The 113,100-nt window shown below is 66.7% G+C and carries 104 protein-coding genes (1 of these 104 only partly in view); 55 read left to right on the forward strand and 49 right to left on the reverse strand.

Annotated features, from left to right (window positions below; genetic code table 11):
* From ELY12_RS06905 to wecB, 6 genes are all read left to right on the forward strand, one after another.
* A partial coding sequence (locus ELY12_RS06905) for a murein hydrolase activator EnvC family protein (RefSeq protein WP_164549434.1) occupies positions 1-469 on the forward strand: 469 nt, incomplete at its 5' end.
* Between the two features lie 78 nt (positions 470-547).
* Positions 548-1,882, forward strand: coding sequence for a S41 family peptidase (locus ELY12_RS06910; RefSeq protein WP_126175975.1), 1,335 nt, complete (start codon positions 548-550; stop codon positions 1,880-1,882).
* Entirely contained in the window at positions 1,882-2,352 is a 471-nt protein-coding gene (locus tag ELY12_RS06915) for a disulfide bond formation protein B (protein ID WP_126175976.1), read from the forward strand. Before ELY12_RS06910 ends, ELY12_RS06915 begins: the two co-directional genes overlap by 1 nt.
* On the forward strand, positions 2,349-2,870 hold the full coding sequence (locus tag ELY12_RS06920; RefSeq protein ID WP_126175977.1) for a demethoxyubiquinone hydroxylase family protein: 522 nt from the start codon (positions 2,349-2,351) through the stop codon (positions 2,868-2,870). Before ELY12_RS06915 ends, ELY12_RS06920 begins: the two co-directional genes overlap by 4 nt.
* An 89-nt stretch (positions 2,871-2,959) precedes the next feature.
* Positions 2,960-3,529, forward strand: coding sequence for a hypothetical protein (locus ELY12_RS06925; RefSeq protein WP_126175978.1), 570 nt, complete (start codon positions 2,960-2,962; stop codon positions 3,527-3,529).
* 53 nt (positions 3,530-3,582) lie between these two features.
* A complete protein-coding gene (wecB, locus tag ELY12_RS06930) occupies positions 3,583-4,701 on the forward strand; it encodes a non-hydrolyzing UDP-N-acetylglucosamine 2-epimerase (RefSeq protein ID WP_126175979.1) in 1,119 nt (372 codons plus the stop codon).
* Here the strand turns inward: wecB and ELY12_RS06935 are convergent.
* Genes ELY12_RS06935 through ELY12_RS06960 form a run of 6 tightly spaced genes read right to left on the reverse strand, consistent with a single transcriptional unit; the run spans position 4,698 to position 11,094 of the window.
* Positions 4,698-5,696, reverse strand: a complete 999-nt coding sequence (locus tag ELY12_RS06935) for an NAD-dependent epimerase/dehydratase family protein (protein ID WP_126175980.1) — start codon at positions 5,694-5,696, stop codon at positions 4,698-4,700. The genes wecB and ELY12_RS06935 overlap by 4 nt on opposite strands.
* Before the next feature lies 1 nt (position 5,697).
* Positions 5,698-6,270, reverse strand: a complete 573-nt coding sequence (locus ELY12_RS06940) for a serine O-acetyltransferase (RefSeq protein WP_164549435.1) — start codon at positions 6,268-6,270, stop codon at positions 5,698-5,700.
* Entirely contained in the window at positions 6,270-7,310 is a 1,041-nt protein-coding gene (locus ELY12_RS06945) for a WaaS/CpsH family glycosyltransferase (protein WP_126175982.1), read from the reverse strand. Before ELY12_RS06945 ends, ELY12_RS06940 begins: the two co-directional genes overlap by 1 nt.
* Before the next feature lie 20 nt (positions 7,311-7,330).
* Complete coding sequence (locus tag ELY12_RS06950) at positions 7,331-8,455, reverse strand: NAD-dependent epimerase/dehydratase family protein (RefSeq protein WP_126175983.1); 1,125 nt, start codon at positions 8,453-8,455, stop codon at positions 7,331-7,333.
* Between the two features lie 18 nt (positions 8,456-8,473).
* A complete protein-coding gene (locus ELY12_RS06955) occupies positions 8,474-9,745 on the reverse strand; it encodes a hypothetical protein (RefSeq protein ID WP_126175984.1) in 1,272 nt (423 codons plus the stop codon).
* Positions 9,742-11,094: a polysaccharide biosynthesis protein gene (locus ELY12_RS06960; protein ID WP_126175985.1), complete on the reverse strand. Its 1,353-nt coding sequence runs from the start codon at positions 11,092-11,094 to the stop codon at positions 9,742-9,744. The genes ELY12_RS06955 and ELY12_RS06960 overlap by 4 nt, the downstream gene beginning before the upstream one ends.
* 95 nt (positions 11,095-11,189) lie before the next feature.
* Between ELY12_RS06960 and pseF the strand changes: the two genes are divergently transcribed.
* The 14 genes from pseF to ELY12_RS07030 all read left to right on the forward strand — a co-directional run bounded on the left by pseF (position 11,190) and on the right by ELY12_RS07030 (position 24,974).
* Positions 11,190-11,909, forward strand: coding sequence for a pseudaminic acid cytidylyltransferase (gene pseF, locus ELY12_RS06965; RefSeq protein WP_126175986.1), 720 nt, complete (start codon positions 11,190-11,192; stop codon positions 11,907-11,909).
* The gene (pseG, locus tag ELY12_RS06970; RefSeq protein ID WP_126175987.1) at positions 11,906-13,396 is read left to right on the forward strand and encodes a UDP-2,4-diacetamido-2,4,6-trideoxy-beta-L-altropyranose hydrolase; all 1,491 of its coding nucleotides are present in this window, start codon (positions 11,906-11,908) and stop codon (positions 13,394-13,396) included. The genes pseF and pseG overlap by 4 nt, the downstream gene beginning before the upstream one ends.
* A 26-nt stretch (positions 13,397-13,422) precedes the next feature.
* Entirely contained in the window at positions 13,423-14,466 is a 1,044-nt protein-coding gene (pseI, locus tag ELY12_RS06975) for a pseudaminic acid synthase (RefSeq protein WP_126175988.1), read from the forward strand.
* A 25-nt stretch (positions 14,467-14,491) separates the two neighbouring features.
* Positions 14,492-15,445 (forward strand): Gfo/Idh/MocA family protein, encoded by a 954-nt coding sequence (locus ELY12_RS06980; RefSeq protein ID WP_277600242.1) that lies wholly within the window; start codon positions 14,492-14,494, stop codon positions 15,443-15,445.
* A gap of 18 nt (positions 15,446-15,463) precedes the next feature.
* Complete coding sequence (locus ELY12_RS06985; protein ID WP_126175990.1) at positions 15,464-16,741, forward strand: DegT/DnrJ/EryC1/StrS family aminotransferase; 1,278 nt, start codon at positions 15,464-15,466, stop codon at positions 16,739-16,741.
* Positions 16,738-17,265 carry a GNAT family N-acetyltransferase gene (locus ELY12_RS06990; protein WP_126175991.1) on the forward strand — a complete coding sequence of 176 codons (528 nt, stop codon included), beginning with the start codon at positions 16,738-16,740 and terminating at the stop codon, positions 17,263-17,265. The genes ELY12_RS06985 and ELY12_RS06990 overlap by 4 nt, the downstream gene beginning before the upstream one ends.
* Positions 17,262-18,125, forward strand: coding sequence for a hypothetical protein (locus ELY12_RS06995; RefSeq protein ID WP_126175992.1), 864 nt, complete (start codon positions 17,262-17,264; stop codon positions 18,123-18,125). Before ELY12_RS06990 ends, ELY12_RS06995 begins: the two co-directional genes overlap by 4 nt.
* Before the next feature lie 63 nt (positions 18,126-18,188).
* Entirely contained in the window at positions 18,189-19,316 is a 1,128-nt protein-coding gene (locus ELY12_RS07000; RefSeq protein ID WP_126175993.1) for an N-acetyl sugar amidotransferase, read from the forward strand.
* On the forward strand, positions 19,313-19,921 hold the full coding sequence (hisH, locus tag ELY12_RS07005) for an imidazole glycerol phosphate synthase subunit HisH (protein WP_164549436.1): 609 nt from the start codon (positions 19,313-19,315) through the stop codon (positions 19,919-19,921). Before ELY12_RS07000 ends, hisH begins: the two co-directional genes overlap by 4 nt.
* Positions 19,918-20,676 (forward strand): HisA/HisF-related TIM barrel protein, encoded by a 759-nt coding sequence (locus tag ELY12_RS07010; protein WP_126175995.1) that lies wholly within the window; start codon positions 19,918-19,920, stop codon positions 20,674-20,676. The genes hisH and ELY12_RS07010 overlap by 4 nt, the downstream gene beginning before the upstream one ends.
* A gap of 1 nt (position 20,677) precedes the next feature.
* Positions 20,678-21,922 carry an N-acetyl sugar amidotransferase gene (locus ELY12_RS07015; protein ID WP_126175996.1) on the forward strand — a complete coding sequence of 415 codons (1,245 nt, stop codon included), beginning with the start codon at positions 20,678-20,680 and terminating at the stop codon, positions 21,920-21,922.
* Positions 21,923-21,985: 63 nt separating this feature from the next.
* Entirely contained in the window at positions 21,986-22,861 is an 876-nt protein-coding gene (locus tag ELY12_RS07020) for a hypothetical protein (RefSeq protein WP_126175997.1), read from the forward strand.
* 179 nt (positions 22,862-23,040) lie between these two features.
* On the forward strand, positions 23,041-24,426 hold the full coding sequence (locus tag ELY12_RS07025; protein ID WP_164549438.1) for a capsular polysaccharide export protein, LipB/KpsS family: 1,386 nt from the start codon (positions 23,041-23,043) through the stop codon (positions 24,424-24,426).
* Between the two features lie 23 nt (positions 24,427-24,449).
* Complete coding sequence (locus ELY12_RS07030) at positions 24,450-24,974, forward strand: DapH/DapD/GlmU-related protein (protein WP_206435790.1); 525 nt, start codon at positions 24,450-24,452, stop codon at positions 24,972-24,974.
* A 3-nt stretch (positions 24,975-24,977) separates the two neighbouring features.
* Here ELY12_RS07030 and pseC read toward each other — a convergent pair whose 3' ends face one another.
* From pseC to ELY12_RS07080, 10 genes are all read right to left on the reverse strand, one after another.
* Positions 24,978-26,165, reverse strand: a complete 1,188-nt coding sequence (pseC, locus tag ELY12_RS07035; protein WP_126175999.1) for a UDP-4-amino-4,6-dideoxy-N-acetyl-beta-L-altrosamine transaminase — start codon at positions 26,163-26,165, stop codon at positions 24,978-24,980.
* Complete coding sequence (gene pseB, locus ELY12_RS07040; RefSeq protein WP_126176000.1) at positions 26,155-27,177, reverse strand: UDP-N-acetylglucosamine 4,6-dehydratase (inverting); 1,023 nt, start codon at positions 27,175-27,177, stop codon at positions 26,155-26,157. The genes pseC and pseB overlap by 11 nt, the downstream gene beginning before the upstream one ends.
* Before the next feature lie 46 nt (positions 27,178-27,223).
* The gene (locus tag ELY12_RS07045) at positions 27,224-28,438 is read right to left on the reverse strand and encodes a hypothetical protein (protein WP_126176001.1); all 1,215 of its coding nucleotides are present in this window, start codon (positions 28,436-28,438) and stop codon (positions 27,224-27,226) included.
* Positions 28,439-28,451: 13 nt separating this feature from the next.
* Positions 28,452-30,644, reverse strand: coding sequence for a GumC family protein (locus ELY12_RS07050; RefSeq protein ID WP_126176002.1), 2,193 nt, complete (start codon positions 30,642-30,644; stop codon positions 28,452-28,454).
* 20 nt (positions 30,645-30,664) lie between these two features.
* Entirely contained in the window at positions 30,665-31,381 is a 717-nt protein-coding gene (locus ELY12_RS07055) for a polysaccharide biosynthesis/export family protein (protein ID WP_126176003.1), read from the reverse strand.
* 55 nt (positions 31,382-31,436) lie between these two features.
* Complete coding sequence (locus ELY12_RS07060; protein ID WP_126176004.1) at positions 31,437-32,837, reverse strand: O-antigen ligase family protein; 1,401 nt, start codon at positions 32,835-32,837, stop codon at positions 31,437-31,439.
* Entirely contained in the window at positions 32,837-33,892 is a 1,056-nt protein-coding gene (gene rfbB / locus ELY12_RS07065) for a dTDP-glucose 4,6-dehydratase (protein ID WP_126176005.1), read from the reverse strand. The genes ELY12_RS07060 and rfbB overlap by 1 nt, the downstream gene beginning before the upstream one ends.
* Before the next feature lie 4 nt (positions 33,893-33,896).
* Complete coding sequence (gene rfbC / locus ELY12_RS07070; RefSeq protein WP_126176006.1) at positions 33,897-34,463, reverse strand: dTDP-4-dehydrorhamnose 3,5-epimerase; 567 nt, start codon at positions 34,461-34,463, stop codon at positions 33,897-33,899.
* The gene (rfbA, locus tag ELY12_RS07075; RefSeq protein WP_126176007.1) at positions 34,460-35,341 is read right to left on the reverse strand and encodes a glucose-1-phosphate thymidylyltransferase RfbA; all 882 of its coding nucleotides are present in this window, start codon (positions 35,339-35,341) and stop codon (positions 34,460-34,462) included. The genes rfbC and rfbA overlap by 4 nt, the downstream gene beginning before the upstream one ends.
* A gap of 71 nt (positions 35,342-35,412) precedes the next feature.
* Positions 35,413-36,183: a sugar nucleotide-binding protein gene (locus ELY12_RS07080; protein WP_164549439.1), complete on the reverse strand. Its 771-nt coding sequence runs from the start codon at positions 36,181-36,183 to the stop codon at positions 35,413-35,415.
* Positions 36,184-36,349: 166 nt separating this feature from the next.
* Between ELY12_RS07080 and ELY12_RS07085 the strand changes: the two genes are divergently transcribed.
* Together ELY12_RS07085 and ELY12_RS07090 are read left to right on the forward strand one after the other, a co-directional pair.
* Positions 36,350-36,955: a sugar transferase gene (locus ELY12_RS07085; RefSeq protein WP_126176009.1), complete on the forward strand. Its 606-nt coding sequence runs from the start codon at positions 36,350-36,352 to the stop codon at positions 36,953-36,955.
* Positions 36,952-38,892, forward strand: a complete 1,941-nt coding sequence (locus ELY12_RS07090) for a polysaccharide biosynthesis protein (protein ID WP_126176010.1) — start codon at positions 36,952-36,954, stop codon at positions 38,890-38,892. The genes ELY12_RS07085 and ELY12_RS07090 overlap by 4 nt, the downstream gene beginning before the upstream one ends.
* Here the strand turns inward: ELY12_RS07090 and fabI are convergent.
* Genes fabI through ELY12_RS07105 form a run of 3 tightly spaced genes read right to left on the reverse strand, consistent with a single transcriptional unit; the run spans position 38,889 to position 41,790 of the window.
* A complete protein-coding gene (gene fabI, locus ELY12_RS07095; RefSeq protein ID WP_126176011.1) occupies positions 38,889-39,713 on the reverse strand; it encodes an enoyl-ACP reductase FabI in 825 nt (274 codons plus the stop codon). The genes ELY12_RS07090 and fabI overlap by 4 nt on opposite strands.
* Positions 39,710-40,750, reverse strand: coding sequence for a YihY/virulence factor BrkB family protein (locus ELY12_RS07100; protein WP_126176012.1), 1,041 nt, complete (start codon positions 40,748-40,750; stop codon positions 39,710-39,712). Before ELY12_RS07100 ends, fabI begins: the two co-directional genes overlap by 4 nt.
* A gap of 44 nt (positions 40,751-40,794) precedes the next feature.
* Positions 40,795-41,790 (reverse strand): DnaJ C-terminal domain-containing protein, encoded by a 996-nt coding sequence (locus ELY12_RS07105; protein ID WP_126176013.1) that lies wholly within the window; start codon positions 41,788-41,790, stop codon positions 40,795-40,797.
* Between the two features lie 206 nt (positions 41,791-41,996).
* Here ELY12_RS07105 and pdxH point away from each other — a divergent pair, with 206 nt between their 5' ends.
* Genes pdxH through ELY12_RS07120 form a run of 3 tightly spaced genes read left to right on the forward strand, consistent with a single transcriptional unit; the run spans position 41,997 to position 44,348 of the window.
* Complete coding sequence (pdxH, locus tag ELY12_RS07110) at positions 41,997-42,602, forward strand: pyridoxamine 5'-phosphate oxidase (protein ID WP_126176014.1); 606 nt, start codon at positions 41,997-41,999, stop codon at positions 42,600-42,602.
* A 2-nt stretch (positions 42,603-42,604) separates the two neighbouring features.
* Positions 42,605-43,552 (forward strand): cation diffusion facilitator family transporter, encoded by a 948-nt coding sequence (locus tag ELY12_RS07115; RefSeq protein WP_420907052.1) that lies wholly within the window; start codon positions 42,605-42,607, stop codon positions 43,550-43,552.
* 1 nt (position 43,553) lies between these two features.
* On the forward strand, positions 43,554-44,348 hold the full coding sequence (locus ELY12_RS07120) for a PhzF family phenazine biosynthesis protein (RefSeq protein WP_126176016.1): 795 nt from the start codon (positions 43,554-43,556) through the stop codon (positions 44,346-44,348).
* Here ELY12_RS07120 and ELY12_RS07125 read toward each other — a convergent pair.
* Positions 44,333-45,475, reverse strand: coding sequence for a serine hydrolase domain-containing protein (locus ELY12_RS07125; RefSeq protein ID WP_126176017.1), 1,143 nt, complete (start codon positions 45,473-45,475; stop codon positions 44,333-44,335). The two genes, ELY12_RS07120 and ELY12_RS07125, sit on opposite strands and share 16 nt — an antisense overlap.
* Positions 45,476-45,488: 13 nt before the next feature.
* Here ELY12_RS07125 and ELY12_RS07130 point away from each other — a divergent pair, with 13 nt between their 5' ends.
* Positions 45,489-45,836: a hypothetical protein gene (locus tag ELY12_RS07130; protein ID WP_420907050.1), complete on the forward strand. Its 348-nt coding sequence runs from the start codon at positions 45,489-45,491 to the stop codon at positions 45,834-45,836.
* Here the strand turns inward: ELY12_RS07130 and mnmA are convergent, their stop codons facing one another.
* Positions 45,837-46,961, reverse strand: a complete 1,125-nt coding sequence (mnmA, locus tag ELY12_RS07135; protein WP_126176119.1) for a tRNA 2-thiouridine(34) synthase MnmA — start codon at positions 46,959-46,961, stop codon at positions 45,837-45,839.
* A 147-nt stretch (positions 46,962-47,108) separates the two neighbouring features.
* On the opposite strand from mnmA, the gene ELY12_RS07140 reads away from it, so the two are divergent.
* From ELY12_RS07140 to ELY12_RS07150, 3 genes are all read left to right on the forward strand, one after another.
* Positions 47,109-47,399, forward strand: a complete 291-nt coding sequence (locus ELY12_RS07140) for a hypothetical protein (protein WP_126176019.1) — start codon at positions 47,109-47,111, stop codon at positions 47,397-47,399.
* On the forward strand, positions 47,399-47,698 hold the full coding sequence (gene sciP / locus ELY12_RS07145; protein ID WP_126176020.1) for a CtrA inhibitor SciP: 300 nt from the start codon (positions 47,399-47,401) through the stop codon (positions 47,696-47,698). Before ELY12_RS07140 ends, sciP begins: the two co-directional genes overlap by 1 nt.
* Before the next feature lie 181 nt (positions 47,699-47,879).
* A complete protein-coding gene (locus ELY12_RS07150; RefSeq protein ID WP_126176021.1) occupies positions 47,880-48,146 on the forward strand; it encodes a GlsB/YeaQ/YmgE family stress response membrane protein in 267 nt (88 codons plus the stop codon).
* A 69-nt stretch (positions 48,147-48,215) separates the two neighbouring features.
* Here ELY12_RS07150 and msrB read toward each other — a convergent pair whose 3' ends face one another.
* The 4 genes from msrB to ELY12_RS07170 form a co-directional block, all read right to left on the reverse strand.
* Positions 48,216-48,707: a peptide-methionine (R)-S-oxide reductase MsrB gene (msrB, locus tag ELY12_RS07155; protein ID WP_126176022.1), complete on the reverse strand. Its 492-nt coding sequence runs from the start codon at positions 48,705-48,707 to the stop codon at positions 48,216-48,218.
* Positions 48,708-48,769: 62 nt separating this feature from the next.
* Complete coding sequence (locus tag ELY12_RS07160) at positions 48,770-50,098, reverse strand: cytochrome P450 (protein ID WP_126176023.1); 1,329 nt, start codon at positions 50,096-50,098, stop codon at positions 48,770-48,772.
* A 115-nt stretch (positions 50,099-50,213) separates the two neighbouring features.
* On the reverse strand, positions 50,214-51,425 hold the full coding sequence (locus ELY12_RS07165) for an ABC transporter permease (RefSeq protein WP_126176024.1): 1,212 nt from the start codon (positions 51,423-51,425) through the stop codon (positions 50,214-50,216).
* The gene (locus ELY12_RS07170; protein ID WP_126176025.1) at positions 51,422-52,405 is read right to left on the reverse strand and encodes an ABC transporter ATP-binding protein; all 984 of its coding nucleotides are present in this window, start codon (positions 52,403-52,405) and stop codon (positions 51,422-51,424) included. Before ELY12_RS07170 ends, ELY12_RS07165 begins: the two co-directional genes overlap by 4 nt.
* A gap of 45 nt (positions 52,406-52,450) precedes the next feature.
* Between ELY12_RS07170 and queG the strand changes: the two genes are divergently transcribed.
* Complete coding sequence (queG, locus tag ELY12_RS07175; protein WP_241229764.1) at positions 52,451-53,500, forward strand: tRNA epoxyqueuosine(34) reductase QueG; 1,050 nt, start codon at positions 52,451-52,453, stop codon at positions 53,498-53,500.
* On the opposite strand, the gene ELY12_RS07180 is transcribed toward queG, so the two are convergent.
* The 7 genes from ELY12_RS07180 to ELY12_RS07210 form a co-directional block, all read right to left on the reverse strand.
* Entirely contained in the window at positions 53,497-54,651 is a 1,155-nt protein-coding gene (locus tag ELY12_RS07180; protein ID WP_126176026.1) for a CaiB/BaiF CoA transferase family protein, read from the reverse strand. The two genes, queG and ELY12_RS07180, sit on opposite strands and share 4 nt — an antisense overlap.
* Positions 54,648-55,874, reverse strand: a complete 1,227-nt coding sequence (locus ELY12_RS07185) for an NAD(P)/FAD-dependent oxidoreductase (protein ID WP_126176027.1) — start codon at positions 55,872-55,874, stop codon at positions 54,648-54,650. Before ELY12_RS07185 ends, ELY12_RS07180 begins: the two co-directional genes overlap by 4 nt.
* 84 nt (positions 55,875-55,958) lie before the next feature.
* The gene (locus tag ELY12_RS07190; protein ID WP_126176028.1) at positions 55,959-60,683 is read right to left on the reverse strand and encodes an NAD-glutamate dehydrogenase; all 4,725 of its coding nucleotides are present in this window, start codon (positions 60,681-60,683) and stop codon (positions 55,959-55,961) included.
* Positions 60,684-60,833: 150 nt separating this feature from the next.
* Positions 60,834-61,817, reverse strand: a complete 984-nt coding sequence (locus ELY12_RS07195; RefSeq protein ID WP_126176029.1) for an LLM class flavin-dependent oxidoreductase — start codon at positions 61,815-61,817, stop codon at positions 60,834-60,836.
* The gene (locus tag ELY12_RS07200) at positions 61,814-62,629 is read right to left on the reverse strand and encodes a tetratricopeptide repeat protein (protein WP_126176030.1); all 816 of its coding nucleotides are present in this window, start codon (positions 62,627-62,629) and stop codon (positions 61,814-61,816) included. Before ELY12_RS07200 ends, ELY12_RS07195 begins: the two co-directional genes overlap by 4 nt.
* A 26-nt stretch (positions 62,630-62,655) precedes the next feature.
* The gene (locus ELY12_RS07205; RefSeq protein WP_206435792.1) at positions 62,656-63,378 is read right to left on the reverse strand and encodes an alpha/beta hydrolase; all 723 of its coding nucleotides are present in this window, start codon (positions 63,376-63,378) and stop codon (positions 62,656-62,658) included.
* A gap of 8 nt (positions 63,379-63,386) precedes the next feature.
* Positions 63,387-63,641 carry a DUF6356 family protein gene (locus ELY12_RS07210; RefSeq protein ID WP_126176031.1) on the reverse strand — a complete coding sequence of 85 codons (255 nt, stop codon included), beginning with the start codon at positions 63,639-63,641 and terminating at the stop codon, positions 63,387-63,389.
* A gap of 130 nt (positions 63,642-63,771) precedes the next feature.
* Between ELY12_RS07210 and ELY12_RS07215 the strand changes: the two genes are divergently transcribed.
* The 3 genes from ELY12_RS07215 (at position 63,772) to ELY12_RS07225 (ending at position 68,094) form a co-directional block, all read left to right on the forward strand.
* Complete coding sequence (locus ELY12_RS07215) at positions 63,772-65,418, forward strand: alkaline phosphatase D family protein (RefSeq protein WP_164549440.1); 1,647 nt, start codon at positions 63,772-63,774, stop codon at positions 65,416-65,418.
* Positions 65,419-65,647: 229 nt separating this feature from the next.
* Entirely contained in the window at positions 65,648-67,648 is a 2,001-nt protein-coding gene (gene thrS / locus ELY12_RS07220; protein WP_126176032.1) for a threonine--tRNA ligase, read from the forward strand.
* The gene (locus tag ELY12_RS07225; protein WP_126176033.1) at positions 67,645-68,094 is read left to right on the forward strand and encodes an acetyltransferase; all 450 of its coding nucleotides are present in this window, start codon (positions 67,645-67,647) and stop codon (positions 68,092-68,094) included. Before thrS ends, ELY12_RS07225 begins: the two co-directional genes overlap by 4 nt.
* Here the strand turns inward: ELY12_RS07225 and ELY12_RS14565 are convergent.
* Genes ELY12_RS14565 through ELY12_RS07235 form a run of 3 tightly spaced genes read right to left on the reverse strand, consistent with a single transcriptional unit; the run spans position 68,091 to position 70,922 of the window.
* A complete protein-coding gene (locus tag ELY12_RS14565) occupies positions 68,091-68,213 on the reverse strand; it encodes a hypothetical protein (RefSeq protein WP_277600241.1) in 123 nt (40 codons plus the stop codon). The two genes, ELY12_RS07225 and ELY12_RS14565, sit on opposite strands and share 4 nt — an antisense overlap.
* Positions 68,214-68,236: 23 nt before the next feature.
* A complete protein-coding gene (locus ELY12_RS07230) occupies positions 68,237-69,214 on the reverse strand; it encodes an agmatine deiminase family protein (RefSeq protein ID WP_126176034.1) in 978 nt (325 codons plus the stop codon).
* 10 nt (positions 69,215-69,224) lie between these two features.
* Positions 69,225-70,922, reverse strand: coding sequence for a M28 family peptidase (locus ELY12_RS07235; protein WP_241229765.1), 1,698 nt, complete (start codon positions 70,920-70,922; stop codon positions 69,225-69,227).
* 111 nt (positions 70,923-71,033) lie between these two features.
* Between ELY12_RS07235 and ELY12_RS07240 the strand changes: the two genes are divergently transcribed.
* The 9 genes from ELY12_RS07240 (at position 71,034) to ELY12_RS07280 (ending at position 83,267) form a co-directional block, all read left to right on the forward strand.
* Positions 71,034-73,724: a bifunctional [glutamine synthetase] adenylyltransferase/[glutamine synthetase]-adenylyl-L-tyrosine phosphorylase gene (locus ELY12_RS07240; protein WP_126176036.1), complete on the forward strand. Its 2,691-nt coding sequence runs from the start codon at positions 71,034-71,036 to the stop codon at positions 73,722-73,724.
* Between the two features lie 3 nt (positions 73,725-73,727).
* Positions 73,728-74,198, forward strand: coding sequence for a peroxiredoxin (locus tag ELY12_RS07245; protein ID WP_126176037.1), 471 nt, complete (start codon positions 73,728-73,730; stop codon positions 74,196-74,198).
* A 5-nt stretch (positions 74,199-74,203) separates the two neighbouring features.
* Entirely contained in the window at positions 74,204-74,995 is a 792-nt protein-coding gene (locus ELY12_RS07250) for a ferritin-like domain-containing protein (protein ID WP_126176123.1), read from the forward strand.
* Between the two features lie 209 nt (positions 74,996-75,204).
* Positions 75,205-75,828: a M23 family metallopeptidase gene (locus ELY12_RS07255; protein ID WP_126176124.1), complete on the forward strand. Its 624-nt coding sequence runs from the start codon at positions 75,205-75,207 to the stop codon at positions 75,826-75,828.
* Between the two features lie 143 nt (positions 75,829-75,971).
* Positions 75,972-77,504, forward strand: coding sequence for an acyl-CoA synthetase (locus ELY12_RS07260; protein ID WP_126176038.1), 1,533 nt, complete (start codon positions 75,972-75,974; stop codon positions 77,502-77,504).
* Between the two features lie 3 nt (positions 77,505-77,507).
* Entirely contained in the window at positions 77,508-78,821 is a 1,314-nt protein-coding gene (locus ELY12_RS07265; protein WP_126176039.1) for a cytochrome P450, read from the forward strand.
* A 122-nt stretch (positions 78,822-78,943) separates the two neighbouring features.
* Positions 78,944-79,570 (forward strand): YqiJ family protein, encoded by a 627-nt coding sequence (locus tag ELY12_RS07270; protein ID WP_126176040.1) that lies wholly within the window; start codon positions 78,944-78,946, stop codon positions 79,568-79,570.
* A gap of 21 nt (positions 79,571-79,591) precedes the next feature.
* Positions 79,592-81,343: a flotillin family protein gene (locus ELY12_RS07275; RefSeq protein WP_126176041.1), complete on the forward strand. Its 1,752-nt coding sequence runs from the start codon at positions 79,592-79,594 to the stop codon at positions 81,341-81,343.
* Positions 81,344-81,485: 142 nt separating this feature from the next.
* Positions 81,486-83,267 carry an SLC13 family permease gene (locus tag ELY12_RS07280; RefSeq protein WP_126176042.1) on the forward strand — a complete coding sequence of 594 codons (1,782 nt, stop codon included), beginning with the start codon at positions 81,486-81,488 and terminating at the stop codon, positions 83,265-83,267.
* Here the strand turns inward: ELY12_RS07280 and ELY12_RS07285 are convergent.
* Together ELY12_RS07285 and galU are read right to left on the reverse strand one after the other, a co-directional pair.
* A complete protein-coding gene (locus tag ELY12_RS07285; protein ID WP_126176125.1) occupies positions 83,264-84,574 on the reverse strand; it encodes an SLC13 family permease in 1,311 nt (436 codons plus the stop codon). The genes ELY12_RS07280 and ELY12_RS07285 overlap by 4 nt on opposite strands.
* A 32-nt stretch (positions 84,575-84,606) precedes the next feature.
* On the reverse strand, positions 84,607-85,485 hold the full coding sequence (galU, locus tag ELY12_RS07290) for a UTP--glucose-1-phosphate uridylyltransferase GalU (RefSeq protein WP_126176043.1): 879 nt from the start codon (positions 85,483-85,485) through the stop codon (positions 84,607-84,609).
* A gap of 70 nt (positions 85,486-85,555) precedes the next feature.
* Here galU and murA point away from each other — a divergent pair, with 70 nt between their 5' ends.
* Together murA and ELY12_RS07300 are read left to right on the forward strand one after the other, a co-directional pair.
* Positions 85,556-86,839 carry a UDP-N-acetylglucosamine 1-carboxyvinyltransferase gene (gene murA / locus ELY12_RS07295; RefSeq protein ID WP_126176044.1) on the forward strand — a complete coding sequence of 428 codons (1,284 nt, stop codon included), beginning with the start codon at positions 85,556-85,558 and terminating at the stop codon, positions 86,837-86,839.
* A gap of 63 nt (positions 86,840-86,902) precedes the next feature.
* The gene (locus ELY12_RS07300) at positions 86,903-87,148 is read left to right on the forward strand and encodes a hypothetical protein (protein WP_126176045.1); all 246 of its coding nucleotides are present in this window, start codon (positions 86,903-86,905) and stop codon (positions 87,146-87,148) included.
* Positions 87,149-87,218: 70 nt separating this feature from the next.
* Here the strand turns inward: ELY12_RS07300 and ELY12_RS07305 are convergent, their stop codons facing one another.
* A complete protein-coding gene (locus ELY12_RS07305; RefSeq protein ID WP_126176046.1) occupies positions 87,219-87,449 on the reverse strand; it encodes a ribbon-helix-helix domain-containing protein in 231 nt (76 codons plus the stop codon).
* A gap of 172 nt (positions 87,450-87,621) precedes the next feature.
* On the opposite strand from ELY12_RS07305, the gene ELY12_RS07310 reads away from it, so the two are divergent.
* The gene (locus ELY12_RS07310; protein ID WP_126176047.1) at positions 87,622-88,212 is read left to right on the forward strand and encodes a murein L,D-transpeptidase catalytic domain family protein; all 591 of its coding nucleotides are present in this window, start codon (positions 87,622-87,624) and stop codon (positions 88,210-88,212) included.
* A 172-nt stretch (positions 88,213-88,384) separates the two neighbouring features.
* On the opposite strand, the gene phbB is transcribed toward ELY12_RS07310, so the two are convergent.
* Positions 88,385-89,107: an acetoacetyl-CoA reductase gene (gene phbB, locus ELY12_RS07315; RefSeq protein ID WP_126176048.1), complete on the reverse strand. Its 723-nt coding sequence runs from the start codon at positions 89,105-89,107 to the stop codon at positions 88,385-88,387.
* Between the two features lie 105 nt (positions 89,108-89,212).
* On the reverse strand, positions 89,213-89,974 hold the full coding sequence (locus ELY12_RS07320; protein WP_241229766.1) for a hypothetical protein: 762 nt from the start codon (positions 89,972-89,974) through the stop codon (positions 89,213-89,215).
* Positions 89,975-90,309: 335 nt separating this feature from the next.
* Between ELY12_RS07320 and ELY12_RS07325 the strand changes: the two genes are divergently transcribed.
* The 5 genes from ELY12_RS07325 to ELY12_RS07345 all read left to right on the forward strand — a co-directional run bounded on the left by ELY12_RS07325 (position 90,310) and on the right by ELY12_RS07345 (position 96,299).
* The gene (locus ELY12_RS07325; RefSeq protein WP_126176049.1) at positions 90,310-90,762 is read left to right on the forward strand and encodes a DUF3576 domain-containing protein; all 453 of its coding nucleotides are present in this window, start codon (positions 90,310-90,312) and stop codon (positions 90,760-90,762) included.
* A gap of 21 nt (positions 90,763-90,783) precedes the next feature.
* Positions 90,784-93,303: a leucine--tRNA ligase gene (leuS, locus tag ELY12_RS07330; protein ID WP_126176050.1), complete on the forward strand. Its 2,520-nt coding sequence runs from the start codon at positions 90,784-90,786 to the stop codon at positions 93,301-93,303.
* Positions 93,303-93,791 carry an LPS assembly lipoprotein LptE gene (gene lptE, locus ELY12_RS07335; protein ID WP_420907051.1) on the forward strand — a complete coding sequence of 163 codons (489 nt, stop codon included), beginning with the start codon at positions 93,303-93,305 and terminating at the stop codon, positions 93,789-93,791. Before leuS ends, lptE begins: the two co-directional genes overlap by 1 nt.
* A complete protein-coding gene (locus tag ELY12_RS07340) occupies positions 93,788-94,825 on the forward strand; it encodes a DNA polymerase III subunit delta (RefSeq protein ID WP_126176052.1) in 1,038 nt (345 codons plus the stop codon). The genes lptE and ELY12_RS07340 overlap by 4 nt, the downstream gene beginning before the upstream one ends.
* 85 nt (positions 94,826-94,910) lie before the next feature.
* The gene (locus ELY12_RS07345; RefSeq protein WP_126176053.1) at positions 94,911-96,299 is read left to right on the forward strand and encodes a sugar transferase; all 1,389 of its coding nucleotides are present in this window, start codon (positions 94,911-94,913) and stop codon (positions 96,297-96,299) included.
* 3 nt (positions 96,300-96,302) lie between these two features.
* Here ELY12_RS07345 and ELY12_RS07350 read toward each other — a convergent pair whose 3' ends face one another.
* The 3 genes from ELY12_RS07350 to ELY12_RS07360 are packed head-to-tail and all read right to left on the reverse strand — an operon-like array spanning position 96,303 to position 98,168.
* On the reverse strand, positions 96,303-96,860 hold the full coding sequence (locus tag ELY12_RS07350) for an LptA/OstA family protein (RefSeq protein WP_126176054.1): 558 nt from the start codon (positions 96,858-96,860) through the stop codon (positions 96,303-96,305).
* Positions 96,860-97,525 carry an LPS export ABC transporter periplasmic protein LptC gene (locus ELY12_RS07355; RefSeq protein ID WP_126176055.1) on the reverse strand — a complete coding sequence of 222 codons (666 nt, stop codon included), beginning with the start codon at positions 97,523-97,525 and terminating at the stop codon, positions 96,860-96,862. The genes ELY12_RS07350 and ELY12_RS07355 overlap by 1 nt, the downstream gene beginning before the upstream one ends.
* 22 nt (positions 97,526-97,547) lie before the next feature.
* Positions 97,548-98,168: a ribonuclease D gene (locus ELY12_RS07360; protein WP_126176056.1), complete on the reverse strand. Its 621-nt coding sequence runs from the start codon at positions 98,166-98,168 to the stop codon at positions 97,548-97,550.
* A gap of 80 nt (positions 98,169-98,248) precedes the next feature.
* Here ELY12_RS07360 and ung point away from each other — a divergent pair, with 80 nt between their 5' ends.
* Together ung and ELY12_RS07370 are read left to right on the forward strand one after the other, a co-directional pair.
* The gene (gene ung / locus ELY12_RS07365) at positions 98,249-98,935 is read left to right on the forward strand and encodes a uracil-DNA glycosylase (protein ID WP_126176057.1); all 687 of its coding nucleotides are present in this window, start codon (positions 98,249-98,251) and stop codon (positions 98,933-98,935) included.
* 238 nt (positions 98,936-99,173) lie between these two features.
* Positions 99,174-100,001, forward strand: a complete 828-nt coding sequence (locus ELY12_RS07370) for an acid phosphatase (RefSeq protein WP_126176058.1) — start codon at positions 99,174-99,176, stop codon at positions 99,999-100,001.
* Positions 100,002-100,005: 4 nt separating this feature from the next.
* Here ELY12_RS07370 and ELY12_RS07375 read toward each other — a convergent pair whose 3' ends face one another.
* The 6 genes from ELY12_RS07375 to ELY12_RS07400 all read right to left on the reverse strand — a co-directional run bounded on the left by ELY12_RS07375 (position 100,006) and on the right by ELY12_RS07400 (position 111,089).
* A complete protein-coding gene (locus tag ELY12_RS07375) occupies positions 100,006-100,785 on the reverse strand; it encodes an SDR family NAD(P)-dependent oxidoreductase (RefSeq protein ID WP_126176059.1) in 780 nt (259 codons plus the stop codon).
* A 90-nt stretch (positions 100,786-100,875) separates the two neighbouring features.
* A complete protein-coding gene (locus ELY12_RS07380) occupies positions 100,876-101,772 on the reverse strand; it encodes an alpha/beta hydrolase family protein (protein ID WP_241229774.1) in 897 nt (298 codons plus the stop codon).
* A gap of 110 nt (positions 101,773-101,882) precedes the next feature.
* A complete protein-coding gene (locus ELY12_RS07385; RefSeq protein WP_126176061.1) occupies positions 101,883-103,319 on the reverse strand; it encodes a glutamate synthase subunit beta in 1,437 nt (478 codons plus the stop codon).
* Between the two features lie 134 nt (positions 103,320-103,453).
* Positions 103,454-108,091: a glutamate synthase large subunit gene (gene gltB / locus ELY12_RS07390; RefSeq protein ID WP_126176062.1), complete on the reverse strand. Its 4,638-nt coding sequence runs from the start codon at positions 108,089-108,091 to the stop codon at positions 103,454-103,456.
* 192 nt (positions 108,092-108,283) lie between these two features.
* Positions 108,284-109,813 (reverse strand): hypothetical protein, encoded by a 1,530-nt coding sequence (locus ELY12_RS07395; RefSeq protein ID WP_126176063.1) that lies wholly within the window; start codon positions 109,811-109,813, stop codon positions 108,284-108,286.
* Between the two features lie 43 nt (positions 109,814-109,856).
* Positions 109,857-111,089 (reverse strand): TIGR04063 family PEP-CTERM/XrtA system glycosyltransferase, encoded by a 1,233-nt coding sequence (locus ELY12_RS07400; RefSeq protein ID WP_126176064.1) that lies wholly within the window; start codon positions 111,087-111,089, stop codon positions 109,857-109,859.
* 42 nt (positions 111,090-111,131) lie between these two features.
* Between ELY12_RS07400 and ELY12_RS14415 the strand changes: the two genes are divergently transcribed.
* The 3 genes in view from ELY12_RS14415 to ELY12_RS07410 are tightly spaced (at most 59 nt apart) and all read left to right on the forward strand, a layout consistent with a single transcriptional unit that may run on beyond the window.
* The gene (locus ELY12_RS14415) at positions 111,132-111,269 is read left to right on the forward strand and encodes a hypothetical protein (RefSeq protein ID WP_206435796.1); all 138 of its coding nucleotides are present in this window, start codon (positions 111,132-111,134) and stop codon (positions 111,267-111,269) included.
* Complete coding sequence (locus ELY12_RS07405; protein ID WP_126176065.1) at positions 111,266-112,645, forward strand: DUF5935 domain-containing protein; 1,380 nt, start codon at positions 111,266-111,268, stop codon at positions 112,643-112,645. The genes ELY12_RS14415 and ELY12_RS07405 overlap by 4 nt, the downstream gene beginning before the upstream one ends.
* Before the next feature lie 59 nt (positions 112,646-112,704).
* Positions 112,705-113,100, forward strand: partial view of a MaoC family dehydratase gene (locus ELY12_RS07410; RefSeq protein WP_126176066.1) — the 5' portion only. 54 nt of this gene lie beyond the right edge of the window; only the first 396 of its 450 coding nucleotides appear in the window; it begins with the start codon at positions 112,705-112,707; the stop codon falls past the right edge of the window.

Below are 113,100 nucleotides of genomic sequence, written 5' to 3' on the forward strand. Positions count from 1 at the left end.
GCGCCGCCAGCTCGCCGCGCTGCCCGGCCCGATCTTGCGCCCGCCGCGCCCGGGCGCGAGCGAGGTGATCGACCCCGGCCCCGCACCGCTCGCATCTCCCACCGCCACGCCCGCGTTCCAGCTTCCGGTCACCGGGCGCACGATCGCTGGTTTCGGTGAGGCGCGCGACGACGGCGGCCGCTCGCGCGGGCTGTCGCTGTCGCCCGCCGACGCCGCGCAGATCGTCGCCCCCGCCGCGGGCCGCGTGGCGTTTGCCGGTCCGTTCCGCGGGTTCGACCGGATCGTCATCATCGAGCACCCGGGCGGGTTCACCAGTCTCGTCACCGGTCTTGCCCGGGTGGACGTCACCGTCGGCGAGGAACTGGTCGCCGGCGCGCCGCTGGGTGTTGCTGGCTCGGGCCGCGCGATCGTCGGGTTCGAGCTGCGGCGCGCGGGACAGCCGGTCAACCCGCTCGAATTCCTGCGCTGAGACAGGTGCCAAGCCTCATCTGGCGTTAACGCCACCCGCACGATAGAACATGCGCGAAACCTACCGGGATATCACGCGATGAAATTTGCCGCTCTCATCCGCTCCGCCGCGCTGGTCAGCGCGGTCGCGCTGCTCCCCGCCACCACCGCCGGGCTCGCCCAGGTCGATGGCCGCGCGGGGCCGGAGTTCGCCAAGCTGTTCGCGGTCTACCAGCGGATCAAGGCGAGCTACGTCGAGCCGGTCGACGACGACAAGCTGATCCGCGGCGCGATCGACGGGATGCTCGCCAGCCTCGATCCGCACTCGGCCTACCTCGACGGCGGCGATCTCCAGCGGTTGGAGACGATGATCGACGGCAACTATTCGGGTCTCGGCCTGTCGGTCGTGATGGACGACGGTGCGGTCAAGGTGGTGAGCCCGTTCAAGGGCAGCCCGGCGGACAAGATGGGCATCAAGGCGGGCGACTACATCACCCACCTCGACGGCACGCTGGTCTACGGCGGGGAGCTCGACGACGCGGTCGCCAAGATGCGCGGGCCCGCCGGCAGCTCGATCCGCCTGACCATCTTCCGACCCGGCCGCGACGAGCCGTTCGACGTCACCGTCACCCGCGGCACGATCGATCTCGAACCGGTCACCAGCAAGCTCGAGGCGGCCAACATCGGTTACATCTCGGTCAACGAGTTCAGCCGCGATGTCGGCTCGGACGTGTTCGCCGAGTGGCAGAAACTGAAGCGCGAGGCGGGCGGCCGGATGAACGGCCTGGTGCTCGATCTGCGGCAGAACCCGGGCGGCTCGCTCGACGAAGCGGTCGCGCTCTCCGACCTGTTCCTCGACAAGGGCCAGATCGTCTCGCAGCGCGGCCGCGCGAAAGGCGAATCGATCGTCTACGACGCCGAGAGCGTGTTCAAGGGCGACATGGCGGGCGGGGTGCCGCTGATCGTGCTGATCGACGCCGGTTCAGCCTCGGCGAGCGAGATCGTCGCCGGCGCGCTGCAGGATCACCGCCGGGCGCTGGTGATGGGCGAGCGTAGCTTCGGCAAGGGCAGCGTACAGACGCTGCTGCCGCTCGGCCAAACCGCCGCGCTCAAGCTGACCACCGCGCGCTACTACACGCCGTCGGGCCACTCGGTGCAGGAAGGCGGGATCGATCCCGACATCGCGGTGCCGCAGCTCTCTGATCCCGATCTGGCCAAGAAGGACAAGTTCCGCCTGCGCGAATCCGACCTGCGCGGGCATTTGGTCAACGAGGCGGCGCTGAAGGACGAGGACCTGGAAAAGGATCGCAAGGACGATCCGCGCTTCACCCTCACCGCCGCCGAAGTGAAGGCCAAGGGAATCGAGGACTTCCAATTGAACTACGCGCTCGAAACGCTGCGCCGCACCTCGCCGAATGCGATGGCGCGCCGCTGATGGCGCTGACTTCGTCGGAGAAACTCGCCCAGCGGCTCGCGCTGGGGGTGCCCGCGCTGTTGCTCGGCGGGGCGTATCTCTCGGAATACGGCTTCGGGCTGGTGCCGTGCGAGATGTGCTGGTGGCAGCGTTATGCCCACTTCGCCGCGCTCGGGATCGCGCTGTTGTCGACGGTGGCGGCGCCCAAGCGGGTATGGATCGGCCTTGCCGGGCTGGCGATCCTGGTCGCGGGGCTGATCGGCGGGTTTCACGCCGGGGTAGAATACGGCTGGTGGGAAGGGCTCACCGCCTGCAGCACGCCCAGTCTTGGCGGCGGCGATCCCTTGGAAGCGATCATGAACGCGCCGCTGGTGCGCTGTGACGAAGTGCAGTGGAGCTTGGCCGGGATTTCGCTCGCCGGGTGGAACTTCCTCATCTCGAGCGTTAGCGGAATAGCGATCCTGCTCCTGCTGCGCCGAAAGACCCGATGACCGAAGCCCCCTCGCACCGCATGATCCGCGTCGACCAGGCAGGCGAATACGGTGCGACCCGCATATACGCCGGCCAGCTCGCGGTGATGGGCGACCGTGCTCCCCACGCCGGCGAGATCGCCGCGATGGCGCGCCAGGAAGCGGCGCACCGGGCGAAGTTCGATGCCCTGATGGCGGCGCGCGGCGTCCGCCCGACCGCGCTGCAGCCGTTCTGGTCGGTCGCCGGCTTCGCGCTCGGGGCTGCGACTGCCCTGATCGGCCCCGAAGCTGCGATGGCCTGCACCGCCGCGGTCGAGGAAGAGATCGACAAGCATTATTCCGCCCAGCTCGACGAGCTCGAGAAAACCAACGACGATCCCGAGCTGACCGCGATGGTCGCCGAATTCCGCGAAGACGAACGCGCCCATCACGCCGCCGCGCTCGCCGCCGGGGCGGAGCGGGCGCCCGCCTACCCCCTCCTGTCGGGCGCGATCCGGCTGGGTTGCCGGGTCGCGATCCGGCTGGCCGAGCGGATTTGAGGAACCTTGCCCGCGCCTGGCGCGCTTCAGCAGTAGTTCAGTGCCCGAGGTTGAACCATTTGTGCGCCGACCAAGATAGGACGAAACCGATGATCCGCCGCCTGCTTCCCGTGCTCGCGCTTGCCGCCGTCGCCGCTCCCGTCGCGGCACAGGACACCGGCGGCGACAAGGTCCGCATGGTCATCGCCTACGGCAACGACGAGGTGGCCCCGCCGCAGGGCGACGAGATCGTCGTCGTCGCGCGCCTGCCCGAGGGCGACCGCTACCGCATTCCGGAGGCGCTCCGCTTCAGCGACGATCCCGCCAATATGGCCTGGGCCCGCCGGGTCGAGCGGCTCGACATGGTCGGCGCGTTCGGCACGATGTCATGCTCGCCCGCCGGGCTGGGCGGCTTCACCGGCTGCACTCAGCAGCTGATCAACGCCGCCGCCGCCGACAAGCGCGAGGGCTCCGCAGCCCGTTTCTCCGAACTGATCGCCGCCGCCCGTGCCGAGCGCCTCTCGACCATCGATGCCGATGCCGCCGCCGAGCAGGGCCGGGTCGAGCAGATCGAGAAGGAATACATGGACCGCCTCGAACGCGAGCGCGAAGGCGTGTTGCCTGGCGAACAGGCGCCTACGACCAGCACCACCACGCCGCTGACCCAGCCGCCCCAGTGATCGGCGCGCGGGCGGATAGCCGCTCTTAATCTTTCGTGGTTAATGCGCCTCGCATGACGGCGCGCAAAATCCTCACCGTGTTCGGGACCCGTCCCGAGGCGATCAAGCTGTTCCCGCTGATCCACGCGCTCGACGCCGACGATCGCTTCGACAGCCGCGTGTGCGTGTCGGGCCAGCATCGCGGGATGCTCGACCAGGTGCTCGAGATCGCCGGCATCCGACCGGACCACGATCTCGACCTGATGCGGCCCGATCAGACGCTTGATGCGCTCACCGCCGCGCTGCTGACCGGCATCGGCAAAGTGCTCGATGAAGAGCGGCCCGATTGGGTGGTGGTCCAGGGCGACACCGCCACCGCGATGGCCGGGGCGCTCGCCGCCTACTACCGCAAGATTCCGGTCGCCCACGTCGAGGCGGGCCTCAGGAGTGGCAACATCCACCATCCGTGGCCCGAAGAGGTCAACCGCAAGATCGTCGGCAGCTTCGCCGCGCTCCATCTCGCCCCAACCGAAACCGCGGCCGAGGCACTCCGGCGCGAAAACGTTGATCCGGCGACGATCTATGTCACCGGCAACACAGTGATCGATGCGCTGCATTGGGTGACGGCGAAGGTTGCGCGCGAACCGGCGCTGGCCTCAGGTCTGGCTCACCTTGAGGCACGCTTCGCGGGCAAGCGGATCATCGGTATGACCAGCCATCGGCGCGAGAACTTCGGTGAGGGCATGGAGGCGATAGCCGAGGCGGTCACCCGCCTGGCCGCGCGGGCCGATGTGGCGGTGATCTTCCCCGTGCACCTCAACCCCAACGTGCGCGCGGTGATGAATGCTCGGCTTCCGGACCTCGACAACATCGCGCTGATCGAGCCGCTCGACTACCCGCATTTCGCCCGTCTGCTCGACATCAGCACGCTGATGCTGACCGACAGCGGCGGGGTGCAGGAAGAGGCGCCCGCGCTCGGCAAGCCGGTGCTGGTGATGCGCGAGACGACCGAACGGCCCGAGGGGGTGGAGGCCGGGACCGCCAAGCTGGTCGGGACCGATGCCGACCGCATCGTCGCCCAAGCTACGCGCTTGCTCGATGACCCGGAAGCCTACGCCGCCATGGCCCGCGCGCACAATCCGTTCGGCGATGGGCGCGCGGTCGAGCGAATCGTGGAGCTGCTCGCGCGCTAGAGCCCGTGGTAATCGCGAAACCAGTCAACGAAGCGCGGGAAACCCACCTCGACCGGCGTGGTCGGCGCGTAGCCGGTGTCGCGGGTGATGGCGTCAATATCGGCGTAGGTCTGCGGCACATCGCCGGGCTGCATGGGTCGGAAATCGATCTCCGCCTTGCGCCCGCAGGCGTCCTCGATCACGCCGATGACCTTCATCAGCGGTTCGGGCCGGTTGTTACCGATGTTGTAGATCGCGTGCGGGGTCACACTTCCACCCGGTTTCGACGCGCCATCGTCCGCAGGCGGGCGATCCAGACAAGCGAGCACGCCCGCGACGATATCGTCGATGTAGGTAAAATCGCGCCGCATGTCGCCGTGGTTGAACACCGGGATGGGCTCGCCCTTGAGGATTCTAGAGGTGAAGATCCACGGCATCATGTCGGGCCGTCCCCACGGTCCGTACACGGTGAAGAACCGCAAGCCGGTGAGCGGGAGACGATAGAGGTGCGCGTAGGTCTCGCTGAACAGCTCGTCGGTCTTTTTGGTCGCCGCATAGAGTGACCATGGGCGATCCACCCGATCCTCGACCGCGAACGGCACCTTGTCGTTCCCGCCGTACACCGAGCTGGAACTCGCGTAGACCATGTGCGCGATCTGCCGCGCGCGCGCGACTTCAAGGACGTTGAGGTGCCCGACCACGTTGGATTCGACGTAGGCGTGCGGATTTTCGAGGCTGTAGCGGACCCCAGGCTGCGCACCGAGGTGCACGATAGCGTCGAAACTCTCGCCAGCGAGAGCGGCGTCCAATGCGCTGCGGTCGGCAAAGTCGACCTGCATGAACGCAAAGGCATCTCCCGCTGCAGCCGCGACACGCGCCAGCCGGTCGCGCTTGAGCGACACCGGATAGTAATGGTTGAGGCTGTCGATCCCGAGCACGCGGTCGCCGCGGGCGGCGAGCTCTTCGCTGACTGCGGCGCCGATGAAGCCGGCCGCACCCGTGACCAGCACGCGCATTCTAGAGTTCGTCGCCGCTGAGGGCACGTGGCTTTGCACTGGCGGGAATGCCGGTCAGCGTGACGGCATCGCCGCATGAGCGCGTAACGACCGCGTTTGCGCCAACCACTACGTCATTGCCCAGGGCGATCGGGCCGATCACCTTCGCGCCCGAAGCGATGAACGCGCGGTCGCCCACCGTGGGGCGCTGTTCGTGTGCGGACTCGATCTCCTTCGCCCCCAGCGTAACCTGGTGGTAGATCACCGCGTAGGCGCCAATGCGGTTCGCGCCTATCACCGTGCCCGCGACATGCGGCATGAAGAAATGCGGCCCGATCTCGCAGGCGGATGAGATTTCCAGCCCGTGGAGGTAGAAGTTGAACCACGTCAGCAGCTTCGCGATCGCGCTGTTCCGGCGCCGGTGCGCGGCATGCGCGAGACGGTAGAGCGCGACCGGCAAGCAGCGCGGGTTGAGGAAATTGCGCCACAAATCGCGTTTGCGCACGCGCCGCCCGGGCTGGCCGTAGTAGAAAAAATAGCGCTCGAGGTCCGACGCGAGAAGTTCGCCGAGCGACCGCTGTTGATACCCTGGCACTACGGCCACGGGCCCGACTTCAAGTGGACCGCCGACTGGTCCTCGTCGCTCAGCAGTTCGTCGATCCATCCCGCCAGGCTGTAGCGGTAGCGGACTTCCGGTGCCAGCGGCGCCGCATCGGTGCGTAAAAAGCTATCCGGAACGCGCGGGCAGGCTCGATCGATCACTTCGATCCGTGCGGGGTCGTAAAAAGCGTAGTCGCGGATCGCAGCATTGGTGGTGACAAGCTTCTTGCCCGCGCCGAGCACCTCCAGCGTGCGCATTGTCAGGCCAGTCTGGCGCAGATGCTCGATATCGAGGATCGCCCGGCTGGTCTCGAACACCCGCTGACTTTCGGCGCGGCTGAGCGGGGCGAAGCGAAATTGTTCGGCTTGCGCACCGCGGAAGTGAGGATTGGTCAGGCGGTATGCACGCAGGACCCACGGTGCCTGCAGGTAGAGATACCAGAAGCGCCGCAAATCGGGCGCGAGCGTTGCGTTCAGGCGCTCGACCACGCGGTGGCGATCGGTGTGCGCAGTGCCAATAAACGATATGTCGTACTCGTTCGCGTGCCCACTCGTCTCGCTCGCGTGATCGTCGAAGAACAGGGGGCGGAAGCGCAAGCCATGGCGCCGGGCCGCCTCCGGTTCGAAGCTGAAGGCGCGATCGAAGAACGGTACCAGTTCCAGCGCACTCGCGCGGTTTGCGAGTGAGTCCCACAGGTAAAACGTGAACCGTGCGCCCGGGTGCTTGCGCCGAAGCTCGGCGATGAGGCCAGGGGAAACCGTCTGGCCATTTACGACCAGCACGTGATCGTAGGAAGAGCGGGCGAAACCCGCGAGCAGTTTGCGGTAGTGCCGTTCGGTGATCCCGCGAATCTGGCTCGGCAGGAAACGTGCGGCGGCGTGATACCAAGGCGAGGAGAGCGGCCGGTCGGCCATCGCATCGACGTGCGCGCCGCGCCGCGTGAGCTCGCGGGCCATCGCTTCGTCGTAGCCGAAGAATCTCGGGGCAATCAGGAGCACCCGCGCGCCGGCGAGCGAGAGATCTTCGGCGGGCATCTTGGATTGCGAGACGCCGATCACTCGGCGGATGCGAGGTTACGCGCGCGCAACTCCGCGAGCGCCTTGTTGGAGCCGTCTTCGAACACCGGCTGGCTTTCTGCCCAAGCGCAGAACCGGGCGAGGCCTGTGGCGAGCGACACTTGCGGAACGATCCCCAGACGCTCCTTCGCGCGCCGCATGTCGGCGAAGCAGTGCCGGATGTCGCCCACGCGGTACTGACCGGTCACGGTAATGGGCACCTGGTGCCCACTCGCGGCGACCAGCGCTTCGGCCAGTTCGGTGACTGTCGTCGGGGTCCCGGCTCCGAGGTTGATCGCCAAACCATCAGGTAAGTCGGCATCAAGTGCGGCCACGAGTCCGGCGACGATGTCGTCGATGTGGATGAAGTCGCGGCTCTCGAACCCATCCTCGTAGAGGGGAATGCCGAGGCCCTGGCGCGCGCGATTGAAGAAGATCGAGATGATGCCGGTGTACGGGTTCTGCAGCGATTGCCCCTCACCGTACACATTCTGGAAGCGCAAGATCACAGGCTTGATACCGAGTGCCGGTGCGCTGGCACGCAGCAGCAGTTCTTGTGCGGCCTTGGTCGCGGCATAGACCGAACCGGGAGCGAACGGCAGGTCTTCGGCGGTCGGGACTGGGGTGAGGGGATAGCCATCAGGAGCTTGCAATTCCCACCCATGAGCGGCGAGCTGCTCGGCTGAACGGCTCGGCGGCTGAAGCATCTGATCTGGTGCGCGCGGATCGACGTAGGCACCTTCTCCGTAGACGCTGCGGCTGGAGGCGAGGATTACCCGACGCGGCCGCTTGGCGCATGCGGCCAAGGCCTCGAGGAGCGCGGCAGTCCCGAACTCATTGACCCCGACATAGTGGCGGACGCGGTACATCGATTGCGCCGTGCCGGTCTCCGCGGCGAGGTGGTACACCGCGTCGCACCCGTCCAGCAGGGCCGGCTGATCTGCGATTTCGCGCACGTCTAGGCGCTTGAGCGACGATCCCTCTGGGACTGACAACGTGGGCAGTTCGCCGTGGATTTGTGGCGAGAGATTGTCGACCAGCACGACGACGTGACCCGCGCCGATCAACCGTCGCGCCAGCGCCTGGCCGATGAAGCCCATCCCTCCGGTGATGACGATACGCACTGTCTTCGGGCCTTCGATCTATGCCTCTACGGGCGTCGCATAAGGATGGCGCTGCCGGTGCTGTACCCTCGCCGCGACATATGAGTCGCCGCGGTTGGTGGAGGCAATACCGACCTGTCGGCGAGCCAGCGCGAGTCCGTAAAGCAAGCCAAACCCCGGCGTTGAAATCAAATACTGGGAGAAGAACACGAAGACCGCGGCGCAGATCAACAGCGTTTCGAAATGGGAGCGGAGTCCAGTGAGAAGCCGATAAAGGAGGAACCCCAGGAGCAACAGACCGAAAATGCCGATCTGATAGATAACGATCAGTATTCCCGAAGGTATTCCGCTGTAGCTCAAATTCATCAGCCACAGGTTCTCCGACATGATCGGTCCTACCCGGGCGAGCCACGTTTCGCTGCTGAGCCCTGCGGGTAAGAATAGATTCTTGAAGATTTCTTGAACGCCGACGTAGATGCCGCCCAGCCGCGCGTTGGTGCTCGCGTCGCTGGTGACCAGATACAGCGGGTCTTGATAGAACTCGGTCAGCAGGCTGGTGATGCGAAGATCGGCAGGAAGAGCTCCGCTGTGAACGATTGCTCCGACCATCAAATAAAACGGGACGATCAGCAGCAGCCCGAGACGCGCCCACTTGGCGAACAGGCATAAGAAAATGAAGCCCCCCAGCGCCAACGAGAGCACCGCGCTCGATGATCGCGCGATTAGGACCGCAGTTACCAGACACGCGATAGCCATCCCATTCCGGCCACCTACTAGCAGCAATGCGGCCGCCAAGATGATCATGTGGAAGCCGAAGTGGGTCGGTTCCGGCGCCAAGCCCAGTGTGCCGCGGCCGGAGTCGACGATGTCACCTGCAGCGTTGCCGAACACCCCGACCAGACCGGTCGCGAAGTCCGGCTGAAAAAGGGTCTGGACCAGGCCTACGAAAATCCATGCGACGGCCGCGAACAGCACGGCGCGATCGGCTTGCTTTGGATACAGGATAACGGTTGCAAAGCCGGCCGCAGCGAAAATGGCGGGCGAAAGATAGATGAGAAGGTATTTCACCTCTTGCGCGTTGGGCCGGGGCAAACATGTCAGAACGAACGCCAACAGCCCGATCACCGCTAGTGTGATCAACGCCAGAGCATCCATCCGCGGAAATCGCTCGACCAACAATGGCCACGTGACCACCACCGTCAGGCCGGCGAAGATACTTGCGTAAGGCTGGTTGTAAGTCTCCAGCGGTATGACCTGCGTGTAGGGGAACAGGCAGAACAACAGCCCCGCAATGCAGATTAGCAGTTTCAACGACTTGTGCTCCTGCGCCCCGCGGGGTGCGTGCCCTGCTGCGCGTCCTCCGTGCGTCTATCCGCGGATAGCGAAAGGCGCAACGCGGCGATCAACAGCAGCGCATATAGCAGGCGCGAAGCGGCCATCGCCCACATAAGCGTCTCCAAACCTGCTCCCGACAGCGCAATCGCCAATGCGACCACCATCGTGGCGGCCAGAAAGCCCAAGGCTGCCTGCAAGAGTGCCTTCTCGCGGTCGAGCGCGATGAGCAGAAACTCGAGCAGAGCGGTGTTCAGCAGGATTCCCGACAGTGCAATCGGGGCCAGCATCCGCGGCTCGATCGCGTATCGAGCGATCGCTTCTGGTATTTCCGGCCGGTCAAATAGGAAAGCCGCGATCGCGATCCCCACGGTCCAAAAGGCGGCACAAAGTCCGATCCAGGTAACTAGGTGCCGCGTCGCGCTGCGCGCGGATCCTTCCCTTTTTACAAGCCGGATCGCGTCCGGCCCGATGCGCTGGGCGAGAGTGTTCACTACCAGCGATGCGGCAGTCAGGAACAAAGCCAGAACGGCGTAACGGCCCGCCACTTCGCCGCCGAATACGGCCGAGACGTAAACGCGGTCGAGATAGAAAGGCACGTTGATCGCGCTGAAGGCGAGAAATACCGCAACCCCACCGGTAGCGGGTGGGTCCAAACTGTCGGCATACTCGGAAACGCCGAGTGGCGCGCGCGCGACCGGCACGAACCACCAGACCGAGAACAGGCACACCACCGCCGTCGCGATCAGCTCGGTCGCCAAGACGAGGCCCAGACCGGAGGAAGTGGCAGCAAGGGCGACGCAGCCGAAGACCACGGCGGTGCGCAACAGAGTTCCGGCGGCGAGTTTGCGCGAATCGCTCATCGCCCGTTGCATCGATGCGACAAGCGCCATCCCCGCAGTGACCAGCGCATAGACGCCCGAGATTGCCAGATCGCTCAGCCAACCGATCCCGGTCGCTTCTCCCACGATAAAAAAGGGCAGACTCAGGAGTACGGTGCGCGTGGTGAGGAGGCGAAAGATCTCGACACACCGCGCGCGCATCAGATGGCCGAGACCTTCCTCGACCAGCCGCGGGAAGCCCTTGATGGTTTGCTCGACCGCGCCGAAGCTGATGATGGTAGCAAGGAATGCGCCGGAGGCGGCGATGGTTGCGTATCGCGCGAAGTCGGAGGTCGGCAGCAGTCCGGCGACCAAGGCCATTCGAGCCATGGTCAGTCCCGACGCCGACAGCATCACGATCAGGAACGCAAGGCTGCCAATGCCCGGGCGCATCAGGCCGTGCGGATTCAACTCCGCGTCGGCGGCAGACGGGACCTCGGACTTCACGCCGAACGCATTAGCCGAATCCAGAGCGAGAGCGAGAGCAATTGCACTCGATGGACCGCGCGCTTAGTGGATCGCGCCGCAGCAAAGGGGTCATTATGAGCGAGGTATCCAGGGGATCGGCATTGGCGGTCATCCCCGCGAGAGGTGGCAGCAAACGAATCTTGCGCAAGAACGTCCGCTTGTTCGCGGGTCGGCCGATGATTGCGTATGCCATTGCCGCGGCGCGAGAGTCCGCCCTGTTTTCACACATCGTGGTGACGACCGACGATCCCGAGATTGCCGAGATTGCCGTCGCCGAGGGAGCCGAAGTGCCGTTTGTGCGGCCTGCTGAACTCGCGGACGACTTCACCCCGACAGTGCCAGTGATCAAGCACGCCGTTGTCGCCTGCCAGGAGCTGGGTTGGCATGCATCGCGCGTTTGCTGCATCTATCCTGGCGTCCCCTTCATCCAATCCGACGACTTGCGCGAAGCACTTGCGTTGCTCGACGCTTCGGGCGGCGACGACTACGTTTTTCCGGTCGCCCATTTCGCGTCGCCCATTCAACGAGCGCTGCGCCGTGGTCCCGGCGGCGAAGTCGGGCCGTTCGACCCTCAGTATGCGGCCACCCGGACACAGGACCTCGAGCCGGCGTATTTTGACGCGGGCCAGTTCTATTGGGGCGCCGCCGAAAACTGGCTGGCCGAGAAGAACATCCACGCCAACGGGCGCGCGATCGTCCTGCCCTCGTGGCGGGCGGTCGATATCGACACGCCTGAAGACTGGGAGCGAGCCGAAGCCTTGTGGCGCGCGAGCCGCCTTCCCGTCGGCGAATGAAGGTTGCTATCAGGGTTGATGCCTCCCCGGTCATCGGCATCGGTCATGCCCGGCGTTGCCTCGCTCTAGCGGCGGGCTTGCGAGAGATCGGGGCGGAGGTGCGCTTCGTTACCCGAAACCTCGGTTTGCCGATCGAGGATGAAGTACGCGCGGCGGGATTTGCCGCGACAGTGTTGCCCCGGCCGACGACGCCGAATAGCCCTGATCCCATCATCGCGCACTCCGCGTGGGCGGAAGTCTCAACCGAGCGCGACATAGCCGAAACCGCGGCGGCTTTGGCAGACTGGCCAGTCGAGTGGATGGTAGTCGACTCGTATGCGTTCGACGCCACCTGGCATCGAGGAATACGCGCAGTTCTAAAGAGCCGGGTGGCTGTCGTCGACGATCTCGCCGACCGCGCGCTCGATGCTGAAATGGTGATCGATCCTAACTTCGGCGCCGGGCAGACCGGCAAGTATGGCGCCGTCCTGCAGAGAAAAGCCCGCATCCTGGCGGGATCCCGGTTTGCGTTACTCGGCCCGGTCTATACGGCGGCAAAGCCGCTGGATCGCGTCGCCGAGGTGACCAGCATCGGCGTTTTTATGGGTGGGTTCGATCAGCTGGGCATCTCCGCTGTCGCCCTTAGCGCGGTGCGAGATGCGGGGTTCGAAGGTGCGGTTGAAGTGGTGGCGAGCACGAACGATCCACGGCTGGCGGAGATTCAAGCCGCGGTTACCGCCGATCCGAATGCGATGCTGTCATGCGATCTGCCCGATCTCGCCGGTTTCTTTGCCCGTCACGGGCTCCAAGTGGGCGCGGGTGGGGGAGCGACCTGGGAACGTTGCTGCCTTGGCGCGCCGAGCGTGCTGGTGATGACTGCCGAAAACCAGCGCGCAGTCATCCCCGCCCTTGCGGCAGCGGGAATTGTTGCCGCTTGCGAGCCCTCGCGGGCCGCCATCGCCGTGGAAGTGCGCGCGCTACTGGCCGATCCCGCCCGGCGGCAATCCATGGCGGACAACGCACGGCGACTGGTCGATGGACAAGGCGCCCGCCGTACGGCGCTTGCCCTGGCCGCTTCGACTCTGTCCGTACGCCCCGCCAGCATGGCTGATGCGGCCATCATGCATCGATGGCGCAACGATCCGGTAACCCGCGCGGTTTCGCGCCAGGGCGAACCAATCGAGTTGGCCGCGCATATGGAGTGGTTGGACCGGGCGCTTGGCGATCCTGACCGGCAGGTGTTTGTCGGCATGATCGGCCCAGTTACAATCGGCGTTATCAGATTCGACCGGGCCGACGAAAGCTCGTGCGAGGTCTCGCTGTATCTGGATCCCGACCTGCACGGCCTCGGCCTGGGCGAGTATTTGCTCGCCGCGGGAGAACGGACCGTAGGGCGTGGATTGTGCATCGTAGCAGAGGTGCTAGAAGACAACCCCGGTTCGGCACGGCTGTTCGAGAAGAGCGGCTATCAGCGCGTGGCTTCAGGCTTCTTTCGTAAGCTGCGGTAAGCCGCCCTCGGAGCAAGAGTGAGATCATGAAAATCGGAGACCGGCAGGTCGGGCACGGCATGCGGCCTTACCTCATCGCTGAGATGTCGGGGAACCATAACCAGTCGCTGGATCGCGCACTCGAGATCGTCGAGGCCGCAGCAGCAAGCGGCGCCGACGCGATCAAGCTGCAGACCTATACCGCCGATACGATGACGCTCGACATTCGCGCGCCGGGGTTCGTGATCGAGGATCCCGACAGCCTGTGGGCCGGTCGGCAACTGTACGAGCTTTACGACGAAGCGCACACCCCGTGGGAATGGCATGCGCCGATCATGCAGCGGGCGCATGAGTTGGGAATAGCCTGCTTCTCCACGCCGTTCGATAACTCTGCGGTCGATTTTCTTGAGCAGCTCGGCGCGCCTGCTTACAAGATCGCCAGCTTCGAGGTGACTGACCTTCCGCTCATCAAGAAGGCTGCAGCTACCGGGAAGCCATTGATCCTCTCGACAGGGATGGCCACCATGGCCGAGATCCAGGAGGCGGTCGATGCAGCGAAATCTGCGGGCAATAACGACATCGTGATTCTCAAGTGCACCAGCACGTATCCTGCAACGCCTGACAACACGAACATCTCCACCATTCCCGACATGCGAGAAACGTTCGGGGTGGAGGTCGGCCTGAGCGATCACACAATGGGTTGCGGAGTGGCCGTGGCCGCGGTCGGCATGGGCGCGATTCTGATCGAAAAACATTTCACCCTGCGGCGAGCGGACGGCGGTGTCGATTCAAGTTTCAGCCTAGAGCCGAGCGAGTTTCGCATGCTGCGCGAAGAAAGCGACCGGGCCTGGCAGGCGATCGGCAAAGTCACGTATGGTGGTACGAACGCGGAAGACAAATCGCGCGCTTTCCGCCGTTCGCTGTACATCGCCAAGGACATGGACGCGGGTGAAGAACTGACACCTGAAACTCTGCGGATCATTCGACCGGGTTTTGGCCTGCCGCCGAAGTTCTACGATGAAATGCTCGGCAAAAAGGTTCTCCGCCACGTAACCGCCGGCACGCCGCTCGCGTGGGACCTGGTGTCCTGAGGCCAACCTGCATCGCGTTCTGATCATAGGCTGCGGCGCGATCGCCGGAGGCTTCGATGCTGATCGATCGGCAAATGATCCTGTGCGCACGCATGCCGCCGCGTATCTAGCAAACGGCGGCTTCCAACTGGCGGGATGCGTCGATCCTGACGAGGGGGCGCGGCGAGCGTTTGCCGCACGGTGGTCGGTTGCGGCCAGTGCGCCGTCAATCGAGGAGTTTGCGCCCGGCGAGTTTGACGTCATCTCTATCTGCTCGCCCACATGGAGCCATGCCGGCGATGTCGAAGCCGCGCTGGAACTTCGGCCGCGGTTGCTGTTTTGTGAAAAACCGGTGACCGAAAGCGTTCGCGCCACCGAGGAGTTGGTAGCGCGTTGCGCAGCCCACGGCGTATTGCTGGGAGTCAACTACACGCGGCGATGGGCGCCCGACGTTGTGGAACTGGCGCACGGTCTTCGCGCGGGCCATTGGGGAGCGGTCCGCTCCGCAGTGGGCACGTATACCAAGGGCGTGCTCCACAACGGCGGTCATATGGTCGACCTGCTGCAGATGCTGCTGGGGCCGCTGGAGCTGGTCGCCACGGGCATGCCCGTCAACGATTTTTGGGACGACGATCCTTCGGTTCCGGCGATCCTCCGGTCGGGAGATGGGGTGTCAGTACAAATGGCACTCGGCGACGCTCGCGATTATGCGTTGTTCGAGGTTGTCCTGACGACTGAACGGGGCGAGATCGTCATGCGCGACGGGGGTTTGTCTTGGACCGTCCGGCGACCGCAACCAAGCCTCGCATTTGCGGGTTACACAACGCTCGGCGCGCCGGAGCACACCAGCGGACGCTACTATGAAGCGATGCCCGCGGCCGTGACCAATATCGCGGCGGCGCTCGACCATGGTGTCGCGCTGGCATCAACGGGCCAATCCGCTCTTGCCGCCCAGCGTTTGTGCGAGCAGATGCGCGACGCCAGCAAGTACCACGCATAATTACAGGATGCCGTTCCTATGACGTCCGCGCTCGCCCTGTTGGGCGGACCCAAATCGATCGATCGCCCGCTCGAACTGTTTCAAGCCATGGGAGAGGACGAAGTCGAGGCCGCTGCCCGCGTGGTCCGCTCGGGCGTGCTCTCGGCCTTCATCGGTGCGCCGGGGGAATTTTTCCTGGGCGGTCCCGAAGTGCGTGCTTTCGAAGCGAAGGCGGCGGACTATTTCGGGGTCAAGCACGCTATCAGCGTCAATTCGTGGACCTCTGGACTAATCTGCGCAATCGGAGCGGTGGGTATCGCACCGGGTGATGAAATCATCACCACCCCGTGGACGATGTCGGCGACTGCCATGGCGATCCTGCATTGGAACGCGATCCCGGTCTTCGCGGACATCGATCCGGTCACCTTCAACATCGATCCTGCCAGCGTCGAGCGGTGCATCGGGCCCAAGACAAAAGCCATCATGGCAGTCGATATCTTCGGCCAATCCGCCGACATGGTGGAACTTCGCCAGATCGCCGAGCGCCATAATCTGGCGCTACTGAGCGATACGGCTCAGGGACCAGGTGCCAAAGTAGGAAACCGCTTCGCGGGTACAGTGGCGGATATCGGCGGCTTCAGCCTCAATTATCACAAGCATATCCACTGCGGTGAAGGCGGCGTCCTGGTCACCGATAATGATCGGCTGGCGGAGCGGATGCAGCTCTTACGCAATCATGCTGAATCCGTGCTCAAGAGCGACGACCCGGCCGAATACGTCAACATGATCGGATACAACTTCCGCATGGGCGAAATCGAGGCGGCGATTGCCGCACTCCAGCTCGACAAACTGAAAGCCCGGGTGGAAAGCCGGCAGCGCGCCGCTCGCCAGTTGGATGAAGGTCTGGCCGGCTTGGAGGGGCTTACCACGCCGCAGACCACCGATGGCGCCACGCACGTTTATTATGTTTATGGGATGAAGCTCGATACCGAGAAGCTGGGAGTCACGCGCGAACAACTGGTGGCGGCCTTGCAGGCTGAGGGCGTCCCCGGCTTGTTCGCGGGTTATCAAAACCTGCACCTTCTCCCGATCTTCCAGCATCGGATCGCCTACGGCCCGGACCATTTCCCCTGGAGTCTCGCGTCGAGAGAGATCGCCTATGGACCCGGCACATGCCCGGTGGCGGAGGAACTCCATACTCGTTCGTTCATGGGGCTTAATCTCTGCATGTGCGAATACCCGCCCGAAGATGTTGCGGCCGTGATCACCGCGTTTCGCAAGGTTTGGAGCGGACTGGGCGAACTCCGCCTGCGATGAAGGAGCCAGTGCATCTCGAGGGAGCGTTGGTCCGGATTGAGCGATTCGAAGAACGTGACCTGAGCGAGCGATATCTGGGCTGGCTCAATGATCCTGAAACGATGCGGTTCTCCAATCAGCGATTCCGCGATCACGATCTCGCGAGCTGCCGGCACTATTTCGACACGTTCGCTGACAGCGAGAATGATTTCCTCTCAGTGCGTCGCCGCGGCGGTGGCGATGCGATCGGCACGATGACCGTGTACCACAACCAGCATCACGGCACCGCAGACGTGGGGATCATGATCGGGGACCGATCTTGCTGGGGACGCGGCTTCGGGCAGGATGCCTGGGACACCGTGCTTTCCTGGCTGCTGGGCCCGCGCGGAACGCGCAAGGTGACTGCCGGGACTGTGGCGTCCAATCGGGGAATGGTCCGCTTGATGGAACGTTCCGGAATGACGCTCGAAGGGGTCCGTCGAGGGCAGGAACTGATCGACGGTACGCCAGAAGACATCGTTCTCTACGGCAAATTTGCTCGATGATGGGGTTGGCCGAACCGGTCGCCGTCGTCGCGCACGATGCAGGGGCGGCGAACATCATGCTGGCTTGGCTCGAGGCGGAGGAAAGCGCCGGTACCAGGGCCGTGATGGCCGGGCCTGCACAAGAGCTCTGGCACGCCAAATTCGGAAATACACCGCTGTGCGAGTCGGTCGATCAGGCCCTCGACGGTTCTGCCGCGCTCTTGAGCGGCACCGGCTGGGCGGCCACAATTGAGCACGATGCCCGCATTGCTGCACGCGAGCGTGGAATTGAATCGATCGCGGTGATCGACCACTGGGTCAATTATCGGGAGCGCTTTGAGCGTGATGGCGTAACCGTGTTGCCGGATCGCGTTTGGGTGACCGATCTCGAAGCATTGGCGATCGCTCAGCGCACGCTGCCCGAGGTCGTGGCAGAGCTCAAACCCAACGCCTATCTGCAGGAACAAGCTGCGGGGGCGGGTCCGGTGCCCGCTGATGGTGACTTGCTATTCTTCGCCGAGCCTGCGCGTGCCGATTGGGGACAGGGGTTGCCAGGTGAGTTCCAGGCGCTGGAATTTCTCTACAGTCACGCTGTCCTTGCGGGAGTGCCGGAGGACACGCCGTTGCGGATCAGGCTGCACCCATCAGACCCCGCGGGCAAGTACGATGAATGGCTCTCGCGCCATCCCTCGGCTACTCTCGATCAATCGCCGGACGTCTCGTCCGCGTTGGCAAGTGCCCGTTTCGCGGCGGGGATGAACTCGGCCGCGCTCGCAATCGCGCTCGCCGCGGGACGCAGCACGATCGTTGCGCTGCCTCCGGCCGCGCCCCCATGTGTCCTCCCGCACGCTGGCCTGCTGCACTTGCGCGATCGGGTCTGATTGCCCGGCGGGGTACCGCTTTTTCCTAGAATTGCCCGGAAGCCTTCGCCAAAGCGCCTCTCAATGAAATACTGCATTCGTTGCCTGCAGCCGGATACGCGGCCCAACACCCAGTTTTCGCCAGCCGGTGTATGCCCCGCGTGCGACTATTTCGAGCGGTTGCAAGAAGTCGATTGGCACGAACGCTACGAGATTCTCGAAGATTTGCTGGCTGGATATAAACGCCGCCCCGGACAGCAATGGGACTGTATAATTGGAGTGTCGGGTGGCAAGGATTCGACCCGTCAAGCTTTGTGGGTGCGCGATAAATTGGGGCTCAACCCGCTCCTGGTTTGCCTGAGTTACCCGCCAGAGCAGGTAACCGAGCGTGGGGTGGAAAATCTCTCGACTTTGATCGAGGCCGGGTTCGACCTGGTGATGAGCGGGCCCGCACCGCAAACCTGGCGCAAGCTGATGCGCGAAGCGTTTGCCCAGTTCACCAACTGGGCCCGATCGACTGAATTGGCCCTGTTCAGCTCGGTACCTCAGCTGGCGATCCGGTATCAAATTCCATTGATACTATGGGGTGAGAATCCGGGCCTGCAGTTGGGCGATCTCAAGACGCTCGGCCGCACCGGATATGATGGCAACAACTTGCGGTACATGAATACGCTCTCGGGGGGCGGGCTCGATTGGATGCTCGACGTGGCCGAGATGAAGTCAATGATCCCCTATCAGTATCCGAGTCCGGAAGACTTCGACGCACATTCGTTGCAGATCGTCTATTTGGGCTGGTTCCTGGGCGATTGGTCGCTGACTAACAACGGTCTTTACGCTGCGGTGAACGGCCTAGAGTTGCGCACCGACACCGTGAAGAACACCGGCGATTTGCGCGGGGTCACGTCGCTCGACGAGGATTGGGTAACGCTCAATCAGATGATCAAGTTTTACAAGTTCGGCTTCGGTCGAGTGACCGATTACGTCAACGAGGAAATCCGCCTCAAGCGGCTGACGCGTGCGGAAGGCATCGACCTGGTTACCCGGTACGATGACAGTTGCTCGCCGGAATACATCGCTCAATTCTGCGACTACATCGGGATTTCGGTCGATCAGTTCTGGGAGCAGGTGCGGACTTCGATCAACAAGGATTTGTTCGATGTACGACCCAACGGCTTGATCGAACGCAAGTATGAAGTGGGAGTCGGATTGTGATCCGCCGGACCATCGGCATCGTCGACTACGGAGTCGGCAACCATGCGTCGGTTCGGCAGACGCTATATTCGATCGGCTACCGGTGCAGGGTCAGCGGCGATCGCGACGTGCTCGCCGATGCCGACCTGCTGGTGTTGCCCGGGGTGGGTGCCTTCGGGGCGGCGATGGAGAAAATTCACGCGCTGAACCTTGCAGGTTTCCTGTGCGATCAAGCCCGCAGCGGACAGCCGATGATCGGGCTCTGTCTCGGCATGCAGCTATTGGCGGACGGATCGCTGGAGCATGGCTACCATGCCGGACTTGGACTTATCCCTGGTGAGGTGATGCCCCTCGAGCAGGCGCGGTGGCATATCGGCTGGAATACCATTGAAGTCATCGGCGGCGACCCCATGCTGCAAGGTGCCGATCGCAAATCGATGTACTTCAATCACAGCTATTATTTTCAGGCGGCGCCCGAGTTCACTGTCTGCATGGCCCGGATCGAGCAGCCGTTTACGGTCGGCGTGCGACGGCGCAACATCGTAGGCCTGCAATTCCATCCTGAAAAGAGCCAGGATGCAGGCCGTGACTTGTTGCAAAACGTCGTTGAAGGGCTCTGCGCATGATCGGCAAGCGCATAGTCGGCGTAGTGACGGTGAAGGACGGCTGGGCCGTCCAGTCATTCGGATACAATCGCTACCTCCCGTTAGGGAGACCCGAGGTGCTGGTCGAAAACCTGGACCGTTGGGGAGCCGACGAGATCCTGCTGCAGTGCATAGATCGCAGCGCCGCCGGCCTCGGACCGGACATGGCGCTGCTTGATCGCATCGGACGGCGGGGGCTCTCGACGCCGATGATCTACGCCGGCGGCGTGCGCCACGACCAGGACGCGGTCGACGTCGTCAATGCAGCTGCCGATCGCGTTGCGGTCGATGCATTGCTGCGCGACGATCTGGACGCGATCGCGCGCGCCGGAGCCCGCCTCGGTAACCAGGCGATGATCGCATCGGTGCCCCTGACGGTCGATGGCTGGTTCGACTATCGGACCAGGCAGGTCGGCGGAGTCCCGTCGGCCATCCTGGACGCACTTGCGTCGGGCATCCTGTCCGAGACTCTGGCGATAGATGCGGTCCATGAAGGAACGCCGGGGTCCTTCAACGATGAGCTGTTCCGAGCCTTACCGGGGACATTCCCGTTGATCGCATTCGGCGGTATCTCAGAGCCGGCACAAATCCGATCCCTCCTTACCAATCCGCGCGTGGTCGCAGTGTGTGTGGGCAACTTCCTTTCTTACCGAGAGAATGCCGTGAATCTTCTGAAGGAAGCGGTGCCGGGCGTTCCGGTTCGCCCTGCCGCCTATCACGCGACCCGGTACGGCTGACATGACCTTATCGTCTGCGCGCGCGTGTGCCCGCTGCCTCTATACCACTCGCCACCCGCTCGGTCTTGTCCTGGACGATGACGGCATCTGCTCAGGGTGCCGGGTTCATGAAGAGAAGGATCGCCTGGACTTCGATGCGCGCTGGCGAAGACTACTGGAAATTGTCGAGCCGTATCGTGCGAAAAGCGGCACCACATACGATTGCATCGTGCCTGTAAGCGGCGCCGGCGACAGCCACTGGATCGTTCATCTCGTCAAGGAACGGCTCGGCCTGAACCCCCTCCTGGTGACGTACAACAAGTACTTCAACACCCCGCTAGGGGTTCGCAATCTTGCCAATCTGCGCATCAAATTCGATTGCGATATTCTGGTCCAGAACGTGAATCCGGTGTCCGTGAGGAATATAACCCGGACGACCCTCCGGATGTTCGGATCGATGTATTGGCCCTGTCTGGCGGGACAGACGGTGTTCCCGGTGCAAACCGCTGTGCGATACCAGGTGCCCTTGATCATCTGGGGCGCGCACCAAGGGCTCGAGCAGGTGGGGATGTTCAGTCACGAGCACGAAGTCGAGATGACCCGCCGGCATCGCAAGGACCATGACCTGATGGGCCATGAGGCGGACGACCTGCTCTCGATCTTCGACACCCTGAACGAGCGTGACATCTGGCAATACCGCTACCCGGACGATGCGGACCTCCGTGCGGTGGGGGTGCGCGGAATCTACCTCGGCAACTATGTTCGCTGGGATCCGAAGGCGCAGCACGAGCAGATGGTGGCAACGCATGGATATGAAGGCGCGCGCTTCGCGCGGACCTTCGACACCTACGACTACGTCGATTGCTTCAACTACATGGGTATCCATGATGCGCTGAAGATGGCCAAGCATGGCTATTCCAAAGTCACCGATCACGCATGCCGGGAAATCCGCTTCGGTCGTCTGACCCGTGACGAAGGGCTGGCGCTGGTCCGGAAGTACGAAGGCGGACAGACGCAATATCTCGATCTCTTTCGGGAATGGCTCGGCATCGAGCAAAGCGGTTTGAACTTCGTGATCAACGAGCACCGCAATCGCAATTTCTGGATGGAGGCGGCCCCTGGAGAATGGACCCGGCTTCCGGTGGCCGAGGCCCCGGCATGCGATATCGCCGCGGTGGAAGAGCGGCTCGATTTCCGCGCTCAGCGCGCGCTCGATTACACCGAGCGGGGCCGTTACATCACCATCGGCAAGGGTTACCCGCTCTGACATGACGGATTTGCGCGCAAATGCGGTCTCGCGCCGAATGGCGTTTATGCCTATAGCGCTCCGATGAATCCCGTCCGTAAACTGTATAGCACGTTGAGATGGCGACTGATTCCGGTGCGCTATGCCGGGAAGATGGTGCGTCAGTTGACCGCACGGTCCGTTCCTGCACGGATGGCGTCGGGCGCCGCGAACGATACCGGCTACGCATCTTGCAGCGATGAGATGCACCGGTGTGGCTTCGCTTCGGGTCCGACAATCCCTGCGCCGGATCTCGCCGCGATGCAGGATATCTACGGCTCGCGCAGCAAGGCGGTCGTGCCCAAGGCGGGCGGGCACCCGTTCACCAATCTCTTTCGGGAAGACGATCTCTCGGCGGACAATCCGGTCTTTCGGTTTGCTTTGTCCCCCGCTGTGCTCGACGCTGCTCACGCCTATTTCGATGGGCGTTTCCAGTTCGATTCGATTCAGGTCCTCTACTCGTGGCCGACCGATGGAGACCTGCTGGAAAGTCAGCTCTGGCATAAGGACTACGGCGATTCGAGCGCGTTCCACTGTGTCGCCTATCTGAACGACGTCGTCACACCGGAAGACGGCCCCTTCGTGTTCGTCGATCGGCAAGACTCGGCGCGGATACGCAGCTCGATCTTCATTCGGCGTATCGACGACAGCACTTTTGCCCAAGAGCTGTCGGGGGGCGAGGTGCGGAGCTTTTTGGCGCCGGCGGGTCATTCGGTCCTGGTCGATCCATCGGTCTGCTATCACTACGGCAGCCGCTGCCGGCGGCCGCGGCTGGCGATCTTCGCGACATTCAGCACCGACAAACCGTACGTGGGAGCACAGCCGCTGATACGCCGCAATGCCCGCCGGGCCGCTTCGGCCGCAAAGCTGGTCAGACCTGATCTCTCGGCAGCCTATCTCGACCGCCTGTTTGGCGCATAGGCGCCATCTCCTGCAGCAATAGAACGTGAAGGGCAGGAGGGCGCGCGCGTTGGGCACTCTGATCCAAACACGTGTCACGCGCGCCGCGCGCCTTTGAGGACCGCTCAATGTCAAGCGAAGCAGCTTCGCTAACCATCCTTTGCCTTTCGAGGGCGTATCTGTCGCGACTGTTCCCGGCCATGGCGGAACGCCATCCGGGCGCGCGATACCTGCACATCGTCCAGACCGATCGTGAGCGTGCGTTCATCGAAAGCCGCGGCGGCGAAGTGGTGTTGTCGATGGAAAGTGCGGTGCGAAGCGCACTGCGCGAAGGCGCGGCCGCGTGGAAGGAGCCGGGCGATTTTCGCGAAGTGACGGGCTTCCCTTGGTCGCCCATCTTAGCCGATCGTTACCTACCGAGTTTCGCGGGCCCGGTTCGCGATCGTATCGCAGGGGCGCTGTATCGAGCGCTCGAAGATGTGTTCGACAGATATCGGATCGACGCGTTCCTTTCGGAGCCAGTCGCTTTGTTCGTCACGCACTGCCTGTTCTACCTCGCACGCAAGCGTGGCGCACGCAGGCTCCTGTGGGCTAATGCCTGGTTTCCCGGATGGTTCTATTTCGCAGATGGGATCGACATCAGCTGTCCCGTCCGTTCCGCTCCTATGTCATCAGGGGACCGGGCCGCACTGTCGACCGACGTGTCAAGTTATCTCGACGGTGTGATCGAGGATCGACGCGGACCTGCCTATCACCACTCGTTCCTCGAGCGGAAGCTCTCGCCGTTGTCCTTCTTCAAGCAACGGCGTGGGACGGAGCCCTTAGTGATCCAACCGGGCCTCCTCAGCCGAATGATTCAGCGTGGCAGGTTAACCCGGGCGTGGCTTACGCGCGCCGCATTCCCCCGGCGAGGTGATTTCATGACGGCAGGAGCGGTGGACGAGCACCGCGCCTATCTGCATGCGCAATTGACGGGAAACGGCGGGTACGACGTGCCGCCTGTACAGTTCGACGAGCGCCGCGTCGTTTACCCGCTGCAGTACGAGCCTGAGGCGTCACTGCTCTACTTCGCTCCCGATTTCCGCCATCAGCCTGCTCTGGTCGAGGCGGCGTTGCGGGCGCTGCCCGACGGGCATACCTTGTGGGTCAAAGAGCACCCCAATCAATGCGGGGCGCTCGGTGCGCCAATCTGGCGACAGTTGAAGAAACAACACAGCGCGTTGCGGTTCATTCGGGGCCGGCAAAGTGGCCGCGATCTCATGCGCAACGCGGGCCTCGTGCTCACCGTCTCGAGCAGTGCGGGGATGGACGCGCTGGCGTTAGGCCGTCGGGCCTTGGTCACCGGACAGGTGTTCTATCGCCATTTTGCAGGCGCCCTGCCGGTGAATTCCTACAGTGAGCTGGCGCAAGCTCTCAATGTTCCGGAAAACTATCGGCCCCTGGACAACCGCGCGAGCCTGACGGAGCAGCTCGTCGACTTTGGCACGCGTTGCTATCCAGGCGATCCTCAGCCGCGGCACGATCTGTTCAGCCCCGAGAACCTTGACCTCCTGGTCGCCGCCGTCGCAAGCGAATGTGCACTATGAAACGGCACTTGCGCCCATTGTGGATGATCGAATCTCATGTGCGCGGTGCGATGGCTATGTCACGCTGGTTACAGCGGCACATTCCGATCGTCGGCCCAGCCGCTGCCCTGCTCGTGGATCGCATGCTGCTGATCGCATACGGGCTCGATGTCACCTCGAAGAGCGTCAACATCGGCTGTCTATCGATCAGCCATCCGGGGGGGATTCTTCTCGGCGGTAACGGCATCGTGTCGCCCGGCCGGGTAGCCGTGATGGCGGGCGTCAAGTTTGTCGGTCGCAGCCCCAACGACCCGCGCTACGTGGCCGCCGCTCGCGAAGGCGTAACTTTCCGGCTCGGCGACAATGTGGTGATCGGCGCCAATAGCGTTGTCGTCGGTCCGGTGGAGATTTGCGACGATGTCGTGATTGGCGCGATGTCGTTGGTCAACAGCTCGATCACCGAACCGGGCGTCTATGTCGGCTGCCCGGCGCGACGGATTGCCGAAGCGTTGACTGACGAATGGGTCGCTCATCTGCCCGCGCCCAAGCGTGCCCAACGCGACCGTTAGTGATCAGAGGGCGACCGCCAACTCTCGTGCGACCCGATCCTGCGATTCCTCTGACAGCCGCGGATAAAGCGGGAGAGAGACGGCGTTGGCATAATAGGCTTCCGCTGCGGGGTAATCGCCTGGCTTGAAACCCAGCCGCTGATAATAGGGCTGCAAGTGGATCGGGATATAATGAACGTTTACTCCGATCCCTGCCTCCCGCAGCCGAGCGAACAGACTCGCTCTCGTGGCGGAAGTCCCGGCGGGATCGATCTCGACCACATATAGGTGATGGGCTGACACGGCATTAGGCCGGGCTGACGGCAGCTTGAGCGGCATATCGGCGAGCAGGCGGTTGTAACGATTCACCAAGCTCTCCCTGCGCGCCTGCATACTGGGCAAGCGGGCAAGCTGCGACCGTCCCAATGCCGCCTGAAGATCGGTCATGCGGTAGTTGTAACCCAGCAGGACCTGCTCGTAGTACCAGTCTCCAGGCACCGGCTCTTCCATCAGATCGCGATCGCGCGTTATCCCGTGGCTGGCCAACAAGCGCATACGCTGCGCCAAACCGGCATCGTCGGTCGCACATAGCCCGCCTTCGGCAGTGGTGACGATTTTGACGGCGTGGAAACTGAACACGGTGATATCGGCCCAGGCGCTTCCGACCATATTGCCGTCGAGCGACGCGCCCACCGCGTGCGATGCGTCCTCGACTATCTTGAAGCCGTACCGGTCTGCAAGTGTCCGGATGGCGGGCATATCGGACGGCATTCCCGCGAAGTCGACCGGGATCACGATCTTCGGCAATTCACCGGACGATTCCGCCGCCGCGAGCTTTTCGGCGAGTGCTGCCACACTCATCGTGCGGCTGATAGGATCGATATCAACGAAATCGGCCTCGGCGCCGCAATACCGGATGCAATTGGCGGAAGCGACGAAGCTGTTCGGCACGGTCCAAGCGCGATCACCCGGACCGAGGCCGAGCGCGAGGCAGGCGATGTGCAGGCCGGCCGTCGCATTCGAGACAGCTATGCAATGCGCAATGTCATGCAACTCGGCGAACGCCCGTTCGAACGCGGGAATTTCCGGCCCCTGGGTGAGGAAGGGACTTTTAAGGGCGCCGACGACCGCAGCGACGTCCTCATCCTCGATCGTTTGACAGGAGTACGGGATATAGGCGTTCGCCGGGCTTGCATTGGCGTCAGTCGCCATAAGACAGGTCCGGAACATGCCGCGCGATGAGATCTCGCAGCGCATCGACCGAGAGAAAATCCGTGTTGTCGCCGCTGTTGTACGCAAAGCCTGGCGGAACCATGGTGACTCCTTGGCGGGCGCAGTACTCAGCGATCAGATCAGCGTTGCCGGAGGGCAGGATGGCATAATAGGGCCCGAGATCGACGGTGTTGGGGCTGTCGGAGCTGGTGATCATCTCTTCATGGATCTTCTCGCCCGGACGTATCCCGACCACGTCATGCGCAGCATCTGGAGCGATTGCCGTCGCGACATCGGTAATTCGGTACGACGGGATCTTGGGAACGAAGATTTCTCCGCCCGTCGCATGGGCAATGGCCCACAACACCATGTCCACTCCGTCGTCGAGCGAGATGTTGAAGCGCGTCATGGCGGGATCGGTGATCGGCAGAACGCCATCGTCGCGCCGCGAAAGGAAGAACGGGATCACCGATCCGCGGCTACCCATCACGTTGCCGTAGCGCACCACGCTGAAGTTGATGTCGCGATCACCGCGGATGTTGTTTGCCGCAATGAATAGCTTGTCCGAACACAGCTTGGTTGCGCCATACAGGTTTACCGGCGCCGCGGCCTTGTCCGTGCTGAGCGCCACGACCTTCCGCACGCCGTTGTCGAGTGCAGCATCGATCAGGTTCTGCGCCCCGATGACATTCGTCTTGATGCATTCGAAAGGATTGTATTCCGCCGCGGGCACCTGCTTCAGCGCGGCCGCGTGGACTACGATGTCGATGCCTTCGAGCGCCCGACGTAAGCGCGCCTCGTCACGGATGTCGCCGATAAAGAACCGGAGCGCCTGATGCCGGTCGGTCGGAAACTGTTGTTGCATCTCAAACTGTTTAAGTTCGTCGCGCGAGTAGATCACCAGCCGGCGGACGTCCGGATATTCGGCCAGCACGCGGCGAACGAATGCCTTGCCGAACGAACCAGTGCCGCCAGTCACGAGAATCGTTTTTTCGTTAAGTCCTTCAGTCACAAGATCTTCTTTTCAAATAAATTTGGAGGCTGGGGAGCCTGAGGGTTCACTGCGCGCCGTTGCCGCGGTTCCGATCGATCTTGATTGAGCGGATCGTGAGGTCGACCGACGGCTGTCCGAAGGGGACGTTGACGACCAGGTCAAGCCGCTGGCCGCGGCACCCCGGCGGTATAGCAAAAGTGCCGGCGATGTCCTGCTTCGAGTTCAGCACAAGGGGACCGCTGTGCCAGATTTCGCCGCCGTCCGCGCAGCTGACCCGCCATATCGCACTGGCATCGGCTTGTGGCGCGGTCGATGATGCCTGCTGGCTGAGGCGATAGCTTCCGGCCGGCAGCAAAAGGAACTTGCTAGCGAGCACGTCATGCGCACCGCCGGACGCATAAATCGAAAACGCATCGACTTTTGTGCCCTTGCCGCTGGCGGCGCTCGCCGAGCCGGTTGACGTGCTGCTTAACTGCCAAGAGGCCAGGCCATAGGCCGGATCGAGAGAGTGGGCGGTAATCGCCGCGCTCTCGAACAAGCTTGCGCTACCGCCCGGGATCAGGGGGAGGAGGCTGCGCGCGGCTGAGTAATACCCGTTTTGAAAAGCACGCGTGATCATGGGGCCGGCAAAGATCGCGCGGTCGTCGGGCGGGATTTTGGTGCCAGCTCGCAGCATAACGTCGGCCGCGTGCCCGGTGGACGAAGCGTCGTTGCTCGCAAACGTCAGAAAATCCATCACCCAGGGCGAATCTTGCGCCGCCAGATCGGCGATGGCGGCACGTATGTCGCTCTTTACCAGAGCCTTCTTTAGATAGGGGAAGAATAGCGATGTCGCTTCGGGTCGCGCCCGCAGCACTGCGTCGAAGCGGTCGATAGATCCAGGGACGTCGCCACGCTGAAGCGAGACCGCGGTCATCGCCAACTGCGAAAAGGTCATCCGCTTGGAAACTTGGGTGGCCAGCTCAGCGTAGCGCGTGCCCGCGCCCGACCGGCCCGTGGGGTCGGAGGCATAAGCCATGACGTTGAGCGCACCAGGATCAAGCGGTTCGTCGCGCAACCGCGCGCGGGCCGTCGCAAAGACTTGGTTCTTAGGTGGCATCCGCGCAGGTTGACCAAGCGACAGCGAGAGCAAATCAACCTGCGCACCTTCGCTTCCGTACATTCGAGCGGCTAGCGCGGGATTGAGTTCGGTCATCACATTGCGCGCGGCATCGATTGCGGCGAGCCCGGCGAGGACCAGCGCGCCCAGCAGCACGATCAGCGCCCGCGGTCGGCTCATTGTCATGTCCGGATCACTCAGCTGCGACGGGCTCGCTGTCCTTCGAACGCCCGTATCCGTACCCGTATCCGTAACCATAGCCGTAGCCGTAGTTTTCCCGGGTTAGCTTGGTAAGCACCGCGCCGACCACATTGGCCTGCGAATCGCGGAGGCGTCCAAGAGCCGAGCGTAGGCCGCGCACCGCGGGGCCGTTGGCCTCGACCACGAACACGCTCGCTTCGACTGCGCGGGCGATCACCGGTGAATCGGCCAGGCCAAGCACCGGCGGAGCATCGATCACAACGTGGTCGAACCGCTGACTGGCCTCCTCCAGCACTTCGGCCAGACGGACACCGCTCAACAACTCGGCCGCGCTCGGCGGAGTGGGACCGGCAGTCAGCACGTTGAAGCGACCGGTATGATCCGTGTGCACATAGCTGGGCCATGCACTGTCACCCGTCAGCGCGTTGCTCAGACCGCGCGCATTGGGCGTCCCGTCGAGCTCGTGGATCGATGGAGAGCGCATATCGCCATCGATCAGGAGCACGTTCTTGCCGGTGCGTGCGAGCACCGAGGCGAGCGCGTAGGCGGTCAGGCTCTTGCCTTCGGCCGGTCGCGAACTGGTGACCATCAGCGTACGCGGCACGCCGTGATCGGTCGCGAAGGCCAGGCTGGTCTGGACGCTGAGATAGGCCTCCGACAGCTCCGACTTGGGATCCGCCAGCTCTTCCGCCGGCACTTCCTTGGACGACATCGGCACAGTGCCAAGCAGCGGCAGATGCAGCAGGCGGCGAACGTCCGCAGGTTCACGCAACCCTTCGTCAATCTGCTCCAGCACCACTACAACCAGTCCCGCGAGGCCGAGACCGAGGAACAGCGCGACCAGAAGGTTGATTGCCAGCACCGGCGAGGAAGGTGAGGTCGGGACGTCAGCACGGTCGACGACCGAGATGTTGTTGGCCGCGATACCGGCGACGCCGATTTCTTTGTAGCTCTGCAACAGGCTGTCGTAGAGCTGGCGGGTAGTATCGGCATCGCGCTGGTAGATGTTGTATTGAATTTCGTCGCGGTTTTCCTGGCCGAGCCTGCCCGACAGACGATCGACCTGCGCCCGCAAAGCATTCTCACGACGGGCGGCTTCGGCATAGCTGGTGCTGCGCGCGCGGTTGACCCGCGATTCTTCGCCCGCAATTGCCTTGTCTAGCGATGCGATCTTGTTCTGGAGCGCTCGAGCTGCCGGGAATCCGGGCTCGAACTTCTCCATCAGCGTGGCGTAGTCAGCGGCGGCCTGTGCGCGCTGGGCGCGAAGGGCCGCCACGGTCGAGTTCTCGACCATCGCGGTGTTGGTCCCGCCGATAGTCTGCGCTTCGGCCGCGATCCGATCGGCGGTTGCGGCCGCCAGGGCGCTGCTGATCGCCGAGAGCTGAGCACCTGCGAGAGTTTGCTCGTTCTGAGTCTTCCCGTCCGCGGACACCGTGGTGTTGAGGGGAACGATGCCCTTCTGCGCCGCAAACTCGGCGGCCTGCCGTTCCGATTGCTCGAGCTTTACGGCCAGGTCGGCCAGGCGCCCTTCGAGGAACTTTCGCGCACCGAGGGTCGACGTGAAGCGGCGATCCGAAGTCGCCTGGATGAAATTTTCCACCCACGCATTGGCGATCCGCGCCGAAAGCTCCGGCGACCCGCTGGTGTATTTAACATTGACCAGTCGGGAGCGCGCGATCGGTGCGATTTCGACGTGGTCGAGCAAGAGGTCGCCCGCGGCACGCACGCGCGACCGGGCATCCTGACCCGCGGCCGGTGGCTCGAGCCCATGCGCCGCGTAAAATTCGGCGCTGCCGGAAAGATTGAGTTGCTGTGCGACCCGCTCCGCCAGCGAGCGGGATTGCAGCAGGGTATATTGTGTCTGGTAGAATTCCTGGTCCTGCATCGACGCGTCGGAATCGATGCTTTCGATCTTGGTCGGATTGCGCTCGTCGCGGCTGATCTCGATCTGCGCGGTGGCGACATACATCGGCCGCGACAGCAGAGTGACGATCACCCCCGCCGCCAGCGCCAGTAGAACGATCGCCAGGATGATCCATTTACGGCGCAGTGCCGCGTTCAGATACTGCACCAGGATCGGCGCGTCACCGATGTCGTGATTGCGGACCACCGCCACCGTATCATGCGGCATGCCGCCCGCGGGCTGCAGGTCTGCGATACCTTGAGAAAAGAGCGTCTTGTTCATGCGCGGGACCGAATTCGCACCTATTTCTGGACGATGGCGACCAGCGGGTAGCTGAGCGTCGAAAACACCGACAGCGCCTGTCCGAAGTAGCGCATGGCGACGTTCTGATCGACGAAGACCATGTCGTTGGGATAGATCGCCGGGTCGGCGTAGACCCCGCGGTTGATTGCCGTGAGATTGTAGAGGGCGGCCATCTTCTGGCCGTTGACAGTGCGCACCACCACCACTGACGAAGGCTTGGCAAACTCCTTCAGGCCTCTGGCGGTGGCGATCGTCTTGCCCAGGGTCATATCGGCTACCACCGGATAATTGCCCGGTTGGTTCACCTCTCCGTTGACCGTGACGACTTGGGTCACCGTCTCGAGCATGTTCACCTTGACCTGCGGATCGCGGATATAGGCGGCCTGTAAGCGGTTGCGCAGCAGACCCTCGATCTCGGTGGTGGTCAGGCCCGACACTGGCATCTCGCCAGCCAAGGGATAGGTGAGCTTGCCGTCGGCGCCGACTTGAACCTTGGCGATCGACAACTCGGGCATGTCGTACACCTGCACCGAAAGCGTATCGTACGGCGCTACCAGATAGGTGCGGCTGTTGTGCGTATCGGCAAGGGTTGGCGCAGGCAGTGCTTCGCCCGAGATGGCCTGCGCGGCCGAGCCCGGCGCGCCGAACTTGGGTCCGGTCGAGCAGGCGCCGAGCAGCGCAAGCGCGAAGATCGCCAGAATACCGCGGAAACGCATCGAACCCTCCAATTAACTTTCGGCCTAGCCGAGCTTCGCCCGGAAGACCATAGGCTTAACGCCTCGCCCGGTCGGCATTGCCGGAGCGCGAAAGCCAGAATGCGATGAGCATTGCGGACGCCGAAAGCGATGGCACGCGCAAGGGATAGTCGACGGCGCTCGCCGCGATCAACACTGCCAGCGCCAGCGAAGCCGACCGCGCAAGTCGTGCGCCCTGGCCGTGCCCTCCGAAATCGCGCCACGCGACCCAGGTGCGTCGCGCGACAAACATCAGGAACGCCAGGACCAGAAGAATGCCCGGGATGCCCAGGGTCAGCGCAAGCTCCAGGAAATCGTTGTGCGCATGGTTGATGTACTTCTCCATCATTTGGCGAGGCGGCTCGCCGACCAGATAGGTCTCAACGAACGATCCGATCCCCGAGCCGAAAGGGAGATAGTGCGGTATGAGCGAGACTGTCGTTCGCCAGACCTCGGGTCGAAAGTCGCCTGTTCCGCTTTCGGTAAGGCGACCGACTGCGCCGGTGTCACCGAGGCGACTGCCGACAAACAACAGCGCGAGCGGGACGACGATGACTGCCGCGGCCAGCGCAGCCGTGCGAATGCCGCCAAAGCGATCCAGACCCGATCGGCGACCGCCTGTCGGCTGCGGCCGGGAGGGCCAGGGCAACATGAATGCCGCTCCGACCAGCGCGGCCGCGAGCATGATAACCCCCGCGCGCGACCCGCTGACGAGTACGACGACCACCGCCAGCAACGTCGCGGCCACCGCCAGCGCCCGCTTGAGGGCCGTAAGGCGTCCTTCACGCAATCCAGTCGCCCAGGCTGCAGCGAGCGGGATCATCGCGGCCAGGAATACTGCGTTGTGGTTCCGGTTCGCAAACACTCCGACCGGCGAGCCGGTATTTGATATACGATAGAACCACAGCATCGAAGCGGACGGCGCCAGCATCTGCAACAGCGACAGGAGAAGCGAGACGCCGGCGAGCGCCAGTACCACCGGTACCATCGCGCGTCGGCCCACACTATCGAGATGCACCATGCCAAGCCCCGCCGCGAGCGGCACGAACAGCGACCAGAAGGCGTTGTGCGCGGCATCGGGTGCGATCGTGAGCGGCCGCCACACGCTACCGAGCGCGGTCACGCTGTCGATCCGCTGGATCAGGTCATGGCCCGGCAGCGCGTGCCACACCACCGGAGGCAGCGGCACGATATGGAGAAGAGCGAGCGCAAAGGTCGCTCCGCTGAAGGCGAAGAACCAGCGGTCGGCGGCGATCTGCTCGCGGGTCAGCCGGATCGCCCACCACGCAGCAAGGAGTACCGCGACCGGCCGGATGATCACCAGGCTGGCCAAGTCCGCACGCGCGCCGCCGCCGCAGAGGAACAGCAGGGAGACGAATCCGGCGAGCACGCGAAAGTCGCGCGTCTGTCGCTTGGTAGTGGCTTGAGGCGAGCGCATCAGCCGTTGCCGAGCCGCTCGCCGGCATAGGCGCCCGAGCGAATCGGCTCCCACCACCAGCGGTTGTCGAGGTACCAGTCGATCGTCTTGGCGAGCCCGCTGTCGAAGGTTTCCTCGGGCCGCCAGTCGAGCTCGCGCGCAATCTTCGAAGCGTCGATCGCGTAGCGCCGATCATGTCCGGGACGATCGGTCACGAACGCGATCAGGTCACGCCGGCTCCCGCCGCCAGCGAGCGGCAGGCGCGCGTCCAGCGCATCGCAGATCGCCTCGACCACCTCGAGGTTTGTGCGTTCCTGATTGCCGCCGACGTTGTAGCTCTCGCCCACCCGCCCGCGCGTAAGGACCGCCTCCAGCGCCGCCGCGTGATCGTCGACGTAGAGCCAGTCGCGCACGTTCTCACCCTTGCCGTAAACAGGCAGCGGCTTGCCTTCGAGCGCGTTGAGCAGGACCAGCGGGATCAGCTTCTCGGGGAAGTGATAGGGCCCGTAGTTGTTCGAGCAGTTCGACAGTACCACCGGCAACCCGTAGGTTTCATGCCACGCGCGCACGAAGTGATCGCTTGCCGCCTTGGATGCCGAATAGGGGCTCGACGGCGCATAGGGCGTCGCCTCGGTGAACTGGCTATCGTCGAACGGCAGATCACCGAATACCTCGTCGGTCGAGATGTGATGGAAGCGAAACGCCTCCTTCGCCGCGCCGTCCAGCCCGCGCCAGTATTCGAGCGCCGCGCTGAGGAGGCGGAAAGTGCCGACGACGTTGGTTTCGACGAAGGCGCCGGGCCCATCGATCGAGCGGTCGACGTGGCTTTCGGCGGCAAGATGCATGATTCCGTCGACCGCGTGCTCGCGCAGCAGCCGCAGGACAAGCTCGCTATCGGCGATATCGCCTTCGACGAGGACGTGATTGGGCGCGTTCTCGATCAGCTTGAGCGAGGCGGGATTGCCGGCATACGTCAGCTTGTCGAGATTGATGACGGTGCGGCCCTGGCGGACCAGCCGTCGGACCACCGCCGACCCGATGAAGCCGGCGCCGCCGGTGACGAGGATGGTCTGCACCGCCTTATCCCTCGTACTCGAACGGACTGTCGAAGTCCGCCAGCAAGGGCGCGACGCGGTCCTTATCCGACAGGGTCGGCGCGGTGGCGAGATCGGGCCAGTCGATACCGATCGCGGGATCGTCCCAGCGGATCGCGCGCTCGTGTTCCTGCGACCAGGGCGCGCTTACCTTGTAAAGCACCTCGGTGTCGGGGACGAGGGTCATGAAACAGTGCGCGAAGCCGATCGGGACCAGCAACTGGTTCCACTGGTCGGCCGACAGCTCGCGGCCGACCCATTTGCCGTAACTGGGCGAGCCGCGCCGCAGATCGACCGCGACATCGTAGATGGCGCCGCGCAGCACGCGCACAAGCTTGTGCTGCGCGACGGGCGGCAGCTGGAAGTGCAGCCCGCGCACCGTCCCCGCGGGCGCGGAGAAGGACTGGTTGTCCTGCATCCAGTCGATGTCGATGCCCGCCGCCGCGAAGGCCGGACGCTTGTAGACTTCGGAGAAGAAGCCGCGATGATCGCCGAACTTGGGCGGCACGATCTCGATCACCGCCGGGATCTCGGTCGGATGGAACGCGGTCATGCGCGTGCCCCGGCGATCTTCTTGAGATAGTCGCCGTAGCCGGTTTTGCCGAGCGCGGCCGCGCGCCGCAGCACGCCTTCGGCATCGAGCCAGCCCTGCTCCAACGCCACCTCTTCGGGGCAGGCGATCTTGATGCCGGTGCGATGCTCGATCGTGCGCACGAAGCTCGATGCCTCGTGCAGACTGTCATGCGTGCCGGTGTCGAGCCACGCATAGCCTCGCCCCAGCCGCGTGATATGCAGATCGCCGCGCTCGAGGTAGGTGCGGTTGACGTCGGTGATCTCGAGCTCGCCGCGGGCGGACGGTTTGATCGAGCGCGCGATGTCGACCACGTCGGAATCGTAGAAATAGAGACCCGTCACCGCCCAGTTGCTGCGCGGCCGGGCAGGCTTCTCCTCGATCGACAGCGCCTTGCCCGTTGCCGGGTCGAACTCGGCGACACCGTACCGTTCGGGGTCTTCGACGTGATAGGCGAACACGTTGGCGCCGCCCGCGGTGGCCTCGGCGGCGGCGGCGGCGCATTTGTCGCCCATTTTCTCGCCATGGTAGATGTTGTCGCCCAGGATCAGCGCGCTCGGGCCGCCGCGCACGAAATCAGCCCCGATGACAAAGGCTTCGGCAAGGCCGTTGGGCTGCGGCTGCTCCGCGTACTCGAGCGAAATGCCGAAGTCGCTGCCATCGCCCAGCAATTCGCGGAACATCGGCAGGTCGCGCGGGGTGCTGATGACCAGGATCTCGCGAATGCCGGCCAGCATGAGCACCGACAGCGGATAGTAGATCATCGGTTTGTCATAGACCGGCAGCAGCTGCTTGGAGATGCTGAGCGTCGCGGGATAGAGCCGGGTACCGCTCCCTCCGGCGAGAATAATGCCCTTCACGTGACCTCGAACCCTTTTGTCAGGCCGATCGCGTTCGGCTCGGCGCGCCTCTTAGGGGCGGGGGGTATGGCTTACAACCCGCCAACTTGCCCAGCTTGACGAAGGAGTCGGGTGACGACTTCGTCCGTTCGCTCGAATGGGAGATACGCCACCGCCGCGTTGTCCTTTTCCGCGAGCAGGTTGGGCTCAAACAGGCTGGCATGAAGCCCCGGCGCGGCTCGGCGGAGGAGCGCGAGCACGAACGACGGCACGGTCACGATGCGCGCCCGCAAGGCGAGTGCTTGCGCCGCATCGCGCATCATGGCCGGGGTGTAAGGCAGCGGATCGGCTGCGGCGAAGGTGCCGCCCCGGCCTGCCGCGATCAGGCCCGCGATCGTCGCCGCGAGCCCGTCGTAACTCAGCATCGAGCGCGGCGTGGGCCAGGGGGCGGCAGGGATCACGCCAGTTCGGCAGGTCAGGCGAACCAACTGCGCGAGCTTGTCCGTGCCGCCCCCGATCAGGATCGGCACGCGCAGGATGGTCAGTCTGTCGCCCAGCCCGCATTCGCGCAGGCGCTCTTCGGCGGCGAGCTTCGAACGGCCGTAGTCGCCAGTCGGTTGCGTCGGCGCGTCGCTGCCCACCGCGTGCGCCGCGCCGAACACCGAGAACGATGAGATCTGCACAAAGCGCGCCGCGCCCTCCTCGGCTGCGCGGCGAGCCCAGGCGAGCGGTACTTCGCAGTTGGCTCGGGTCAGCGTCGCTACGTCGCCATCGGGTGTGCCGGCGCAGTTCACGATCGTGGCGCCACTCAGTGATGCATCGGTCGGCACCTGATCGTAGGCTTCGACGATGATTTCGCCCATTACCCCGGTTGGCCGGCGGACAACCGGCAGTGTCGTCGCGAGGGGAAGGCAATTCATCAGCGCCCGCGCCGCCCGGCTCGCCCCTCCTATCAGGATCACCGGCCCGTCCTGCCTCTCGTGCGCACTTTCTTGTGACATGGCGGGCGTGAAGCTAAGGCCTCGCGCGATGTCAATCCGGGCCGCACCCCTCCAACGCGCGTTCGATCTCGCGATCGCCGTGCCCGCGGCGCTTGTCGCCGTGGTTCCCTGTCTCCTTCTGCTCGCGGCGATTCGCTTGGAATCGCCCGGCTCGCCGCTGTTCGTTCAGCGCCGGGTCGGTCGCGGGCAGCGGCCTTTCGCCATGCTCAAGTTGCGCACGATGCGCGCGGGCACCGCCAATGCCGCCTCGCATGAGGTGGGCACCGCCAGCGTCACCCGGCTGGGCGGGCTGCTGCGCCATCTCAAGCTCGACGAGCTGCCGCAGCTATGGAACGTGATCGCGGGCGACATGAGCCTTGTCGGTCCGCGGCCATGCCTGCCCAACCAGGCCGAATTGGTAGCGGCGCGCGCCCGGCGCGGGCTCTACGCGATCCGCCCGGGAGTGACCGGACCGGCGCAGCTCGCCGGCATCGACATGTCCGATCCGGAGCGTCTCGCCGCTTACGAAGAGGCCTATTACGGGGCCCCGCGCTCGGTCGCGGACTGGCCGCTGCTATGGCGCACGCTGGCGGGCGGAGGTCGCGGCGATGCGGCCGCGACTGTCGCTGCCTCCGAACGGAGAAAGCGCCCATGAACCGCGAAGCGCCGATCTTCGCGGCGATCCTGTCGCTCCCGCGCGAAGCGAAACGGGTGGTCGCGCTCGCCGCCGACATCGTCATGTGCGTGCTGTCGGTCTACATCGCGTTCTACTTGCGGTTGGGCTTCTGGCCCCCGATCACGTCGTATCCGTTGCAGCCGATCGTGGTCTCGATCGCGCTCGCGCTGCCGATCTTCGTCACCTTCGGTCTTTATCGCGCGATCTTCCGTCATGCCGGCGCGGAGGCGCTGATCGCGATCTTCCGTGCGGTGGCGGTCTACACGATCCCGTTCGCCACCCTCTACACCCTGATCGGAGTCGCCAGTATCCCGCGCACCGTCGGCCTGATCCAGCCGATCCTGCTCGCCCTGATGGTGAGCGCAACGCGGGTCGGCGTGCGGTTCCTGTTCGCCGAAACGTACACCGAGCGCTGGCGCAAGGACCGGGTGCCGCGAGTGGCCATCTACGGCGCGGGCAATGCGGGGCTCGAGCTCGCGGCGGCAATCACCGCGTCGCGGGCGATGCGCGCGATCGCTTTCATCGACGACGACCCGGCGCTGTGGGGCTCGACCTTGCGCGGCCTGCCGATTCTGCCGCCGGGCAATATGGCGCAGCTGATCGACCGCCACCGGATCGAGGACATCCTGCTGGCGATCCCCTCGGCCTCGCGCCGGCGGCGGCTCGAGATTCTCGAATCGTTACGCGGACTGCCGATCCACGTCCGCACCCTGCCCAGCTTCATGGACATTGCCCGCGGCACCATCTCGGTCGGCGACTTGCGTGAGCTCGACATCGAGGATTTGCTCGGCCGCGCGACGATCCCGCCCGACGAAGCCTTGCTGCGGCAGAACGTCACCGGCAAAGTGATCATGGTGACCGGCGCGGGCGGCTCGATCGGCAGCGAGCTATGTCGCCAGATCATCCGCTTCCAGCCAGGCGCGCTGCTGCTGGTCGATCACTCCGAATACAACCTCTATGCGATCCATCACGAACTGACCGCGCTGGTGGCCGACTCCGCGAACGAGGACGGGGAGGCGCCCGCATTGGTGCCGCTGCTCGCGTCGGTCGCGGATACTCGGCGGATGGACGAAATTCTTGCCGCCTGGCGCCCAACCACCGTGGTCCATGCCGCGGCCTACAAGCACGTCCCGTTGGTCGAGCAGAACGTGCTCGAGGGGATTCGCAACAACGTGTTCGGCACGCGCACGCTGGTCGACGCCGCCCGCCGCGCCGGGGTGGGGCGATTCATCCTCGTTTCGACCGACAAGGCGGTGCGCCCGACCAACGTGATGGGCGCGACCAAGCGCCTGGCGGAGATGATCCTGCAGGCGGTGCAGGAGGAAGACCGCTCGATCGTGCTGTCGATGGTCCGCTTCGGCAACGTGCTCGGTTCGAGCGGCTCGGTCATCCCGCTGTTCCGCGAGCAGATCGCCGCCGGCGGGCCGATCACCATTACCCACCCGGACGTGACCCGCTTCTTCATGACCGTGCCTGAAGCTGCGCAGCTGGTGCTGCAGGCGGGCAGCATGGCGCGCGGCGGCGAGGTGTTTCTGCTCGACATGGGCGAGCCGGTGCGGATCGTCGATCTGGCGCGCAACATGGTGGAGCTGTCGGGGCTCAAGGTCAGCGACGATGACGACGGTGACATCGAGATTGTCTTCACCGGCCTGCGTCCGGGCGAGAAGCTTTACGAAGAGCTGCTGATCGGTGACGGCGGAGAGCCGTCGGACCACCCGCGGATCGTGCGCGCCAACGAAGCCGCGCTGAGCTGGGCAGAACTCGCGCCCGAGTTGGCCGCGCTCGAAGCTACGATCGCGAGCGGCGATTCGGGAGAGGCGCGCGCGATCCTCGGCCGGCTGGTGACGGGATATCGTCCTGCGGCCGAGATGTTCGACCTGACGTTGGTGCGCGACCGACGCTCGGCCGCGCGCTAGCTCAGCGCGATATCGGGCGCGTCTTCTTGCTTCATGCCGACGAGGTGATAGCCCGCGTCGACGTGGTGCACCTCGCCGGTGACGCCGCTCGCCAGGTCCGACAGCAGGTAGAGCCCCGCGCCGCCGACGTCCTCGATCGTCACGTTGCGGCGCAGCGGCGAGTTGAGCTCGTTCCACTTGAGGATGTAGCGGAAGTCGCCGATCCCGCTCGCGGCAAGGGTCTTGATCGGCCCCGCGCTGAGCGCATTCACGCGGATGCCGTCAGGGCCCAGATCATTGGCGAGATACTTCACGCTGGTTTCCAGCGCCGCCTTGGCCACGCCCATCACGTTGTAGTGCGGGACGACCTTCTCCGCGCCGTAATAGCTCAGCGTCACGATCGAGCCGCCGCCGGTGCCGTCCTCCCCCAGCGGCTTCATCATCCGCGCCGCGCGCTGGGCGACCGCGACCAGGCTGTAGGCGCTGATGTTCATCGTCATGATGAAGTTGTCGAGGCTGGTGTCGACGTACTTGCCGCGCAGCTCGTTCTTGTCGGAAAAGCCGATCGCGTGGACCACGAAGTCGATCGTCTCCCACCGGTCCTTGAGCGTGTCGAACGCCCGGTCGAGCGCGGCCATGTCGGACACGTCGCAATCGAAGCAGAAGTTGCTGCCGAGTTGCTCGGCGAGCGGCACCACCCGCTTGGCGAGCGCATCGCCCTGGTAGGAGAACGCGAGCTCCGCGCCGTGCTCGGCCAACTTCTGCGCGATCCCCCAGGCCAGCGACTTGTCGTTGGCGAGACCCATGATCAGGCCCCGTTTGCCTGCCATCAGCTTGCTCATCCGATACCCTTTTCCTGCATTCGTTCCAGCTCGCGTGCGGCCGCCCTGCGCGCCCGGTCGTCGGCCTGGCCGATGCGGTTTTCCGCCTCTTCGGGCGTTTCGGCCAGCGCCGCGTTGAGCTCGGCACCGATGACCATCCCTAGGCCCACGAGGTAGAAAAAGAAAAGCGCGATCATGATGCCGGCAAGGCTGCCGTAGGTCGCGTCGTAGCTGAAGAAGCTGCGGATCGCCGACGGCAGCGCGACGGTGACGCCAATCCACCACAGAGTCGTCGCCAGCGCGCCGGGCCACTTGGGATAGCGCCGCTTGCGGTACTGTTTGGGGGTCAGGGTGTAGAACAGCAGGTACAGCGAGCCGAACAGGCCAAACGCCGGGATGATACGGCTGAGGCGCAGCTCGCCGATCGCATGGCTGAACCCGGGCAGGTAAGCGTCGATCACCTCTTGCGCGGTGCCGATCACCACTTGGGCAAGCAGGCTGACCATCAGCAGCACCACCGCGCCGCCGATCACCCCGGCGGAGAACAGGCGATACTTCCAGAACGCGTGGGTCGCCTTGGTGCCGTAGGCGCGGCGGAGGATGTCGCGGATGGTCTCGATCAGGCTGGACACGGTCCACAGCCCGACCAGGCCGCCGAGCCACAGGAACCACCCGCTGCGCTCCTCGATCACGCTGCGCGCCACGGGCTCGATCACGTTCCCGACCAGCGGCGGCAGGGCATAGAGCACCGCGTTGATCGTCGCCGCGCGCTCGCCCTCCTCGCCGATGATCGAGAACACCGCCGCGCCGAGGATGAAGAAGGGGAAGATCGCCAGGATCGCCATGTAGGCCAGGTTCCCGGCGTGGATGAAGCCGTCGTTGTAGGCGCCAATCAGCACCCGCTTGGCGATCTCGAACGCCTTGGTGCCGGGCCCCACTTCGCTCAACATCCGGCTGCGGAAGCCGGGCCGGTGATGGAGCGCATCCTTGCGCCGCTCTTCCGGAGAAAGCGTGTGGACCACGCGTTCCTCGGGGGCGGGCAGGATTTCTTCGCTCATCGGTTCCTTTGTCGGCCTGCCGCTCTTGTGAAGGCCAAAAGGGCCTAAACGCCGAGCTTCGAGCGTGGGTTGCGCGTGTCCTGCCAACCTTCGAGCCGCTTGGCCAGTTCCGCGACGTCGTCGGGCAGGTCGATCTCGAGCGTGACCAGTTGGTCGCCGCGCCCGCCGGCCTTCTTGGAAAAGCCCTTGCCGCCCAGCCGCATGGTGGTGCCGCTGCTAGTGCCCGGCTTGATCGTCAGCATGACCGGCCCGTCGACCGTCGGCACCTTGACCTTGGCTCCTACGATCGCCTCGTCGAGCGTGATCGGCAGGTCGAGCCTGACATTGTCGCCCTCGCGCCGGAAAAAGGCGTGGCCGTCGACCGAGATCGTCACGATCCCGTCGCCCGCGCCGCCTGGCCCCACCTGACCCTTGCCCTTGAGACGCATCGTGGTGCCGTCCTCGACGCCGGCGGGCAGCTTGAGGTCGATCGTCTTGCCGTCGGCGAGCGTGATGCGCTGGTCGGCACGCCGCGCGGCATCGACAAACGAAACGCGCAGGCGATAGGCGATGTCGGCGCCCTTCTGCGGCGGAGCCTGCCGCCGCTGCTGGCCGCCGAAGCCGCCGCCCCCAAACGGGCTCGAACGACCGCCACCGCCGCCGAACAAGCCTTCGAACAGGTCGCCGAGATCGACGCCTTCCGCGCCGCCCCCGAATCCCCCTTGGCCCATGCCCTGCAGGTCTTCAGGCCGGAAACCGCCGCTGCGGCCGCCGCCGAACCCGCCTCCGCCGAAACCGCCGTTGAAGCCCCCGCCCGTGCCGGCAAACGGGTTGGCCGGGTTGCCATCGGCGTCGATCTCGCCGCGATCGAACTGGGCGCGCTTGTCCTTGTCGGACAGCAGGTCGTAGGCGCGGGTGACTTCCGAAAAGCGCTCCGCCGCCTTGGGATTGTCCTTGTTGCGGTCGGGATGCAGCTCCTTGGCGAGCTTGCGGTAGGCGCTCTTGATCGCCTTGTCGTCGGCGCCGCGCGCTACTCCGAGTGTTGCATAAGGATCAGCCATCGCCGTGTTAGCTAGGTGAGGCACCGCGCGGGCGCAAGCGAGGCCAAGCTTTCCTACTATTGTGCGGCATTGTAGGGCCGCACGCATGGTGTCCCGTGCGCTCCTCCGACAGCCGATCTTTCTCGTCTCCGAAATGGCCACGGGCGGAGCCCGATTTTCTTCGCCAGAACAGTGTGACAAGTGTGACACGTCCAACGGAGGCAGCGATGGACGCTGATAAGTCGGTCCTGCCGGATAGCGATCCGCTGGGCCTGTTCGCAGCCTGGTTTGCCGAGGCGCGCGAGAGCGAGCCCAACGATGCCAACGCGATGTCGCTGGCAACCGCTACCCCTGACGGCGCGCCATCGGTGCGGATGGTGCTGCTGAAGGAGTTCGGGGAGCGGGGCTTCACGTTCTACACCAACGCGCAGAGCCGCAAGGGCGGCGAAATCCTCGCCAATCCACGCGCCGCGCTGCTGTTCCACTGGAAAAGCCTGCGCCGCCAAATCCGCATCGAAGGTCCGCTGAGCGAGGTCTCGCCCGAACAGGCCGACGATTACTTCCATTCGCGCGCGTTCGTCAGCCAGGTCGGCTCAGCGGCGAGCGACCAGTCGCGTCCGCTCGACGATCGCCGCACCTACATCGAGCGGGTCGAGGCGCTGGAGGATGCCTGCAAGGCGGCCGGCGAGGTGCCGCGTCCGCCGTACTGGACGGGCTTTACGCTCGATCCGCAAGCGATCGAGTTCTGGCTCGACCGGCCCAACCGCCTCCACGACCGCCGCCGCTTTACGCGCGTCGGCGAAAGCTGGGCCAGCACGTTGCTCTACCCGTGAGCATCGACCTCGCCGCGACCGAGGCGCGCGCCAGGCTGACCCGCAGCGCCGCGTTCGCCTCGATCGCGATGGCGCTGTTCCTGCTCGCGCTGAAGGCTTGGGCGACCTGGCGCACCGGTTCGACTGCGATGCTCGGCAGCCTTGCTGACACTGGGCTCGACCTCGTCGCGAGTTGCGCGACACTGTGGGGCGTGTGGTTCGCCGCCCAGCCCGCCGATGCCGAGCACCGCTTCGGCCACGGCAAGGCCGAGGCATTGGCGGCGATCTTCCAGGTCATGCTGATCGTCGTCTCGGCGACCGCGATCCTGTTTCGCGCCGTGAGCCGGCTGGCGTCCGGCGCCGACACGAGCGCCGCGAACGACGGCATCGTCGTCTCGCTGATCGCCATCGCCGCGACGTTCGTGCTGCTGTGGTGGCAGCGGCGGGTGATCCGCGGCACCGGCAGCGTCGCGATCAAGGCGGACAATGTCCACTACCAGTCGGACCTGCTGCTCAACCTCGCTGTGATCGCCGCGCTGGTGCTCGACCAGTATTTGGGCTTCGCGCAGGCCGATCCGCTGTTCGGCATCGCCATCGCCGCGTGGCTGATGTGGGGCGCGTGGCGCGCGGCGAGCGAGGCGATCGACCAGCTGCTCGACCGCGAGTGGCCGGAAGAGAAGCGCCAACGCTTCGTCGAGATCGCCGCCAAGCATCCCGAGCTGAGCAACCTCCACGACCTGCGCACTCGCACCAGCGGCGCGCACGATTTCGTGCAATTCCACGTCGATCTTCCTGGAGGCATGACCGTGGGCGAGGCGCACGAGGTGATCGAGCGGGTCGAGGAGGATTTGTGCCATCACTTCCCCGACATGGAGCTGCTGATCCACATCGACCCCGAGGGGCACGTCGACGAGCCCGACAATCCGCTGGTCGAGGAAGACGAATTCGCCAAGCTGGACAAGGAAGCCTGACGTGAAGCTGCCCTATTGGCATGTCGATGCCTTCGCCGCGCGGCCCTTCGCGGGCAACCAGGCCGCGGTCATGCCGCTCGAAGAATGGCTCCCTGACGAGGTGCTGCAGGCGATCGGCGAGGAGAATAACTTCGCCGAGACCGCCTTCGTGGTGCGCGACGCGACCGGCGAGTGTGACTGGGAGCTGCGCTGGTTCACGCCCACCACCGAGATCCGCCTGTGCGGCCACGCGACGCTGGCGAGCGGGCACGTGCTCCTCGAGCGGGATGGCGGCGAACGGGTCACCTTGCGGACCCGGCGGGCCGGCAACCTCGAAGTGCGCCGGGCGGGTGCGGGCTACGAACTCGCGCTTCCGGCGATCCCGACTGAGCGCGGCAAGTTTCCCGAAGCGGTCGCGTTACTCGGCGCGACCCCGCAGGAAACCTGGCTCAGCGACGACCGCTACGGCATCTACCTGTTCGCCAGCGAGGACGAAGTGCGGGCGCTCCAGCCCGACTTGCGCGGACTCGGCGCACTGGGCGATCACCAGTACATCTGCACCGCACCCGGCCGCGAGACCGACATCGTCAGCCGGGTGTTCGTCCCCGGCGGCGGGGTGGACGAGGACTCGGTCACCGGCTCGGCCCACGCGGCGCTGACGCATTTCTGGGCGGCGCGGCTGGGGCGGGACAGCTTCACCGCGCACCAGGCCTCGAAGCGCGGAGGAGACCTGACCTGCCGGCTGGAAGGCGACCGCGCGTGGCTCGGCGGGCCGTGCGTTACCGTGGTGGAGGGCTCGTTCTACCTGCCGGGGTAAAGCTCGACGATATCCGCCAGCTCCTGCACCTCCCGCGGGATCTGCTCGCTGTCCGAATGACCGAGGCGGACGACCACCAGCTTGCGGTCGGGCGCGACCAGCACGAACTGGCCCATGTGCCCGATCATCGCGAACAGGCTCTTGGGCCCGCGCGCGGTGAACAGCGGATCGTCATCCTTGGGCGCGCCGCGGTTGAGCCAGGTCTGCGCGCCGTAGTTGGCGCGCCGCGGGCTGGAGGTAGTCATGAACTCGACCCACCGTCGCGGGACGAGTTGGGTGCCCTTGTAGGAGCCCTCGTTGCGCAGGAAGTCGCCGAACCGCGCCCAGTCGCGCGCGGTGCCGTGGATCAGGCTGCCGCCGATGAGCGTGCCGGAACGGTCGAATTCGGGCACCATCGAGGTCATGCCGAGCGGCCCGAACAGGCGGCTATGCAGGTAGTCGGCGACCGCGCGCCGGCGCAGCTCGGGATCGGTGCTGCGGGTCAGCACCCGCGCGGCGATATCGGCGAGGATGACGGTGGTGCTGCTCGAATATTCGAACTGCGATCCCGGTTCTGCTTCCAGCGGCTGGCTCTCGGCGAAGTCCGCCATGTTGTCGCGCCCGTCGAGGAACAGCATGCGCACTTCGCTCGATTCGTACGGCGGGTCGCAGGCTTCGCAGTGTCTCAGCCCGCTGCGCATCTGCAGCAACTGGCGCAGGGTGATCTCGCCGCGCGGATCGCCCGGGCGCCGCCAGCGCGGCACCGGCGGGGTCTCGTCAAGCTGCAGGCGCCCGTCGGCGATCAGCATGCCGATCATCACCGCGGTCACGGTCTTGGCCATCGACCAGCTGACGAAGCGGGTCTTGGGGCCATAGCCCGGTGCGTAGCGCTCGGCGGCGATCTGACCGCCGTGCAGCACCACGATCGCGCGGGTCTCGCCCACGCCGTCCTTGGTGAACGCCTCGTCGACCGCGCGCGCCAATTCCTCGGTCGGCGCGCCCGGATTGGCGTCGACCGCGGCCAGCGCCTCCTTGCTCAGCGGCGGAGGCGCCGCGGGCTGCGACGAACAGCCGGCAAGTACTGGCAGCGCTGCGAGAGGAGCGATAAGGCGAGGAGAGAAGCGCATCGGCGGGTGCGCGAATGGCATGGAGGATTCCCGCTTGGCAACGGCAAAGGCTCGTCGTGGGGCACGCCGATCGAACCGGCTGCTATGGACCACCGGTATACTGGTCGCGCTGCTCACACTGTGGGCAGCGTTTGGCTCGGCCGCGCTCGGTTATGCGCGGGCGGGCACGGCCTACGGCGCGCGGGTCGCGTGCTCGTGCCGCTACGTCGCGGGGCGGAGCCTGGAGGATTGCACCAAGGACAAGCTCGCCGGGATGGAACTGGTCACGCTGTCCGACGACGACGAAGCCAAGAGCGTCACTGCGCGCATGCTGATCCTCGCCAGCGACACCGCGACTTACCGAAAGGGCTACGGGTGCGTGCTGCAACCGTGGGAGAGCTGATCAGGCAGCCGCTTCGGTTCCGTCGATCCAGCCACCGCCGATAACCCGCTCGCCGGCATAGAGCACCGCCGCCTGACCCGGCGCGACCCCGAATTCGGGGGCGGCAAAGCGGATCGTGGTCGCGACGCCGTCGCCAAACGGCCCGTCGAGCGTGACCGGCACCGGCTTGGCGAGGCTCCGGACCTTCGCCGTGAGCGCTCCGGATGGGACGGGGCCAATGCGGTTGGTCTCGCTCAGCCGCGCTCCTGAGACTGCCAGCATCGTCTTGGGACCGACGCGCACCTCGGCGCTCTCCGCGTCGAGCCCGATGACATAAAGCGGCTCGGGCTGGCCGCCGATCTCCAGCCCGCGGCGCTGGCCAACGGTGAAGTGGATCACGCCCTTGTGCTGGCCGAGCGTCTGGCCGGTCGCGGCGTGGACGATAGTCCCGGGCCGCGCACCCTCGGGCCGCAGCTTCTCGACGATCCGCGCATAGTCGCCGTCGGGCACGAAGCAGATGTCCTGGCTGTCGGGCTTGGCCGCATTGCGCAGGCCCGCAGCCGCTGCGAGCCGGCGGACCTCGGACTTCTCAAGCCCCCCTAGCGGGAAGCGCAGGAAATCGAGCTGCGCTTCGGTGGTGCCGTAGAGGAAGTACGACTGGTCGCGCGCGGGATCGACCGCGCGGTGAAGTTCGCCGCCCACGCGCTGGACGTAATGCCCTGTTGCCAGGCAGTCCGCGCCCAGCTCCCTCGCCATTCGCAGCAAGTCGGTGAACTTCGGTCCCATGTTGCAGCGGATGCAGGGCACCGGAGTGCGCCCGGCGAGGTAATCGTCGGCGAAGCGCTCGACCACGTCCTCGCGGAATGCGCTCTCGTGATCGAACACGTAGTGCGCGATGCCGAGGCGGTCGGCGACCGCGCGCGCGTCGCGGATATCGTCGCCCGCGCAGCAGGCGCCCTTGCGGCCGGTCGCCGCGCCGTAGTCGTAGAGCTGTAGCGTGATGCCGATGGTCTCGGCACCGCTCGCGGCCGCCAGCGCCGCCACCACGGAGCTGTCGACCCCGCCCGACATTGCCACCACGATGCGGCACTCGGCGGCCGGGCGCGGCAGATCGAACAAGGCTGCAGCCTCTGACGCAGAGAGCATCGTGGGAATGTTGGCGGGAGCGTTCACGGCGGCGGCCCATACACGCGGGGCACGCACTACGCCAGAATTGCGGGGCGGTGATGTCCTAATAGAGCGTAACCCCGGGCTTTACCGGTTCTTGACCCCTCATTGGCTAAGAGAGCGGTCATGTTCGAAGCAGCCAACACCTTCCGCATGCCGGAACCGGGAGCCGAGGGCGCCCTGCGCACGCTCGACTGGGCGGAAATCGTCGCCCGGCTGGCGGCGGTGCGCGATCTGCGCGCGGTTTTGTCGCGGCCCGCGCTCGCCGGCGGCGGCTTCGTGCCCCAAGCGGCCGCGGGAATTGCCGGTGTCGGCGAACCCGCTGTTAACCTTGCTGCTTTAGCAGGTGGCAAATGGGTAGACGCCAAGACAGTCGCCACCGCCGGATCGGCGGCCACAGGCGACCGGGATAAGTGATGATCGAGAACCAGAAAATCCGTCCGGCCCAGGTGATCGGCCCGCTCGGCGAACCGCTGGGCATCGCCGATCTGCCGCCGCCCAACACCCAGCGCTGGGTCGTCCGCCGCAAGGCCGAGGTCGTGGCCGCGGTCAATGGCGGCCTGCTGTCGATCGACGAGGTGTGCGAACGCTACAACCTCACGCTCGAGGAGTTCGCCTCCTGGCAGCGCGCGGTCGACCGTTCGGGCATGCAGGGGCTGCGGGTCACCCGCATCCAGCACTACCGCGATCTCTACGAGCGCCAGCTCAAGTACTGACTCACCTCGATAGCGCTCCCTCACCGGTCACCTTCGGGCGGCCGGCCGATTAGGATTTCCGAATCGATTGGGTTACACCTCCGTCCACCGGTTCATCGCAACCGGGGAACGCTCTGCGGTGCGCGCCGTTTAAGGCGGCGTGTGGCGCTTACACAGGGCGCAATAACAGGAGGAATGCCTTATGGGTTGGATTATTGCTATCATCGTCGGCGGCGTAGCCGGCTGGCTTGCGAGCATGGTCATGGCGCGTGACGCCTCGATGGGCATCATCATGAACATCATCGTCGGCATCATCGGCGCGATCATCGGCAATCTGCTCGCGGGTCCGCTGTTCGGTATCGACACCACCATCCAGACGTTCAACCTTCCGGGGTTCCTCGTCGCCATCGTCGGGGCCATCGTGCTGCTGGCGATCGCCAACCTCGTCCAGCGCGGCCGAGTCCGCTAATCGGCGAGAGCTGAGAAACAAGACGGCGGCGGGGCTTCGGCTCCGCCGCCTTTTTTGTGTCCGGAGTTGTTAGGCGGTGCGGAACACCATCGCGCCGCCGTTCATGCAGTAGCGCTTGCCGGTCGGCTTGGGGCCGTCATTGAACACGTGCCCCAGATGCCCGCCGCAATCGGCGCACAGCACCTCGGTGCGCGGGTAGCCGAGCTTATAGTCGGTGTCGGTTACCACCGCCCCGGCGAGCGGCTGGTAGAAGCTCGGCCAGCCGGTCCCGCTTTCGAACTTGGTCGCCGAGGAATAGAGCGCGTTGCTGCACCCCGCGCAGTAGAATGTGCCCTTGCGATGCTCCTTGTTGAGCGGGGAGGTACCCGGCCGCTCGGTGCCCGCTTCGCGCAGGATCCAGTACTGGTTCTTGCTAAGCTTGGCCTTCCACTGCGCGTCGGTCAGCCCCTTGGGCCAGGCGCGTGCCTGGGCGGGCGAACCGCCGCAAGCGGCGAGCACGGGGACGGCCGCCGTGGCGCCGAGCCATGACAGAAACGAGCGGCGACTGGAAGCGAGAGGCATGCTTCCTCCTAGCACAAGAGGTTCAACCTCGCCTGAATGGGTCCATTTGCGCTGGCCGCGCGTCAGAACTCGGTGATCTCGACCTCGAGCTTGCGGAAACCGTGGACGAAGTTCGCCCGCACCCGCTCGACATCGCCGGCGACATGCACGCGCATGCGACGCTTGTGCATCTCTTCGAGCAGCACTCGCAATTGCAGCTCGGCGAGGCGGGCACCAACGCAGCGGTGGATGCCGTAGCCAAACGCGAGGTTGCGGCGGGCGTTCTCGCGGGTGATGTCGAGCTTGTCGGCATCTTCGAACACCGCCTCGTCGCGATTGGCGCTGATGTACCACAGCACCAGCCGCTCGCCCGCCTTGACGGTCTGCCCGAACAGCTCGCTGTCCTCGGTCGCGACGCGGCGCATGTGCGCAAGCGGGGTCTGATAGCGGATGCATTCCTGCACCGCGTTGGGGATGAGCGACGGGTCCTGCTCGAACAGCTTGCGCTGGTCGGGGAACTTGTCGAACGCGTGGATGATCCCGCTCATGGTGTTGCGGGTGGTGTCGTTGCCGCCGACGATCAGCAGCACCAGGTTGCCCATGAATTCTTCCGGGCTCATCTGGTTCATCGCCGGCGAGTGGATCATCATCGAGATGAGGTCGCCAGTCGGCGGCTGGTTCGCGCGCTCCTGCCATAGCTGGTAGAAATAGGCGCCCATCTCGCGCAGGATGCCCTGGCGCTGCTCGTCGAGCTCGCGCACCAGTGCGATCTCGGTGTCGCCCGCCCAGTCGGACCAGAAGGTCAGCAGGCGGCGGTCTTCCCACGGGAAATCGAACAGCAGCGCGAGCATGCCGGTGGTGAGCTCGATGGAGACGGTATCGACCCAGTCGAACACCTCGCCGCGCGGCAGGGTGTCGAGCAGTTCGCCGGTGCGGTGGCGGATGTCGGCTTCCATCGCCTCCATGTTGGACGGCGTAAACTTGGGCGCGACCGTACGGCGCTGGCCGGTGTGCTTGGGCCGGTCCATGGCGATGAACATCGGCAGCTCGAACCGCTCGCGGCCCAGCTCCGCGAGCTTCTCGTCGCTCATCGCCTCGAGGATGGTGATCCCGCCGGCCGAGGAATAGAGCTCGGGCAGTGCCTCGATGTGCTGGATCGCGCGGTGCGACACGACGTTCCAGAAGGAACCGAACGGGCTGTCGTTGACCTTGTGGAGGTCGCCTGCCGCGCGCATCTCCTTGAAGATCGGCTGCCAGCGGTCTTCAACGTAGATGTCGGAGCGGCTGACGTCCCACTTCTCGGTGTGCTCAGGGATGACCTGCGGATTCTCGCGCAGCGCCTTGTCGAGCGCATCGACCGCGCGCGGCTCGCGGGTCCATTGGGTCGGCGCCTCGAGGGGCTGGGTCGCCATCGCAAAACTCTCCTGCTGGGGCGACTCAAGTCCGGCCGCCTCTCGTCCGGCCGGTATCCTGCGCTTGCTTACCGCAGTGTCAATAGTGCGTTGCGATTTGCGACCGAAATGCGGGTCAAGTTGCGGCGCGAGCGCGGCCCCAGCGGCGGGCACGCGGTTGCTGCGGTCCCGACTTCATCACTCGCCGGCGGAACAGCGTCGCACCCATGCGCACGAACAGCAGTACCCACAGCGCCTGCCACGCGAGCGCAGCGAAGTGCGGCCACAGCGCGGGCTGCTGCGCCGCTCGCGAGATCATCGCGTAGGGCGAACTGAACGGCACTGCGACTGCCGCCAGCTCGACCGGCGAGCCGAGATCGCTGGTTGCATACGTAGCGAGGAAGAACACGCCGAGCTGCAGCATAGTCGCCGGCAGCGACAGCGTCTGTACGTCGCGCACCGTCGGCGCCATCGCCCCGATGGTGAGGAAGATCGACCCGATCAATAGGTACGCCATTGCAAAATAGACCAGGAACAATGCGGCAAAGACGGGCCATCCGACCGCCGGGGCGGTAAGCTCGGCCAGGCTCCGGCCGCCCGCGGCCATGATCGTTCCGCCAATCCCGCCCCACACCGCAAGGCCGACGAAGCTTACCCCCAGCATGGCAAACAGTTTGCCGAGGAACACCGCATCCATCGGGATCGCGGCAGCGAGGATCTCGATGATTTTGTTCGCCTTTTCCTCGACCAGGTTCGACATCACCATGCCCGCGAGCAGCATCGTCAGCAGGAACATCAGCGTAACCGTCGCGGTCGCGGTGCCGACGAGGCTGCGCTTGGCGCTCGCGCCGCTGGTCGCGGTGGGCTGGAGCGTCACTTCGGGATAGTTGGACCCGCGTCCTTTGGCGACGCCGGCGGTCAGCGCGACCTCGCCGCGCCAGCGCTCGATGCTTTCCGGAGTACCGGTGAGGCGCGGTTCATCGAGGGTGCCCGTGAGCACGCCGCCGTAATTGCGCGAGCGGTCGGCTAGCACTTTCGCCGGGTCGGCCCCTGTATCGACCCGCTCCATGCGCGGCAGGTCGACCATGTCCTGCAGCCGGTTACGCGCGACCTCGATGGCGGCGGCATCGGCAGGGTCCATCGACACCGCGAGTACCGGCGGCTCGCGGTTTTCTACGGTCTTTTGGCTGACAGAAGCAGCGCCTCCAGCGACCAGGAGGAAAAAGACCGGGCCGAGCAGGAAAAACAGGAACGCCTTGGAAAACAGGATCGCGCGAAGATCGCGCCGGGCGACGACGTAGGCGGCCTGCGCCAGGCCGAGGCGGGCGTTTTCGGTGTGCTCGCTCATCGCGCCTGCTCCGCCGGGCTGGCTTCCTCGAGGGCTCGTGCCGCGGCTTCGCCAGCGATATGCACGAACGCATCGTGCAGGCCGGCGCGCTCGATCGACAGCGAGAGGATGCCGGCGTTGCCTTCGATGAGGGCCCGCAGCAGCGGCTCGATGCCGCTCTCGGGGAGCGAGAACAGCCAGTAGCGCCCCTCATGGCGCGCGTCGGCGGGCAGAGCCGCGCGCCACGGCCCGTCGGGCGCAGCGGTTTCCAAGCGGACTTGCGCGGGAATGCGGTCGCGTGCGGCGTCGACACTGCCGGCATAGGGCACCTTGCCCCCGGCAATGATCGCGACGCCTTCGCACAATCGCTCGGCGTGGGCGATGACGTGGGTGGAGAAGATCACGGTTGCGCCGTCGGCCGCCATGCGTCGGATCATCGCTTCGAGCTTGCCCTGGTTGAGCGCGTCGAGGCCGCTGAACGGCTCGTCGAGCACCACCAGCCTTGGCCGGTGGATCAGCGTGCCGAGCAGCTGGACGGTCTGCGCCATGCCCTTCGAGAGCTGGCGGATGGTGCGGTCGGCGGCGTGGCCGAGCCCGTGTTCCTCCAGCAATTCGAGCCCGCGCTTTCGCCCTTCGGCGAGCGGCACCCCGCGAAGCGCGCCGAGAAACGCGATCGCCTCGACCGCCTTCATCGAGGGGTAGAGTCCGCGCTCCTCCGGCAAATAACCGATAAGCCGCGCGATATCGTGCGGCCGCTCGTGACCGAACACTCGGCGCACGCCTTCGTCGGGATCGATGATCCCGAGCAGTATCCTGAGCGTGGTGGTCTTGCCCGCGCCGTTGGGACCGAGCACGCCGTAGATCGCGCCTTCGGGCACCGCGAGGTCGACACCGTCGACCGCGGTGGTGCCCTCGAACCGCTTGACTAGGCCGATCGCCTCGATCGCCAGCGGGCGTCCGGCATTGCCGGTCAGGGGCGAAAGGCTTAGCGGAGCGTTCATCGCAGGCGCGTTAACTCTGCCGCGTGAACGGGAGCAACCCAAACCTTGGTTAACGGTGCGCCAACCGATGCCCTGCGCGCGGCGCTGGTCGAGCGGGCGCGGGCCGAAGGGTTCGTCGCGGTGGGCATCGCCTCGGCCGCGCCCGATGCGCCGCGTGGGGAGCGGCTGGCCGAGTGGCTTGGGGATGAGCGGCACGGGTCGATGGAGTGGATGGCGCGCCGCGTGGCCGAGCGCGCCTCGCCGCAAGGGCTGTGGCCGGAGGCGAAGAGCGTCATCGCGCTCGGCATGAGTTACGCTCCGGAGCACGATCCGCTGGCGCTCGCCGATGCGCCGGAGCGGGCCCGTATTTCCGTCTATGCGCAAGGGCGCGACTATCATGACACGGTCAAGAAGGCATTGAAGCGGCTCGCGCGCTGGCTGGTCGAGCAGGCGCCCGGTGAACAGGTGAAGGTGTTCGTCGACACCGCGCCGGTGATGGAGAAGCCGCTGGGGGAGGCGGCGGGGCTCGGCTGGCAGGGCAAGCACACCAACATGGTCAGCCGCGCGCACGGCTCGTGGCTGTTCCTGGGATCGATCTACACCACTATCGAATTTACCGCCGACTACAGCCATGCGCCGCGCTGCGGATCGTGCAGCGCCTGCCTCGATGCCTGCCCGACCGACGCCTTCCCCGCGCCGTTCCAGCTCGATGCGCGGCGGTGCATCTCGTACCTGACGATCGAGCATGCTGGACCGATCCCGGTCGAGTTCCGCAAGGCGATGGGCAACCGCATCTACGGCTGCGACGATTGCCTCGCCGTGTGCCCGTGGAACAGCTTCGCGCAGTCGGCCGCAGCCAACGCCGCGTTCCTGCCGCGCGCGGAACTGGTCGCGCCGCGGTTGGCCGAACTACTCGCGCTCGACGACGCGGGCTTCCGAGCGCTGTTTTCGGGCAGCCCGATCAAGCGCATCGGGCGCAACCGATTTGTACGCAACTGCCTGATCGCTGCCGGCAACTCGGGCGATCCAGCACTGCGTCCGGCGGTCGACGCATTGCGAAGCGATCCCGACCCGGTCGTCGCCGAAGCGGCGGAGTGGGCGCTGGCGGAACTCTAGCCGAATTCCTCGCCGTGCTCGCCGATCAGCGGCGCGGGTGCGGGCTCGGGCATCTCCCAACCCGAAAAGCGCGAAGGCTCGCGCATCTGCAGCACCTGTCCCTCGCTCGGATGCTCGCTGTGCCAGAAGAAACCGGCTTGGGCGAGGTGCGGATCGCCCGGCACCTCGGCGATGTCGCGTGCAGGCATCGCAGGCATCTCGGCCTCGCGCATGATCGCCAGCACCTCCTCAGTGGTGCGCGTCGCGGTTAGCTCGCCGATGCGTGTGTAGAGTTCGGGCATGTGGCGGATCGAGCCTTCGATCCCGGCGAAGCGCTCCTGCGCGGCGAACTCTGGGTCCCCGAGCAAGGCGATCACCCGCTGCGCGTGGCCGGGGCGATAGGGGACGATGCTGATGTGCCCGTCGCTTGTCGGGAACGGCTGGCGATAGGGATCGACCTGCCGCGCGTAGCACGCGTCGCCCACCGGCGGATCGAAGGTCAGCCCGGCGAGATGCTCCTTGAGCATGAAGTTGGCGAAGGCCTCGAACATCGGCACCTCGACGAACTGCCCCTCGCCGGTCCGCAGGCGGTGGATCACCGCCGCCATCGTCGCGTAGGCGGCGTGGAGGCCCGCGACCTTGTCGGCGATCAGCGAGGGCAGGTAGCGCGGGCGCGGGTCGCCATCGACGCGGCTCAGGAGACTGGTGGTGCCGGTCAGCGCCTGGATCACGTCGTCATAGGCCTGCAGGCCCGCGTACGGCCCGTTCGAGCCGAAGCCGACGCAGTGGACGTAAATCACGTCGGGCTTAAGCGCGCGCACCGCCTCGTAGCCGAACCCCAGCCGGTCGATCGCCTCGGTACGGACGTTGTGAAGGAATACGTCGCAGGTAGCGGTAAGGTCGCGCAGCCGCTGGCGCTCGCTCTCCTGCTTCAGGTCGAGCACCACGCTTTTCTTGTTGCGGTTGAGCGCGATGTGCGCCGGGCCCATGCCGACCGACTTGGCTGGCCGGCCGGCGTGGCGGAAGCCGTCGCCGCCGGGCGCCTCGACCTTGATCACCTCGGCGCCGAAGTCGGCCAGGATCTGGGTCGCGTAGGGGCCGAAGACGACCGTGCTCAGATCGACCACGCGGATGCCGGAGAGCATGGGCTTCCCGTCACCTGCGGCGATCATGCGAGTTCCTTGAGCGGGACCGCGGGATCGGCGAGCACCGCCTTGTCGGGGCTGGCGCCCGCCTCGACCAGCTTGCGGCCCTGAACGTAGTCCTTGGTCGCGTTCACGCAGTCGAGCGCAATCACCCGCCCTTCCTTGAGGTAGATGACCGAAAACTTGGCATGGGCCGGATCGCCTCTGACTACCGTGTCGTCGTACCCCAGCGACAGGCCCGCGGTCTGCAGCTTGAGATCGTACTGGTTGGACCAGAACCACGGGAACGCGCGGTAGGGCTCGTCGATGCAGACGATGTGCTTGGCGGCGGTGGTCGCCATATCGTGGGCGTTCTGGACCGATTCCACGCGGATCACCGCGCCATTGGCCCACTGGTTGGCGTGCGCCGCGCAGTCGCCGATCGCATAGATGTCCGGCAGCGAGGTGCGGCAGAACTCGTCGACGTCGACCCCGTTCGCGCCCGCCGCGCCGGCGGCGATCAACGGCCCGGCGGCGGGCACGATGCCGATGCCGACCACGACCATGTCGCACGGGATCGCGCCGCCGTCATCGAGGACGACCTGGCGGACCCAGCCGTTCTCGCCTTCCAGCCGATCGAGCTTGGCCTCGAGCCGCAGGTCGACCCCGTGCGCCCGATGCTGATCCTGGTAGAATTCGCTCAGCACCTCGCCCGCGACACGCGCCAGCACGCGCGGGAGTGCTTCGACCACCGTGACCTGGCAGCCGAGCTTGGTCAGCACGGCGGCCGCCTCCAGCCCGATATAGCCGCCGCCGATCACCACCACCCGCCGCGCGCCGTTGTCGAGCTCGCCCATCAGGCGGTCCACATCGGCCTTGTCGCGAATGGCGTGGATGCCGCTCAAATCGGCGCCGCCGCAAGAAAGCCGCCGCGGATCGCCGCCGGCGGCCCAGATCAGCATGCCGTAGCCGACCTCCTCCCCGCTCGCGAGCTTGAGGGTGTGCGCCTGCGGGTCAACGCTCGTCACGACGCTCGCGGGGCGCAGCGTCACCTGCCGCTCCTCCCAGAACGCCGCCGGACGGATCATGATCCGCTCGAATGGCTTGTCGCGCGCGAGGTACTCCTTCGACAGCGGCGGGCGCTCGTAAGGCGGTTCGGGGTCGCGCCCGATCATCAGGATCGAGCCTTCGAAGCCCTGCTGGCGCAACGCGATCGCGGCTTGCGCGCCGCCGTGCCCGCTTCCGACGATGACGACTTCGGCCCGGTCCATGCCTTGCGGACTTGCCGCAAAGCGGACCGGCGTCAAGCGGGCAGGCGCTCAAGCAGCCGAAGGCGATGGCGCGCCAAGAAGCTCCTACCGGCCGAGCAGGTTGCGCGCCTGGCTGGCAATCTGCGCGAGCATCGCGGGTGCCACCGGGCTCTGGCCCTGCGCCCGCCCGATCATGCCGCGGAACTGCTTGATCGCCGCCGCGTGCTCTTCCGACCAGTTCGCCACCGCGCCCGCCGGATCCTCCTTCGCGCCCTTGCGGCGCGAGAGCCGGCGGAGGAATTCGAGCCGCATCTGCTGGAACTCGCGCGACAGGCCCGCGACCAGCAGTCGCTCCCACACGTCGGACGGGTTCATCATCGCCGCGGTGCTCTGGGCCCAATCGAGGCCCAGGCGCTGGCCGAGGTCGGTGAAGGCGGAGGTCAGGTCGCGCGCGCCGATCTCGGCATCGCGCGATAGCGCGGCGAGACCAATCACCCCATCGATGTCGTAGAGGTGCGCGACCTTGGCCGCGATCTTCTCGGGTGCGCCGAGCTGGACGAACTCGTCGATGAGCCGGTCCGACTGTTCGCGCGCGGCGGACGCCAGCAGGGTGCCGGTGGCCGCCGACAGGTCCTGCACGCCCGTATCGAGCGCAGCGATCAGTTCGCTCGGCAGGCGCGAGCTGGCCCCGGCACGGATGAGGTCGGCCATCTGGCTGCGCAGCGCGCCGGCGGTGTGCCGGAACAGGTAGATGCGCGCGTCTTCGGGCATCCTGGCGGACTCGATCTCGGCCCACAGCGCGCCCGCGCCGAATAGCTTCTCCGCCGCGACGAAGGCAGCGCAGATCTGCGCGAGACCGACGCCTTCTTCCTCGGACAGCTCGAACGGATGGACGATGCCCATCCGGTTGACGATCAGGTTGGCGAGTTGGGTCGCGATGATCGCGCGGCGCAGTTGGTGCCCTTCGATCTGCGCGCGATAGGTCTTGCGCATGGCCGAGGGGAAATAGCTGACCAGCAGATCGGTCAGGACCGGATCGTCGGGCAGCGACGAGTTCTCGATCGCATCCTGCAGCACCAGCTTGGTCGAGGACAGCAGCACGGCGAGCTCGGGGCGGGTGAGGCCCATCCCGTCGGTGGCACGGCGGGCGAGCGCTTCGCCCGAAGCGAGCCCCTCGGTCTGCCGGTCGAGCGCGCCCAGGTCTTCCAACGCCTCGATCAGGTGGAGCTGAGCGGCGACCGCCGGAGCCCCGCCAGCCTTGGCGATCGACAACGCCAGTGCCTGCAGCCGATTGTTCTCCAGCACCAGTTCGCCGACCTCGTCGGTCATCGATTCCAGAAGCGTGATGCGCTTGGGCTCGGTCAGCTTGCCCTCGCGCTTGGCGGCGGCGAGCGCGATCTTGATGTTCACCTCGTTGTCCGAGCAGTTCACGCCCGCCGAGTTGTCGATGAAGTCGGTGTTGATCCGCCCGCCACCCAGCGCGAACTCGATCCGTCCGGCCTGCGTGACGCCGAGATTGGCGCCTTCGCCGATCACCTTGGCGCGCAGATCGGCGCCGTTGATGCGCAGCGAATCGTTCGCGGGGTCACCGACCTGCGCGTTATTCTCGGCCGCGGCCTTGATGTAGGTGCCGATCCCGCCGAACCACAGCAGGTCGACCGGCGCCTTGAGGATCGCGGTGATCAGCGCCTCGGGCTCGAGCTCGGTGGCCTCGATGCCGAGCACTTCGCGCACCTGCTTCGAGAGCGGAATCGTCTTCAGACTGCGTGCGAACACGCCGCCGCCCTTGCTGATCAGCTTGGGATTGTAGTCCTCCCAGCTCGACCGCGGCAGGTCGAACATCCGCCGACGCTCCTTCCAGCTCGCCGCCGGATCGGGATCGGGATCGAGGAAGATGTGCCGGTGATCGAACGCCGCGACCAGCTTGATCGCCTTCGACAGCAGCATGCCGTTGCCGAACACGTCGCCCGACATGTCGCCGCAGCCCGCCACGCGGACCGGCTCGCGCTGCACGTCGACACCCATTTCGAGGAAATGGCGCTGGACCGAGACCCACGCGCCCTTGGCGGTGATGCCCATGGCCTTGTGGTCGTAGCCCTTGGAGCCGCCGCTGGCGAAGGCATCGTCGAGCCAGAAGTCCTTCGATTCGGCGATCGCGTTGGCGACGTCGGAGAAAGTCGCGGTGCCCTTGTCGGCGGCGACCACGAAGTACGGATCCTCGCCGTCGTGGATCACCACGCTTTCGGGATGCACGACCTTGCCGCCGACGATGTTGTCGGTGACCGACAGCAGCGTGCGGATGAATACCTGGTAGCTCGCCTTGCCCTCAGCCGCCCAGCCTTCGCGATCGCGCGAGGGGTCAGGCAGCTGCTTGGGATAGAACCCGCCCTTGGCGCCGGTCGGCACGATGACTGCGTTCTTGACCCGCTGCGCCTTCATCAGGCCGAGCACTTCGGTGCGGAAGTCGTCGCGCCGGTCGGACCAGCGCAGGCCGCCGCGCGCGACCGGGCCGGCGCGCAAGTGGATGCCCTCGACCCGGCGCGAATAGACGAAGATCTCGCGCCATGGCACCGGCTTGGGCAGGCCGGGGACGAGCGAGGAATCGAGCTTGAACGCGACCGCCTCGCGCGCGGCGGGGGCGAACGCATTGGTCCGCAGCACCGCGTCGATCGTCGCGTGGTAGAGCCGCAGCATACGGTCGTCGTTGATCGCGGCGACCTGGCTCAGCCCGCGGCGGATGGCCTGGTTGCAGTCCTCGGCCGCCTGCGCGCGGTCGCCGGTGAAGGCGGGATCGTGCCGGGCGGCAAACAGGCCGACGAGCGGACGCGTCACTTGCGGCGCACGGCGGAGCGCGTCGACGACGGTCTGGATCGCGAAGCCGACGCCGGCCTGGCGCAGGTAGCGGTAGAACGCGCGCAGCCAGTCGGCTTCCCGAGCGGTCAGCGCGGTGCCGGCCACCAAGCGGTTGAATGGATCGTCCTCGGCCGCGCCGTTGAGCACCGCGGCGATCGCTTCCTCGATCGCGTCGGCGCGTTCGAGCAACTCGTCGAGGCCGTCGCCGTCTTCGAGCGCGATGGTGAAATCGTGGATCGTGCCGAGGTTGCCCGTGCCGGCTTCGCGGCTCTCGAGCGTGGTCGGCAATTCCTGCAGCACGCGGAAGCCGAAGTGCTCGAGCGCGGGCACCGCATCCGATAGCGCGAGCGCCCCTTCCTGCTGATAGACCTTCAGGCGCAGCCGGTCGGGCTCGTCACCGTCGAAGCGATAGAGGCGAACGCCGCGCAGAGCCCCAATGGCTTCGCTGTCGCCCGATCCGAGTCGGCGCAGGCGGCGGATGTCCTGCGCCGCTTCGGCCGCGCCGTAATTCGTGCGGTAGCTGGTCGGGAAACTGTCGGCGTAGCGTCCGGCGAGCGCGGCCGCGCGGGCTGCCTCTTCGTCCGCCGCCAACTCGCTTTCGACTGCTTCGCCCCAGCCGCGCAGCAGCGCCTGGATCTGCGCCTCGATTGCATCGGCGTCGTGCTTGCCGGCATTGTCGCGATAATCGAGCACGTAGCGCAGCAGCGCGAGGTTGCCGCCTTCGACCTGCAGGCTCCAGTCAAGCGCCTTGGCCCCGGCTCCTTCCTCCAGCATGTGCTCGATCCGCAGGCGCACCTGGGTCGAGAGCATGTCGCGCGGCAGCCAGACGAACGCGAACAGGTGGCGGCTCAAGGGCGCCTCGACCAGCACCAGGCGCGGGCGCGGGCGGTCGACCAGGCTCATCATGGTGGTCGCAACGCGTTCAATGTCGGCATCGGAGAAGCCGATCACGAGGTCGTGCGGCAGCGCGGTCAGCGCGTGCACCAACGCCTTACCGGTGTGGCCCGCGGGATCGAACCCGAACTTCGCATTGAGCGCGGCGAGCTGCGCGCGCAGCAGCGGCACTTGCGCCGGGGGGGTGGCGAGCGAGGCGCTGGTCCACACGCCCGCGTGGATCGAAAGCCCGGTCAGCTTCCCCTTCTCGTGCAGCGGGGTGATGAAGAGATCGAGCGGCACCCGGCGGTGCACGTTCGAAATGCGGTTCGCCTTGATGATCAGCGGCGCGCGGCCGCCCTTGTCGAACCAATCGAAGGCGCGCTCGAACGAGGCGTCGGCGAGGATCGCCTTCGCGCTCGTGCGGCAGATGCCGAGCATGTTCGAGCGGCTGCCGTCGCGGTTGCGGGTGACGTGACCGAGCTGGGTCAGCATCCCGCCCTCGAGCCAGCGGAGCAGCGCGCCGCCTTCGCTGTCGCCCAGCCGTTCGGCGTCGGCGAGCAGCGCTTCGCGCATCTTCGGCCAGTCGCGCACCGCGGCGCGCACGTCGGTGAAGGTGGTCGCCAGGTCCTGTTCGAGCGCGCGGCGTTCCTTCGCGTCGACGCGCGGGGTCTCGATGTAGATCATCGATTCGCGGCAGGCCGCAGCGTCAGGCTTCTCGGGCAGACCGGTCAGCCTGCCCTCGGCATCGCGTTCGACCGCGACCACCGGATGGACCAGCCGATCGATCGCGAGGCCCTGCGCGGCGACCGTCGCGGCGACCGAATCGACCAGGAACGGCATGTCGTCATTGATCAGCGCGATGCGCATGAAGCGGCGGCCCTCGGCGGCCGAGGAGATGGCGATCACCGGCTCGCCGGGCGTGCGGGAGGCGGCGGCGTCGAGCACGAAGCGCGCGGCTTCGTCGAGATGGTCGGGAGAGAAGGCGATGTCGCCGGGGAGCAGCGAGCCCGCGATCCGCTTGGCGAGCGGGCCAACAAGCTTGTCGCCGCCTCCGTTACGAGCGGTTTTCGATGAACTCGATTGCGCGGCTTCGGTCGCCATCCTGCGTGCTCCTGAGCCCGCCGCCTGACACTGAAAAAGGGGCGGGGCCCGTTGTTATATTGTTGCTGCCCGTTGCAGCATTCTGGCGCGATAGGCTTTTGCCCGCCGGGCCGCAACCCGTGTGCAGATTAGCGCGACAGAGCGCCAGCCTTATCCGGCGAGCGCCTCGACGGTGAGTTCCAGCGAGCGCTCGCGAACGGCCGGATCGTAGGTTGCGCCGGAGACGATGATCTCGTCGGCCTGGGTACGTTCGACAAAGCGCCTGATCGCATCGCGCACGGTCGCGGGCGAACCGATTGCGCTCGCTTGGCCGATATGCGCGAGCAGACTCTGCGCCTGGAGCGGGAGCGTGTCGCGGTAGCCGGCGACCGGCGGCGGCACTTGGCCCGGATTGCCCGTGCGCAGCCGGACGAAGCTCTGTTGCTGCGAACTTGAGATCAACTCCGCCTCGGCATCCGTCTCCGCGGCGAACACCGTCATCGCCGCCATCACGTGCGGCCTCTCGAGCCATTCGGAGGGGCGGAACCGCTGCCGGTAGTGCGCCAGCGCGGCATCGAGATGGTCGGGCGCGAAGTGCGAGGCGAAGGCGTAGGGCATGCCGAGTTGCGCTGCGAGATCGGCACCGAACAGGCTCGATCCCAGCATCCACATCTCGACCTCGGTCCCAAAGCCGGGGGTCGGCCGCGTGCTCATCGCGGGATCGCCGCTGAGGTATGCGCGCAGCTCGACCACGTCCTGCGGGAAGAACTCGGCCGCCTGGTGCAGGTTCTTGCGCAGCGCGCGCTGCAGCTCCGGCCCCGCACCCGGCGCGCGGCCGAGGCCGAGGTCGATCCGGCCCGGGAACAGCGCGTCGAGGGTGCCGAACTGCTCGGCGATCACGAACGGATTGTGATTGGGCAGCATGATCCCGCCCGATCCGATGCGGATCGTCGAGGTCGCGTTGCCGACATGCGCCAGCACCACCGAGGTCGCGCCGCCGGCGATGCCGTCCATCGCATGGTGCTCGGCGACCCAGAAGCGCTTGTAGCCCTGCGCCTCCGCCACCTGTGCCAGTCGCGCGGTCGCCGCGTAGGCCTCTTGCAGCGTGCCGCCTTCGCGGACGGGGACCAGATCGAGGACCGAAAGCGGGATCATGGTTGCGTAAGCTGCGCCAAGTACTGCTTGGCCGCCAGGCCTTGCGCCGAATCCGGCGAGGCGGCGATCACCGATTCGAACGATTTCTTCGCCGCCTCGTCGCGTCCTGCGAGGGCGGCGATGACGCCCGCCTCGAGCCCGATCGCGGGATCGCGCGGGTCGAGCGTGGCCGCCTGCTCGACCTGGCTTTGCGCCATCGCAAGATCTCCGGTGCGCCGCGAAAGGGTCGCCGACAGCAACCACGCTTGCGCATCCTCAGGAACAGCAGCGCGTGCTTCGGCCAGCGCCGAGGCGGCCTCACCCTCGCGGCCCAGTGCGACCAAGGCGCTCGCCCGGTCCAGCGCAATCGCGCCCGTGAGCTCGGCATCGCCGGCGGCATCGGCCTTGCCGGCGTCGAGCGCGCTCAGGGCCTGGTCTGCCTGGGCCTCGGCGAGGAAGGCGCTGCCGGCGAGCGCGCTCATCCGGGCGCGGAAACGCGGCTCGCTGGCGTCGTCGCGCGCGGCGAGGAAGGCCGCTGCCGCCGCGCTCCAGTCGCCCCCATTGCCCGCCGCGATGCCGAGGCAGTGCCGCCCCGCTGCGCGCTGTGGACCGGTGGTGCGCGAGACCCACTCCTCCGCCAGTTCGCGCGCCTTGGCGGGATCGCTCTTGGCGATGGCGAGGCACACGTCGATTGCGTTCGCGCTCGGCGCGCGATCGGGCATCGGCGCATTGCGCGTCGGCCGGTCGCGCAGCTCGGGCGGCACCGCGCTGACGGGCGAAGCGGTCGGCGCGATGCCGACCTGTGCGATGAGCGGGAGGAGAATCGAGAACATGGTCGCGCCTTGAGATGGTGGCGCCGCTAGAACGACGCCAGCGTGCCTAGCAGCAGCGCAATGTCCTCGTCGCGGCTCAGGTTGTGGTCGCCATCCTTGACCAGCGTCAGGTGAACCTCGGTCGAACGCAGCGCCTGCTGCAGCCGCAGTGACACGTCCCACGGCACCGCGTTGTCGCGCATCCCGTGCACTAGCCGGACGGGGCAATCGATAGCGATCTCGCCCGTCAGCCGGCGTTGCGCCTGGCCGTCGTTCCAGAAACCCGGGTAGAACGGGACCGAGCCGTAGGGGCTGACGTCGTGAACCACTTCCCCCGCGGCAAGGCGCGCCTTGTCGTCGTCGGAGCGGCCCCAATCGGTGAAATCGGGCGCGGCGGCGATGCCCATCAGGCCGTGGAGCCGGGAACCCAGGCGCTCCGCCACCAGCAGCATTAGCCACCCGCCCATCGACGACCCGATCGGCAGGATTGGGCCGTCCGTCACCGCGTCGACGACGGCAAGCACCTCGTCGCGCCAGCGGGAGAGCGTTCCGTTCGCAAACTCCCCGTCCGACTGCCCGCAGCCCGAATAGTCGAGCAGCAGGCAAGCGCCGCCCTGTTCCTCGGCCCAACGATAGAATGCCCCGGCCTTGATGCCGGACATGTCGGATCGGTAGCCAGGCAGGAATACGAGCGTGGGCCGGGAACCGGGCAGGTAGCGATAGGCGATCCGCCGGCCGTCCGGCATCGCGTGGTAGGAGGGCGCGTCCATCGGCGCGGTCAGATCACCCAATCCACCGTCGAGAGTTGGGTAACCGCCTGACCCTTCGCGCGGCGCTGCTCGACCATGATGCGGTTGAGCCGCTGGATCGTGTCGCTCCCCGTGGTCACGCACCACCCCGGCACCACTGCGTGGACCAGCGCGCACATCCCGCCGCGAATCATCGTCAGGCCGAAGCGCGAGGCGACGCCGAAATGCTCGGCATAGGTCTCGTCGACCGAGCGCGGGTGGTCGATGAACAGGCGGCTGATCATGGCGGGCTCCGGGTTGGCGGCTACGGCGGCCTTAACAAATTGCGCGTGCGCTATCCAAGCGGCCGATAAGCGCTTGTCACCGGCGCGCAACCGGCGTCATCTACGGTCCGTTCGAGAGAGGGATCGCTTCATGCCGCCAACACCGCCGCCATTGCCGATGACCGCCGTCGATCGCCGCAGCCTGCTGACGGGCGGCATGCTCGGGCTGGGCTTGATCGCCGCCCCACTCAGCGCGCAGGCGGCGAGCGGCTTCACCCACGGCGTGGCGAGCGGAGAGCCGTCGGCGCGCTCGGTGCTGCTGTGGACGCGCTATGCCGGTAAGCAGGACGCGAAGCTGCGCTGGGAAGTATCCGAGAGCGCCGACTTCGCGCATATTGCCAGCGGGGGTAACGCGGTTGCCGCGCCCGCGCACGACTGGTGCACCAAAGCGGTCGCCACGGGGCTCAAACCTGCCACCTGGTACCACTACCGTTTCATCGCGCCCGACGGGACGATCTCGGGCGTCGGCCGCACCCGCACCCTCCCGGAAGGATCGACCGATCGCTTCCGCATGGCGGTGTTCAGCTGCGCCAACCTCGGTTTCGGCTACTTCAATTCCTACGCGCACGCGGCCGACGCCGACGCGTTCGAGCTCGCCGTGCACCTCGGCGATTACCTCTACGAATACGACCACGACACCTACCCGACCGAAAAGCAGCGCGTCGCGGACCGCACCCCGCTGCCGCTGACCGAAGCGGTGCACCTCGCCGATTACCGCCAACGTTACGCCAGCTACCGCAGCGATCCCGACCTGCTGCGACTCCACCAGATGTACCCGATGATCGCGGTGTTCGACGATCACGAGACCGCCAACGACACCTGGAAGGGCGGGGCGGAGAACCACACGCCCTCGACGGAGGGCCCGTGGGACGCGCGCAAGAAGGCGGCCATGCAGGCCCGCAGCGAGTGGCTGCCGATCAGCGACGAGCCCTGGGCGCGCTACGATGTCGGCGATCTCGCCACGCTGTTCCGGCTCGAAACCCGCCTCACCGCGCGCGACAAGCCATTCGATCTGAGCGGTGTCGTCAAGGGCATGGCGCCCGCGCAGGCGGAAGCGGCGCTCAAGGCGTTCCACGACGGCGCCTACATGGACGCCAAGCGGACGATGATGGGCCCAGCGCAGGAGCAGTGGCTGGCCGACGGGATGAAGGCTTCGGTCAAGTCGGGCCGCAAGTGGCAAGTGCTGGTGCAGCAGGTGGTGATGGGCTCGGTCCTGCTGCCCCCGACGGTCTCGCTCGATCTCGATCCCGAGGTGGAAAAACTCGCCGCCTCGCGCATGGCGGGGCTGCTGGCAGCGACTGCGGCGGGCATCCCGTTCAACATGGATTCGTGGGACGGCTATCCGGCCGCGCGCAAGCGGCTGCTCGATTCGGCGCGCGCGGCGGAGGCCAATCTCGTCGTGCTGTCGGGCGACAGCCATAATGCCTGGGCCTTCGAGCATCCGGGGGCCGGCGTCGAGTTCGGCGGGACTTCGGTCACCTCGCCGGGCGCGGAAAGCTACCTGCCGTTCGTCAAGGCGACCACCTTGGCGAAGGCGCTCATCGGCGCGAACGGCGCGCTCGAGTGGTGCGACACCTCGCGGCGCGGGTACATGGCGGTCGAGCTGACGCCGCAGAAAGCCGCGTGTGCGTGGCGCTTTGCCGATACGGTCAAGCGGCGCGATCCCGCGCACAGCGATACCACCCGCCTCGCGGCGAACCACGGGGCGCGCGCATTCACCGAAGGGTTGAGCGGTTAACCTCTCGCGCTTATAAGCCACCCCGGATGCAGCACCAACGCGCCCTGACTACGACTACTACCACCCCGGTCCTCCGGGGGCGGTCGGTCGCGGTCTGAACCCGCGCCGCCGCCGCCCGGCTTCGGGCGGCAGGCGTCATCCTCCCCAAGCCGGTCCACTTCCCTGACGCCTTTCGGCGCCGCGCCCTTTCTGCCATGGGGCGCCGCGCAAGCGACGGACGGATTTGAGAATGAGCGAGCTTCTGAAGATCAGCCTGCCCGATGGCTCGGTGCGCGAGATGCCGCGGGGCAGCACCCCGGCGGACGTCGCCGCCGCGATCGGCCCGGGCCTCGCCAAGGCCGCGCTCGCCGCGCGCGTGGACGGAGAGCTGCGCGATCTCAACCGCCCGTTCGAGGGCGATGCGCAAGTCGCCCTGGTCACCTCGCGCGATGAGGCAGACGCGCTCGAACTCGCGCGCCACGATTACGCCCATGTGCTCGCCGAGGCGATCCAGTCGCTGTGGCCGGGCACGCAGATCACCTTCGGCCCGGCGACCGACGACGGGTTCTACTACGACGTCATGGCGCCGGACAGCCGCGCGCCCTTCTCGGTCGACGACCTGCCGGCGATCGAGGAGGAAATGCGCCGCATCATCCGCGCCGACAAGCCGCTCACGCGCGAAGTCTGGTCCCGCCAGCAACTGATCGACAAGTGGCAGGCCGACGGCGAGCGCTTCAAGGCCGAGTGGGCCGCCGAACTGCCCGAGGGCGAGGAGCTGACGGTCTATCGATCCGGCGAAGATTGGCTCGACATGTGCCGCGGGCCGCACCTCGCCAGCACGGGCAAGCTCGATCCGCAAGCGTTCAAGCTGACGCGCGTCGCCGGCGCCTACTGGCGCGGCGATCAGAAGAACGCGCAGCTGACGCGCATCTACGGCACCGGCTGGCTCAACAAGAAGCAATTGGACGCTCACCTCCACCGGCTGGAAGAGGCCGCCAAGCGCGACCACCGCAAGCTCGGCAAGGAGATGGACCTGTTCCACCTCCAGGAAGAGGCGCACGGTAGCGTCTTCTGGCACCCGCAGGGCTACAAGATCTGGCGCGAGCTGGAGGCCTACATGCGCCGCCGGCTCGATGCCGCGGGCTATGTCGAGGTGAAGACGCCGCAGGTGATGGACGCCCGCCAGTGGGAGAAGTCCGGCCACTGGGGCAAGTACCGCGAGAACATGTTCGTCATCCCCGACGAGGTGCCCAACACCGAGGACGAGGGCCCGCTGGTGTCGGACGACGCCGAGTGGATGGCGCTGAAGCCGATGAACTGCCCGGCGCACGTACTGATCTTCAAGCAGGGCATCACCAGCTACCGCGACCTGCCGCTGCGCATGGCCGAGTTCGGCTGCTGCCACCGCAACGAGCCGCATGGCGCGCTCCACGGCATCATGCGGGTGCGCCAGTTCACGCAGGACGACGCGCACATCTTCGTGCGCGAGGACCAGTTGGTCGACGAGGTGCGCGACTTCTGCGACCTGCTCGACAGCGTCTACAAGGATCTCGGTTTCGACCAGTACGCGATCAAGCTCGCGCTGCGGCCCGAGAAGCGGTTCGGGTCGGACGAGATGTGGGACCAGGCCGAGCAGGAGCTGCGCGACGCAGTCGCCGCGTCCGGCCGGGCGACCGAGGAGTTCGGGTGGGAAGAGCTGCCGGGCGAGGGCGCGTTCTATGCGCCGAAGCTCGAATTCCACCTGACCGACGCGATCGGGCGGACGTGGCAGGTGGGCACGATCCAGTCGGACCGCGTGCTGCCCGAGCGGCTGGACGCCAGTTACATCGGCGAAGACGGTGTTCGGCACCGTCCGGTCATGCTGCACCGCGCTGTTCTCGGCACTTTCGAGCGCTTCATTGGCATCCTGATCGAGCATTTTGCCGGCAAGCTGCCGATCTGGCTCGCGCCGACGCAGGCGGTGGTGGCGACGATCGTCTCCGATGCGGACGACTACGCGAACGAGGTGCTGGCCAAGCTCGCCGCCGCCGGAATCCGCGCCGAAAGCGACCTCCGCAACGAGAAGATCAACTACAAGGTGCGCGATCACTCGCTGAAGAAAGTCCCGCACCTGCTGGTGGTCGGCAAGCGCGAGGCGGAGGAGGGCACTGTCGCCCTGCGCACGCTCGGCGCGGAGCACCAGAAGGTCATGCCGCTCGACGAGGCAATTGCATGGCTCAGGGCAGAGGCGACCCCGCCCGATCTGCGATGAACATTCGTGCCGGCTCCGAGGCGGACGTCCCTCGCGCGCTGGAAATCTGCCGCGCGGCGGTCGACGCCACCCATGGGTTCCTGACGCTCGAGGACCGGGTCGAGATCGATCGCATGGTCGCCGAGGAATTTCTGCCGAACGTCGATTTGTGGCTGGTCGACGATGACCAGGGCCGCGCGGTGGGGTTCCTGGTCATGGACGGCGAGATGATCGACGCGCTGTTCGTCGATCCGGCGGTGCACGGCCAGGGCTTCGGCACTGCTTTGCTGGTGCATGCGCTGACGCTCGCACCCGGTGCGCTGGTCGAAGCGAGCGAGCAGGCGACCAATGCGCTGCCGTTCTACGAGGCGCGCGGCTTCGTCAGAATTGGACGCTCCGAGACGGACCCGCAGGGACGGCCCTATCCGCTCGTCCTGCTGCGCCACATGGGCGCGGCACTGAACTAGAAGGGCAGCGCGCGGCCGGCGAAGATGAGCGCCAACGGACAGCCGGTCGCGAGCACGAAGCGGATCACTTCGCACGCGGGCGACTCGGTGGTCAGAACGTGGGCGACAGCCTTGGCCATGCACGCATCGTGCGCGCGAAGCCCTAATGTGGAGTTAAAGCCGGCATCTGTTGGCTGGCGCAGTGAAAGCCCCCGCCGCCCGCCAGCACCGCATCGGCAGGTAGGCCGATGGTGGGACGGTCGGGGAATAGCGCGGCGATCGCCGCGACCCCGTCGGCATCATGGAGCGAGCCGAAGGTCGGCACCACCACCAGGTTGGTGGTGATGGCGAAGTTGGCGTAGCTCGCCGGCTCGATGAAATCGCCGCGGGTGATGAGGCCGGGCGAGGGAATCTCGACCACATCGACCCCGAACGCCTCCGCGCGCGCCCTGGCGTCGGCGTAGATCGCGGCGTTGGGATCGTCCGGCCCGGTCGCGCGCGGCAGCGCCAACCGGTTGGGCCCGACGAACCGCGCGAGGTTGTCGACATGACCGTCGGTGTGATCGTTGAGCAGGCCGTCGCCGAGCCACAGCACCCGGTCGAAGCCGAGGTCACGCTTCAGCCGCGCTTCGATCTCGCCGCGCGACAGCTCGGGATTGCGGTTGGGGTTGAGCAGGCACTGCTCGGTGGTGACGACGAGGCCGGTGCCGTCGCCGTCGATAGCCCCGCCTTCCAGGATCCAGTCGGACTCGCTCACCGCCAGCCCGGCATCGCGGGCAAGCTCGGCGCCGATCTCCTGGTCGCCCGCCATCAGGTACTTGCCGCCCCAGCCGTTGAAGCGGCAGCGCAGCGCGGCTCCGTCAGCGCGCACCAGCGGCCCGGTATCGCGCAGCCACACGTCGCCGAAGGTCCGCCGCTCCAGCCTGACCGCGCCCGAGACGAGGCTGCGCGCCCGCGCCTCGTTCGCCGCGTCGCGGACCAGCAGGCGCACTCCCTGCCCGCTTTCCGCCACCGCGTTGGCGAATGCTGCGATCTGTTCCTGCGCGCGCTCTAGGACCTCAGGCCATTCGTCGGCATCGTGCGGGAAGCCGATCCACAGCCAGTCCTGCGGCGCCCACTCGGGCGGCATCAGCGCGGTCATGGCGCTGCCGTCAGCAGCCCGCGGTGTGAGCGGCGCAGTCCTTGTCGCGCACCGCCCGGAATTCGTCGCTCGCGCGCCAGTTGGGCCACGTGGTCCCTTCGGCGAGCAGGCGGCCGAGGCGGAAGTAGAGGGCGAGGTCCTCGGTCATGCCGGCCCAGTCCCAGCTATCCGAATACTCGTCGCTCGGCTGGTGGTAACGGTTCTCGACGTAGTCCTTGGCCGCTGCGTCGCCCGCTGCGGTGCCCCCGCTTACGAGGTTATTGCCGCGTCCGAGGTCGAACATCGGCACCCCGCGCTTGGCGAAGCTGAAGTGGTCGGAACGGTAGTACGAACCCTTCTCGGGGCTATCCTCTGCCGACTCCAGCAGCCCTTGCTCACCCAGCACCTGGCGAAACAGGTCGGTGAGCTCGCTCTTGTCGCCGCCGGTCATCGCGTAGTCGCGCGCGCGGCCGCCCGGCTGTAGCGCATCGATGTTCACCCCGCCGACGGTCTGCGACAGCGGGTAAATCGGGTTCTGCGCGTAATATTCGGAACCGAGCAGGCCCGATTCTTCCAGCGTCAGCGCGATGAACACCTGGCTGCGGGCGGTCGGGCCGGCGCGGCGGTTGGCGTCGGCCAGCGCGGTGATCGCGCCCACGCCGGTCGCGTTGTCGACCGCGCCGTTGCAGATGTCGTCGCCGGTCGAGTCTGGCGTGCAGCGGCCCAAGTGATCCCAGTGAGCCGAGTAGAGCACGTACTCGTCCTTGCGGGTGGTGCCGGGCAAAATGCCGACGACGTTGTGCGAGTTCGCTTTGCGGATCGCGTTGTCGAACCCGAAGCTGGCGGTGAGGCCGAGCGGCACCGGCTTGAAGCCCTTCCTCTGCGCTGCTGCGGTCAGGCTGGCGAGGTTCTTGCCCGCCGCGCCCAGGATCGCCTCGGCGACGGGCTTCTGCACCCAGCCGTTGGCCATCGTCTGGCTCATCCCGTCGTCGGCGGTCTGGACGTAGTACTGCGCGCCGGTCCAGCTCGAGTTGACGACGTTCCAGCCATAGGCGGCGGGGAAGGTGTCATGGACGATGATCGCGGCGGCCGCGCCCTGGCGGGCGGCTTCCTCGTACTTGTAGGTCCAGCGGCCGTAGTAGGTCATCCGCCGGCCCTTGAAGAGGCCGTCCTGCCCTTCCATCGCGTAGTCGGGATCGTTGACCAGGATGACCGCGGTCTTCCCCTTCATGTCGATCCCCGCGTAGTCGTTCCAGCCGAGCTCGGGCGCATTGATGCCGTAGCCGACGAACACCAGCGGGCTGTTCTGGATGCGGGTCTGCGGGGTGACGCGGTAGCTTGCCGCGACGTACTGGTCGCCGAACGAGAAGTTGAGCGGCTTGGCCCCGCCGCTGACGGTGAGCGGGGTGTAGTTGCTGCCCGTGATCTCGACCGTCGGCACATCCTGCAGCCACTCGCCGTGATTGCCCGGCTGCAGCCCGGCCTGCTTGAACTTGGCAATGATGTAGTCGAGCACCTTGGGCTCGACTGCGGTGCTGGGGGCGCGGCCCTCGAAATCGTCCTGAGACAGACGCTTGGTCACCTCCTGCATCAGCGGGATCGACGGCGCGACGGCGGCCTCGGCGCTGCTGCTGCTCGCGAGAACGATCTCATCGCCCCCTGAAGTGGTGGTGCACGAGGCGAGCGTCAGCGAGGCGAGAGCGGCAAAGGCGAGGGGGCGATAGGACACGGGGCGACCTCCAGGCTGGGGAAGAACGCGTCGGCCCTGCCACGCGCTCGACCGGCGCACAACCCGGCTGCGGCTTGCGCTGCGGCGGCGCATCGGCTTGTTACTCGGGCGATGGCGGCCGACTGGTATGAAGCGTTCAAGCGCGCGCGGGGACATGCTCCGTTTCTTGCGCACGCGCTCGACCGCCTGCCCGAATTGGCGGAGCTGCTCGCGGCGGGCGATGGTGACGCCGCGCTCGCCTGGTCGCGCGCTGCCGGCGAAGGTATCGACGATGTCGGCAAAGCGCTGCGGCGCGAGCGGCTGGCATATTCCGCTGCGCTGGCTGTGGGCGATCTGGCGGGTGCCTTTCCGCTCGCGCAGGTGACCGCGGAGCTTTCGGCGCTGGCCGACCGCTCGCTCGACGCCGCGATCCGGGCGGCGATCGCTCAGCGCGTGCCGGGGGCTGAGAGCGCCGGAATGATCGCGCTTGCGCTTGGCAAACATGGCGCGGGCGAGCTTAACTACAGCTCCGATATCGACCCGATCCTGCTCTACGATCCAGCCATCCTCCCGCGCCGCGAGCGCGACGAACCCGCCGAAGCCGCGAACAGGTACGCGCGCGAAATTGTGCGGCTGCTCAGCGAGGTGACCGCCGACGGGTACGTGTTCCGCGTCGACCTGCGGCTGCGCCCCGCTTCCGAGGTCAGCCCGCTGGCGATCCCGGTCGATGGCGCGCTGACGCACTACGAAAGCTCGGCACTGGCGTGGGAGCGGGCGGCCTTTATCCGCGCCCGGGCGGCGGCGGGCGACGTGGAAGCGGGCGAGCGCTTCCTCGCTGCGATCCGACCGTTCGTGTGGCGCCGTAGCCTCGACTTCGGCGCAATCGGCGAGATCCGGCGCCTCACCGCGCGCATTCGTGCCAGCCACGCTGGGCCGCGCGTGCCGGGGCCGGGGTTCAACCTCAAGCTCGGGCGCGGCGGCATCCGCGAGGTCGAGTTCTTCGCGCAAACCCACCAGCTCATCCACGGCGGGCGCGACCTGTCGCTGCGGGTGCGTGGCACGCGGGCGGCGCTCGATGCCCTAGCTGCGTCAAGTATCGTTTCGATCGAAGATGCGAGCGCGCTGGGCGACGCCTATGACCGCCTGCGCACGCTCGAACACAGGCTGCAGATGGTCGGCGACCGGCAGACCCATGTGCTGCCCGCGGGCGAGGAGCTGGACAATGTCGCCCGGCTCGAAGGGCTGCCCGACGGCGCGGCGCTGGTTGCCGAGGTGGCGCGCGTGACCGACACAGTGGCCCGCCGCTACGATACCCTGATCGAGGCTGAGGATACGAAGACCGCCATCCCGGTGCGCGGCGACGCCTTGGCGGCGCGCCTGCAGAATCTCGGTTTCGGCGAGGCGGAGCGGATTGCAGAACAGATCGCCGGCTGGAGCGACGGCCGCATCCGCGCGCTGCGCTCGGAAGCCGCGCGCGAGGCGTTTGAAAGCTTGCTGCCCGCTTTACTCGAACGGCTTGCCGCCGCGCCCGAGCCGGCGCAGGCGCTCAACCGGTGGGAGCGCGTGCTCGCCGCCAGCCCGAGCGCGATCAATCTGTTCAACCTGCTCAACAAACGTCCTGCGTTGCTCGACCAATTGGTTCGCATCCTCGTGCTGGCCCCGACGCTGGCCGACGAGCTCGGGCGCCGGCCGGAGCTGCTCGACACGCTGATCGACCGCCGGGCGCTCGATCTGCCGGGCGCGGTCGAGGAGATCGCGGCGCGCATGGCGCTTGGAGAAGACCGCGACGACTACGAGAACCGACTCGACCGCATTCGCCGCGTGACGGGCGAGCTGCGCTTCGCGCTCGGCCTGCAGACCATCGCGGCGGTCCACGATCCGCTGGCGATCGGCGCGGCGCTGTCGCGGACAGCCGAGGCGGCGCTCGATACCGTGCAGCACGCAGCGGTCGCCGAGTTCGAGCAGGCGCATGGCCGCGTTCCCGGGGGCGAGCTCGTGGTGCTGGGGCTTGGGCGGCTCGGCGGCGGGACGCTGACCCATGCCTCCGATCTCGACCTCATCTACCTGTTCACTGGCGAGTTCACCGGCGAGTCTGATGGCCGGCGCCCGCTCGGCGTGACTCACTACTTCAACCGCCTCGCGCAGCGGGTCACGGCCGGGCTCAGCGTGCCGACTGCCGAGGGCGCGCTGTATGAAGTCGATACCCGGCTGCGGCCGCAAGGCGCGCAAGGCCCGCTCGCAGTCAGCTTCGCGAGCTTCGCCCGCTACCAGCAGGAGGATGCGTGGACCTGGGAGCACATGGCGCTCACCCGCGCGCGGCCGCTGACCGGCTCACCCTCGGCGCGCGCGGAACTTCAGGACATTATCGCCGACGTGCTCGCCCGTCCGCGCGACCCCGAGACGCTAAAGGCCGACGTGCTCAAGATGCGCGGCGAGATGGCGGCGCATAAGCCGCCGCGCGGGCCGCTCGACGCCAAGCTGCTGCGCGGTGGGTTGGTCGATCTCGAGTTCCTGATCCACTTCGTCCAGCTGCGCGAACGCCAGGGCTTCGACCCCGATCTGGAGCGCGCACTCGCGGCGCTTGCCGAAGCAGGCCTGCTGTCGCCGCACTTGCTCGATGCGCTGCGGCTGATGACTCGGCTGCTCATCGCCAGCCGCTTGCTGGCGCCCGAGCTCGAAGAGCCTGCCCCGGCCGCAGCTGCCGCCTTGGCCGAGGCCTGCGGTCACGCGGACATGCCCGCGCTATTGCAAGCCTTCGACTCCGCGCGGCAGGAAGTCGCCGAAGCCTGGGCCGATTCGTTCGGCCAGCCGCTGGAGACCTGACGCATGAGCAAACCCGCCGTGGGCGATCCGATGCCCGACATTGCCATGGAAACGCCCGACGGCGGCAGCCTGCGGCCATCGGACCTGCGCGGCAGACCCGCGGTGATCTGGTTCTACCCCAAGGACAACACGCCCGGCTGCACGACCGAGGCGAAAGACTTCACCGCGCTCGCGGATGATTTTGCCAAGGCCGGCGTCGCGCTGCTCGGGGTGTCGAAGGATCCGCCCAAGAAGCACCAGGGCTTCATCGCCAAGCACGCGCTGACCGTGCCGCTCGCGACCGACGCCGCCGAGGGCGGGCTCAGCGACGCGCTCGGCATCTGGACCGAGAAGCAGCTCTACGGGAAAAAGTTCATCGGCATGGTCCGCACCACCTACCTGCTCGATGCGGAGGGGCGGATCGCGCGCGTGTGGGACAAGGTGAAGGTCAATGGCCACGCCGCCGAAGTGCTGGAGGCCGCGAAGGCGTTGTGACCGGCCTGCCCTCGGTCGGCGGCGCGATCGTCGGCGCTCTGCTCACTGCCGATCCGCATGCGAAGGCCATGGCGGCGCGCAAGGTCGCGCGCGACTGGCGGCTCGGGCGGCTGGACTTCGTGTTCGACGCGGCCATGCCCGATCGTCCGGCGCGTCCCGATCGCCCTGAACTACTCCCGCCCAACCAGATGCCGAAACGCGGCAAGGGCGGGTCGGAGCGGGGCCGCATCGCGCTATGGCACGCACTCGCGCACATCGAATTCGTCGCGATCGACTTGGCGCTCGATATTGCAGGCCGGTTTGGCGCGGAGATGGGACGGGAGTTCGTGTCGGACTTCCTCGCCGTCGCCGCGGACGAGGCGATGCACTTCGCCTTGCTCGACCGGCACCTCGTCTCGCTCGGCAGCGGATACGGGGCGCTGCCCGCGCATGACGGCCTGTGGGAAGCGGCCGAGGAGACCGCGCACGATGTCGCCGCGCGGCTCGCCATAGTGCCGATGGTACTGGAAGCGCGTGGGCTCGACGTGACGCCGGCGACGATCGTGCGCGCACGCACGCAAGGCGATGAAAGCGGCGCGCGCATCCTCGAACGAATCCTTGACGATGAAATTCGCCACGTCGCGGTGGGCGCCAAGCACTTTAACGTCTGCGCGCGAATCCGCCGCGAAGACGCCGAAAACCTATGGATTTCGCTGGTGCGCAGGCATTTTCGCGGGGGTCTGAAGCCTCCGTTCAACGACTCAGCGCGTGTTGCAGCCGGTTTATCGCTCAGTGCCTGCGGTGCACTTGCTTGTTAAACATTTGCCCGGTTAACCCACAATCCACGAGACGGCGGGGGGTTCCGACCATCTCAAAATAATGTTCGCGCAGGCCGCTTCGGCGATCTGCACGTGGGTTCGCAGCGGTGCCGGGGGGCGCCGCGAAACAAAGGACGGGTATTTTGGTCGCAAGCCTTATCCAGCGCCGGGTCGTAGCTGCACTCGCGGCATTCGGTGCGTTCTTCTCGATGGGCACCGCGCCTGCTTTCGCCAACGCCAGCGCCGCTTCGGCCGACATCGCCGCTCCGGTGCGCGATGCCAAGGCTTCGGGCATCTCGGGCCCGGACGAGCAGTTCAAGCAGCTCTTCTCGACCTGGCAATCGCTCGACAACGGCGGTCCGGTCACCAGCGTTTCCACTCCGGTCGCGCCGACCATGGGCGTGTCGATCCCGTCGCGGGCCCCGCTCGCCGCTTCGACCACCACCAGCAGCTACGGCATGCGCGAACACCCGGTGCTCGGCGGCATGAAGGCGCACAAGGGCATTGACCTCGCCGCGCCGACCGGCACCCCGGTCTATGCGACCGCCGACGGCACCGTCGAGCGCGCCGACTGGTTCTCGAGCTACGGCCTCTACGTCGCAATCGAGCACGGCAGCGACCTCGAAACCCGCTACGCTCACATGAGCCGCCTGGCAGTTGCCGCCGGCCAGCACGTCCGCAAGGGCGAGATCATCGGCTACGTCGGCACCACCGGCCGTTCGACCGGCCCGCACCTGCATTACGAAGTCCGCGTCGGCGGCGAAGCGGTCAACCCGATCCCGTACATGGCTGAAACTCGCGCCAGCGGCGGAGCGGTGCTCGCGGCCAAGTAATTCGAAGCGACATAGGCCTGCCACGGCAGGCTCCGACACTCAGGGAGAGGGTGCTCGGATAAGGGCGATCGGTGACAAACCGGTCGCCCTTTTCGCTTGCCCGGTTGCGATACGAAACTAGTCTCCCCAGCCGGGAGAAGAGAATGCATCCGACGACTCACGCGAATACCCGGCCCGACCATCCGGCGATCATCATGGCGGCCAGCGGACAGACGGTCACCTTCGGCGAGATGGAAGACGCCGCCAACCGCGTGGCGCAACTGTTCCGCGCACATGGCATCGGCCCCGGCGACACCGTGGGCCTGTGGCTGGAGAACCGGGTCGAATACCTCGAGATCGCGTGGGGCAACCAGCGCGCGGGCACCGTGCTGGTGCCGATCTCGACCCACCTTACCGCTGATGAGGTGGCCTACATCCTGCAGGACAGCGGCGCGAAGCTGCTGATCAGCTCGTCCTATTTTACGCCTCGTCTGGAAGAACTGAAGGCGCTTGCCCCCGAGGTCGAGCAACTGGTGTTCGAAGGCACGCCCGATGCGTCTGCGGCGATCGCGGCGATGCCGGCCGCGCCGCTCGCCGACCAGAGCGTGGGCCTGGCGATGCTCTACAGCTCGGGCACCACCGGGCGTCCTAAGGGCATCAAGCCCGCGACCCCGCCCGATCCCGATCATATGGCGGTCTCGCCGCTGCTGATGCTCGCCGCGCACGCGTTCGGCTGGCCGACCGACGGCAGCGTCGTCTACCTCTCGCCCGGCCCGCTCTACCATGCCGCGCCGTTTCGCTGGACGATGACCGCGCACGCGCTTGGTGGCACGGTCGTGATTATGGAAAAGTTCGACGCCGAGGCGGCGCTGCAGGCGATCGAGAAGTACAAGGTCACCGACAGCCAGTGGGTGCCGACGCACTTCGTCCGCATGCTCAAGCTTCCGGAGGATGCGCGGAGCCGCTACGATCTCTCGACCCATAAGCGCGCGATCCACGCGGCAGCGCCGTGCCCGGTCGACGTCAAGCATGCGATGATCGACTGGTGGGGGCCGATCCTGCTCGAATACTATGCGGGCTCGGAAGGCAACGGCATGACCTTTGCGACCTCGCAGCAGTGGCTCGATCACCCCGGATCGGTCGGCAAGCCGATCATGGGCACGCCGCACATCTGCGATGCCGACGGCAACGAAGTGCCGCTGGGCGAAGAGGGCGTGGTATTCTTCGATAACGAGACCCAGTTCGCCTACCACAACGACCCCGAAAAGACCGCAGAGGCGACGCACGCCCGGGGTTGGACCACGCTGGGCGACATCGGCAAGCTGGACGAGGACGGCTTCCTTTACCTGACCGACCGGCGCAGCAACATGATCATTTCGGGCGGGGTCAACATCTACCCGCAGGAGGTCGAGAACCTCCTCATCACCCATCCCAAGGTGACCGACGCCGCGGTGATCGGCGCGCCCGATCCCGACATGGGCGAACGCGTGGTCGCGGTGGTCCAGCCGGCCGACATGGGCGCCGCGGGCGAGAGCCTGAAGGCCGAGCTGCTCGACTACCTCGGCACCAAGCTCGCCCGTCTGAAGCTGCCGCGCGAGATCGACTTCCGGGCCGAGCTTCCGCGCGAGGCGAACGGCAAGCTCTACAAGCGCAAGCTCAAGGACGAGTACCGCCAGCGCGCGACCGAGGAGGCATAAAGCATGGCCACTCTAGCCAAAGAGAACGTCGCCCCGGCCGACATTGCCTGGGAGGTGATCGACCCCAAGGCCTACGCCGAGTGGGACCACCTGCTCGACACCTTCGACTGGCTGCGCGAACACATGCCGGTCGCGCGGATCGAGCGGCCCGAGGCGCTGCATCCGCCATTCTGGCTAGTGACCCGCTACGACGACGTGATGCGCATCTCGAAGGACAACGCGACCTTCCTCAACAACCCGCGCACGGTGGTGTTCAGCACTAACGACGGGATCGAGTTCGCCAAGGCGTACTCGGGCGGGACGGAGCACATGGTGGCGAGCCTCGTCACCTTCGACGCGCCGATCCACATGAAGTACCGCAAGCTGACCCAGGAATGGTTCATGCCCAAGAACCTGCGCACGATCGAGGGTGAGGTGCGCGGGATCGCCAAGGCCGCGGTCGACCGGCTGCTGGCGGCGGCGGGAGAAAACGGCGGGGTCGTCGACTTCAGCAAGGCCGTCGCGGCGCCTTACCCGCTACACGTGGTCATGCAGATCCTCGGCGTGCCCGAGAAAGACGAGCAGCGCATGCTCATGCTCACCCAGCAGATGTTCGGCGGGCAGGACGAGGACTTGAACCAGTCGGGGATGAAAGACCTGCCGCCCGAAGTGGTGCTGCAGATCGTCGCCGGGGCGGTGAAGGACTTCGAGGCCTACTTCGCCAAGCTGACCGCCGAGAAGCGGGCCAATCCGACCGGCGATGTCGCCAGCACGATCGCCAACGCCACCGTCGACGGCGAGCCTCTCAATGACCGCGACATGATGGGCTACTACATCATCGTCGCCGCCGCCGGGCATGACACCACCAGCGCCTCGACCGCCGGGGCGATGCTGGCGCTGGCGCAGGATCCCGAGCAATGGGCTCGGGTCAAGGCCGACCGCTCGCTGCTCGCCGGGATCGTCGAGGAAGCGATCCGCTGGACCAGCCCGGTGCAACACTTCATGCGCACCGCGGCCGAGGATACCGAAGTGGGCGGGCAGAAGATCGCCAAGGGCGACTGGCTGATGATCAACTACGTCGCCGCCAATCATGATCCGGCGCAGTTCGATAACCCGCGCAAGTTCGATGCGGCGCGGAGTCCGAATCGCCACCTCGCGTTCGGCGCGGGCGCGCACCAGTGCCTCGGCCTCCACCTCGCCAGGCTGGAGATGCGCATCCTGTTCGAGGAACTGCTCGACCGAATCGATGCGGTCGAACTGGCGGGCGAAGCCAAGCGCTCGAACTCGACTTTCGTCGGCGGGCTCAAGACGCTGCCGCTCAGGATCACACCGGGCTAAGCAGCGCGAAAATCACCCGCGGAGGGACCGAATCCGCTACCGCGCGATAGTTGCCTCTGCTACCAATTGGCCATGCAACAGGGAAGGATGACCGGCCGCCCGGTACGGACCGCGGCCCGTCGATGACTATTCTCGAAGTCTACAACGCGCCGTTCGCGATCGCGCTTGTGATCATGGCCATCCTGGCGTTGGTTCAGGTCTTGGGCCTGGCCGACCTGTTCGGCGAGGGGCATCCCCATTTCGACATTCATTCGGGCGATACGCCGAACCTCGCCGATGGGCTTGTCAGCCTGTTCGGGCTCGGCCGGGTGCCGCTGACGATCTGGCTCGCGCTGTTCCTCGGCCTGTTCGCCGGAGTCGGCGTCGGCACGCAGGAACTGGCGATCGCACTCACCGGCCATCCGCTCGACCGTTGGCTCGCCGCGCTCATCGCGGGCGTGGCGACGGTGCCGCTGACCGGCGCAATCGTCCGGCCGCTCAGCCATATCCTGCCGCATGACGAGACCAGCGCGGTCGAGATCGACTCGCTGGTCGGCCGCCGAGCGCACATCACCGAAGGCACCGCGCGCGCCGGCTATCCGGCACGCGCACAAGTGCGAGACCGCTTCGGGCACCCGCACCACCTGATGGTCGAGCCGCACGAGCCGGACGCCGCGCTGATCGCCGGCGAGGAGATCCTCCTCGTCCGCCGCGAGGGCAACACATTCTATGCGACCGCGCTGGCCGAGCGCCTGCTGTCGCCGAACTGATTTCAAAGGGGCAGTTTTTCCATGCAGCAGCTTATCGATCTGGCGATCCCGGTTGGGGCCGTCGTCCTCGTCGTCCTCATCATCCTGGTCACCCTGACCCGGCTCTATCGCCGCGCCAGCAAGGAAACCGCCTTCGTCCGCACAGGCATGGGCGGGGAAAAGGTCGTGATGAACGGCGGCGCGCTGGTGCTGCCGGTGTTCAACGAGACGATGCCGGTCAACATGAACACGCTGGTGCTCGCGGTCGTGCGTCGCGACACCGAGGCGCTGATCACGCTCGACCGCCTGCGGATCGACGTGAAGGCGGAGTTCTACGTCCGCGTTCGGCCCGACGCGGGATCGATCGCGATGGCCGCACAGACGCTCGGCCAGCGGACGATGCAGCCAGAGCTGCTCAAGGACCTGGTCGAGGGCAAGTTCGTCGATGCGCTGCGCTCGGTCGCGGCGGGCATGACGATGAACGAGCTGCACGAGCAGCGGGCGGACTTCGTGCAGAAGGTGCAGCAGGTCTCCTCGAGCGATCTGGCGATGAACGGGCTGGAGCTGGAATCGGTCTCGCTGACCGGGCTCGACCAGACCAGCATCGAGCACTTCAACGCCAACAACGCTTTCGACGCCGAAGGCCTGACCAAGCTGACCGAGCAAATCGAGGCGCGCAAGAAGCTGCGCAACGACATCGAGCAGGACACCCGCGTCCAGATCGAGAGCAAGAACCTCGAAGCCGACCAGCGCAGCTTCCAGATCAAGCGGGACCAGGAATACGCGCGCCTGGAGCAGGAGCGTGAGGTCGAGGTGCGTCGCGCCGCGCAGGCGGCCGAGATCGCCGGCGAGCAGGCCGCCCGCAACCGCGAGGCGGAAGCCGCGCGGATCGAGGCCAAGAAGCAGGTCGACGCCCAGCAGATCGAGGCCGACCGACTGGTCGAGGAAGCGCGGATCGACCAGCAGCGCGCGCTCGAGATCGCCCGGCAGGAGCAGCAGATCGCGGTCCAGAACAAGAGCCGCGAGGAAAGCCAGGCCAAGGCCGAGGCCGATGCCGCGCGCGCCAAGGCCGTGGCGGCCGAAGAGCAGGTCGTCACCAGCCGCGAGAGCGAAGTGGCCGAGCGTCTCAAGAAGATCGAACTGATCGAGGCCAGCAAACTGGCCGAGCGCGATGCGATCAAAATCAAGGTCGACGCCGAAGCCGAAAAGGACGCCGCGTCCAATCGCGCGGAAGCCGTTCGGCGCGAGGCCGAGGGTGCTGCGGAAGCCGAAAAACTGCGTGCCGAGGCGGCCCGAGTGCGCTTCGAAGTCGAGGCGGCGGGCCAGCGCGCGGTCAACGAGGCGGCCAACCTGCTGTCGATGGATCAGATCAGCCTGCAGACCAAGCTGGCCTTGCTCAAGGTCCTGCCCGAACTGGTCCGCGAGAGCGCCAAGCCGCTCGAGGCGATCGAATCGATCAGGATCGTCCAGGTCGATGGCCTGACGCAGAAGGGCGGCGGTGCGGCCAGTGCAGGTGTCGGCGGCGGCTCAGGCAATCTTGCGAGCGACGCGGTCGCCGCAGCACTCAGCTACCGGGCGCAGGCGCCAGTGATCGACGGGCTGATGAAGGAACTAGGCCTCGACGGCAGCTCGCTGCAGGGCCTGGTCAACGGCCCGGCGGCAGAGACGGCGGGGGTCGAGCCGCTCGGCGAGCGAGCCCCGGCGAGCGCCGAAACGCTGGTCGCCGATCAGCGCGATGCGCCGCGGTCCCATAACGGCAAGGGCAAAGCGGAAGAGGCGGCTCCGGCGGAGTAATCCGGACATCGAGGGACCGCGCGACCTATAAAAAGGCAAGTCCGGCACGAAGCGCCGCGCAATGCATTTTTAGGCTCATGCAATCGGGGGCTCCTGCGCGCGACGCCGCGCGATCGATAGTTCGTGCCGGGCTGACGGCCGGATGAACCAGGAGCAGCTGGTTTCGGTCGGCCTGATCGGCCTCGCGATGGTCCTCTTCGTGTGGGGCCGCTTCCGCTATGACTTGGTCTCGCTGATGGTCCTGCTGGCGGCCGTCCTGATCGGCGACGTCAAGCCGGAGGATGCGTTCGAGGGGTTCACCAGCGACGTCGTGATCGTGATCGCTTCCGCTCTCGTGGTGAGCGCGGCGATCAGCCGGTCGGGCGTGGTTGAACCTCTTGTGCGCCCACTTGCGGCCCGCTTCACGCGGCCGGCGAGCCAGGTCCCGGTGCTCGCCGGGGCCACCGCGCTGTTCGCGATGGTGACCAAGAACGTCGGCGCCCTCGCCACGCTGATGCCGGTCGCGATCCGGCTTGGGCGGGGCAAGGACAGCTCTCCGTCGGCGCTGCTGATGCCGATGGCGTTCATGTCGCTCCTCGGCGGGCTGGTCACGCTGGTCGGCACCTCGACCAACATCATCGTCAGCGAAGTGCGCCAGCAGACAATGGGCGAGCCGTTCCGAATGTTCGATTTCGCGCCGGTCGGCCTGGGGCTTACCGCGCTCGGCCTGCTGGTGGTGAGCGTGGGCTGGCGGCTGATCCCCAAGGACCGCCACCCGCGCGTCGACATGGCCGAGATCACCGCCGAGACGCTTTACATGAGCGAGGCGCGGGTGCCGGACGAACTGCCCGAGGGCCTCGCCACCGTTGCCGACCTCGCGCTGGCAACCCGCGGCGTAAGGTTGGTGTCGCTGATCGCACCCGACGGCAAGCAGCGCACGCCGCTGCCCGACGCGCGGCTGGAGCCGGGCACGCAGCTGGTGCTGGAAGGCGCGGAACAGGCGCTGGGGAGCTTCTTCGCCGACACCCCGCTCGATCACGTGCGCGAAGACGAGGTGGTCGAGCGCGAGGATGTCGCCGAACCCTTGCGCGGGGTCGAAGTGGTGGTCGAGGCGCACTCGCGCGCCTGCGGCCGCAGCGCGCGCACGCTGTTCCTGCAGCAGATCTACGGCATCAAGCTGCTGGCTATCGCGCGCGCCGGCGAGCGGATCCGCGAGCAACTGTCCGAAGTGAAGCTCAAGGCCGGCGACCTGCTGCTGATCCAGGCCAGCGAGCATGTGCTGGCACCGGCGCTGCAGGACCTCGGCCTGCTGCCGCTCGCCGAGCGTTCGGTGACCATCGGCGACGCGCGCAAGCGCTATCTTCCCGCCGCGATCCTGATCGGTGCGATCGTGCTGGTGGCGATGCAGGTGCTGACCGTCGCGGTGGGATTCTTCACCGCGGCAGTGCTGATGGTCGCGACCCGCTCACTGACTATGCGCGAAGCCTACGCCTCGCTCGAGCCGGAAGTGCTGGTGCTGATCGGCGCGCTCACGCCCTTGAGCCACGCGGTGCAAGCAAACGGCGGTACGGCAGTCATCGGCCAGGCGCTCGCTGGCATGCTGGACGGTTTGGCACCGATGCTGATCGTTGGCGGCATGATGCTCGCGGCGATGGTCACCGCGCCGTTCCTGCACAATGCGCCGACAGTATTGGTGCTTGCCCCGATCGGAGTGACGCTGGCCCAGCGGCTCGGGCTATCGGCGGACGCGGTGTTGATGGCGGTCGCAACGGGCGCCGGCAGCGATTTCCTCACCCCCATCGGGCACCAGTGCAACACGCTCGTGCGCGGACCCGGCGGCTACCGGTTCGGCGACTACTGGCGGCTCGGCCTGCCGCTATCGCTGATGGTCCTGATCGCCGGCACCCCGCTGATCGCCTGGGTGTGGGGCCTGCAGGCGAACTAAAACGGGAAAAACACCGGAATCGCGATGCACGCGGCCGCCCAGGTAATGAGGTCGAGCGGGAGGCCGACCCGCACGAAATCCATGTACCGGTACTTCCCCAGCTGGAACACCAGCGCATTGGTCTGGTAGCCGAATGGGGTGGCGAACGCCGCGCTGGCGGCGATCATCACCGCGGCGACGAACGGCTTGGGACTGACCGCGAGCCCCTCCGCGAGGCTGACCGCGACCGGGGTCAGCAGCACCGCGACCGTCGCGTTGGACAGCAGTTCGGTCAGCACCAGCGCCGCGCCATAGAACAGCACCAGCGCCACCAGCGGGCCGAGCGGGCCGATCGCGCCCACCAGCCGCTCGGTCGCGGCATTGGCGAGGCCGGTTTCCTCCATCGCGACCCCGATCACCACCATCCCGGCGATCAGCATGAGAATTTCGGGGCGCAGCCCGCGGTAGGCTTCGTCAGCGTCGATCACCCGAATAAGGATCAACAGCACCGCGCCGCTGAAGGCCGTGGCAGCGATCGGAGCGACGCCGAGCGTTGCCGCTGTCACGGCCGCAATGAACACGCTCAGCGAGGCAAGCGCCTTCCACGGGTGAAAGCGGTGCTCGGGCGCGAACACCGCGGCATTGCCTATGGCTCCGGAGCGGACCGCCGGAACGGGGTGCAGGGTGTCGCCCTCACCGTCCACAGCTGGCTGCGGATCGAAGCGGATCAACCGTCCTGACGCAAAGAACAGGAATGCCGCACCGCTGAGCGCCACCGCCAGCCCGACCGGGGCGATTTCGAACATCGTGAAGCTGGCTGTGCCGCTGGCGCGCGCCATGTCGTTGACTAGCAGGTTGGTCGAGGTACCGATCAAGGTGCAACAGCCGCCAAGAACGGTGAGATAGGACAGCGGCATCAGGTAGCGCCGGGGATCGAGGCCGACGCTGGTCGACACATCGCGGATGACCGGTGCAGCCAGCACCACGATGGGCGTGTTGTTGAGAAAGGCCGAGACGGCACCGCACAGGCTCATCACCACCCAGATGCCCGTCGCGCCGGCCCTTCGCGCGAGCCACACCCCGCCGCGGATCGCGAGGTCGAGCAGACCCGACCGCTCCATTGCGTAGGCGATCACGAACAGCGCGGCGAGCGCGATGATCGCCGGCGAGGCGAACGCGACCTCCACCTGCGAGGGTTTCACCGCGCCGCTCATCAGCAGCACCGCCGCGCCGGTCAGCGCAACCACGTCGGCGCGAAAGCGGTCGAGGATCAGCGCGCCGACCACGCCGACCAGCACCGCAAGCGTGATCGCCTGGTGCCCGGTCAGGCCAATGGCTTCGACGAATGCGGGAGTGGGAATCACGGCTGGGCCAGCAGCCGCTCCGCGATCGCGCGCACTTCGGCGCCCATGTCCGGCCGCTCGAGCGCCAGCGCGAGGGTCGCCTCAACGAACCCTGTCTTGCTGCCGCAGTCGAACCGGCGGCCGGCGAAGGTGACCGCGTGGAACGGCTGCGTGCCGATCATCTTCGCCATTGCGTCGGTGAGCTGGATCTCGCCGCCCGCGCCCTTCTCCTGCGCCTCGAGCGTGCGCATGACCTCGGGCTGGAGGATGTAGCGACCCGAGAGGATCTTGTTCGACGGCGCAGCCTCGACGGCGGGCTTCTCGACCAGGCCGGTGACTTCGGTCAGCGTATCCGAGACCGCGGCGCCGGGCGCGATCACGCCGTAGCTCGACACCTCCTCACGCGGGACTTCGAGCACGCTGATGAGATTGCCGCCGACCTCCTCATAGGCCGCGACCATCTGCGCCATGCATCCCGGCGATCCGTGCATCAGCTCGTCAGGAAGGAATATCGCGAACGGCTCGTCGCCAATGATATCGCGTGCGCACCAGATTGCGTGGCCGAGCCCGAGCGGCTCCTGCTGCCGGACGTAGGCGCAGTTGCCGGGGCCGAGCCGGGTCGGGCCGAGCACCGACAGGTCCTTGCCGCGCTCCGCCATGGTCTTCTCAAGCTCGAAGGCGATGTCGAAGTGGTCCTCAATCGCGCTCTTGCCGCGGCCGGTGACGAAGATCATCTGCTCGATCCCCGCCTCGCGCGCCTCGTCGACTGCGTACTGGATCAGCGGCCGGTCGACGATCGGCAGCATCTCCTTGGGGATCGCCTTGGTCGCGGGGAGGAACCGGGTGCCGAGGCCGGCGACGGGAAACACGGCTTTGCGGATGCGTTTGCGGCTCATGTGCGGGCGATAGCAGCCGAGGGACCGTGCGCAACCTTGCGGCACGCCCGATTCGCGCTAGTGCGCGTCCATGGACAAGATCATCGTCGAGGGCGGCAAGCGCCTCCGTGGCACCATCCCGATCTCGGGCGCGAAGAACGCCGCGCTGACGCTGATTCCGTGCGCGCTCCTGACCGACGAGCCGCTGACGCTGCGCAACCTGCCGCGCCTGGCCGATATCGACGGCTTCCAGCACCTGATGAACCAGTTCGGGGTCACGACGGTGATCCAGGGCTCGCGGCCCGAGGACTTCGGCCGGGTGATGACGCTCGAGGCCACCCGCATCACCGGCACCGTCGCGCCCTACGACCTGGTGCGCAAGATGCGCGCCTCGATTCTCGTGCTCGGGCCGATGCTGGCGCGGATGGGGCAGGCCAAGGTCTCGCTCCCCGGCGGCTGCGCGATCGGCAACCGTCCGATCGACCTCCACCTGAAGGCGCTCGCCGCGTTCGGCGCGGTGATCGAGATCGCAGCCGGCTATGTCGCCGCGCACGCGCCCGATGGCGGGCTGCCCGGCGGCGAGTTCGATTTTCCCGTGGTCTCGGTCGGCGCGACCGAGAACGCGCTGATGGCGGCGGTGCTGGCGAGCGGGACCTGCCGCCTGTTCAACGCCGCGCGCGAGCCCGAGATCGTCGACTTGTGCAACTTGCTGGTGGCGATGGGCGCGCAGATCGAAGGGATCGGCACCTCGGACCTGACCATCCATGGGGTCCCGCGGCTGCACGGCGCGACCTACAAGGTGATGGCGGACCGGATCGAGGCGGGCTCCTACGCCTGCGCGGCCGCCATCACGGGCGGCGAAGTGCTGCTGCAGGGCGCCAGCTTCGAGGAAATGGCCTCGACCATCCACGCGCTGCGCAACATCGGCGTCCATGCGAAGGCCGAGGCGGGCGGCGTGCGGGTATCGGCCGATGGCAAGCTCCAGGCCGTCAATCTGACGACCGCGCCCTATCCGGGGCTCGCGACCGACATGCAGGCGCAGCTCATGGCGCTGCTGACCGTCGCCGAGGGCACCAGCGTGCTCAACGAGACGATTTTCGAGAACCGCTACATGCACGTGCCCGAATTGAACCGCATGGGCGCGCATATCGAGACCAGCGGGCGCACCGCGATCGTCCACGGGGTCGGCAAGCTGACCGGCGCCGAAGTCATGGCGACCGACCTGCGCGCCTCAATGAGCCTGGTAATCGCTGGCCTCGCCGCCGAAGGACAGACCGAAGTGCGCCGGCTCTATCACCTCGACCGGGGTTACGAGCGGCTCGAAGAGAAGCTCGCGCTGGTCGGCGCGCAGGTCGAGCGGGTGGGCGACGAATAGAGTCGTTTTCGCGGGATACGACTCCGCCCTTGCCGCGTTAACCGCAGCAAGAAGGAGGCACCTATGGCTCTGCTCAAACTCGCCGCGCTCGGTACGCTCGGCTACGTCGGTTACCAGTACTACCAGAAGAATTTCGCCGGCCACCAGGCCGCCCCCGCCTTTGCCGGCGGCCAGCCCTCGAATCGCCACACTGCCGTGCGAGACGCTGGGCCTGACGCGATGCGTGACGATACGGCAAAAGATTGGGACAAAGCCGATCAGGCCAGCGACGAGAGCTTCCCCGCCAGCGATCCCCCGGCGACCTATTAAAGGAGCAACGGGACTGGATCGCCTCTGACGGGGCGAAGAGGCGGGCGGGACTTCGGTTCCGCCCGTCTTTCTATGTTCGATTGGCGACCAGCCACAATCGCACCGCTCCGGCGAGCCCGCATGGGTTGGCTGCGGCGATCCGCTCCTCGTCGATCCGCGCGACGAGCGTGTTGACGGGCACCTCTTCGCGCACCGCCGCCTCGCGCAACATGTCCCAGAACAGCGGCTCGAGGCTGATCGAGGTCTTGTGGCCGGCGATCTCGACCGAGCGCTTGACCGGCGGGTGATACGGGGCGGGCATCGGCCATCCCTAGCCCATGGCGGCCAACCTGTCGCTCCCCGAACCGGGCGATACAGGCGAGCGAAAGGCCCGAAATGCTAGCCTGCGCAGCATGGAAGGGTCGTCCATCAACCCGCCGGCGAGCCGGCGCGGGTTCCTTGCCGGTGCCGGACTGTTCGCTGCGGGGGCTGCCATGCCGCTCGCGACGAGCAGCCTGCCGCGGCTGGCATTGCCCGCCACGCCGCCTCCGGTCCCGGCGCAAGTGCTCGCGCCCGATCTATCGAAGCCGCGCCTGTTCCCGCGCGCGATGGCGGTGCTCGACGCGCACGCCGGCCGCATTCCGCTGCGCGACCACATCGGCATCGTCGATTTCTCGCAACCCTCCCGCGAACCGCGCCTGCACCTGGTCGATCTGAGGAGTGGCCAGGTCGAATCGCACCTCGTCGCCCACGGCAGCGGTTCGGACCCCGAGCGCAGCGGATGGCTGCAGACATTTTCCAACCAGCCCGATTCCAACGCCTCCTCGCGCGGCGCCTTCGTTACTGGCGAGGGCTATGTCGGCAAGCACGGCCGCTCGCGGCGGCTGATCGGACTCGACCCTGACAACAACCTCGCCGAACCGCGCGGGATTGTGGTTCATGCGGCTGGCTACGTCAGTGAGGCGATGGCCAGCGCGCAGGGACTGATCGGGCGCAGCCAGGGGTGCTTCGCGGTGAGCGAGGATGTGATCGGTGACGTGCTCGAGAAGCTTGGGCCGGGGCGGTTGATCTTCGCCTGGAAGTGAGCGGGTAGGCGTGGTGGCTGGGCGACGGCAAAGCCGCCGCCGTGACGTCGAACGGGGTTGTCGGCTTGAGAGCCGCCAACCTGCCGGCCGAGCCGGGCGGTGCTCGGCATGGCCTCGCACCGGCGCCTAGCTTGCCGTTCTGGCGAACGGCCGCGCTATTCGCCTCCGCCCGTCAATACATATGCTGCCCGCCGTTGATGCTCATCGTCGAGCCGGTCACGAACCCGCCTTCGTCGCTCGTCAAAAACACCACCCCGCGCGCGATTTCGTCGGCCTGGCCGAGGCGTCCGACCGGGATCTTGGCGACGATCTTCTCCAGCACCGGCGCGGGCACTGCGGCGACCATGTCGGTGTCGATATAGCCCGGCGCGATGGCGTTGACGGTGACGCCCTTCTTGGCCCCCTCCTGCGCCAGCGCTTTAGTAAAGCCGTGGATGCCGCTCTTGGCGGCGGCGTAGTTGACCTGGCCGTATTGCCCCGCCTGCCCGTTGATCGAGCCGATGTTGACGATCCGGCCCCAGCCTCGCTCAACCATGCCGGGGAAGCACGCCTTGGCCATGTTGAAGCAGCCGCCAAGGTTGATGCGCATGACATCGTGCCAGTCGTCGTAGCTCATCCGCGCGAGCGTGCCGTCGCGGGTGATGCCGGCGTTGTTGACCACGATGTCGACCGGGCCGACTTCCTCGGTCACGCGCGCGCAGCCGTCGATGCAAGCCTGGTGATCGCCCACGTCCCACTTGAACACCGGGATGCCGTTTTGGTCGGCAAAGCGCTTCGCCGCGTCGTCGTTGCCGCCGTAGTTGGCGACGACCGTGCGCCCTTGCGCCTTCAACGCCAGGCTGATCGCCTCGCCGATGCCACGGGTACCCCCGGTGACGATTGCCACGCGTGCCATGCCAGCTCCTCTGTTTGTTTTTTGTAAGGCTTGACTAGGCGAAGCGGGCGGGCGCGCAAACAAAAACCCCGCCGGAGCGGGGTCGTTTGCGGCAGTGCCGTAACGTCAGAAGCGGAATTGAGTCCCGACGTATACCGCCTGATCGTCGCGCACCGAATCGGTCAGCGGGGTCAGCCGGTCGCGGTCCTGGCTGAGGCGCACCCCGGCGGTAACATTGAGGCTGCGCGACAGGCGATAGCCCGCGCCCAGGTCGACCGACTGCTCGCCTTCGCCTTCCAGCGTGCGCGGGCTGCGGCCGGCGCGGGTCTCCGATTCGAGCGCGATACGCGGCTGCAGCCGGCTCGGCGTGTCCTTCACCCCTTCGCTGGGCCGGAACGTCGCGAGGTCGGGCATCTCGATCTTGCGCAGGCCCAGCGAGGGAGCCGCGGGCTTGGCGAAGCTCTGGTAGCCGCGCGAGATGCCGAGGTTGTAGCGGGTGGGCGCGATAGTCGCGAGGGTCGGTCCCACGCCCGGCTCGGCTTTGGTAGCGGCGATCGCGCTGCGCACCGAGATGGCGCGCGCCGCTTCGGGATCGACGCGGATCGCCACGGTCACCGTGCGATCCTTGCTGAGCGGGGTGCCCGCTGGGGTGAAGCGCATGGTCTGCCCGCGGGCGGCGATGCGCGCCGCGACCTGCTGGGCAAGCGCCGGATCGACGTAAGGGGTGGCGGGAGTGACGCCGGGAGCGTGGGGCAGCGGAGTGGCGATCGCCGTGACCGCGAGACCGGCGGTCGGAACGCCGCCCAGCACGAGCGCGACGGCGATCAGCGCGGGCGCTGCACGCTCCCGCACCTTCCATTTCGCGATCGTATTACCCGCGCTCGTCACCCTGCGCACTCCCTTATGAGGCGTATTCGCGCGCGAATAGAGCCCCGTTCCCCTGAACGCTCGCTGAGCGATCCGGTTTCGTCTGCAACCGACTCACTCGCAAACTTGTACGAACGCGCCAACGGTATGCCCCGCGGACGGACTTGGCTAGCTTTTCCACAGATCGTGGCACAGACCGGCACAGACTGTTGCGCGCGCTCCACATTTGCCCGCGGGCCAAGGATTAAGCGGGGGTTCACGGCCCGGCGGCAGTGAAGGCCCAGCGGGATGCTTGCCCGCGGCCCTTGCGCACACTAGAGGCGCTGTTCGACACTTTTGAGGACGTTGCCCCGAGCATGACCGCCACTTCGCGCTACTTTCGCCTGACCCGCGTTCTCATCGTGACCGCCGCGCTCGGCGCGCTGGCCGCTTGCGGCGGCAACAAGGAGCGGCCCAAGGCCGATCTCGCCGCCAGCCAGGTGACCACCATCGGCGTCAACGCCTACCTCTGGCGCGCCGCGCTGGAGACCGTCAGCTTTGCACCGCTACTGCAGTCTGACAGCAATGGCGGGGTGATCGTGACCGACTGGTACGCCAACCCAAAGAACCCGGGCGAGCGGGTCAAGCTCACCGTCTCGATCCTCGACCAGGACCTGCGCGCCGATGCGGTGCGGGTGGCCGCGAGCCGCCAGGTTTCGCAAGGCGGTCAGTGGGTCGATGCGCCCGTCCAGGCCGCCACCGTGCAGCGGCTCGAGGACATCATCCTTACCAAGGCGCGCGAGCTTCGCCGCCAGGCGATCGCAGGCTGATCTAACCCCGGAGTAAATTCGATGTCAGATCAGCGCTTCGATCCGTCGGTGGCGGATGGGCGCTGGCAGCGCGCCTGGGACGAGGCGGGCACCTTCCGCGCCGATAGCGCCAGCAACAAGCCCAAGAGCTACGTGCTTGAGATGTTCCCCTATCCCTCGGGGCGCATCCACGTCGGCCACGTGCGCAACTACACGATGGGTGACGTGCTCGCGCGCTACAAGCGGATGACCGGGCACGAGGTCCTGCACCCGATGGGCTGGGACGCGTTCGGCATGCCGGCCGAGAACGCGGCGATGGAAAAGGGCGTCCACCCCGGCGGTTGGACCCGCGCCAACATCGCGCACATGAAATCGCAGTTGAAGCGCCTCGGCTTCGCGCTCGACTGGAGCCGCGAGCTGGCGACCTGCGAGCCCGAATATTACGGTCACGAGCAGGCGCTGTTCCTCAAGCTTTACGAAGCGGGCCTGGTCTATCGCAAGGAGAGCGAGGTCAACTGGGACCCGGTCGACATGACCGTGCTCGCCAACGAGCAGGTGATCGACGGCAAGGGCTGGCGCTCGGGCGCGGTGGTCGAGCGGTGCAAGCTGAGCCAGTGGTTCCTCAAGATCACCCAGTTCGCCGAGGAGCTGCTCGACGGGCTGGGCACGCTCGATCAGTGGCCCGACAAGGTGCGGCTGATGCAGGAGAACTGGATCGGCAAGAGCCGCGGCCTGCAGTTCGCCTTCGACCTCTCCAACGGCGAGCGGCTGGAGGTCTACACCACCCGGCCCGACACGATCTTCGGTGCGACATTCGTGGCAGTCGCGCCCGACCATCCGATCGCGCAACAGGTCGCGGCGATGAACTGCGATGCGGCCAAGTTCATCGAGCAGGTCAAGCGCGGCGGCACCACCGCCGCCGAGCTGGAGACTGCCGAGAAGCTCGGCTTCGACACCGGCATCGGCGCACGGCATCCGTTCACCGGCGATTACCTGCCGGTGTTCATCGCCAACTTCGTGCTGATGGACTACGGCACCGGCGCGATCATGGCGGTACCAGGCCACGACCAGCGCGACTTCGAAATCGCGACCAAGTACGGACTGCCGATCCCGCGCGTGGTCGCGGCAAGCGCCGACGAGGCGGACAAGCCGTTCGCTGGTGAGGCCGAGTCTGGCGAGGGCGTTTTGGTCAATTCGGACTTCCTCGACGGGATGAGCGTCGAGGACGCCAAGCGCGAGGTGATCGCGCGGATCGAGGCCGAGGGGCGCGGCAAGGGCCAGACCGTCTGGCGCCTGCGCGACTGGGGTGTCTCCCGCCAGCGTTATTGGGGCACGCCGATCCCGTTCATCCACTGCGCGAAGTGCGGCATCGTCCCGGTGCCCAAGGACCAATTGCCAGTCGTGCTGCCGGAGGATGTCGACTTCCAGACGCCGGGCAATCCGCTTGAACGGCATCCGACCTGGAAGCATACCACCTGCCCCTCGTGCGGCGCTGAGGCGAACCGCGAGACCGACACGCTCGACACCTTCGTCGATAGCTCGTGGTACTTCCTGCGCTTCGCAAGCCAGCCGGCGGACAGGCCGTTCGATCCGGCCGAGGTGGCGCAGTGGCTGCCGGTCGAGCAGTATATCGGCGGCATCGAGCACGCGATCCTGCACCTGCTCTACGCCCGCTTCTGGACCCGCGCGCTCAATCACCTCGGCATGATCGACTTCGCCGAGCCGTTCGCCTCGCTGTTCACCCAAGGCATGGTGACTCACGAGACCTACAGCCGTGAAGAGGGTGGGCGCGAGGTGTGGTTCGGGCCCGAGGAAGTGACCCGCGGTAAGGACAGCGCGACGCTGATAGCCGACGGGGCACCGGTGACGATCGGCAAGGTCGTCAAGATGTCGAAGTCGAAGAAGAACGTCGTCGACCCCGACGCGATGGTCGACCGCTACGGCGCCGACGCGGTGCGCTGGTTCATGCTGTCGGACTCGCCGCCGGAGCGCGACTTGCCGTGGTCGGAAGCCGGTATCGAGGGCTGTGGGCGCTTCGTCCAGCGCCTGTGGCGGCTGTTTGGCACTGTTCAGCCGGGTGTTTCGGGCGCCGATCAAGCGCTCGATCGCAAGGTCGCGCAGACGGTCGTCGGTGCGGCGGCGGACATCGAGGCGCTGTCGTTCAACAAGGCCGTCGCGCGCATCTACGAGTTGACCTCGGCAGTCGAGAAGACCGCCCCCTCGGCCAGCCGCAACGCCGCGATCCGCACCCTCGTGCTGCTCGCCGCACCGATGATGCCGCACCTCGCCGAGGAAGCCTGGACGCAGGTTGGCGGGGAAGGCTTCGTCGCCGATGCCGCCTGGCCCGAGGTCGATCCCGCCCTGCTGGTCGAGGATGAGGTGACCATCGCGGTCCAGGTGAAGGGCAAGCTGCGCGATACGTTGACCGTCGCGAAGGGCCTCGCCCAGGCCGAGCTCGAAGCGCTTGCGCTGGCCTCCGACAAGGTCCAGCGTTCGCTCGATGGAGCTCCCGTGCGCAAGGTGATCGTGGTACCCGACCGGCTGGTCAACATCGTCGCATGATGCGCTTCGCCGCGCCTCTCGCCCTCGCGTTCGCGCTGTCGGCCTGCGGCCTGCAGCCGATGTACGCCGGCGGCGGGAACGGCGCCGTGGCGCGCGGGCTCGGCTCGATCGAAGTGCCCGCGATCGAGGGACAATCGGGCTGGCTGGTGCGCAACGCACTGGTCGACCGCCTCGGCGCGGCGAGCACCGGCACGGCGCGCTACCGGCTCGACGTCCGGCTGGATGACAAGCTCGAGGGCCTCGGCGTTCTGAGCGACGACACCATCGGCCGAGAGCGGCGCACGCTGCGGGCGCGCTATCAGCTCGTCGACCTGGCCGACGACAAGATTCTGGTCGACGCGACGGCCGGTTCCGACGCCGGGATCGACGTGGTGTCGAGCGAATACGCGACCATTGCCGCCGAGCAGACCGCGCTGGAAAACCTCGCGCGCGAGGTCGCCTCGCAGATCGCCACCCGCCTCGCGCTGACGCTGCGCGAGAAGCAATGAAGGCGACGCAGAAGGACTTTCTCGCCGCCGCCCCGCGCGCGGCGCGGCTGGCCAAAGTGTTCTTCTTCTGCGGACCCGACGAGGCCGGCGCGGCGGCCGCCTCGCAGCGCATCGCCGCCATGCTCGACGATCCCGGCGAGCGGGTCGAGCTGTCGGGCGCCGACCTTCGCCGCGACCCGGTTCTGCTTGCGGACGAGGCGCGCTCGACCTCGCTGTTCGCCGGCGCGCGCCATATCGTCGCGCGCGTCAGTGGCGACGAGGCGCACGACGCGATCGCCAACCATCTCGTTAGTATCGACGCGGGCGAAGGCGCGCCCTGTCCGGTGCTGGTGGTGGCGACTTCGGCGACCGACAAATCGCGCACTGCCAAGCTGCTCGAAAAGCGCGGCGACGCGTTGGTGGCGATGTTCTGGCCGCCCGATCTCGGCAGCGTCCGCGATGCGGTGCGCACGATGGGCGACGAGCTCGGCCTCAAGCTGTCGGGCGATATGGCCGAGCGGATGGCGCGCGCGGCCGGGCTCGACGTGCGCCTGGCGCAATCGGAAGTAACCAAGCTCGCGACTTATCTCGACGCGCAACCGTCTGCGCCGGTTGCTGGCGACCCCGAGGCGCTCGACGCGATCGGCGCGCGCACCGAGGACGATGGCTTCATGCCACTGGTCAACGCGATCCTCTCTGGCCGGACCGTTCGCTTGTCGAGTGAGCTGCACCGGATGCGAGAAATGGCGCTCAATCCGGTCGGCCTGCTCCTCGCGTTCGAGCGGCGCGTGGCGCAGCTTGCGCAGCTCAATACCAAGCTGGGTCCGCGTGACGACGCGCGCGCATTCGTGAGCTCCGAGGCGCGGGCGCGGCGGGTGTTCTTCAAGGATGAGCGCGACCTTGCCGACCAGCTCGCGATCTGGCGCGGGCCGAAGATGGCGCGGCTGGTCGCGCGCCTGGTCGAATTGCACCGGGAGCTGCTCGCCAACAGCGCCGCCGGCGAAACCTTGCTCGCGCAGGCGCTGGCTGGGCTGACACGGGCGGCGGCGCGTTGAGGTCCTAGATCTACATTAACCTTCGCTCTTTTGCGTCGCTCCGTTCTGGCATAAGAGTGCGCCGGTCGATCGCGGAGCTACCCGGATGAATGCGCCCATTGCCGCCCGCTCGCCGGCCGGCCGATCGATGCATCCCGCCACGCCGTCGCTCGAACGCCGACGGGTGCGCATCTACCTCGCGATGGTGGTGCTGGACGTTTGCCTGATCCTCGGCGGCTTCGGCCTCGTCGGGCAGACCTATCTCGATTACAATCCGATGAAGTTCGCGCTGCTGCAGGCGCAGCTGCTGTTGCCGCTCTATCTGACGCTTGCGCTCTACCAATGGGCCTATTCGATCCATGCCCTGCAGGATCGCCGCTTCGCGATCACCCGCGCGCTCGGCGCATTGGCGCTGGCGGCCGCGCTGCTGCTGTTCGTGACGTTCTACACCAAGAGCACCGCGCAATTCTCGCGCGTGGTGTTCACCGGCGGCATCACGGTCAGCGCCGGACTTATCGTGCTGAGCCGGATCTGGTTGGGGCGGCTGATCGGCCGCTCGTGGGGCGCGAGCGTGATCAACTTGCTCTACATCGACGCCGGCGGGCCACCCGTCTCGATCGAGCACGCGATCCGGCTGGACGCGCGCGAGCAGAGGATCGTGCCGGATTTCGACGATCCCGACGCGCTCGATCATGTCGGGCGGTTCCTGCTCAACATGGATCGGGTGGTCGTCAGCTGCCCGGCGGAGGAGCGCGAAGCCTGGGCTTACGTCCTGCGCGCATCGGGAGTGCGCGGCGAACTGGTCACCGATGGACTGGGGGAGCTGCAGCCGATCGGATTGTCGGTCGAGAAGGGCTGGCGCGCGTTAATCGTTTCGACCGGCCCGCTCGGCATGCGGCAACGGGTGACCAAGCGCGGGTTCGACCTCGTCCTGTCGCTCGGCGGCCTGATCGTGCTCTCGCCGCTGATGCTGGTCGTCGCGCTGCTGATCAAGCTGGAGGACGGCGGGCCGGTGTTCTTCATCCAGCGGCGGCCCGGGCGCGGCAACCGCTTTTTCGGAATGTACAAATTCCGCTCGATGAAGGTCGAGCGAACCGATCACGACGGCGCACGCTCGGCCTCGCTCGACGACGACCGGGTGACCCGCATCGGCCGCGTGATCCGCCGCACGAGCATCGACGAACTGCCGCAGCTGGTGAACGTGCTGCGCGGGGAGATGAGCATGGTCGGCCCCCGGCCGCACGCGGTCGGCAGCCAGGCTGGGGACAAGCTGTTCTGGCGGATCGACGCGACCTACTGGCATCGCCACGCCTTGAAGCCCGGGGTCACAGGCCTCGCCCAGATTCGCGGGTATCGCGGCGCGACCGACCTCGAATCCGACCTGCAGAACCGGCTCGATGCCGATCTCGAGTACATCCGCAAGTGGAGCCCCTGGGGCGATGCGCTGATCGTGCTCAAGACCCTCGGGGTGCTGGTGCACCGGCGCGCGTTCTAGACCCTAGTTGTTCTTTGGCACGTTGAACGAACCGGTGACCCGGCCGCTGCCGGTGCTGCCCACCGCTCCGGTGACCGAGGACGATCCGTTGGCGCGGCCGTCGACGCTCGACACGCCGCTCTTGAGGTCGATCACCAGCCGCCCGCCGTTGAGCGTGTCGCCGCCGCGGTTGAGGCGGACATTGCCGGCCATGGTGATCACCCGGCGGTTGAAATCGTACACCGCGACTTCGCCCGCCGCGCGCTCGTCGCCGCGGGTGACGGTGACGCCGCCGGTCGCGGTGATCCGCTGGATCTGCAAGCTCCCGGCATCGGTGTAGTTGAGCTGGGTCCGCGCCGCCTGCAGCCGCAACCCCGCCTGGGTGATGTCAACGTTGCCCGACAGCACCACGCGGTTCTGCCGGTCCTGCAGTTCGATCCGGTCGGCGCCGAAGTTGACCGGTGCGTTCGAATTGTGCCCCGCGATCGCCTGCGCGCCGGCCTGGATGCCCGCCATCGTGATCAGCGTGAGCGTGAAAGCGCCGATGCCCCAGCGGGCGGCAGTATTGGCATGACGTGTCATCAGGGCATCCTCAGCTTGCCGGGGACCATATGGAGGCGCGCGTTACCGTTGAGCGAAACCGTGCGCGTATCGAGATCGGCATGGAGCGAGTTGGCCGAGAACGTCCCCGCCGGAACCGCGCCAGACACCCCGCCGCTGCCGACGAGGGTTTTCTCGGGCAAGTCGACGCTGACCCCGGTGGCAACCATCCGGTAACCGTCGGCGGCGGTCACCCGCACGCCGTCGGGCGCGCTCACCACTTCATCGCGGATGTTGTATTGGCCGGCGGGCGCCATGACGCTCGCGGGCCCGTCCCGCAGCAGGATGCGCGCGACGAGATCCTGCATCCGCACGATGCCCTCGCGGCTCGACTTCTGGATCGCCTCACCCGCGGTGAGCGAGAACGGACGGCCTTCGGCATCGGCGCCGCGGTACATTGCGTTGTCGACCCGCAGGCGGTCGCCGATCACCGCCACCTTCGTCCGGTCGAGCAGGAAGCTGACTTCGCCGCGCGGAGACAGCGGCGAGACGATCATCAGCGCGGCGATCACCCCCACGCCCATCGGCAGCACCTTGGCCAGCAGCGACACGATCCGGTCGTGCGAACCGCCGGGCGCGGCGAAGTGCTGGCGCTGGCTGCGCAGCTCCTTGGCTTGCTGGGTTTCGATGCGGCGCTGGATCACCATGGCAGCTTAACGCGCGTGGACCTCAATCGTGGCTGAATATATCGCGGTCGGCCCAACCTGCGAGGTCGAGCCGGGCGCGGGTGGGCAAGAAATCGAAGCACGCCTGCGCGATCTCGCCGCGCCCTTCGCGCTCCAGCCGCGCGGTCAGGACTTCGCGCAGGCGGTGGAGGAAGCGCACGTCGGACGCCGCGTATTCGCGCTGCGCCTCGTTGAGATCGGGGCCGCCCCAATCGCTGAGTTGCTGCGCCTTCGAGATGTCGGCCGCGAGCAGTTCCGACACCAGGTTCTTAAGCCCGTGCCGGTCCGTATAGGTGCGCGTCAGCTTGCTGGCGATCTTGGTGCAGAACACCGGCGCGGCCATTACGCCCAGGTAGAAGTACAGCGCCGCAAGATCGAAGCGGGCGTAGTGATAGAGCTTCAGCCGGTTCGGGTCGCCGATCAGCGCCTTCAGATTGGGCGCATCGTATTTGCTGCCGGGGTTGAAGCGGACGAGATGCTCGTCGCCGTGGCCATCGGATAGCTGCACGACGCACAGCCGGTCGCGGTGGGTGATGAGGCCCATCGTCTCGGTGTCGATGGCGATCGGGCCGTCGGCGAACTGGAGGCCGGCGGGCAGGTCTTCTTCGTGGAAATGAACGGTCATTGGTTCCGCGCCTTAGGCGTATCGGGGATAGAGGGAAAGGGGCGCTGGCCGGAGCCGCAGAGGCGGCGTAGCGCGGCGGCATGGACAGCGCGGCGATCCCAGAGAGCTGGCGAGAGGCATTGGAGCCAGCGCTTCGGGAAATGCAGGCCGCCGATGCGTGGGTCGCCCGTGAAGAGGCCGCCGGAAGGGTCGTCTATCCGCCGCGCGACTGCCGGTTTCGCGCGCTCGAGCTGACCCCGCTCGAAAGCGTGCGCGTGGTGATCCTCGGGCAGGACCCCTACCACGGTGCGGGCCAGGCGATGGGGCTGTGCTTCGCGGTGCCGGACGGCGAGCGCGTGCCGCCGAGCCTCGTCAACATCTACAGGGAGCTGGCGAGCGACCTCGGCCTCGCGCCCCCCGCGCACGGCGACCTGTCGGGCTGGGCGCGGCAGGGCGTGCTGCTGCTCAACAAAAGCCTGACGGTCGAGCACGGCAAGGCGGGTAGTCATGCGGGGCGCGGATGGGAAGCGGTGACCGACGCCTGCGTGGCGGCGGTGGCGGAGCGGCCGGAGCCGTCGGTATTCATCCTGTGGGGCAGCCATGCGCAGACCAAGGCCGCGCGCATCCCCGCCCTGCAGGGCCAAAGCCGCCACCTGATCATCCGCAGCCCGCACCCCAGTCCGCTCTCGGCCTACCGGGGGTTCTTCGGCTCGCGGCCGTTCAGCCGGGCAAATGCGTTTCTGGAGGCTCATGGGCGGGGCCGGATCGAGTGGAACCTGTCACGCTGAACGGGTCGCGAAACTCTGTGACCTTTGGCTAAACCCGCTTTAGTTTCAGGATGTTCCGAGTCGATCTGAAGCGCGTGGTGTGATTTTCGCGAATCGCGAAGCCACACCCGAGTGTGGCGAAGGTGACGCGCAGTTCCATGCCGCCGATCAAGCACGAACGGCCGTCTGTAGGAAAATCCTTTCGGCGCACCCGGGTGAGCGGTAGCAGGCACGCATCGTCCTTGGGGAGCACCTTCGCATGAACCGCACCGTCGTCGCCTCGCTTGCCCTGCTGATCGCCGGCTGCACCGCCGCCGTGGCCGCACCCGACAGCGTCAGCACGCCCGCCGTCGCGCCGATGCCACAGGGACAGCGCGTACTGTTCGACATGGGACCGCCCTACTTCGCCGGGCCGCTGCCCTCCGGTGAGACGCTCGTGGGCGCGCCGCCGGCCGCCGGCACCGACGCGATGAGCCGCGACGAGCGCCTGAGCGCTGCCGGCCTTGCGCTCTATGGGACCGAGCGGTTCAAGCTCGCGGCACGCGACGCGGACCTCGGCCCCGGCGGCGTGCCGGGTGCCTTCTCCTGCACCGCCGGGGTGACGATTTCGGACGCGACCACGCCCGCGATCATGCACCTGCTGCGCCGCGCCAACGCAGACTTCGGCACCTCGACCAGCGGGGTGAAGAAGCTCTATAACCGTGCGCGCCCGTTCACGGTCAACAACAAGCCGACCTGCACCCCCGACGATGAGGAAGCGCTGCGCCACAACGGTTCCTATCCCTCGGGCCACAGCGCGATCGGCTACGGCGCCGGGCTGCTGCTGGCGGCGGTGTTCCCCGACAAGGCCGCTGCCCTGACGCGGCGCGGGATCGAATTCGGCGAGAGCCGCCGAGTGTGCAACGTCCACTGGGAAAGCGACATCGAAGCCGGCCGCGACTTCGCCGCCGCCACCTTTGCTCGTCTGCAATCGGACCCGACCTTCCGCGAGGATCTCGCCAAGGCGCAGGCCGAAGCGCGGGCGTTGACCCCGGCCGCCGTGCCCGCGAGCTGTGCGGCGGAGGCGGCTGCACTAGCGGCGCGCTGACGCCTCAGAAAATCGTGTAGCCGCCGTCGATCACCACCGAATCGCCGGTGTGGAAGCGGCTGGCGTCGGAGGCGAAGTAGACCGCGATGCCGGCGAAATCCTCGCCTTCGCCCCACCGGCGCATTGGCACGCGGCCGATCGCTTTCTCGGTGAACTTGTCCCAGCCTTGCAGCCGCTCGGTCATCTCGGTCGCAATCCAGCCGGGCAGCACGGCGTTGGCGCGGATGCCGTAGCGGGCAAGCTCGACCGCGGTGGCGCGGACCATCGCCAGCACCCCGGCCTTGGTTGCGGCGTAAGCCTGGTTGCGCGGCGCGCCGTGGATCGCGGAAGTCGAGCTGGTGACCAGCAGCGACCCGCCCGGATCGCCGGCCTCGGCACGCTCGACCATGTGTTTGGTCGCCTCGCGAAAGGTCCAGAACACCGCGTCGAGGTTGACCGCGGTGACCTTTCGCCAGCCTTCCGTGGTCTGTTCGGTCAGCGGCGCGCCGCCGCCCACCCCGGCGTTGGCGATGCAGGTATCGATCCGGCCGAGCCGGCGCAGCGTTTCGGCGGTCGCATCGACCACCGCCTGCTCGTCCGCGACATCGACCTCGAGCGCCTCCACCGCGCCGCCATGCTTGAGCAGCGCCTCGCGCGCGGAAGCGTTCTTCGCGGTGTTGCGGCCCCAGATCGCGACCGAGGCGCCGGCGGCGGCGAGCCCCTCCGCCATGCCGAGCCCGATGCCCGAGTTCCCGCCGGTGACGAGCGCGACCTTTCCGGTGAGGTCGAAGGGCTGGAATGGCATCGATCGGTTCTCCTTTGGCCGCTGTGAAAGGCCGCCAAGGAGGCAATTGCAAGCGCCGGCTTAGTGGCTGTCGCGCTGGAGGCCCTAAGCCTACGGCTGCGGGGCTACCTTCGCAGGGGCTTCGGCATGACGCTCGAACCAATCGACCACCCACTTGTCGCGATCCTCGGTGCGAGAGCTTAGGACGTGACCCTCACCTTCGACGACATGCAGTTCGAATTGTTTGCCTAGATCGGAGAGCCGCTGCGCCAAATCCAACGCATGCGACGGGGCAACGCTTCGATCGCGGGCTCCGTGCAATAGGAGAACCGGAATGTTGATCTTCTCGGCCCAGTGGATGGCCGAGCGGCGATCGACGATCTTTGCCCTGTCGGTCGCGAGTTCCGGCCAGATTGACGCGCCGGCTTCCGCCCAACGCGGCTCCTGAAGCATTGTCTCGAGATCGGTGAAGCCTCCGACAACCGCGGCGGCGCGCGCCGGAAAGCCGTCGCGCAGCGCCTGGTAGACCATCATTCCGCCCCGGGATTCCCCATAGAGGTACAGCTGGTCGGGATCCGCGTAAGTCAGGCTGCGGACGACGGGCAGCAGGTTGAACAAGTCGTCGAGGTCGGCGCCGCCCATTTCATCGCGCCCTTGGGCACCCCCGCTGCCGCGATACATCGGCGCGAAGACCAGATAACCGCGCTGGCCCAGGCGATGGGCCATGGTGACCAGTTCGGCGGAGAAGGACGGCCAGGTATAGCTGCCGCGGTTGAAGATGATCACCGGCATGCGCTTGGTCGGCGCAACCGGGCGATAGACGTAGGCGTAAACTTCCAGCCCGTCGCTCGGGTAGGTGACGCGCTCCATGACGAATGCCGGATCAGCGACCGCCGCTCGGTACGCTTCGGCCGTGGCATAATCGTCGATGTTGCGAACGGTCTCGTAGCCCGGAAAGGTCACCGCGACCGGAGGTGCGGCCGCTGCAGCCTGACTGCCGAGCAGCATCGTCAAGGCCCATAGCCATCGCGCTTTGAAAGCCGAAAGTCGCACCGACACCTCTGCTTGCTGTATTAATGTAATACTACAGTGAAGCAGACGAGAACGCAACTCGATCCTCAGCGCGGGAGCTCGGTGAACCCCATCAGCGCTTCGTCGACCGCGCGGGCCGCCTGGCGGCCTTCGCGGATCGCCCACACGATCAGGCTCTGTCCCCGGCGCATGTCGCCGCAGGCGAACACGTTGGGCTCGCTCGTCGCATAGCTGACCGTGTCGGCGGCGACGTTGCCCCGCGGGTCGTAGGCGACGCCCGTCTGATCGAGCAGCCCAGCCTTGCGCGGGCCGGTGAAGCCCATCGCCAGCAGGATCAGATCGGCGGGGATGGTGAACTCGCTGCCGGCGATCTCTTCCATCCGGCCGTCACGCCATTCGACGCGCACGCATTCGAGACCAGTGACTTCGCCGCCTTCACCAACCACGCGCTTGGTCAGCACCGCCCAGTCGCGGTCTGCGCCTTCCTCGTGACTCGACGAGGTGCGCAGTTTGAGCGGCCAGTGCGGCCAGGTCAGCGCCTTGTCTTCCTTTTCAGGCGGGCGCGGCATGATCTCGAGCTGGACGACGCTCGCCGCGCCCTGGCGGTTGGAGGTGCCGACGCAGTCGGATCCGGTGTCACCGCCGCCGATCACGACCACCCGCTTGCCGGTGGCGACGAGGCTGCCGCGCGGGGCGGCGCGCACTTCGTCGTCGCCGGCGTTGCGCTTGTTCTGCTGGGTCAGGAACTCCATCGCCAGCCGCACGCCGGGCAGCTCCGCGCCGGGAATGGCGAGCTGGCGGGGCTCTTCCGCGCCGCCCGCGAGCACCACCGCGTCGAAGTTCTCCTTGAGCGAGGCGAACGAGACGTCGACCCCGACCTCGGTCGAGGTGCGGAAGGTGACCCCTTCGGCTTCCATCTGCACCGCGCGGCGATTGACGAGGTGCTTTTCCATCTTGAAGTCGGGGATGCCGTAGCGGAGCAGCCCGCCGACGCGGTCGTTCTTCTCGAACACCGTCACCGAATGCCCGGCGCGCGCAAGTTGCTGCGCGCAGGCCATGCCTGCCGGCCCGCTGCCGACGATGGCGACGCGCTTGCCGGTGCGGCGCTCGGGCGGTTCGGGCACGATCCACCCTTCGCGCCAGCCGCGGTCGGCGATCGCGCACTCGATCGACTTGATGGTCACCGGCTGGTCGATGATGTTGAGCGTGCACGCCGCCTCGCACGGCGCGGGGCACACGCGGCCGGTGAATTCGGGGAAGTTGTTGGTCGAATGGAGGCTCGCCAGCGCGTCCTTCCAGTCGCTCTCGTAGACCAGGTGGTTCCAGTCGGGGATCAGGTTGTTGACCGGGCAGCCCGAGTGGCAGAACGGAATTCCGCAATCCATGCACCGCGCCGCTTGCAGCTTGATCGCCGGCTCGGGGTGCGGGACGATGAACTCCTTGTAGTGCCGCACGCGCTCCTTCGGGTCCGCGTAGCCGCGGTCCTGGCGCTCGTGCTCGAGGAAGCCGGTGACCTTGCCCATTCAATCGAATCCAAAAAAAAGAGTCGTCATCCCCGCGAAGGCGGGGACCCAGGTCCTGCCGCCGGAGATGGATTCCCGCGTTCCGCCTTCGGCAGTGCTTCGCAACCGCGGGAATGACGAGGTTAAAGGCGCCGTCACTCCGCGGCCTCCAGTTCAGCCTCGGCGCGCTCGGCTTCGAGCTGGCGCAGCGCGGCGGCGTAGTCGGTCGGCATGACCTTGACGAAGCGGCTGAGCGCAGTCTCCCAGTCGCCGAGGATCGCGGCGGCCTTGGCGCTGCCGGTGTGGAGCTGGTGCCGCTCGATGAGGATGCGCAGGCGCTCGGCATCGTGGCGCAGCATGTCGCCGAGGCCGGCGTCGTCGACGCCGCGGGCGCGCTGCAAGGGCCGGCCGGTGCCGTCCTCCTCGTCGCGCTCCGCCGAGACCGGCAGCAGCTCGACCTGCGCGGTGTTGCACAGCTTCGCGAAGGCGCCGTCCGCGTCGTAGACGTAGGCGACGCCGCCGCTCATGCCGGCCGCGAAGTTGCGCCCGGTCTTGCCGAGGACGACCACCACGCCGCCGGTCATGTACTCGCAGCCGTGATCGCCGCAGCCTTCAGCGACCGCCACCGCGCCCGAGTTCCGCACCGCGAAGCGCTCGCCGGCGACGCCGTTGAAGTAGGCCTCGCCCGCGATCGCGCCGTAGAGCACGGTGTTGCCGACGATGATGTTCGCGCCAGGATCGCGCGCCACGCCATCGGGCTGGCGGACGACGATGCGCCCGCCCGATAGGCCCTTGCCGACGTAGTCGTTAGCGTCCCCGGTCAGCCGCAGGGTGACGCCGTGGGCGAGCCAGGCGCCGAAGCTCTGCCCGGCGACGCCGGTGAACTCGATGCGGATCGCGTCGGCGGGAAGACCTGCGTGCCCGTGCGCCCTGGCGATCGCGCCCGACAGCATCGCGCCGGTCGCGCGGTTGGAATTGCGGATCGGCACCTCGAGTCGCACCGGCTCACCGCGCTCGATGGCGGGGGCGCAGGAGGTGATCAGGTGCCGGTCGAGCACATCGCCGAGGCGGTGGTCCTGCTCGATCGAGTGGTAGACGGTGCAGTCGGGCCGCGGGGGCACCTGGTGCAGCAGGCGCGACAGGTCGACGCCTTGCGCCTTCCAGTGCCGCTCCGCGCGGGTCATGTCGATCCGGTCGACCCGGCCGACCATCTCCTGCACGGTGCGGAAGCCGAGCCCGGCCATGATCTCGCGCAGTTCCTCGGCGACGAAGAAGAAGTAGTTGATCACATGCTCGGGCGTGCCGGTGAAGCGCTTCCTCAGCACCGGGTCCTGCGTGGCCACGCCGACCGGGCAGGTGTTGAGGTGGCACTTCCTCATCATGATGCAGCCCGCCGCGATCAGCGGGGCGGTGGCGAAGCCGAATTCGTCCGCGCCGAGCAGCGCCCCGATCGCCACGTCGCGCCCGGTGCGCAGGCCGCCGTCGACCTGCACCGCGATGCGGCTGCGCAAATCGTTCAGCAGCAGCGTCTGCTGGGTCTCGGCGAGGCCGATCTCCCACGGAGAGCCGGCGTGCGTCAGGGAAGTCAGCGGCGAGGCACCGGTCCCGCCCTCGTAGCCCGAGATTGTGACGTGGTCCGCCTTGCACTTGGCGACGCCCGCAGCGACCGTGCCGACGCCGACCTCGCTCACCAGCTTGACCGAGATGCGCGCCGCCTCGTTGACGTTCTTGAGATCGTGGATGAGCTGGGCGAGGTCTTCGATCGAGTAGATGTCGTGGTGCGGCGGGGGCGAGATCAGGCCCACGCCGGGGGTCGAGTGGCGGACCTTGCCGATCACCTTGTCGACCTTGTGCCCGGGCAGCTGGCCGCCCTCGCCGGGCTTGGCGCCCTGGGCCATCTTGATCTGGATGTCGTCCGAATTGACGAGGTATTCGGTGGTCACCCCGAAGCGGCCGCTGGCAACCTGCTTGATCTTCGAGCGCATGGTGTCGCCGTTGGCGAGCGGAAGGAACCGGTCGGGCTCCTCGCCGCCCTCGCCGGTGTTCGAGCGGCCGCCGATGCGGTTCATCGCCACCGCCAGCGTGGTGTGCGCTTCTCTCGAAATCGAGCCGAAGCTCATCGCCCCGGTGGCGAAGCGCTTGACGATCTCGCTCGCCGGCTCGACCTCTTCGAGTGGGACGGGCGTGCCGGGGGTGAATTCCATCAGCCCGCGAATGGTCAGCAGGCGTTCGGACTGCTGATTGATCGCGCGCGCGAATTCGCGGTAGCGGTCCTGGCTGTTGCCGCGCACGGCGTGCTGCAGGTCGGCGACCGTGCTCGGGGTCCACGCGTGATCCTCGCCGCGCAGGCGGAACTGGTAGATGCCGCCGACATCGAGCATGTGCTCGTGGATCGGGCTCTTGCCGTAGGCGAGCGCGTGGCGGCGGCAGGCCTCCTCCGCCACCTCGATCAGGCCGACGCCTTCGATGGTGGTGGCGGTGCCGGTGAAGTACTTGTCGACGAACGCGCTGGAGAGCCCGACCGCGTCGAAGATCTGCGCGCCGCAGTACGACTGGTAGGTCGAGATGCCCATCTTGGACATGACCTTGAGGATGCCCTTGCCGATCGCCTTGACGTAGTTCTTGGCGACTTGCGCCGGTTCGAGGTGCGTAAGGCGGGTGGCGCGGATGTCCTCCAGCGTCTCGAGCGCGACGTAGGGATTGATCGCTTCCGCGCCGTAGCCCGACAGGACGCAGAAGTGGTGCACCTCGCGCGCCTCGCCGGTCTCGACCACCAGGCCGGTCTGCATGCGCAGGCCCTGGCGGACGAGGTGATGGTGGACCGCCGCGGTCGCCAGCAGCGCTGGAATGGCGATGCGCGTTTCGCTCTGCGCGCGGTCGGACAGCACGAGGATGTTGTGATCCTGCAGCACCGCCTCGGTCGCCGCCCAGCACATTTCCTTGAGCGCGAGCTCCAGGCCTTCGGGCCCGCTTTCGACGTCCCAGCAGATATCGATCGTCTCGCAGCGGAACGCGCCGTCGAGCGCGGCCTCGACAGAGCGGATCTTCGCGAGATCCTGGTTGGTGAGGATCGGCTGGCTGACCTCGAGCCGCTTGTGCGTGCCGGCGTCGCGGCCGAGCAGGTTGGGGCGCGGGCCGACCATGCTGGTGAGGCTCATCACCAGCTCCTCGCGGATCGGGTCGATCGGCGGATTGGTGACCTGCGCGAAGTTCTGCTTGAAGTAATCGAACAGCAGCCGCGGCCGGCTGGAGAGCACCGCGATCGGGGTGTCGGTGCCCATCGATCCGATCGGATCGTCGCCCGCCTGCGCCATCGGCTCCAAAAACTTGGAGATGTCCTCTTGCGTGTAGCCGAACGCCTGCTGCCGCTCGAGGAGGTCGGTCGTCGGTTCGGGCACCGCCGACAGTTCGGGCTCGATGTGGTCGAGGTCCTCGAGCTTGTACTGCGCGGCGTCGAGCCATTGCGCATAGGGCTGCGCGGCGGCAAGCTCGGCTTTCAGTTCGGCGTCCTCGATGATCCGGCCCTGCTCGAGGTCGACCAGCAGCATCTTGCCCGGCTGCAGGCGCCACTTCCTGACGATGTCTTCCTCGGCAAACGGCAGCACGCCGCTTTCGCTCGCGAGGCAGATGAGATCGTCCTTGGTCACGCAGTAGCGCGACGGCCGCAGGCCGTTGCGGTCGAGCGTCGCGCCGATCTGGCGGCCGTCGGTGAAGCACACCGCCGCCGGGCCGTCCCACGGCTCCATCAGCGCGGCATGATATTCGTAGAACGCGCGGCGGCCGGCATCCATCTGCGGGTCCTTGGCCCACGCTTCCGGAATCAGCATCATCATCGCGTGCGCGAGCGGGTATCCGCCGAGCAGCAGCAGCTCGAGCGCGTTGTCGAGGCTGGCGGTGTCGCTCTGCCCGTGCGGGATGATCGGCCACAGCTTGTCGAGATCGGCGCCGAGCAGCGGCGATTCCATCGTCCGCCGGCGCGCGTTCATCCAGTTCACGTTGCCGCGCACCGTGTTGATCTCGCCGTTGTGCGCGACGAAGCGGAACGGGTGTGCGAGGCGCCAGCTCGGGAAGGTGTTGGTGCTGAAGCGTTGGTGGACCAGGCCCAATGCCGACACGCAATCGGGATCGCGCAAGTCGTCGTAGAAGCTGCCAACCTGGGTCGCCAGCAGCAGCCCCTTGTAGACGATCGTGCGGCTGGAAAAGCTCGGGATGTAGAGGTCGGTCAGCCCGGGGATGCCGAGCTTTTCCTCCTGCTTCTTGAGCGGGTTCTGCGCCTGCTTGCGAATGACGATCAGCTTGCGCTCGAACGCGTCCTGGTCGGCGCAGTTGGCGCCGCGCGCGATGACGCATTGGCGCATCACCGGCATGCGGTCGATCACCGCCTGGCCAAGGCCGTCGAGCGTTGTCGGCACGTCGCGCCAGCCGACCAGCACCTGGCCTTCCTTGGCGATGAAGCGCTCGATCTGCTCGGTGACGTGCGCGCGCGCAGCGTTGCCTTGCGGCATCATGCACTGGGCAATGGCGTATTCGCCCGGTGCAGGCAGTTCGTAGCCCTGCCCGTCCGCCCACTTGCGGAACAGCGGGTCGGGAATCTGGATCAGGATGCCCGCGCCGTCGCCCAGCAGCGGATCGGCGCCGACAGCCCCCCGGTGGTCGAGGTTGGCGAGAATCTCCAGCGCGCGGGTGACGATGTCGTGGCTTTTCTCGCCCTTGATGTGCGCGAGCAGGCCCACGCCGCACGAATCGTGCTCGTTGCGCGCGTCGTACAAACCCTGGCGTGGCGGAAAACCCATCCGAATCAAGCACCCGACCATCATGTTGCCGGACACACCCCGCCGGGCGCTTCGGCAACGAAGCGCGATTCACCCTGCTGCCGGACGCAGCAAAACTATCGCGAGCGGTCGGTTTGGCGAAACGGAGCCGCGCCGACAACCGTCCGGCGCGTTGAGCGGGCTAAAGCACGGCTTTTCTGCCGCACTGCACAATCAGGCGGCGCCGCTCATTCGTTGCAGCTTTTCCAGCGCATCGCGCAGCGCGCGCTCGGTCTCGCCGGGATCGGCGCGGGTCGCGGAGAAGTGCGGCGCGCTGGCGTGGGCGGCGGCCTGCTCGGCGCGCGCGAGCGGCGCGTCGAATGGGCGCGGACCGGCGGACAGCGAGGCGGCGAGTACGTCGCGCGCGGGTCCGTCACCGGCAGGCGCGGCGCGGCGGACGGCCTGTCCCGGGAACACGACGACCGGTTCCTCGCCCTCGTCTTCGGGCTCGTCGTCGATCCGGATCGATTCGCGCGGGGCGCCGAACGGACTCTTCATCGCGAGCAGCGAGGTGTAGCCGGCCTCGGCTTCCTCTTCGAACTCGTCTTCCGGCTCGGCGGGTTCATCGGCCGCCGCGAGCACCGATGCAGGCTCGGCGAACGGCGCCCGGCTCTGCGACAGCGCCGCGGTGAGATCGAGGTCGGGCAGGCTCTCGGCCTCATCTTCTTCGTCCTCGAACCCAAATGGACGGAGCGCTGCCGGAACGGTGTGGACCGGCGGTACGTCGGTTTCGGCTGGAGCGGCAAAGGCCGCGAAAGGAACGGCGAACGCGTCTTCCTCGGCGTCGGCGGCACCTTCGGGCGCGGCAAAGGCGGGTTCGGCCATCGCGGGCGCGGGCATCTCGCGGTGCTGCTGCAGGGCCAGCGCAAAGCGCTCGACGAGCTCGACCATGCCGAGCTGCCCCAGCGCGCGCTCGGCGAGCGGAACCACCGGTTCGGCCGCATCGGTTTCAATCGCGGCAACCTCGGCTTCCGGTTCGACGCGGCGCGTGCAGGGTGCGGGCTCGAACTCCACTGGAGAGCTGTCGATGGCCTCTACGGACTCGGCAGGCGATGGCGGCGCGCTCAGCGACGATGAACCGAAGTCGGCTTGCTCCACGCTTACATCCTCTTCGTCAGCGACAGGTTCACCCGCGTCGAAGGCAATCAGGTCGAGCGGTTCGTCTGCCTCGCTCGGCATCCGGCCGGGGAGCGGCGCGAACGACAGGAAGTCGCTCGGCGCGCTTTCGTCGGTCACGGCCAGCGCGCGGCGGCGGCCGAGACCGCCCTCGCGGCGCAGCGGCGCTTCGTCTTCCTCGGCATCGAGTCCGCCTTCGCCCAGCTCCTCGTGCGCCGAGATCGGGCGCTTGACGGTCTCGGCGTCGAAATCGGCTTCCTGGCGCATCGCGGCGGCGCGGCGCGTGGTGGCACGCGGGGCGTTGGCGGCGGTAACCCTGCGCGCGACGAACAGACCGGCGAGTGCGCCGATCGCGGCTCCGGCAGCGGCGATGACGATCCGTGCGGTTGCGCCCAGCGGCGGCTGCGCTGCGTCATAGGCGTCGGCGAGGCCGCTCGAAACCGTGAAGCGTTCGAACATCTCCAGTGGCAGGACCATGCTGCCGATGCCGAACAGCGCGGCAAACCACAGCGAAACGATGATCGGAAAGGCCGGATGCGCGCTGACGGGCATCTGGCTGTTCGCCTTGCGCCGGCTCTTGTCGCTCACACTATCACCCCGTTTACCGCGAGAGCGTGGAGCCCGGAACCGCTCAGGCGGCGACGGACAGCTCTCCATTCACTGTCCGGCCTAACAGGTGGTGGTAAACGTCCTGATAACGACGAATATTGCGCGCCCAGTCGTGTTTAGCGCGCACGTGCTCCCGTGCGCGTTCGCGCATCGCGGGCCAATCGGCGCGTGCGTCAACCAGGTCGGCTAACGCCTCGGCGCAGGCGCGCGGGTCGTCTGGCGCGAACAGTGCGCCGGTCGCGCCGTCGGAGATCAGCTCGCGGTGGCCGCCGACATCGCTCGCGGCGACGATCCGGCCCTGCGCCATCGCTTCCAGCGGCTTCAGAGGGGTGACCAGCTCGGTCAGCCGGCTTGCTTTCCGCGGATAGGCGAGCACGTCGATCAGCGAATAGTAGCGCTCGACCTCGCCGTGCGGGACGCGGCCGGTGAAGTGGATGCCGGAGAGCCCCTGCGCCTGGCGGCGGAGCTCCGCATCCAGCGGGCCGCCGCCGACCAGCAGCAGCGACGCGTCCGGATAGCGCTGGCGCAGATGGGGCATGGCGGCGATCAGGTCGTCCAGCCCTTCGTAGTCGTAGAAGCTGCCGATGAAGCCGATCACCGGGCCCCCAGAGTCCTTGGCGCCGAGGCCGAGTTTGGCGGCCAGCGCATCGTCGCGCGCCGGCGGTTCGCCGAACAGCGCGAGGTCGACCCCGTTGGGCGAGAGGCCGATCTTGCCGCCCGCGTGACCGCGCGCGATCAAGTCGTCGCGCAGGCCGTGGCTGATGGTGAACACCGCGTCGGCCTCCGCCACGGCGCGGTCTTCGAGCGCGCGGGTCAGGCGATACTTGACCGAGCCGGTGCGCCCGCTGCCGTTTTCGACCGCGGCGTCCTCCCAGAAGGCGCGGATCTCGTAGACCACCGGAATGCCCAGCGCACGCCCGGCACGGAGCGCGGCGTGGCCGCACAGCGCGGGCGAGTGAGCATGGAGCACGTCGGGGCGCCAATCAGCGGCGAGCTTCTCGATCTGTTCTGCAAGACGGCCGATCTCGCGCCACTCGCGCAGGCCCGCGGGACCGCTCGCGGTGCCGGGGGTGCGGTGAAACAGCAGCCCGTCGGCGACCTCCGCCACCGGGCCATCGGCGGAGTGACGCTGGCCGGTGATTCCGCGCACATCGAGTCCGCTCGCTGCCTGCGCGGTCATGATCGCGCGGGTGCGGAAGGTGTAACCGCTGTGCAGCGGCAGCGAGTGGTCGAGGACATGCAGCACGCGGGTCATGCGGAAGTTGTCGCACGATAGGCTTAACGGCGCGTCAACCGCGTGCGTGTAGGCGCAGCGTTGCCGATGATCGACCTGTTCGCCCTTGCCCTCACGCACGGCCTGCTGCTGCTGATGGCGGTGCGGCTGATGAGCCGCGACGACCTCGATCGCGACCCGCCAGCCGACGATACTCCATGATCGACCTCGGCCTGTTCCTGTTCATCGCTGCGTTCCTAGCGCTCGGCCTCAGGCGGCCGTTCCTGTGGGTGCTGACCTATATCTATATCGATACGCTCGCGCCGCAGGACATCGGCTGGCGCTTCGTCGCCGCGCTGCCGGTCTCGCTGATTGCCTTCTGCGCGGCGTTCGGCGGCTGGCTGCTGGCCGACCCTAAGCACGGCGCGCGCTTCGCCTTTCGCCAGTGGCTGCTCCTGATCCTGCTCTGCTGGTGCGCGGTCACCACCGCAAACGCCGACTTCCCGATCCAGGCGGCCATGAAATGGTCGTGGGTTTGGAAGGCGCTGGTGTTCGCGATCTTCGTGCCGCTTACACTGACCACGCGGCTGCGGTTCGAGGCGGTGATCCTGACCATGGTCCTGACCGCCGGGGCGATCGTGATCGACGGGGGGATCAAGACCGCCACCGGCGGCGGCGGCTACGGGGTGCTCTACCTGTTCGTGCAGAACAACACGGGCATGTACGAAAGCTCGACCATCGCGACGGTGGCGATCGCGCTGATCCCGATGATCCTGTGGCTGGCGAAGCACGGCACGGTGTTCCCGCCCGATTGGCGGGTGAAGGCGTTCGCCTACGCGCTGATCTTCTCCTGTGTGCTGATCCCGATCGGGACCGAAGCGCGCACCGGCCTCTTGTGCCTCGGCGTACTGGGTCTGTTGATGCTGCGCGATGTGAAGCGCCGGTTCCTCTACGTCGGCGGCGCGGCACTGCTGGGGTTGATGGCGTTGCCGTTCCTGCCGCAGAGCTATTACGCGCGGATGTCGACGCTCGAGAGCCACGAGGAGGATACCTCCGCCTCCACCCGCGTGGCGGTGTGGCAGTGGACGATCGATTACGCCAACAGCCACCCGATGGGCGGCGGGTTCGACGCTTACCGCGGCAACAAGTTCACCTACAAACTGCCAGTCCGCACGCAAAGCGGCGGCAACACCAGCGCGGTCGAGTTCGAGGACCATACCGACAAGGCGCGAGCCTATCACTCGGCGGTGTTCGAGATGCTGGGCGAGCAGGGCTGGCCGGGCCTCGGCCTGTGGCTGTGGATCCACCTCCTCGGCCTATGGCAGATGGAGCGCATCCGTCGCCGCTGGAAGAACCGCACCGGGGAGCGCGAGCAATGGCAGGCGCCGCTCGCAGGCGCGCTGCAGTTCGCGCAGATCGTCTACCTGGTCGGCTCGCTGTTCCAGGGCATCGCCTACCAGCCGTTCATCCTGACGCTCCTGGGCGTGCAATGCGCGCTGTGGAGCTGGTGCAAGCTGGCCGATTCGCCGCGCCGCAAGCGGCCGCGTCAGGCGCCGCCTGCGGTTGCCGTAACGGCAGAGGCTGCGCCGTTGCGCTAAGGCAATTCTTGCGCCTATGGAAACCGCATACCGTGGTTTCTAATCGCAAGGAGAGGCGCATGACCCCGCAGGAAGTCAAAGCTCAGGTCGGCCAGAACGTCGGCACCAGCGAATGGGTCGTGATGAGCCAGGAGCGGATCAACCAGTTCGCCGAGGCGACGGGCGATCACCAGTTCATCCACCTCGACGAGGAAAAGGCCAAGCTGACCCCGTTCGGCGGCACCATCGCGCACGGCTTCCTGACGCTGTCGATGATCCCGTACCTCTCCGCCAATTCGGACCTGCCCAAGGTCGATGGCGTCAAGATGGGCGTCAACTACGGCGGCAACAAAACCCGCTTCATCTCGCCCGTCCGCAGCGGCAAGCGCATCCGCGGCCACTGGAAGCTGATCGAGCTCGAAGAAAAGCGCCCCGGCCAGTGGCAGCAGACTCACGAGATCACCATCGAGATCGAG

Source organism: Tsuneonella rigui, assembly GCF_003958625.1.
Lineage (GTDB): Bacteria > Pseudomonadota > Alphaproteobacteria > Sphingomonadales > Sphingomonadaceae > Tsuneonella > Tsuneonella rigui.

Excerpts from the sequence above, each read along its gene's own strand:
- ung (WP_126176057.1), top strand. The coding sequence starts at position 98,249 with ATGGACAGCGCGGCGATCCCAGAGAGCTGGCGAGAGGCATTGGAGCCA.
- ELY12_RS14565 (WP_277600241.1), bottom strand. The coding sequence starts at position 68,213 with ATGGCCAAGGCTGTCGCCCACGTTCTGACCACCGAGTCGCCCGCGTGC.
- sciP (WP_126176020.1), top strand. The coding sequence starts at position 47,399 with ATGATCGAGAACCAGAAAATCCGTCCGGCCCAGGTGATCGGCCCGCTC.
- ELY12_RS07405 (WP_126176065.1), top strand. The coding sequence starts at position 111,266 with ATGATCGACCTCGGCCTGTTCCTGTTCATCGCTGCGTTCCTAGCGCTC.
- ELY12_RS07200 (WP_126176030.1), bottom strand. The coding sequence starts at position 62,629 with ATGTTCTCGATTCTCCTCCCGCTCATCGCACAGGTCGGCATCGCGCCG.
- ELY12_RS06920 (WP_126175977.1), top strand. The coding sequence starts at position 2,349 with ATGACCGAAGCCCCCTCGCACCGCATGATCCGCGTCGACCAGGCAGGC.
- ELY12_RS07345 (WP_126176053.1), top strand. The coding sequence starts at position 94,911 with ATGAATGCGCCCATTGCCGCCCGCTCGCCGGCCGGCCGATCGATGCAT.
- ELY12_RS07140 (WP_126176019.1), top strand. The coding sequence starts at position 47,109 with ATGTTCGAAGCAGCCAACACCTTCCGCATGCCGGAACCGGGAGCCGAG.
- ELY12_RS07025 (WP_164549438.1), top strand. The coding sequence starts at position 23,041 with ATGGCGGAACGCCATCCGGGCGCGCGATACCTGCACATCGTCCAGACC.
- rfbC (WP_126176006.1), bottom strand. The coding sequence starts at position 34,463 with ATGACCGCGTTCCATCCGACCGAGATCCCGGCGGTGATCGAGATCGTG.
- leuS (WP_126176050.1), top strand. The coding sequence starts at position 90,784 with ATGTCAGATCAGCGCTTCGATCCGTCGGTGGCGGATGGGCGCTGGCAG.
- ELY12_RS06985 (WP_126175990.1), top strand. The coding sequence starts at position 15,464 with ATGACGTCCGCGCTCGCCCTGTTGGGCGGACCCAAATCGATCGATCGC.
- ELY12_RS07010 (WP_126175995.1), top strand. The coding sequence starts at position 19,918 with ATGATCGGCAAGCGCATAGTCGGCGTAGTGACGGTGAAGGACGGCTGG.
- pseG (WP_126175987.1), top strand. The coding sequence starts at position 11,906 with ATGAAGGTTGCTATCAGGGTTGATGCCTCCCCGGTCATCGGCATCGGT.
- ELY12_RS07170 (WP_126176025.1), bottom strand. The coding sequence starts at position 52,405 with ATGAACGCTCCGCTAAGCCTTTCGCCCCTGACCGGCAATGCCGGACGC.
- ELY12_RS07160 (WP_126176023.1), bottom strand. The coding sequence starts at position 50,098 with ATGGCGACCCAGCCCCTCGAGGCGCCGACCCAATGGACCCGCGAGCCG.
- ELY12_RS07325 (WP_126176049.1), top strand. The coding sequence starts at position 90,310 with ATGACCGCCACTTCGCGCTACTTTCGCCTGACCCGCGTTCTCATCGTG.
- ELY12_RS07355 (WP_126176055.1), bottom strand. The coding sequence starts at position 97,525 with ATGGTGATCCAGCGCCGCATCGAAACCCAGCAAGCCAAGGAGCTGCGC.
- ELY12_RS06915 (WP_126175976.1), top strand. The coding sequence starts at position 1,882 with ATGGCGCTGACTTCGTCGGAGAAACTCGCCCAGCGGCTCGCGCTGGGG.
- ELY12_RS07240 (WP_126176036.1), top strand. The coding sequence starts at position 71,034 with ATGGCGGCCGACTGGTATGAAGCGTTCAAGCGCGCGCGGGGACATGCT.
- ELY12_RS07165 (WP_126176024.1), bottom strand. The coding sequence starts at position 51,425 with ATGAGCGAGCACACCGAAAACGCCCGCCTCGGCCTGGCGCAGGCCGCC.
- ELY12_RS06935 (WP_126175980.1), bottom strand. The coding sequence starts at position 5,696 with ATGCGCGTGCTGGTCACGGGTGCGGCCGGCTTCATCGGCGCCGCAGTC.
- ELY12_RS07255 (WP_126176124.1), top strand. The coding sequence starts at position 75,205 with ATGGGCACCGCGCCTGCTTTCGCCAACGCCAGCGCCGCTTCGGCCGAC.
- ELY12_RS07180 (WP_126176026.1), bottom strand. The coding sequence starts at position 54,651 with ATGATCGCCGCAGGTGACGGGAAGCCCATGCTCTCCGGCATCCGCGTG.
- phbB (WP_126176048.1), bottom strand. The coding sequence starts at position 89,107 with ATGGCACGCGTGGCAATCGTCACCGGGGGTACCCGTGGCATCGGCGAG.
- ELY12_RS07370 (WP_126176058.1), top strand. The coding sequence starts at position 99,174 with ATGAACCGCACCGTCGTCGCCTCGCTTGCCCTGCTGATCGCCGGCTGC.
- ELY12_RS07280 (WP_126176042.1), top strand. The coding sequence starts at position 81,486 with ATGAACCAGGAGCAGCTGGTTTCGGTCGGCCTGATCGGCCTCGCGATG.
- ELY12_RS07195 (WP_126176029.1), bottom strand. The coding sequence starts at position 61,817 with ATGATCCCGCTTTCGGTCCTCGATCTGGTCCCCGTCCGCGAAGGCGGC.
- gltB (WP_126176062.1), bottom strand. The coding sequence starts at position 108,091 with ATGGGTTTTCCGCCACGCCAGGGTTTGTACGACGCGCGCAACGAGCAC.
- ELY12_RS07055 (WP_126176003.1), bottom strand. The coding sequence starts at position 31,381 with ATGCGTTTCCGCGGTATTCTGGCGATCTTCGCGCTTGCGCTGCTCGGC.
- mnmA (WP_126176119.1), bottom strand. The coding sequence starts at position 46,961 with ATGCTCTCTGCGTCAGAGGCTGCAGCCTTGTTCGATCTGCCGCGCCCG.
- ELY12_RS07020 (WP_126175997.1), top strand. The coding sequence starts at position 21,986 with ATGAATCCCGTCCGTAAACTGTATAGCACGTTGAGATGGCGACTGATT.
- msrB (WP_126176022.1), bottom strand. The coding sequence starts at position 48,707 with ATGCCTCTCGCTTCCAGTCGCCGCTCGTTTCTGTCATGGCTCGGCGCC.
- ELY12_RS07265 (WP_126176039.1), top strand. The coding sequence starts at position 77,508 with ATGGCCACTCTAGCCAAAGAGAACGTCGCCCCGGCCGACATTGCCTGG.
- ELY12_RS07185 (WP_126176027.1), bottom strand. The coding sequence starts at position 55,874 with ATGGACCGGGCCGAAGTCGTCATCGTCGGAAGCGGGCACGGCGGCGCG.
- ELY12_RS06995 (WP_126175992.1), top strand. The coding sequence starts at position 17,262 with ATGATGGGGTTGGCCGAACCGGTCGCCGTCGTCGCGCACGATGCAGGG.
- ELY12_RS07080 (WP_164549439.1), bottom strand. The coding sequence starts at position 36,183 with ATGGGCGAAATCATCGTCGAAGCCTACGATCAGGTGCCGACCGATGCA.
- ELY12_RS07305 (WP_126176046.1), bottom strand. The coding sequence starts at position 87,449 with ATGCCCGCCCCGTATCACCCGCCGGTCAAGCGCTCGGTCGAGATCGCC.
- ELY12_RS07090 (WP_126176010.1), top strand. The coding sequence starts at position 36,952 with ATGAACCGCGAAGCGCCGATCTTCGCGGCGATCCTGTCGCTCCCGCGC.
- ELY12_RS07380 (WP_241229774.1), bottom strand. The coding sequence starts at position 101,772 with ATGCTGCTCGGCAGTCAGGCTGCAGCGGCCGCACCTCCGGTCGCGGTG.
- ELY12_RS07300 (WP_126176045.1), top strand. The coding sequence starts at position 86,903 with ATGGCTCTGCTCAAACTCGCCGCGCTCGGTACGCTCGGCTACGTCGGT.
- ELY12_RS07340 (WP_126176052.1), top strand. The coding sequence starts at position 93,788 with ATGAAGGCGACGCAGAAGGACTTTCTCGCCGCCGCCCCGCGCGCGGCG.
- ELY12_RS06910 (WP_126175975.1), top strand. The coding sequence starts at position 548 with ATGAAATTTGCCGCTCTCATCCGCTCCGCCGCGCTGGTCAGCGCGGTC.
- thrS (WP_126176032.1), top strand. The coding sequence starts at position 65,648 with ATGAGCGAGCTTCTGAAGATCAGCCTGCCCGATGGCTCGGTGCGCGAG.
- pseF (WP_126175986.1), top strand. The coding sequence starts at position 11,190 with ATGAGCGAGGTATCCAGGGGATCGGCATTGGCGGTCATCCCCGCGAGA.
- ELY12_RS07125 (WP_126176017.1), bottom strand. The coding sequence starts at position 45,475 with ATGCCATTCGCGCACCCGCCGATGCGCTTCTCTCCTCGCCTTATCGCT.
- ELY12_RS06925 (WP_126175978.1), top strand. The coding sequence starts at position 2,960 with ATGATCCGCCGCCTGCTTCCCGTGCTCGCGCTTGCCGCCGTCGCCGCT.
- ELY12_RS07400 (WP_126176064.1), bottom strand. The coding sequence starts at position 111,089 with ATGACCCGCGTGCTGCATGTCCTCGACCACTCGCTGCCGCTGCACAGC.
- ELY12_RS07360 (WP_126176056.1), bottom strand. The coding sequence starts at position 98,168 with ATGACCGTTCATTTCCACGAAGAAGACCTGCCCGCCGGCCTCCAGTTC.
- ELY12_RS07015 (WP_126175996.1), top strand. The coding sequence starts at position 20,678 with ATGACCTTATCGTCTGCGCGCGCGTGTGCCCGCTGCCTCTATACCACT.
- ELY12_RS07030 (WP_206435790.1), top strand. The coding sequence starts at position 24,450 with ATGATCGAATCTCATGTGCGCGGTGCGATGGCTATGTCACGCTGGTTA.
- pseI (WP_126175988.1), top strand. The coding sequence starts at position 13,423 with ATGAAAATCGGAGACCGGCAGGTCGGGCACGGCATGCGGCCTTACCTC.
- ELY12_RS07245 (WP_126176037.1), top strand. The coding sequence starts at position 73,728 with ATGAGCAAACCCGCCGTGGGCGATCCGATGCCCGACATTGCCATGGAA.
- pdxH (WP_126176014.1), top strand. The coding sequence starts at position 41,997 with ATGGACGCTGATAAGTCGGTCCTGCCGGATAGCGATCCGCTGGGCCTG.
- ELY12_RS07385 (WP_126176061.1), bottom strand. The coding sequence starts at position 103,319 with ATGGGCAAGGTCACCGGCTTCCTCGAGCACGAGCGCCAGGACCGCGGC.
- ELY12_RS06990 (WP_126175991.1), top strand. The coding sequence starts at position 16,738 with ATGAAGGAGCCAGTGCATCTCGAGGGAGCGTTGGTCCGGATTGAGCGA.
- ELY12_RS07045 (WP_126176001.1), bottom strand. The coding sequence starts at position 28,438 with ATGAGCCGACCGCGGGCGCTGATCGTGCTGCTGGGCGCGCTGGTCCTC.
- ELY12_RS07000 (WP_126175993.1), top strand. The coding sequence starts at position 18,189 with ATGAAATACTGCATTCGTTGCCTGCAGCCGGATACGCGGCCCAACACC.
- ELY12_RS07225 (WP_126176033.1), top strand. The coding sequence starts at position 67,645 with ATGAACATTCGTGCCGGCTCCGAGGCGGACGTCCCTCGCGCGCTGGAA.
- fabI (WP_126176011.1), bottom strand. The coding sequence starts at position 39,713 with ATGAGCAAGCTGATGGCAGGCAAACGGGGCCTGATCATGGGTCTCGCC.
- ELY12_RS07190 (WP_126176028.1), bottom strand. The coding sequence starts at position 60,683 with ATGGCGACCGAAGCCGCGCAATCGAGTTCATCGAAAACCGCTCGTAAC.
- ELY12_RS07205 (WP_206435792.1), bottom strand. The coding sequence starts at position 63,378 with ATGGACGCGCCCTCCTACCACGCGATGCCGGACGGCCGGCGGATCGCC.
- ELY12_RS07310 (WP_126176047.1), top strand. The coding sequence starts at position 87,622 with ATGCCGCTCGCGACGAGCAGCCTGCCGCGGCTGGCATTGCCCGCCACG.
- ELY12_RS07270 (WP_126176040.1), top strand. The coding sequence starts at position 78,944 with ATGACTATTCTCGAAGTCTACAACGCGCCGTTCGCGATCGCGCTTGTG.
- pseC (WP_126175999.1), bottom strand. The coding sequence starts at position 26,165 with ATGGCGACTGACGCCAATGCAAGCCCGGCGAACGCCTATATCCCGTAC.
- ELY12_RS06945 (WP_126175982.1), bottom strand. The coding sequence starts at position 7,310 with ATGCCCGCCGAAGATCTCTCGCTCGCCGGCGCGCGGGTGCTCCTGATT.
- ELY12_RS07050 (WP_126176002.1), bottom strand. The coding sequence starts at position 30,644 with ATGAACAAGACGCTCTTTTCTCAAGGTATCGCAGACCTGCAGCCCGCG.
- ELY12_RS07100 (WP_126176012.1), bottom strand. The coding sequence starts at position 40,750 with ATGAGCGAAGAAATCCTGCCCGCCCCCGAGGAACGCGTGGTCCACACG.
- murA (WP_126176044.1), top strand. The coding sequence starts at position 85,556 with ATGGACAAGATCATCGTCGAGGGCGGCAAGCGCCTCCGTGGCACCATC.
- ELY12_RS07275 (WP_126176041.1), top strand. The coding sequence starts at position 79,592 with ATGCAGCAGCTTATCGATCTGGCGATCCCGGTTGGGGCCGTCGTCCTC.
- ELY12_RS07210 (WP_126176031.1), bottom strand. The coding sequence starts at position 63,641 with ATGATCAGCCGCCTGTTCATCGACCACCCGCGCTCGGTCGACGAGACC.
- lptE (WP_420907051.1), top strand. The coding sequence starts at position 93,303 with ATGCGCTTCGCCGCGCCTCTCGCCCTCGCGTTCGCGCTGTCGGCCTGC.
- ELY12_RS07350 (WP_126176054.1), bottom strand. The coding sequence starts at position 96,860 with ATGACACGTCATGCCAATACTGCCGCCCGCTGGGGCATCGGCGCTTTC.
- ELY12_RS07230 (WP_126176034.1), bottom strand. The coding sequence starts at position 69,214 with ATGACCGCGCTGATGCCGCCCGAGTGGGCGCCGCAGGACTGGCTGTGG.
- ELY12_RS07375 (WP_126176059.1), bottom strand. The coding sequence starts at position 100,785 with ATGCCATTCCAGCCCTTCGACCTCACCGGAAAGGTCGCGCTCGTCACC.
- ELY12_RS07260 (WP_126176038.1), top strand. The coding sequence starts at position 75,972 with ATGCATCCGACGACTCACGCGAATACCCGGCCCGACCATCCGGCGATC.
- ELY12_RS07085 (WP_126176009.1), top strand. The coding sequence starts at position 36,350 with ATGTCAATCCGGGCCGCACCCCTCCAACGCGCGTTCGATCTCGCGATC.
- ELY12_RS07215 (WP_164549440.1), top strand. The coding sequence starts at position 63,772 with ATGCCGCCAACACCGCCGCCATTGCCGATGACCGCCGTCGATCGCCGC.
- ELY12_RS07105 (WP_126176013.1), bottom strand. The coding sequence starts at position 41,790 with ATGGCTGATCCTTATGCAACACTCGGAGTAGCGCGCGGCGCCGACGAC.
- galU (WP_126176043.1), bottom strand. The coding sequence starts at position 85,485 with ATGAGCCGCAAACGCATCCGCAAAGCCGTGTTTCCCGTCGCCGGCCTC.
- ELY12_RS07060 (WP_126176004.1), bottom strand. The coding sequence starts at position 32,837 with ATGCGCTCGCCTCAAGCCACTACCAAGCGACAGACGCGCGACTTTCGC.
- wecB (WP_126175979.1), top strand. The coding sequence starts at position 3,583 with ATGACGGCGCGCAAAATCCTCACCGTGTTCGGGACCCGTCCCGAGGCG.
- ELY12_RS07150 (WP_126176021.1), top strand. The coding sequence starts at position 47,880 with ATGGGTTGGATTATTGCTATCATCGTCGGCGGCGTAGCCGGCTGGCTT.